Origin of the sequence: Pseudomonas putida, assembly GCA_041879295.1 — a bacterium.
GTDB classification, from domain to species: Bacteria; Pseudomonadota; Gammaproteobacteria; order Pseudomonadales; family Pseudomonadaceae; genus Aquipseudomonas; species Aquipseudomonas putida_Y.
In genome coordinates, this window is sequence record CP047152.1 from 517,501 (window position 1) to 629,226 (window position 111,726).

115 protein-coding genes, 5 tRNA genes, 2 rRNA genes, 1 pseudogene and 1 riboswitch (2 of these 124 cut by a window edge) are annotated in these 111,726 nt (G+C 60.4%); of the genes and pseudogenes, 85 read left to right on the plus strand and 38 right to left on the minus strand.

Features of this window, described 5'->3' with window-relative positions:
* The 52 genes from GST84_02300 to bfr form a co-directional block, all read left to right on the plus strand.
* Nucleotides 1-1,527, plus strand: a 23S ribosomal RNA gene (locus GST84_02300); it begins 1,390 nt to the left of the window's first position.
* Nucleotides 1,528-1,641: 114 nt separating this feature from the next.
* Nucleotides 1,642-1,757, plus strand: a 5S ribosomal RNA gene (gene rrf / locus GST84_02305).
* A gap of 184 nt (nucleotides 1,758-1,941) precedes the next feature.
* On the plus strand, nucleotides 1,942-2,901 hold the full coding sequence (locus tag GST84_02310) for a bifunctional biotin--[acetyl-CoA-carboxylase] synthetase/biotin operon repressor (GenBank protein ID XGB11256.1): 960 nt from the start codon (nucleotides 1,942-1,944) through the stop codon (nucleotides 2,899-2,901).
* Nucleotides 2,891-3,640 carry a pantothenate kinase gene (locus tag GST84_02315; GenBank protein ID XGB11257.1) on the plus strand — a complete coding sequence of 250 codons (750 nt, stop codon included), beginning with the start codon at nucleotides 2,891-2,893 and terminating at the stop codon, nucleotides 3,638-3,640. Before GST84_02310 ends, GST84_02315 begins: the two co-directional genes overlap by 11 nt.
* 7 nt (nucleotides 3,641-3,647) lie before the next feature.
* Nucleotides 3,648-4,073, plus strand: a complete 426-nt coding sequence (locus GST84_02320; GenBank protein ID XGB11258.1) for a hypothetical protein — start codon at nucleotides 3,648-3,650, stop codon at nucleotides 4,071-4,073.
* Between the two features lie 152 nt (nucleotides 4,074-4,225).
* Nucleotides 4,226-4,309, plus strand: a tRNA-Tyr gene (locus tag GST84_02325).
* A gap of 24 nt (nucleotides 4,310-4,333) precedes the next feature.
* Nucleotides 4,334-4,407 (plus strand) — tRNA-Gly (locus tag GST84_02330).
* Nucleotides 4,408-4,436: 29 nt separating this feature from the next.
* Nucleotides 4,437-4,512, plus strand: a tRNA-Thr gene (locus tag GST84_02335).
* A 78-nt stretch (nucleotides 4,513-4,590) separates the two neighbouring features.
* Complete coding sequence (gene tuf, locus GST84_02340; GenBank protein ID XGB11259.1) at nucleotides 4,591-5,784, plus strand: elongation factor Tu; 1,194 nt, start codon at nucleotides 4,591-4,593, stop codon at nucleotides 5,782-5,784.
* 54 nt (nucleotides 5,785-5,838) lie between these two features.
* Nucleotides 5,839-5,914, plus strand: a tRNA-Trp gene (locus GST84_02345).
* Nucleotides 5,915-5,958: 44 nt separating this feature from the next.
* Nucleotides 5,959-6,327 (plus strand): preprotein translocase subunit SecE, encoded by a 369-nt coding sequence (gene secE, locus GST84_02350; protein ID XGB11260.1) that lies wholly within the window; start codon nucleotides 5,959-5,961, stop codon nucleotides 6,325-6,327.
* Between the two features lie 9 nt (nucleotides 6,328-6,336).
* Nucleotides 6,337-6,870, plus strand: a complete 534-nt coding sequence (gene nusG, locus GST84_02355) for a transcription termination/antitermination protein NusG (protein ID XGB11261.1) — start codon at nucleotides 6,337-6,339, stop codon at nucleotides 6,868-6,870.
* A 119-nt stretch (nucleotides 6,871-6,989) separates the two neighbouring features.
* The gene (rplK, locus tag GST84_02360) at nucleotides 6,990-7,421 is read left to right on the plus strand and encodes a 50S ribosomal protein L11 (GenBank protein XGB11262.1); all 432 of its coding nucleotides are present in this window, start codon (nucleotides 6,990-6,992) and stop codon (nucleotides 7,419-7,421) included.
* On the plus strand, nucleotides 7,421-8,116 hold the full coding sequence (rplA, locus tag GST84_02365) for a 50S ribosomal protein L1 (protein ID XGB11263.1): 696 nt from the start codon (nucleotides 7,421-7,423) through the stop codon (nucleotides 8,114-8,116). Before rplK ends, rplA begins: the two co-directional genes overlap by 1 nt.
* A gap of 197 nt (nucleotides 8,117-8,313) precedes the next feature.
* The gene (gene rplJ / locus GST84_02370; GenBank protein XGB11264.1) at nucleotides 8,314-8,814 is read left to right on the plus strand and encodes a 50S ribosomal protein L10; all 501 of its coding nucleotides are present in this window, start codon (nucleotides 8,314-8,316) and stop codon (nucleotides 8,812-8,814) included.
* Between the two features lie 77 nt (nucleotides 8,815-8,891).
* Complete coding sequence (rplL, locus tag GST84_02375; GenBank protein XGB11265.1) at nucleotides 8,892-9,257, plus strand: 50S ribosomal protein L7/L12; 366 nt, start codon at nucleotides 8,892-8,894, stop codon at nucleotides 9,255-9,257.
* Nucleotides 9,258-9,477: 220 nt separating this feature from the next.
* Nucleotides 9,478-13,551, plus strand: coding sequence for a DNA-directed RNA polymerase subunit beta (gene rpoB, locus GST84_02380; GenBank protein XGB11266.1), 4,074 nt, complete (start codon nucleotides 9,478-9,480; stop codon nucleotides 13,549-13,551).
* A gap of 64 nt (nucleotides 13,552-13,615) precedes the next feature.
* On the plus strand, nucleotides 13,616-17,815 hold the full coding sequence (rpoC, locus tag GST84_02385) for a DNA-directed RNA polymerase subunit beta' (protein XGB11267.1): 4,200 nt from the start codon (nucleotides 13,616-13,618) through the stop codon (nucleotides 17,813-17,815).
* 211 nt (nucleotides 17,816-18,026) lie between these two features.
* Nucleotides 18,027-18,398, plus strand: coding sequence for a 30S ribosomal protein S12 (gene rpsL / locus GST84_02390; protein XGB11268.1), 372 nt, complete (start codon nucleotides 18,027-18,029; stop codon nucleotides 18,396-18,398).
* Nucleotides 18,399-18,504: 106 nt separating this feature from the next.
* Nucleotides 18,505-18,975 carry a 30S ribosomal protein S7 gene (gene rpsG, locus GST84_02395; GenBank protein XGB11269.1) on the plus strand — a complete coding sequence of 157 codons (471 nt, stop codon included), beginning with the start codon at nucleotides 18,505-18,507 and terminating at the stop codon, nucleotides 18,973-18,975.
* A 30-nt stretch (nucleotides 18,976-19,005) separates the two neighbouring features.
* A complete protein-coding gene (gene fusA, locus GST84_02400) occupies nucleotides 19,006-21,150 on the plus strand; it encodes an elongation factor G (protein ID XGB11270.1) in 2,145 nt (714 codons plus the stop codon).
* 27 nt (nucleotides 21,151-21,177) lie between these two features.
* The gene (gene tuf, locus GST84_02405) at nucleotides 21,178-22,371 is read left to right on the plus strand and encodes an elongation factor Tu (GenBank protein XGB11271.1); all 1,194 of its coding nucleotides are present in this window, start codon (nucleotides 21,178-21,180) and stop codon (nucleotides 22,369-22,371) included.
* Nucleotides 22,372-22,513: 142 nt separating this feature from the next.
* Entirely contained in the window at nucleotides 22,514-22,825 is a 312-nt protein-coding gene (gene rpsJ, locus GST84_02410) for a 30S ribosomal protein S10 (protein ID XGB11272.1), read from the plus strand.
* 80 nt (nucleotides 22,826-22,905) lie between these two features.
* Nucleotides 22,906-23,541 carry a 50S ribosomal protein L3 gene (rplC, locus tag GST84_02415; GenBank protein ID XGB11273.1) on the plus strand — a complete coding sequence of 212 codons (636 nt, stop codon included), beginning with the start codon at nucleotides 22,906-22,908 and terminating at the stop codon, nucleotides 23,539-23,541.
* Between the two features lie 12 nt (nucleotides 23,542-23,553).
* Nucleotides 23,554-24,156 (plus strand): 50S ribosomal protein L4, encoded by a 603-nt coding sequence (rplD, locus tag GST84_02420; protein ID XGB11274.1) that lies wholly within the window; start codon nucleotides 23,554-23,556, stop codon nucleotides 24,154-24,156.
* Nucleotides 24,153-24,452: a 50S ribosomal protein L23 gene (gene rplW, locus GST84_02425; GenBank protein ID XGB11275.1), complete on the plus strand. Its 300-nt coding sequence runs from the start codon at nucleotides 24,153-24,155 to the stop codon at nucleotides 24,450-24,452. The genes rplD and rplW overlap by 4 nt, the downstream gene beginning before the upstream one ends.
* A 14-nt stretch (nucleotides 24,453-24,466) precedes the next feature.
* Nucleotides 24,467-25,291, plus strand: coding sequence for a 50S ribosomal protein L2 (rplB, locus tag GST84_02430; GenBank protein ID XGB11276.1), 825 nt, complete (start codon nucleotides 24,467-24,469; stop codon nucleotides 25,289-25,291).
* A gap of 16 nt (nucleotides 25,292-25,307) precedes the next feature.
* Nucleotides 25,308-25,583 (plus strand): 30S ribosomal protein S19, encoded by a 276-nt coding sequence (gene rpsS / locus GST84_02435; protein ID XGB11277.1) that lies wholly within the window; start codon nucleotides 25,308-25,310, stop codon nucleotides 25,581-25,583.
* A gap of 11 nt (nucleotides 25,584-25,594) precedes the next feature.
* Entirely contained in the window at nucleotides 25,595-25,927 is a 333-nt protein-coding gene (rplV, locus tag GST84_02440; protein ID XGB11278.1) for a 50S ribosomal protein L22, read from the plus strand.
* A gap of 13 nt (nucleotides 25,928-25,940) precedes the next feature.
* Nucleotides 25,941-26,627: a 30S ribosomal protein S3 gene (gene rpsC, locus GST84_02445; GenBank protein XGB11279.1), complete on the plus strand. Its 687-nt coding sequence runs from the start codon at nucleotides 25,941-25,943 to the stop codon at nucleotides 26,625-26,627.
* A 12-nt stretch (nucleotides 26,628-26,639) separates the two neighbouring features.
* Complete coding sequence (rplP, locus tag GST84_02450) at nucleotides 26,640-27,053, plus strand: 50S ribosomal protein L16 (GenBank protein ID XGB11280.1); 414 nt, start codon at nucleotides 26,640-26,642, stop codon at nucleotides 27,051-27,053.
* Complete coding sequence (gene rpmC, locus GST84_02455; GenBank protein ID XGB11281.1) at nucleotides 27,053-27,244, plus strand: 50S ribosomal protein L29; 192 nt, start codon at nucleotides 27,053-27,055, stop codon at nucleotides 27,242-27,244. The genes rplP and rpmC overlap by 1 nt, the downstream gene beginning before the upstream one ends.
* 2 nt (nucleotides 27,245-27,246) lie before the next feature.
* Nucleotides 27,247-27,513, plus strand: a complete 267-nt coding sequence (rpsQ, locus tag GST84_02460) for a 30S ribosomal protein S17 (protein XGB11282.1) — start codon at nucleotides 27,247-27,249, stop codon at nucleotides 27,511-27,513.
* Nucleotides 27,514-27,536: 23 nt separating this feature from the next.
* Nucleotides 27,537-27,905 carry a 50S ribosomal protein L14 gene (rplN, locus tag GST84_02465; protein ID XGB11283.1) on the plus strand — a complete coding sequence of 123 codons (369 nt, stop codon included), beginning with the start codon at nucleotides 27,537-27,539 and terminating at the stop codon, nucleotides 27,903-27,905.
* An 11-nt stretch (nucleotides 27,906-27,916) separates the two neighbouring features.
* Nucleotides 27,917-28,231: a 50S ribosomal protein L24 gene (gene rplX, locus GST84_02470; GenBank protein XGB11284.1), complete on the plus strand. Its 315-nt coding sequence runs from the start codon at nucleotides 27,917-27,919 to the stop codon at nucleotides 28,229-28,231.
* A gap of 20 nt (nucleotides 28,232-28,251) precedes the next feature.
* Nucleotides 28,252-28,791: a 50S ribosomal protein L5 gene (gene rplE, locus GST84_02475; GenBank protein XGB11285.1), complete on the plus strand. Its 540-nt coding sequence runs from the start codon at nucleotides 28,252-28,254 to the stop codon at nucleotides 28,789-28,791.
* A 13-nt stretch (nucleotides 28,792-28,804) separates the two neighbouring features.
* Entirely contained in the window at nucleotides 28,805-29,110 is a 306-nt protein-coding gene (gene rpsN / locus GST84_02480; GenBank protein ID XGB11286.1) for a 30S ribosomal protein S14, read from the plus strand.
* A gap of 208 nt (nucleotides 29,111-29,318) precedes the next feature.
* Entirely contained in the window at nucleotides 29,319-29,711 is a 393-nt protein-coding gene (rpsH, locus tag GST84_02485; GenBank protein XGB11287.1) for a 30S ribosomal protein S8, read from the plus strand.
* Between the two features lie 12 nt (nucleotides 29,712-29,723).
* The gene (rplF, locus tag GST84_02490; protein ID XGB11288.1) at nucleotides 29,724-30,257 is read left to right on the plus strand and encodes a 50S ribosomal protein L6; all 534 of its coding nucleotides are present in this window, start codon (nucleotides 29,724-29,726) and stop codon (nucleotides 30,255-30,257) included.
* 10 nt (nucleotides 30,258-30,267) lie between these two features.
* Nucleotides 30,268-30,618, plus strand: coding sequence for a 50S ribosomal protein L18 (gene rplR, locus GST84_02495; GenBank protein XGB11289.1), 351 nt, complete (start codon nucleotides 30,268-30,270; stop codon nucleotides 30,616-30,618).
* A gap of 3 nt (nucleotides 30,619-30,621) precedes the next feature.
* Nucleotides 30,622-31,122, plus strand: coding sequence for a 30S ribosomal protein S5 (gene rpsE, locus GST84_02500; GenBank protein ID XGB11290.1), 501 nt, complete (start codon nucleotides 30,622-30,624; stop codon nucleotides 31,120-31,122).
* Between the two features lie 2 nt (nucleotides 31,123-31,124).
* A complete protein-coding gene (gene rpmD / locus GST84_02505) occupies nucleotides 31,125-31,301 on the plus strand; it encodes a 50S ribosomal protein L30 (GenBank protein ID XGB11291.1) in 177 nt (58 codons plus the stop codon).
* Nucleotides 31,302-31,304: 3 nt separating this feature from the next.
* On the plus strand, nucleotides 31,305-31,739 hold the full coding sequence (rplO, locus tag GST84_02510) for a 50S ribosomal protein L15 (protein ID XGB11292.1): 435 nt from the start codon (nucleotides 31,305-31,307) through the stop codon (nucleotides 31,737-31,739).
* The gene (secY, locus tag GST84_02515; GenBank protein ID XGB11293.1) at nucleotides 31,740-33,071 is read left to right on the plus strand and encodes a preprotein translocase subunit SecY; all 1,332 of its coding nucleotides are present in this window, start codon (nucleotides 31,740-31,742) and stop codon (nucleotides 33,069-33,071) included. It abuts the gene before it with no gap.
* A gap of 28 nt (nucleotides 33,072-33,099) precedes the next feature.
* Nucleotides 33,100-33,216 (plus strand): 50S ribosomal protein L36, encoded by a 117-nt coding sequence (gene rpmJ / locus GST84_02520; protein XGB11294.1) that lies wholly within the window; start codon nucleotides 33,100-33,102, stop codon nucleotides 33,214-33,216.
* A gap of 131 nt (nucleotides 33,217-33,347) precedes the next feature.
* Nucleotides 33,348-33,704, plus strand: a complete 357-nt coding sequence (gene rpsM / locus GST84_02525) for a 30S ribosomal protein S13 (protein XGB11295.1) — start codon at nucleotides 33,348-33,350, stop codon at nucleotides 33,702-33,704.
* 18 nt (nucleotides 33,705-33,722) lie between these two features.
* Nucleotides 33,723-34,112, plus strand: coding sequence for a 30S ribosomal protein S11 (gene rpsK / locus GST84_02530; GenBank protein ID XGB11296.1), 390 nt, complete (start codon nucleotides 33,723-33,725; stop codon nucleotides 34,110-34,112).
* Nucleotides 34,113-34,127: 15 nt separating this feature from the next.
* Nucleotides 34,128-34,748 (plus strand): 30S ribosomal protein S4, encoded by a 621-nt coding sequence (gene rpsD / locus GST84_02535; GenBank protein XGB11297.1) that lies wholly within the window; start codon nucleotides 34,128-34,130, stop codon nucleotides 34,746-34,748.
* Nucleotides 34,749-34,770: 22 nt separating this feature from the next.
* Nucleotides 34,771-35,772 (plus strand): DNA-directed RNA polymerase subunit alpha, encoded by a 1,002-nt coding sequence (gene rpoA / locus GST84_02540; protein XGB11298.1) that lies wholly within the window; start codon nucleotides 34,771-34,773, stop codon nucleotides 35,770-35,772.
* Nucleotides 35,773-35,814: 42 nt separating this feature from the next.
* Nucleotides 35,815-36,201 carry a 50S ribosomal protein L17 gene (gene rplQ / locus GST84_02545; GenBank protein XGB11299.1) on the plus strand — a complete coding sequence of 129 codons (387 nt, stop codon included), beginning with the start codon at nucleotides 35,815-35,817 and terminating at the stop codon, nucleotides 36,199-36,201.
* Between the two features lie 172 nt (nucleotides 36,202-36,373).
* Nucleotides 36,374-37,813 carry a catalase gene (locus GST84_02550; GenBank protein XGB11300.1) on the plus strand — a complete coding sequence of 480 codons (1,440 nt, stop codon included), beginning with the start codon at nucleotides 36,374-36,376 and terminating at the stop codon, nucleotides 37,811-37,813.
* Between the two features lie 163 nt (nucleotides 37,814-37,976).
* Nucleotides 37,977-38,441, plus strand: a complete 465-nt coding sequence (bfr, locus tag GST84_02555; protein XGB11301.1) for a bacterioferritin — start codon at nucleotides 37,977-37,979, stop codon at nucleotides 38,439-38,441.
* Nucleotides 38,442-38,513: 72 nt separating this feature from the next.
* On the opposite strand, the gene uvrA is transcribed toward bfr, so the two are convergent.
* Nucleotides 38,514-41,399 (minus strand): excinuclease ABC subunit UvrA, encoded by a 2,886-nt coding sequence (gene uvrA / locus GST84_02560; GenBank protein ID XGB15696.1) that lies wholly within the window; start codon nucleotides 41,397-41,399, stop codon nucleotides 38,514-38,516.
* Nucleotides 41,400-41,477: 78 nt separating this feature from the next.
* Here uvrA and GST84_02565 point away from each other — a divergent pair, with 78 nt between their 5' ends.
* Nucleotides 41,478-42,872, plus strand: coding sequence for an MFS transporter (locus tag GST84_02565; protein ID XGB11302.1), 1,395 nt, complete (start codon nucleotides 41,478-41,480; stop codon nucleotides 42,870-42,872).
* Nucleotides 42,873-42,881: 9 nt separating this feature from the next.
* On the plus strand, nucleotides 42,882-43,424 hold the full coding sequence (gene ssb, locus GST84_02570) for a single-stranded DNA-binding protein (GenBank protein ID XGB11303.1): 543 nt from the start codon (nucleotides 42,882-42,884) through the stop codon (nucleotides 43,422-43,424).
* Nucleotides 43,425-43,514: 90 nt separating this feature from the next.
* Here ssb and GST84_02575 read toward each other — a convergent pair whose 3' ends face one another.
* On the minus strand, nucleotides 43,515-44,897 hold the full coding sequence (locus GST84_02575; GenBank protein XGB11304.1) for an aminotransferase class I/II-fold pyridoxal phosphate-dependent enzyme: 1,383 nt from the start codon (nucleotides 44,895-44,897) through the stop codon (nucleotides 43,515-43,517).
* 200 nt (nucleotides 44,898-45,097) lie between these two features.
* Between GST84_02575 and GST84_02580 the strand changes: the two genes are divergently transcribed.
* From GST84_02580 to GST84_02620, 9 genes are all read left to right on the plus strand, one after another.
* Nucleotides 45,098-45,883, plus strand: coding sequence for a TSUP family transporter (locus GST84_02580; protein ID XGB11305.1), 786 nt, complete (start codon nucleotides 45,098-45,100; stop codon nucleotides 45,881-45,883).
* Between the two features lie 21 nt (nucleotides 45,884-45,904).
* Complete coding sequence (locus tag GST84_02585) at nucleotides 45,905-46,666, plus strand: SDR family NAD(P)-dependent oxidoreductase (protein XGB11306.1); 762 nt, start codon at nucleotides 45,905-45,907, stop codon at nucleotides 46,664-46,666.
* A 147-nt stretch (nucleotides 46,667-46,813) separates the two neighbouring features.
* Nucleotides 46,814-49,882, plus strand: coding sequence for a formate dehydrogenase-N subunit alpha (gene fdnG, locus GST84_02590; GenBank protein ID XGB11307.1), 3,069 nt, complete (start codon nucleotides 46,814-46,816; stop codon nucleotides 49,880-49,882).
* Nucleotides 49,882-50,832 (plus strand): formate dehydrogenase subunit beta, encoded by a 951-nt coding sequence (gene fdxH / locus GST84_02595; GenBank protein XGB11308.1) that lies wholly within the window; start codon nucleotides 49,882-49,884, stop codon nucleotides 50,830-50,832. The genes fdnG and fdxH overlap by 1 nt, the downstream gene beginning before the upstream one ends.
* Nucleotides 50,829-51,485, plus strand: a complete 657-nt coding sequence (locus GST84_02600) for a formate dehydrogenase subunit gamma (protein ID XGB11309.1) — start codon at nucleotides 50,829-50,831, stop codon at nucleotides 51,483-51,485. The genes fdxH and GST84_02600 overlap by 4 nt, the downstream gene beginning before the upstream one ends.
* A 4-nt stretch (nucleotides 51,486-51,489) precedes the next feature.
* Complete coding sequence (gene fdhE, locus GST84_02605) at nucleotides 51,490-52,416, plus strand: formate dehydrogenase accessory protein FdhE (protein ID XGB11310.1); 927 nt, start codon at nucleotides 51,490-51,492, stop codon at nucleotides 52,414-52,416.
* Nucleotides 52,417-52,554: 138 nt separating this feature from the next.
* Nucleotides 52,555-53,982 (plus strand): L-seryl-tRNA(Sec) selenium transferase, encoded by a 1,428-nt coding sequence (locus tag GST84_02610; protein XGB11311.1) that lies wholly within the window; start codon nucleotides 52,555-52,557, stop codon nucleotides 53,980-53,982.
* Nucleotides 53,979-55,901, plus strand: a complete 1,923-nt coding sequence (gene selB, locus GST84_02615) for a selenocysteine-specific translation elongation factor (protein ID XGB11312.1) — start codon at nucleotides 53,979-53,981, stop codon at nucleotides 55,899-55,901. The genes GST84_02610 and selB overlap by 4 nt, the downstream gene beginning before the upstream one ends.
* Nucleotides 55,902-55,907: 6 nt before the next feature.
* Nucleotides 55,908-56,003: transfer RNA gene (locus tag GST84_02620), tRNA-Sec, on the plus strand.
* 83 nt (nucleotides 56,004-56,086) lie between these two features.
* Here GST84_02620 and GST84_02625 read toward each other — a convergent pair.
* Both GST84_02625 and GST84_02630 read right to left on the minus strand, forming a co-directional pair.
* Nucleotides 56,087-57,076 (minus strand): asparaginase, encoded by a 990-nt coding sequence (locus GST84_02625; GenBank protein XGB11313.1) that lies wholly within the window; start codon nucleotides 57,074-57,076, stop codon nucleotides 56,087-56,089.
* Between the two features lie 72 nt (nucleotides 57,077-57,148).
* On the minus strand, nucleotides 57,149-58,591 hold the full coding sequence (locus GST84_02630) for an amino acid carrier protein (GenBank protein ID XGB11314.1): 1,443 nt from the start codon (nucleotides 58,589-58,591) through the stop codon (nucleotides 57,149-57,151).
* Between the two features lie 178 nt (nucleotides 58,592-58,769).
* Between GST84_02630 and GST84_02635 the strand changes: the two genes are divergently transcribed.
* Nucleotides 58,770-59,579: an XRE family transcriptional regulator gene (locus GST84_02635; GenBank protein ID XGB11315.1), complete on the plus strand. Its 810-nt coding sequence runs from the start codon at nucleotides 58,770-58,772 to the stop codon at nucleotides 59,577-59,579.
* Nucleotides 59,580-59,590: 11 nt separating this feature from the next.
* Here GST84_02635 and GST84_02640 read toward each other — a convergent pair whose 3' ends face one another.
* Genes GST84_02640 through GST84_02650 form a run of 3 tightly spaced genes read right to left on the minus strand, consistent with a single transcriptional unit; the run spans nucleotide 59,591 to nucleotide 62,294 of the window.
* Nucleotides 59,591-60,436, minus strand: a complete 846-nt coding sequence (locus GST84_02640) for an alpha/beta fold hydrolase (GenBank protein ID XGB11316.1) — start codon at nucleotides 60,434-60,436, stop codon at nucleotides 59,591-59,593.
* Nucleotides 60,437-60,444: 8 nt separating this feature from the next.
* Nucleotides 60,445-61,236: a TSUP family transporter gene (locus GST84_02645; GenBank protein ID XGB11317.1), complete on the minus strand. Its 792-nt coding sequence runs from the start codon at nucleotides 61,234-61,236 to the stop codon at nucleotides 60,445-60,447.
* Between the two features lie 17 nt (nucleotides 61,237-61,253).
* Entirely contained in the window at nucleotides 61,254-62,294 is a 1,041-nt protein-coding gene (locus GST84_02650; protein ID XGB11318.1) for a hypothetical protein, read from the minus strand.
* Between the two features lie 261 nt (nucleotides 62,295-62,555).
* Between GST84_02650 and GST84_02655 the strand changes: the two genes are divergently transcribed.
* Nucleotides 62,556-63,440: a sugar nucleotide-binding protein gene (locus GST84_02655; protein XGB11319.1), complete on the plus strand. Its 885-nt coding sequence runs from the start codon at nucleotides 62,556-62,558 to the stop codon at nucleotides 63,438-63,440.
* On the plus strand, nucleotides 63,433-64,365 hold the full coding sequence (locus tag GST84_02660) for an NAD-dependent epimerase/dehydratase family protein (protein XGB11320.1): 933 nt from the start codon (nucleotides 63,433-63,435) through the stop codon (nucleotides 64,363-64,365). The genes GST84_02655 and GST84_02660 overlap by 8 nt, the downstream gene beginning before the upstream one ends.
* Nucleotides 64,366-64,395: 30 nt before the next feature.
* Here GST84_02660 and GST84_02665 read toward each other — a convergent pair whose 3' ends face one another.
* Nucleotides 64,396-64,839 carry a transcriptional regulator gene (locus GST84_02665; protein XGB11321.1) on the minus strand — a complete coding sequence of 148 codons (444 nt, stop codon included), beginning with the start codon at nucleotides 64,837-64,839 and terminating at the stop codon, nucleotides 64,396-64,398.
* A 102-nt stretch (nucleotides 64,840-64,941) separates the two neighbouring features.
* Here GST84_02665 and GST84_02670 point away from each other — a divergent pair, with 102 nt between their 5' ends.
* On the plus strand, nucleotides 64,942-66,147 hold the full coding sequence (locus GST84_02670; protein XGB11322.1) for an MFS transporter: 1,206 nt from the start codon (nucleotides 64,942-64,944) through the stop codon (nucleotides 66,145-66,147).
* Here GST84_02670 and GST84_02675 read toward each other — a convergent pair.
* From GST84_02675 to GST84_02695, 5 genes are all read right to left on the minus strand, one after another.
* Nucleotides 66,135-66,818: an outer membrane beta-barrel protein gene (locus GST84_02675; GenBank protein XGB11323.1), complete on the minus strand. Its 684-nt coding sequence runs from the start codon at nucleotides 66,816-66,818 to the stop codon at nucleotides 66,135-66,137. The genes GST84_02670 and GST84_02675 overlap by 13 nt on opposite strands.
* A 109-nt stretch (nucleotides 66,819-66,927) precedes the next feature.
* Entirely contained in the window at nucleotides 66,928-67,440 is a 513-nt protein-coding gene (locus GST84_02680) for a DUF3299 domain-containing protein (protein ID XGB11324.1), read from the minus strand.
* 126 nt (nucleotides 67,441-67,566) lie between these two features.
* Nucleotides 67,567-68,832, minus strand: coding sequence for an FtsX-like permease family protein (locus GST84_02685; protein ID XGB11325.1), 1,266 nt, complete (start codon nucleotides 68,830-68,832; stop codon nucleotides 67,567-67,569).
* Complete coding sequence (locus GST84_02690; GenBank protein XGB11326.1) at nucleotides 68,832-69,542, minus strand: ATP-binding cassette domain-containing protein; 711 nt, start codon at nucleotides 69,540-69,542, stop codon at nucleotides 68,832-68,834. Before GST84_02690 ends, GST84_02685 begins: the two co-directional genes overlap by 1 nt.
* Nucleotides 69,543-70,118, minus strand: a complete 576-nt coding sequence (locus GST84_02695; protein ID XGB11327.1) for a DUF2796 domain-containing protein — start codon at nucleotides 70,116-70,118, stop codon at nucleotides 69,543-69,545.
* A gap of 129 nt (nucleotides 70,119-70,247) precedes the next feature.
* Between GST84_02695 and GST84_02700 the strand changes: the two genes are divergently transcribed.
* A complete protein-coding gene (locus GST84_02700) occupies nucleotides 70,248-70,592 on the plus strand; it encodes a hypothetical protein (protein XGB11328.1) in 345 nt (114 codons plus the stop codon).
* A gap of 150 nt (nucleotides 70,593-70,742) precedes the next feature.
* Here GST84_02700 and trxA read toward each other — a convergent pair whose 3' ends face one another.
* From trxA to GST84_02715, 3 genes are read right to left on the minus strand one after another with little or no spacing between them, the layout of a single operon-like run.
* Nucleotides 70,743-71,615, minus strand: coding sequence for a thioredoxin (trxA, locus tag GST84_02705; protein XGB11329.1), 873 nt, complete (start codon nucleotides 71,613-71,615; stop codon nucleotides 70,743-70,745).
* A gap of 31 nt (nucleotides 71,616-71,646) precedes the next feature.
* The gene (locus tag GST84_02710; protein XGB11330.1) at nucleotides 71,647-72,306 is read right to left on the minus strand and encodes a methyltransferase; all 660 of its coding nucleotides are present in this window, start codon (nucleotides 72,304-72,306) and stop codon (nucleotides 71,647-71,649) included.
* Nucleotides 72,307-72,753 carry a hypothetical protein gene (locus tag GST84_02715; GenBank protein XGB11331.1) on the minus strand — a complete coding sequence of 149 codons (447 nt, stop codon included), beginning with the start codon at nucleotides 72,751-72,753 and terminating at the stop codon, nucleotides 72,307-72,309. It abuts the gene before it with no gap.
* 91 nt (nucleotides 72,754-72,844) lie between these two features.
* Between GST84_02715 and nrdR the strand changes: the two genes are divergently transcribed.
* The 12 genes from nrdR (at nucleotide 72,845) to GST84_02775 (ending at nucleotide 81,613) form a co-directional block, all read left to right on the plus strand.
* Entirely contained in the window at nucleotides 72,845-73,324 is a 480-nt protein-coding gene (gene nrdR, locus GST84_02720) for a transcriptional regulator NrdR (protein ID XGB11332.1), read from the plus strand.
* Between the two features lie 2 nt (nucleotides 73,325-73,326).
* Complete coding sequence (gene ribD / locus GST84_02725; GenBank protein ID XGB11333.1) at nucleotides 73,327-74,457, plus strand: bifunctional diaminohydroxyphosphoribosylaminopyrimidine deaminase/5-amino-6-(5-phosphoribosylamino)uracil reductase RibD; 1,131 nt, start codon at nucleotides 73,327-73,329, stop codon at nucleotides 74,455-74,457.
* A gap of 42 nt (nucleotides 74,458-74,499) precedes the next feature.
* Nucleotides 74,500-75,165 (plus strand): riboflavin synthase, encoded by a 666-nt coding sequence (locus GST84_02730; GenBank protein ID XGB11334.1) that lies wholly within the window; start codon nucleotides 74,500-74,502, stop codon nucleotides 75,163-75,165.
* Nucleotides 75,166-75,183: 18 nt separating this feature from the next.
* Nucleotides 75,184-76,275: a bifunctional 3,4-dihydroxy-2-butanone-4-phosphate synthase/GTP cyclohydrolase II gene (locus GST84_02735; GenBank protein XGB11335.1), complete on the plus strand. Its 1,092-nt coding sequence runs from the start codon at nucleotides 75,184-75,186 to the stop codon at nucleotides 76,273-76,275.
* Between the two features lie 91 nt (nucleotides 76,276-76,366).
* The gene (gene ribE / locus GST84_02740; GenBank protein ID XGB11336.1) at nucleotides 76,367-76,843 is read left to right on the plus strand and encodes a 6,7-dimethyl-8-ribityllumazine synthase; all 477 of its coding nucleotides are present in this window, start codon (nucleotides 76,367-76,369) and stop codon (nucleotides 76,841-76,843) included.
* On the plus strand, nucleotides 76,840-77,340 hold the full coding sequence (gene nusB, locus GST84_02745) for a transcription antitermination factor NusB (protein ID XGB11337.1): 501 nt from the start codon (nucleotides 76,840-76,842) through the stop codon (nucleotides 77,338-77,340). The genes ribE and nusB overlap by 4 nt, the downstream gene beginning before the upstream one ends.
* A gap of 18 nt (nucleotides 77,341-77,358) precedes the next feature.
* Nucleotides 77,359-78,327, plus strand: a complete 969-nt coding sequence (gene thiL / locus GST84_02750; GenBank protein XGB11338.1) for a thiamine-phosphate kinase — start codon at nucleotides 77,359-77,361, stop codon at nucleotides 78,325-78,327.
* Nucleotides 78,324-78,827 carry a phosphatidylglycerophosphatase A gene (locus GST84_02755; GenBank protein XGB11339.1) on the plus strand — a complete coding sequence of 168 codons (504 nt, stop codon included), beginning with the start codon at nucleotides 78,324-78,326 and terminating at the stop codon, nucleotides 78,825-78,827. Before thiL ends, GST84_02755 begins: the two co-directional genes overlap by 4 nt.
* Before the next feature lie 16 nt (nucleotides 78,828-78,843).
* Complete coding sequence (locus GST84_02760; protein ID XGB11340.1) at nucleotides 78,844-79,587, plus strand: transporter substrate-binding domain-containing protein; 744 nt, start codon at nucleotides 78,844-78,846, stop codon at nucleotides 79,585-79,587.
* Between the two features lie 180 nt (nucleotides 79,588-79,767).
* A complete protein-coding gene (gene ribA, locus GST84_02765; protein ID XGB11341.1) occupies nucleotides 79,768-80,385 on the plus strand; it encodes a GTP cyclohydrolase II in 618 nt (205 codons plus the stop codon).
* Nucleotides 80,382-80,801, plus strand: coding sequence for an MFS transporter (locus GST84_02770; protein ID XGB11342.1), 420 nt, complete (start codon nucleotides 80,382-80,384; stop codon nucleotides 80,799-80,801). Before ribA ends, GST84_02770 begins: the two co-directional genes overlap by 4 nt.
* Nucleotides 80,801-81,613 (plus strand): ABC transporter substrate-binding protein, encoded by an 813-nt coding sequence (locus tag GST84_02775; GenBank protein XGB11343.1) that lies wholly within the window; start codon nucleotides 80,801-80,803, stop codon nucleotides 81,611-81,613. The genes GST84_02770 and GST84_02775 overlap by 1 nt, the downstream gene beginning before the upstream one ends.
* On the opposite strand, the pseudogene GST84_02780 reads toward GST84_02775, so the two are convergent.
* From GST84_02780 to ribB, 5 genes and pseudogenes are all read right to left on the minus strand, one after another.
* Nucleotides 81,591-83,427: pseudogene (locus tag GST84_02780) on the minus strand (TonB-dependent receptor). The gene GST84_02775 and the pseudogene GST84_02780 overlap by 23 nt on opposite strands.
* Before the next feature lie 103 nt (nucleotides 83,428-83,530).
* The gene (locus GST84_02785) at nucleotides 83,531-85,426 is read right to left on the minus strand and encodes a 1-deoxy-D-xylulose-5-phosphate synthase (GenBank protein ID XGB11344.1); all 1,896 of its coding nucleotides are present in this window, start codon (nucleotides 85,424-85,426) and stop codon (nucleotides 83,531-83,533) included.
* Nucleotides 85,427-85,603: 177 nt separating this feature from the next.
* Complete coding sequence (gene ispA, locus GST84_02790) at nucleotides 85,604-86,491, minus strand: (2E,6E)-farnesyl diphosphate synthase (protein ID XGB11345.1); 888 nt, start codon at nucleotides 86,489-86,491, stop codon at nucleotides 85,604-85,606.
* Nucleotides 86,488-86,730 (minus strand): exodeoxyribonuclease VII small subunit, encoded by a 243-nt coding sequence (locus GST84_02795; protein XGB11346.1) that lies wholly within the window; start codon nucleotides 86,728-86,730, stop codon nucleotides 86,488-86,490. The genes ispA and GST84_02795 overlap by 4 nt, the downstream gene beginning before the upstream one ends.
* A gap of 245 nt (nucleotides 86,731-86,975) precedes the next feature.
* Entirely contained in the window at nucleotides 86,976-87,626 is a 651-nt protein-coding gene (gene ribB / locus GST84_02800; GenBank protein XGB11347.1) for a 3,4-dihydroxy-2-butanone-4-phosphate synthase, read from the minus strand.
* Nucleotides 87,627-87,706: 80 nt separating this feature from the next.
* Nucleotides 87,707-87,848, minus strand: a riboswitch (FMN riboswitch).
* A 149-nt stretch (nucleotides 87,849-87,997) separates the two neighbouring features.
* Between ribB and GST84_02805 the strand changes: the two genes are divergently transcribed.
* Complete coding sequence (locus tag GST84_02805; GenBank protein ID XGB11348.1) at nucleotides 87,998-88,978, plus strand: zeta toxin family protein; 981 nt, start codon at nucleotides 87,998-88,000, stop codon at nucleotides 88,976-88,978.
* Nucleotides 88,979-89,208: 230 nt separating this feature from the next.
* Here GST84_02805 and GST84_02810 read toward each other — a convergent pair whose 3' ends face one another.
* From GST84_02810 to GST84_02855, 10 genes are all read right to left on the minus strand, one after another.
* Entirely contained in the window at nucleotides 89,209-89,667 is a 459-nt protein-coding gene (locus tag GST84_02810; protein ID XGB11349.1) for a hemerythrin domain-containing protein, read from the minus strand.
* A 570-nt stretch (nucleotides 89,668-90,237) separates the two neighbouring features.
* Entirely contained in the window at nucleotides 90,238-90,939 is a 702-nt protein-coding gene (locus tag GST84_02815; protein ID XGB11350.1) for a transcriptional regulator, read from the minus strand.
* A 186-nt stretch (nucleotides 90,940-91,125) separates the two neighbouring features.
* Nucleotides 91,126-91,653, minus strand: coding sequence for an inorganic diphosphatase (locus tag GST84_02820; GenBank protein XGB11351.1), 528 nt, complete (start codon nucleotides 91,651-91,653; stop codon nucleotides 91,126-91,128).
* A gap of 92 nt (nucleotides 91,654-91,745) precedes the next feature.
* Complete coding sequence (locus GST84_02825) at nucleotides 91,746-92,561, minus strand: zinc-dependent peptidase (GenBank protein ID XGB11352.1); 816 nt, start codon at nucleotides 92,559-92,561, stop codon at nucleotides 91,746-91,748.
* A 24-nt stretch (nucleotides 92,562-92,585) separates the two neighbouring features.
* Complete coding sequence (locus GST84_02830) at nucleotides 92,586-93,233, minus strand: DedA family protein (GenBank protein ID XGB11353.1); 648 nt, start codon at nucleotides 93,231-93,233, stop codon at nucleotides 92,586-92,588.
* 189 nt (nucleotides 93,234-93,422) lie between these two features.
* The gene (locus tag GST84_02835; protein XGB11354.1) at nucleotides 93,423-93,881 is read right to left on the minus strand and encodes a GNAT family N-acetyltransferase; all 459 of its coding nucleotides are present in this window, start codon (nucleotides 93,879-93,881) and stop codon (nucleotides 93,423-93,425) included.
* A 108-nt stretch (nucleotides 93,882-93,989) separates the two neighbouring features.
* Nucleotides 93,990-94,808: an ethanolamine ammonia-lyase subunit EutC gene (gene eutC, locus GST84_02840; GenBank protein XGB11355.1), complete on the minus strand. Its 819-nt coding sequence runs from the start codon at nucleotides 94,806-94,808 to the stop codon at nucleotides 93,990-93,992.
* 8 nt (nucleotides 94,809-94,816) lie between these two features.
* Nucleotides 94,817-96,211 carry an ethanolamine ammonia-lyase subunit EutB gene (locus GST84_02845; GenBank protein ID XGB11356.1) on the minus strand — a complete coding sequence of 465 codons (1,395 nt, stop codon included), beginning with the start codon at nucleotides 96,209-96,211 and terminating at the stop codon, nucleotides 94,817-94,819.
* Nucleotides 96,212-96,257: 46 nt separating this feature from the next.
* The gene (gene eat / locus GST84_02850; protein ID XGB11357.1) at nucleotides 96,258-97,706 is read right to left on the minus strand and encodes an ethanolamine permease; all 1,449 of its coding nucleotides are present in this window, start codon (nucleotides 97,704-97,706) and stop codon (nucleotides 96,258-96,260) included.
* Between the two features lie 226 nt (nucleotides 97,707-97,932).
* Nucleotides 97,933-99,453, minus strand: a complete 1,521-nt coding sequence (locus GST84_02855; protein XGB11358.1) for an aldehyde dehydrogenase family protein — start codon at nucleotides 99,451-99,453, stop codon at nucleotides 97,933-97,935.
* Between the two features lie 254 nt (nucleotides 99,454-99,707).
* On the opposite strand from GST84_02855, the gene GST84_02860 reads away from it, so the two are divergent.
* The 4 genes from GST84_02860 to GST84_02875 all read left to right on the plus strand — a co-directional run bounded on the left by GST84_02860 (nucleotide 99,708) and on the right by GST84_02875 (nucleotide 104,049).
* Nucleotides 99,708-101,723: a GAF domain-containing protein gene (locus GST84_02860; GenBank protein ID XGB11359.1), complete on the plus strand. Its 2,016-nt coding sequence runs from the start codon at nucleotides 99,708-99,710 to the stop codon at nucleotides 101,721-101,723.
* 66 nt (nucleotides 101,724-101,789) lie between these two features.
* On the plus strand, nucleotides 101,790-103,139 hold the full coding sequence (gene mpl, locus GST84_02865; protein XGB11360.1) for a UDP-N-acetylmuramate:L-alanyl-gamma-D-glutamyl-meso-diaminopimelate ligase: 1,350 nt from the start codon (nucleotides 101,790-101,792) through the stop codon (nucleotides 103,137-103,139).
* The gene (locus GST84_02870) at nucleotides 103,136-103,765 is read left to right on the plus strand and encodes a UbiX family flavin prenyltransferase (protein XGB11361.1); all 630 of its coding nucleotides are present in this window, start codon (nucleotides 103,136-103,138) and stop codon (nucleotides 103,763-103,765) included. The genes mpl and GST84_02870 overlap by 4 nt, the downstream gene beginning before the upstream one ends.
* The gene (locus GST84_02875) at nucleotides 103,762-104,049 is read left to right on the plus strand and encodes a YceK/YidQ family lipoprotein (protein ID XGB11362.1); all 288 of its coding nucleotides are present in this window, start codon (nucleotides 103,762-103,764) and stop codon (nucleotides 104,047-104,049) included. The genes GST84_02870 and GST84_02875 overlap by 4 nt, the downstream gene beginning before the upstream one ends.
* 107 nt (nucleotides 104,050-104,156) lie before the next feature.
* Here the strand turns inward: GST84_02875 and GST84_02880 are convergent, their stop codons facing one another.
* The 7 genes from GST84_02880 to GST84_02910 form a co-directional block, all read right to left on the minus strand.
* Nucleotides 104,157-104,801 (minus strand): NAD(P)H-binding protein, encoded by a 645-nt coding sequence (locus GST84_02880; GenBank protein XGB11363.1) that lies wholly within the window; start codon nucleotides 104,799-104,801, stop codon nucleotides 104,157-104,159.
* 27 nt (nucleotides 104,802-104,828) lie between these two features.
* A complete protein-coding gene (locus tag GST84_02885; protein XGB11364.1) occupies nucleotides 104,829-106,562 on the minus strand; it encodes a peptidase C13 in 1,734 nt (577 codons plus the stop codon).
* Between the two features lie 212 nt (nucleotides 106,563-106,774).
* A complete protein-coding gene (locus GST84_02890) occupies nucleotides 106,775-107,863 on the minus strand; it encodes an alcohol dehydrogenase catalytic domain-containing protein (GenBank protein ID XGB11365.1) in 1,089 nt (362 codons plus the stop codon).
* Between the two features lie 28 nt (nucleotides 107,864-107,891).
* Nucleotides 107,892-108,998, minus strand: a complete 1,107-nt coding sequence (locus GST84_02895; GenBank protein ID XGB11366.1) for an acetoin dehydrogenase dihydrolipoyllysine-residue acetyltransferase subunit — start codon at nucleotides 108,996-108,998, stop codon at nucleotides 107,892-107,894.
* The gene (locus GST84_02900) at nucleotides 108,995-110,017 is read right to left on the minus strand and encodes an alpha-ketoacid dehydrogenase subunit beta (GenBank protein XGB11367.1); all 1,023 of its coding nucleotides are present in this window, start codon (nucleotides 110,015-110,017) and stop codon (nucleotides 108,995-108,997) included. The genes GST84_02895 and GST84_02900 overlap by 4 nt, the downstream gene beginning before the upstream one ends.
* A 33-nt stretch (nucleotides 110,018-110,050) precedes the next feature.
* Nucleotides 110,051-111,028 carry an ABC transporter substrate-binding protein gene (locus GST84_02905; protein XGB11368.1) on the minus strand — a complete coding sequence of 326 codons (978 nt, stop codon included), beginning with the start codon at nucleotides 111,026-111,028 and terminating at the stop codon, nucleotides 110,051-110,053.
* Between the two features lie 22 nt (nucleotides 111,029-111,050).
* A protein-coding gene (locus GST84_02910) for an ATP-NAD kinase (GenBank protein ID XGB11369.1) crosses the window boundary here: on the minus strand, nucleotides 111,051-111,726 show its 3' portion. The gene runs 380 nt beyond the window's last position; only the last 676 of its 1,056 coding nucleotides appear in the window; its start codon lies off the right edge, out of view; the stop codon is at nucleotides 111,051-111,053.

Here is a 111,726-nt window from a genome sequence, read left to right on the forward strand (position 1 = left end):
TATTCCTGTACTTCCAGTTATTGCGATGGAGGGACGGAGAAGGTTAGGCCAGCCTGGCGTTGGTTGTCCAGGTTTAAGGTGGTAGGCTGAAATCTTAGGCAAATCCGGGATTTCAAGGCCGAGAGCTGATGACGAGTTGCCTTTAGGCGACGAAGTGGTTGATACCATGCTTCCAAGAAAAGCTCCTAAGCTTCAGATAACTGGGAACCGTACCCCAAACCGACACAGGTGGTTAGGTAGAGAATACCAAGGCGCTTGAGAGAACTCGGGTGAAGGAACTAGGCAAAATGGCACCGTAACTTCGGGAGAAGGTGCGCCGGCGAGGGTGAAGGACTTGCTCCGTAAGCTCATGCCGGTCGAAGATACCAGGCCGCTGCGACTGTTTATTAAAAACACAGCACTCTGCAAACACGAAAGTGGACGTATAGGGTGTGACGCCTGCCCGGTGCCGGAAGGTTAATTGATGGGGTTAGCGCAAGCGAAGCTCTTGATCGAAGCCCCGGTAAACGGCGGCCGTAACTATAACGGTCCTAAGGTAGCGAAATTCCTTGTCGGGTAAGTTCCGACCTGCACGAATGGCGTAACGATGGCGGCGCTGTCTCCACCCGAGACTCAGTGAAATTGAAATCGCTGTGAAGATGCAGTGTATCCGCGGCTAGACGGAAAGACCCCGTGAACCTTTACTATAGCTTTGCACTGGACTTTGAATTTGCTTGTGTAGGATAGGTGGGAGGCTTTGAAGTGGGGACGCCAGTTCTCATGGAGCCATCCTTGAAATACCACCCTGGCAACTTTGAGGTTCTAACTCAGGTCCGTTATCCGGATCGAGGACAGTGTATGGTGGGTAGTTTGACTGGGGCGGTCTCCTCCCAAAGAGTAACGGAGGAGTACGAAGGTGCGCTCAGGCCGGTCGGAAATCGGTCGTAGAGTATAAAGGCAAAAGCGCGCTTGACTGCGAGACAAACACGTCGAGCAGGTACGAAAGTAGGTCTTAGTGATCCGGTGGTTCTGTATGGAAGGGCCATCGCTCAACGGATAAAAGGTACTCCGGGGATAACAGGCTGATACCGCCCAAGAGTTCATATCGACGGCGGTGTTTGGCACCTCGATGTCGGCTCATCACATCCTGGGGCTGAAGCCGGTCCCAAGGGTATGGCTGTTCGCCATTTAAAGTGGTACGCGAGCTGGGTTTAGAACGTCGTGAGACAGTTCGGTCCCTATCTGCCGTGGACGTTTGAGATTTGAGAGGGGCTGCTCCTAGTACGAGAGGACCGGAGTGGACGAACCTCTGGTGTTCCGGTTGTCACGCCAGTGGCATTGCCGGGTAGCTATGTTCGGAAGAGATAACCGCTGAAAGCATCTAAGCGGGAAACTTGCCTCAAGATGAGATCTCACTGGGATCTTGAATCCCCTAAAGGGCCGTCGAAGACTACGACGTTGATAGGTTGGGTGTGTAAGCGCTGTGAGGCGTTGAGCTAACCAATACTAATTGCCCGTGAGGCTTGACCATATAACACCCAAGCAATTTGCTGACGCAGATTGCGGTGGTGAAGACGAAAGACCCGAAAATTCGTAAGACCACAAATATCGCATATCCGAATTCGCTGGGCTGTCCATCTGGACATTCTGGCTACAGAATTTCTTGACGACCATAGAGCATTGGAACCACCTGATCCCATCCCGAACTCAGTAGTGAAACGATGCATCGCCGATGGTAGTGTGGGGTTTCCCCATGTGAGAGTAGGTCATCGTCAAGATTCATTTCGCAAAACCCCTATCTGCGCATGCAGGTAGGGGTTTTGTCTTTGTGGGCCGAAAATTCCGGGCCTGGCAGTATCTCTCTATGTGATTACGATGCGCGGCCCATCCTGCAGGCCCTTTTCCTATGCAAGCCAACAGCCCATGGCTATCATGCCTGCCTAATTCCAAGTTGAGACTGGCATGCTGAAGTTGTTGAATCTCCTCAAGGATGGTCGGTTCCATTCCGGAGAAGCTCTGGGGGCAGCCCTAGGGGTGAGTCGCAGCGCAGTTTGGAAGCAGCTGCAGCATCTGGAAAGTGAGCTGAACCTCACCATTCACAAGGTTCGTGGGCGCGGTTACCAGTTGGCCGCGCCACTGGCTTTGCTTGAGACGCAGGCAATCGCTGGTTTTGCCGCAGGTGAACAGTGGCCGATGTTCATCCACGAAACCATCGATTCCACCAACGCCGAAGGCTTGCGCCTTGCCAGTGAAGGGCAGGCGGCTCCATTCCTGGTTCTGGCCGAGCGCCAGAGCGCCGGGCGAGGTCGGCGCGGCCGGCAGTGGGTCAGCCCATTTGCAGAAAATCTCTATTACAGTCTGGTGCTGCGTGTCGATGGCGGCATGCGTCAGCTTGAGGGGTTGAGCCTGGTAGTGGGGTTGGCCGTAATGCGCACCTTGCAGGCGTTCGGGGTAAAGGATGTCGGGCTTAAATGGCCTAACGATGTGTTGGTTCGTGGGCATAAGATCACCGGGATTCTCCTGGAATTGGTGGGCGATCCTGCAGATGTGTGTCATGTAGTGCTAGGCATTGGTATCAATGTAAACATGCAGGTAAACGAGCAGGTCGATCAGCAGTGGACCTCTATGCTGCGTGAGGTAGGGGCAGCCATAGATCGTAATCACTTGGTAGCGCTGCTCAGCCAGCAGTTGCAGCACGAATTGGCGCGCCATCGCCGCTACGGCTTTGCTGCATTCCAGGAGGAGTGGGAGCAGGCGCACTTGTGGCAGGGCCGCAATGTATCGCTGGTTGCTGGTACTACACGTATTGATGGTGTGGTTCTTGGCGTCGACGGGCAGGGTGGTTTGCGCCTTGAGGTGGACGGGATGGAAAAGAGCTTCAGTGGTGGTGAGCTCAGTTTGAGGTTGCGTGATGATTCTTGAGCTCGATTGCGGTAACAGCTTCATAAAGTGGCGTGTGATCCATGTCGCCGATGCTGTGATTGAAGGTGGTGGGATCGTCGATTCCGACCAGGCGCTAGTGGCCGAAGTGGCTGCGCTTGCATCAGTTCACCTTACGGGTTGTCGTATTGTCAGTGTGCGCAGCGAAGAAGAAACCGATGCGCTTTGCGCGGTGATCGCTGAGGCATTTGCCGTGCAGGCGCGAGTTGCTCACCCTGTCCGTGAAATGGCCGGTGTGCGCAATGGCTATGACGACTATCAGCGTCTGGGTATGGATCGTTGGCTGGCAGCGCTGGGTGCATTTCACCTGGCCAAGGGTGCGTGCCTTGTGATTGACCTGGGTACTGCGGCAAAAGCGGACTATGTGTCCGCGGACGGCGAGCATCTGGGAGGTTACATCTGCCCGGGTATGCCATTGATGCGTAGCCAACTGCGTACTCACACCCGGCGTATCCGCTATGACGATGCCTCCGCGGAGCGCGCATTGGCCAGCTTGTCACCCGGTCGCTCTACTGTCGAAGCGGTAGAGCGCGGTTGCGTATTGATGCTCCAGGGCTTTGCCTCCACCCAGCTTGAGCAGGCTCGTGTGCTATGGGGTGAGGAATTTACCGTGTTCCTCACTGGCGGTGATGCGCCGCTGGTGAGGGAGGCCCTGCCACAGGCGCGTGTCGTGCCTGATCTGGTTTTCGTTGGCCTGGCAATGGCCTGCCCATTGGATTGAGGTGCCTATGCGCTGGTTGTTTCTGCTGTTACTGGTGCTCAACGTCTTTTATTACGTATGGCATCAGCAGGAAGCCCCGCTGAAGGTCAAGGAAGTCGCCCCGTTGTCGCTGTACAAGGGGAATCAGCAAGAAATCCGTCTGTTGCGTGAAACAGGTGTGTCCGCACCACCCAAGCGTCGTGATGAGTGCCTGGTAGTTGGGGGTGTGATGGGACGGGAGCAGTTGGATGCGCTGCGTCAGCGCCTGCTGAGTCTGGATATTGCCACCTTGCCGGTGGCAGGACAGCTGCCTGGGGTGGATGGTCGCTGGCTCAAGGTTGCTCCGGAAAGCGAGCGTTTGCTGGATCAAACGGTGCTTCTGGCTCTTTCTAATGATTTCAAAGACTTAAAACATAAAATTATTTTCTGCCAGGGTATTGCAACTGGCGAATAGCTTGATAGAATGGCGCCCGCTTCACAGGGAACACCACTCAGGTGGTAGAGCTGGAAGCGGTGTCAAAGCAGCTAAGTTTCAGATTTGATTGAAAAAATTTGAAAAAACGCTTGACACTAGGACGGCAGACAAATAGAATGCCGGCCACATCTGGAGGGATTCCCGAGCGGTCAAAGGGGACGGACTGTAAATCCGTTGCGAGAGCTTCGAAGGTTCGAATCCTTCTCCCTCCACCAGTTTTAGCGAGAGCCGTAAGCTCCGCGGGTATAGTTTAGTGGTAGAACCTCAGCCTTCCAAGCTGATGATGCGGGTTCGATTCCCGCTACCCGCTCCAAGTTTGCTGGATTTTGCACAAAGTGTTTCGCTCTTGTAGCTCAGTTGGTAGAGCACACCCTTGGTAAGGGTGAGGTCAGCGGTTCAAGTCCGCTCAAGAGCTCCATATAAACAAGGCAGATATGAAAATATCTGCCTTTGTTTTATCAGCGCAAGACTATTTCTTCTGCGGAGGATTGTATCGATGGCTAAGGAAAAGTTTGATCGTTCCCTTCCCCACGTTAACGTCGGCACTATCGGCCACGTTGACCACGGTAAGACCACTCTGACCGCAGCTCTGACTCGCGTTTGCTCCGAAGTTTTCGGTTCGGCAATCGTTGAGTTCGACAAGATCGACTCGGCTCCGGAAGAAAAAGCGCGCGGTATCACCATCAACACCGCTCACGTTGAGTACAACTCGACCATTCGTCACTACGCTCACGTTGACTGCCCAGGTCACGCTGACTACGTGAAGAACATGATCACCGGTGCTGCCCAGATGGACGGCGCGATCCTGGTTTGCTCGGCCGCCGATGGTCCGATGCCACAAACCCGTGAGCACATCCTGCTGTCCCGTCAGGTAGGCGTTCCGTACATCGTGGTCTTCCTGAACAAGGCTGACCTGGTAGACGACGCTGAGCTGCTGGAACTGGTCGAGATGGAAGTTCGCGACCTGCTGTCCACCTATGACTTCCCAGGCGACGACACTCCGATCATCATCGGTTCGGCTCGTATGGCGCTGGAAGGCAAAGACGACAACGAAATGGGTACTACCGCTGTCAAGAAGCTGGTAGAAACTCTGGACAGCTACATTCCTGAGCCAGTTCGTGCCATCGACCAGCCGTTCCTGATGCCGATCGAAGACGTGTTCTCGATCTCGGGTCGTGGTACCGTTGTTACCGGTCGTATCGAGCGTGGTATCGTCCGCGTTCAGGATCCGCTGGAAATCGTTGGTCTGCGTGACACCACCACCACCACCTGCACCGGTGTTGAGATGTTCCGCAAGCTGCTGGACGAAGGTCGTGCTGGCGAGAACTGCGGCGTTCTGCTGCGTGGTACCAAGCGTGACGACGTTGAGCGTGGCCAGGTTCTGGTCAAGCCAGGTTCGGTCAAGCCGCACACCAAGTTCACCGCAGAAGTCTACGTTCTGTCGAAGGAAGAAGGCGGCCGTCACACTCCGTTCTTCAAAGGCTACCGTCCACAGTTCTACTTCCGTACCACTGACGTGACCGGTAACTGCGAGCTGCCGGAAGGCGTTGAAATGGTAATGCCAGGTGACAACATTCAGATGACTGTTACCCTGATCAAGACCATCGCAATGGAAGACGGTCTGCGCTTCGCTATCCGTGAAGGCGGTCGTACCGTCGGCGCCGGTGTCGTAGCAAAAATTATTGAATAAGTAGTTGATTTACTTGATCAGGCCGGTATAATGGCCGGCCTGATACAGCGTTACAGGTCAGTAGCTCAATTGGCAGAGCGACGGTCTCCAAAACCGTAGGTTGGGGGTTCGATTCCCTCCTGACCTGCCATTTCACCTCGGTGTGATGGCTTTCTTCTTACAGGATCCTCCTCGATGACCCCCAAAACTGAAGCCCAAGAATCGCGTTTTGATCTGTTCAAGTGGCTGGCTGTAGTGGCTTTGGTGGTTGTTGGTGTTGTGGGTAATCAATATTACTCCGCCTCTCCAATCCTGTACCGCGTTCTTGCACTTCTCGTTCTGGCTGCTGTCGCGGGCTTTGTAGCTCTGCAGACTGCGAAGGGCAAGTCGTTCTTTGCGCTGGCGAAGGAAGCTCGTACCGAGATTCGTAAAGTCGTGTGGCCGACCCGCCAGGAAACCACCCAGACCACGCTGATTGTCGTGGCTGTCGTGCTGGTTATGGCACTGCTGCTGTGGGGGCTCGATTCCCTGCTCGGCTGGGCGGTCTCCTTGATCGTTGGCTAAAGGTGTCCCGTGGCTAAGCGTTGGTATGTTGTGCATGCTTACTCGGGTTACGAGAAGCATGTAATGCGCTCTCTGATCGAGCGCGTCAAGCTGGCTGGCATGGAAGACGGTTTCGGCGAGATCTTGGTTCCGACCGAAGAAGTCGTCGAAATGCGCAACGGCCAGAAGCGCAAGAGTGAGCGTAAGTTCTTCCCTGGCTATGTATTGGTCCAGATGGAAATGAACGAAGGGACTTGGCACTTGGTCAAGGACACTCCTCGCGTGATGGGCTTTATTGGCGGTACTGCTGACAAGCCTGCGCCGATTACAGATAAAGAAGCTGAGGCCATCCTGCGTCGCGTTGCCGACGGTAGCGATAAGCCGAAGCCCAAGACACTGTTCGAGCCGGGTGAAGTGGTTCGAGTCATTGATGGTCCGTTCGCTGACTTCAATGGTAGTGTCGAAGAGGTTAACTACGAAAAGAGCCGCCTGCAGGTTGCTGTGCTCATTTTCGGTCGCTCTACTCCGGTAGAGCTCGAGTTCAGCCAGGTCGAGAAGGTCTAGGCGGACGAAGCATCCCATACCCCGCAGCCCTGTGTGCTGCGGGGTTTTGTCGTCACTGGGATAAAACGCAAGTCATCCGGGGAGCCATCAGGCGTTCGTACCCGATTTTGGAGTAGCTCATGGCTAAGAAGATTCAGGCTTACATCAAGCTGCAAGTTAAGGCCGGCCAGGCCAACCCAAGCCCACCCGTTGGTCCAGCGCTGGGTCAACATGGTGTGAACATCATGGAATTCTGCAAGGCCTTCAACGCCCGTACCCAGGGTCAAGAAGCCGGCCTGCCGACTCCAGTGATCATCACTGTCTACAGCGACCGTAGCTTCACCTTCGAGACCAAGAGCACCCCTGCCTCGGTTCTGTTGAAGAAAGCTGCTGGCCTGACCAGTGGTTCGGCTCGCCCGAACACCGTTAAAGTCGGTACCGTTACCCGTGCTCAGCTGGAAGACATCGCCAAAGCTAAACAGGCTGATCTGACTGCCGCTGACCTGGACGCTGCTGTACGCACCATCGCTGGCTCTGCCCGCAGCATGGGCCTGAACGTGGAGGGTGTGTAATGGCTAAGCTGACCAAACGCCAAAAGGCAATCGCCGAGAAAATCGAAGCAGGCAAGGCCTACAACTTCGAAGAAGCGGCAACTCTGCTGGCCTCGCTGCCCGCTGCCAAGTTCGTCGAATCCTACGACATCGCCGTTAACCTCGGTGTTGACCCGCGTAAATCCGACCAGGTCGTACGTAGCGCTACCGTGCTGCCACACGGCACTGGCAAGACCGTTCGCGTTGCTGTCTTCACCCAGGGTCCAGCTGCTGAAGCTGCTCTGGCTGCCGGCGCTGATCGCGTAGGTATGGACGATCTGGCTGCCGAAATGAAAGGCGGCGACCTGAACTATGACGTCGTTATCGCATCGCCTGATGCCATGCGCGTTGTAGGTCAGCTGGGTCAGGTGCTGGGTCCTCGCGGCCTGATGCCTAACCCGAAAGTTGGTACCGTGACCCCAGACGTAGCCACTGCCGTGAAAAACGCCAAGGCTGGTCAGGTTCGCTACCGTACCGACAAAAACGGTATTATCCACACCTCCGTTGGCAAGATCGGCTTTGAAGCTGACAAGCTGAAGGAAAACGTTGAAGCCCTGATCGCTGATCTGAAGCGTATCAAGCCGGCTTCCTCGAAAGGTATCTACGTTAAGCGCGTTACCCTGAGCACCACCATGGGCCCAGGTCTGGTCATCGATCAGAGCTCGCTGAACGTGTAAGAACATGGCGGCGCGACCAGTCGCGCCGCCAGCAAAAATTGGGGTCCCTGCCTGGCGGGGGCTATCCAAGACCGTAGGCGGCGTAAGCCTTAAAATATCAGCCCACGCAGATGGTGCTCCCGATTCGTTACCGAATCAGACACCAAAACGACATCCGGCTTCGGCCAGATGAAACGGTAAAAACCAGGAGTAAACCCGTGGCAATTAAACTCGAAGACAAGAAGGCCATCGTCGCTGAAGTCAACGAGGCTGCCAAAGTCGCTCTGTCCGCTGTCGTGGCTGATGCCCGTGGTGTGACTGTAAGCGCAATGACCGGACTCCGTAAAGAGGCCCGCGAAGCTGGCGTATACGTACGTGTAGTGCGTAACACCCTGCTCAAGCGCGCTGTTGAAGGCACCGAATTTTCGATCCTCAACGACGCGTTCAAAGGCCCGACCCTGATTGCTTTCTCCAACGAACACCCGGGCGCTGCTGCTCGTCTGTTCAAAGAGTTCGCCAAGGGTCAGGACAAGTTCGAGATCAAGGCAGCTGCGTTTGACGGCAATTTCATTGCAGCGAACCAGATCGACGTGTTGGCTACCCTGCCGACCCGCGACGAAGCTATCGCAAAACTGATGAGCGTTATTCAAGGCGCCACCAGCAAGCTGGCTCGTACTCTGGCAGCCATTCGCGACCAGAAAGAAGCTACCGCTGCCTAAGGCACGCGAATTCTTTCAAAATCATACGTTTAATTTGATGGCTGCGTAGGCTGTCACCCCAATACAGGATTTAAGTCATGTCTCTGACTAACGAACAAATCATCGAAGCAATCGGCCAGAAAACCGTTCTGGAAGTTGTTGAGCTGATCAAAGCAATGGAAGAAACCTTCGGCGTTACCGCTGCTGTTGCCGCTGCTGGCCCAGCTGCTGCTGCTGCCGTTGTTGAAGAGCAGACCGAGTTCAACGTTGTTCTGGTTGAAGCCGGCGACAAGAAAGTGAACGTGATCAAAGCCGTTCGCGAACTGACCGGTCTGGGCCTGAAAGAAGCCAAAGAGAAAGTCGACGGCGCTCCTCAGGTTGTAGCTGAAGGCGTTTCGAAAGAAGCCGCTGAAGACGCTAAGAAGAAGCTGGAAGAAGCAGGCGCTAAAGTCGAGCTGAAGTAATCTCGACCTTGCGATGCCAGCCTGAGCGTTGAGCGAAAGGCTGATGGCTGGTGGCTTATGCCACCGGCCTTTTTCCGTTATTGGTGGCCGGTTAGGCCGGTCCCGATAACGAGCTGCAAGACACCCATGTGGGTGGCGCAAACCAAGGGGTTTGCACGATTTTCTGGCTGCTCCCGCCGGGAGAAGCCAAACAAGCAGGTGACCAAGCTGGGGAACGCTGATGGCTTACTCATACACTGAGAAAAAACGTATCCGCAAGGACTTTAGCAAGTTGCCGGACGTCATGGATGTGCCTTACCTCCTGGCCATCCAGCTGGATTCGTATCGCGAATTCCTGCAAGCGGGAGCATCCAAGGATCACTTCCGCGACGTCGGCCTGCACGCGGCCTTCAAATCGGTATTCCCGATCATCAGCTACTCCGGCAATGCTGCCCTGGAGTACGTAGGCTATCGCCTGGGCGAACCCGCCTTCGATGTGAAGGAATGTGTCCTGCGTGGCGTGACCTTCGCGGTCCCACTGCGGGTCAAGGTGCGCCTGATCATCTTCGACAAGGAATCGTCGAACAAAGCGATCAAGGACATCAAAGAGCAAGAAGTCTACATGGGTGAAATTCCCCTGATGACTGAGAACGGTACCTTCGTTATCAACGGTACCGAGCGTGTGATCGTTTCCCAGCTGCACCGTTCGCCTGGTGTGTTCTTCGACCACGACCGTGGCAAGACCCACAGCTCGGGCAAGCTGCTGTACTCCGCTCGCATCATCCCTTACCGCGGTTCCTGGCTGGACTTCGAGTTCGACCCGAAGGACTGCGTGTTCGTGCGTATCGACCGTCGCCGCAAACTGCCGGCCTCGGTGCTGCTGCGCGCGCTGGGTTACAGCACTGAAGAAGTGCTGAATACCTTCTACACCACCAACGTGTTCCACATTTCCGGCGAAAAACTCAGCCTGGAACTGGTGCCGCAGCGTCTGCGTGGTGAAGTTGCAGTCATGGACATCCATGACGAAACCGGCAAAGTCATCGTCGAGCAAGGCCGCCGTATTACCGCGCGCCACATCAATCAGCTCGAGAAGGCCGGCGTCAAGCAGCTGGACGTACCAATGGAATACGTCCTGGGTCGCACTACCGCCAAGGCAATCGTGCATCCGGCTACCGGCGAAATTCTCGCCGAATGCAACACCGAGATGACCACCGAGCTGCTGATCAAGGTCGCCAAGGCGCAGGTTGTCCGTATCGAGACCCTGTACACCAACGACATCGATTGCGGTCCGTTCATCTCTGACACCCTGAAGATCGATACCACCAGCAACCAACTGGAAGCGCTGGTCGAAATCTATCGGATGATGCGTCCAGGCGAGCCGCCAACCAAGGATGCAGCCGAGACCCTGTTCAACAACCTGTTCTTCAGCGCCGAGCGTTACGATCTGTCCGCCGTCGGCCGTATGAAGTTCAACCGTCGTATCGGTCGTACCGAGATCGAGGGTTCGGGCGTGCTGAGCAAGGAAGACATCGTCGAGGTTCTGAAGACCCTGGTCGATATCCGTAACGGTAAAGGCATCGTCGACGACATCGACCACCTGGGTAACCGTCGCGTACGTTGCGTCGGCGAGATGGCCGAGAACCAGTTCCGTGTTGGCCTAGTGCGTGTCGAGCGCGCGGTCAAGGAACGCCTGTCGATGGCGGAAAGCGAAGGCCTGATGCCGCAAGACCTGATCAACGCCAAGCCGGTAGCGGCGGCGGTGAAAGAGTTCTTCGGTTCCAGCCAGCTGTCCCAGTTCATGGACCAGAACAACCCTCTCTCGGAGATTACCCACAAGCGTCGCGTCTCCGCACTCGGCCCTGGCGGTCTGACCCGTGAGCGTGCCGGCTTCGAAGTTCGTGACGTACACCCGACCCACTATGGCCGTGTGTGCCCGATCGAGACTCCTGAAGGTCCGAACATCGGTCTGATCAACTCCCTGGCGGCCTATGCCCGTACCAACCAGTACGGCTTCCTGGAAAGCCCGTACCGTGTTGTAAAGGAAGGCGTTGTCAGCGACGACATCGTGTTCCTGTCGGCAATCGAAGAGGCAGATCACGTCATCGCACAGGCTTCGGCCGCGATGAACGATAAGAAGCAACTGATCGATGAACTGGTAGCAGTTCGTCACCTGAACGAATTCACTGTCAAGGCGCCGGAAGACGTCACCCTGATGGACGTTTCGCCGAAGCAGGTTGTTTCCGTTGCAGCGTCGCTGATTCCGTTCCTCGAGCACGACGACGCCAACCGTGCGTTGATGGGTTCGAACATGCAGCGTCAGGCTGTACCGACCCTGCGTGCCGACAAGCCGCTGGTAGGTACCGGCATGGAGCGCAACGTTGCGCGTGACTCCGGTGTCTGCGTGGTTGCTCGCCGCGGTGGTGTGATCGACTCGGTCGACGCCAGCCGTATCGTTGTTCGCGTTGCCGACGACGAAGTGGAAACTGGCGAAGCGGGTGTGGATATCTACAACCTGACCAAGTACACCCGTTCGAACCAGAACACCTGCATCAACCAGCGTCCGCTGGTGAGCAAAGGTGACAAGGTTCAGCGTGGTGACATCATGGCCGACGGCCCGTCCACCGACATGGGTGAGCTGGCTCTGGGTCAGAACATGCGCATCGCGTTCATGGCGTGGAACGGCTTCAACTTCGAAGACTCCATCTGCCTGTCCGAACGTGTTGTTCAGGAAGATCGCTTCACCACCATCCACATTCAGGAACTGACCTGTGTGGCGCGTGACACCAAGCTTGGCCCAGAGGAAATCACTGCGGACATCCCGAACGTGGGTGAAGCTGCACTGAACAAGCTGGACGAAGCCGGTATCGTTTACGTAGGTGCTGAAGTTGGCGCTGGCGACATCCTGGTCGGCAAGGTCACGCCAAAAGGCGAAACCCAGCTGACTCCGGAAGAAAAACTGCTGCGCGCAATCTTCGGTGAGAAGGCCAGCGACGTTAAGGACACCTCCCTGCGTGTGCCAACCGGCACCAAGGGTACTGTCATCGACGTACAGGTCTTCACCCGTGATGGCGTGGAGCGCGATAGCCGCGCACTGGCCATCGAGAAGATGCAGCTCGACGAGATCCGCAAGGACCTCAACGAAGAGTTCCGCATTGTCGAAGGTGCAACCTTCGAGCGTCTGCGTTCGGCTCTGAACGGCCAGGTGGTTGACGGTGGTGCGGGCCTGAAGAAAGGCACCGTGATCACTGACGAAGTGCTGGACGGTCTGGAGCACGGCCAGTGGTTCAAACTGCGCATGGCTGAAGATGCACTGAACGAGCAGTTGGAAAAGGCTCAGCAGTACATCGTCGACCGTCGCCGTCTGCTGGACGACAAGTTCGAAGACAAGAAGCGCAAGTTGCAGCAGGGCGATGACCTGGCACCGGGCGTACTGAAGATCGTCAAGGTTTACCTGGCAATCCGCCGCCGCATCCAGCCGGGTGACAAGATGGCCGGTCGTCACGGTAACAAGGGTGTTGTCTCGGTCATCATGCCGGTTGAAGACATGCCGCACGATGCCAACGGTACTCCGGTTGATGTCGTACTGAACCCGCTGGGTGTACCTTCGCGTATGAACGTTGGTCAGATCCTTGAAACCCACCTGGGCCTCGCGGCCAAGGGCCTGGGCGAGAAGATCGACCGCATGCTCGAAGAGCAGCGCAAAGCCGCTGAACTGCGCGTGTTCCTGACCGAGGTCTACAACGAGATCGGCGGTCGTCAGGAAAACCTCGACGAGTTCACCGACGAAGAAATCCTGGCCCTGGCTAACAACCTGAAGAAAGGCGTGCCTATGGCTACCCCGGTCTTCGATGGTGCCAAGGAGCGCGAGATCAAGGCCATGCTGAAGCTGGCCGACCTGCCAGAGAGCGGCCAGATGGTGCTGTTCGATGGCCGTACCGGCAACAAGTTCGAGCGTCCTGTGACCGTTGGTTACATGTACATGCTCAAGCTGAACCACTTGGTGGACGACAAGATGCACGCGCGTTCCACTGGTTCCTACAGCCTGGTTACCCAGCAGCCGCTGGGTGGTAAGGCGCAGTTCGGTGGTCAGCGTTTCGGGGAGATGGAAGTGTGGGCGCTGGAAGCATACGGCGCGGCATACACCCTGCAAGAAATGCTCACAGTGAAGTCGGACGACGTGAACGGCCGTACCAAGATGTACAAGAACATCGTGGATGGCGATCACCGTATGGAGCCGGGCATGCCCGAGTCCTTCAACGTGTTGATCAAAGAGATCCGTTCGCTCGGTATCGATATCGATCTGGAAACCGAATAACACGTGACGCGAAGGGGAGTGGGGCAGGTAATGCCCGCTCCCTGCTCCGCCAGGAGGAAAGGCCTTGAAAGACCTACTGAATTTGCTGAAAAACCAGGGTCAAGTCGAAGAGTTCGACGCCATCCGCATCGGTCTGGCGTCGCCTGAAATGATCCGTTCGTGGTCGTTCGGTGAAGTTAAGAAGCCGGAAACCATTAACTACCGTACGTTCAAACCTGAGCGTGACGGCCTGTTCTGCGCCAAGATCTTTGGCCCAGTCAAGGACTACGAGTGCCTGTGCGGCAAGTACAAGCGCCTCAAGCACCGCGGTGTGATCTGCGAGAAGTGCGGCGTTGAAGTCGCCCTGGCCAAGGTTCGTCGTGAGCGCATGGCGCACATCGAACTGGCCTCGCCGGTTGCCCACATCTGGTTCCTGAAGTCGCTGCCGTCCCGTATCGGCCTGCTGATGGACATGACCCTGCGTGATATCGAACGTGTGCTCTACTTCGAGAGCTATGTCGTTATCGATCCGGGCATGACCACCCTGGAAAAGGGGCAGTTGCTGAACGACGAGCAGTACTTCGAAGCGCTGGAAGAGTTCGGTGACGACTTCGATGCCCGTATGGGTGCCGAGGCTGTTCGCGAGCTGCTGCACGCTATCGATCTGGAGCACGAGATCGGCCGCCTGCGCGAAGAGATTCCGCAGACCAACTCGGAAACCAAGATCAAGAAGCTTTCCAAGCGCCTGAAGCTGATGGAGGCTTTCCAGGGCTCGGGTAACCTGCCTGAGTGGATGGTCCTGACCGTTCTGCCAGTGCTGCCGCCGGACCTGCGTCCGCTGGTGCCGCTGGATGGTGGCCGTTTCGCGACTTCCGACCTGAACGACCTGTATCGTCGGGTGATCAACCGTAACAACCGTCTGAAGCGCCTGCTGGATCTGTCCGCGCCTGACATCATCGTGCGCAACGAAAAGCGCATGCTGCAGGAGGCGGTCGACGCCCTGCTGGACAACGGCCGTCGTGGTCGCGCCATCACTGGCTCGAACAAGCGTCCGCTGAAGTCCCTGGCCGACATGATCAAAGGTAAGCAAGGTCGCTTCCGTCAGAACTTGCTCGGTAAGCGTGTTGACTACTCCGGCCGTTCGGTAATTACCGTAGGTCCGACCCTGCGTCTGCACCAGTGCGGTCTGCCGAAGAAGATGGCCCTCGAGCTGTTCAAGCCGTTCATTTTCGGCAAGCTGGAAATGCGTGGTCTGGCGACCACCATCAAGGCTGCCAAGAAGATGGTCGAGCGCGAGCTGCCAGAGGTGTGGGACGTTCTCGCCGAAGTAATTCGCGAACACCCCGTACTGCTCAACCGTGCACCGACCCTTCACCGTCTGGGGATTCAGGCGTTTGAACCGGTACTGATCGAAGGTAAGGCTATCCAGCTGCACCCGCTGGTCTGTGCTGCGTACAACGCCGACTTCGACGGTGACCAGATGGCCGTTCACGTGCCGCTGACCCTGGAAGCCCAGCTCGAAGCGCGTGCGTTGATGATGTCGACCAACAACATCCTGTCGCCAGCCAACGGTGAGCCAATCATCGTACCGTCGCAGGACGTTGTACTGGGTCTGTACTACATGACCCGTGAAGCCATCAACGCCAAGGGCGAAGGTCGCGTGTTCGCCGACCTGCAGGAAGTCGACCGCGTATTCCGCGCCGGCGAAGCCGCGCTGCACGCGAAAATCAAGGTTCGTATCAACGAAACCGTGAAAGAGCGTGATGGTTCGGTGGTCAAGAACACCCGTATTGTCGACACCACCGTCGGCCGTGCGCTGCTGTTCCAGGTTGTGCCAGCAGGTCTGCCGTACGACGTGGTCAACCAGCCGATGAAGAAAAAGGCGATCTCCAAGCTGATCAACCAGTGCTACCGCGTGGTTGGTCTGAAAGAGACCGTTATCTTCGCCGACCAGCTGATGTACACCGGTTTCGCTTACTCGACCATTTCCGGCGTTTCCATCGGTGTTAACGACTTCGTTATCCCGGACGAGAAAGCCCGCATCATCGGTAACGCTACCGACGAAGTGAAGGAAATCGAGAGCCAGTACGCCTCCGGCCTGGTAACCCAGGGCGAGAAGTACAACAAGGTCATCGACTTGTGGTCGAAGGCGAACGACGAAGTGTCCAAGGCGATGATGGCCAACCTCTCGAAAGAGAAGGTCATCGACCGCGAAGGCAAGGAAGTCGAGCAAGAGTCCTTCAACTCGATGTACATGATGGCTGACTCGGGTGCGCGGGGTTCCGCAGCCCAGATCCGTCAGCTGGCTGGTATGCGTGGTCTGATGGCCAAGCCGGACGGCTCCATCATCGAGACGCCGATCACCGCGAACTTCCGTGAAGGTCTGAGCGTACTTCAGTACTTCATCTCGACTCACGGTGCTCGTAAGGGTCTGGCGGATACCGCACTGAAAACCGCTAACTCCGGTTACCTGACTCGTCGTCTGGTGGACGTTGCCCAGGATCTGGTTGTGACCGAGATCGACTGCGGCACCGATCAGGGCCTGGTGATGACTCCACACATCGAAGGCGGCGACGTTGTAGAGCCGCTGGGTGAGCGTGTATTGGGTCGTGTCATCGCCCGTGACGTGTTCAAGCCAGGCACCGAGGACGTTATCGTTCCGGCCGGTACCTTGGTCGACGAGCAGTGGGTTGAGTTCATCGAGCTGAACAGCATCGACGAAGTGATCGTGCGTTCGCCGATCAACTGCGAAACCCGCTACGGCATCTGCGCCAAGTGCTACGGTCGTGACCTGGCTCGCGGTCACCAGGTGAACATCGGTGAAGCTGTCGGCGTTATCGCTGCACAGTCGATCGGTGAGCCAGGTACCCAGTTGACCATGCGTACGTTCCACATCGGTGGTGCTGCAAGCCGTACCTCGGCTGCCGACAGCGTCCAGGTGAAGAATGGCGGTATGGTGCGTCTGCACAACCTGAAGCAGGTTGAGCGTGCCGACGGTAACCTGGTTGCCGTATCGCGTTCCGGTGAGTTGGCGATTGCCGACGAGTTCGGTCGTGAGCGTGAGCGCTACAAGCTGCCTTACGGTGCGGTGATTTCGGTCAAGGAAGGTGAAAAGGTCGAAGCTGGCGCGATCGTCGCCAAGTGGGACCCGCACACCCACCCGATCGTTACCGAGCTGAAAGGTACCGTGACCTTCGTGGGCATGGAAGAAAACATCACCATCAAGCGTCAGACCGACGAACTGACCGGCTTGACCAACATTGAGGTGCTGGACGTCAAGGATCGCCCTGCCGCAGGCAAGGAAATCCGTCCGGCAATCAAGATGGTCGATGCCGCTGGCAAGGACCTGTACCTGCCAGGTACAGACGTACCTGCCCAGTACTTCCTGCCGGCCAACGCCCTTGTCGGTGTGGCTGACGGTGCGCAGATCGGTGTTGGTGACGTTATCGCGCGTATCCCGCAAGAGACGTCGAAGACCCGTGACATCACCGGTGGTCTGCCGCGCGTTGCCGACCTGTTCGAAGCGCGTCGTCCGAAAGAAGCCTCGATTCTGGCTGAAGTCAGCGGCACCATCGCATTCGGTAAAGAGACCAAGGGCAAGCGTCGCCTGGTGATCACTCCGACCGACGGTAGCGATCCGTACGAAGAGCTGATTCCAAAGTGGCGCCACCTGAACGTCTTCGAAGGTGAGCAGGTAAACCGCGGCGAAGTTATCTCCGACGGCCCAAGCGATCCGCATGACATCCTGCGTCTGCTGGGTGTGAGCGCGCTGGCGAAGTACATCGTCAACGAGATCCAGGACGTTTACCGTCTGCAAGGCGTGAAGATCAACGACAAGCACATCGAGACCATCCTGCGTCAGATGCTGCGCAAGGTCGAGATCTCCGAGTCGGGCGATTCCAGCTTCATCAAGGGCGACCAGATGGAACTGACTCAGGTGCTGGTAGAGAACGAGCGTCTCGCTGGCGAGGATAAGTTCATCTCCAAGTTCACCCGTGTGCTGCTGGGTATCACCAAGGCCTCGCTGTCCACCGAGTCGTTCATCTCCGCGGCTTCCTTCCAGGAAACCACCCGCGTACTGACCGAAGCGGCTGTAACCGGCAAGCGCGACTACCTGCGCGGCCTGAAAGAGAACGTGGTCGTGGGTCGTCTGATCCCGGCCGGTACTGGTCTGGCCTACCACAGCGAGCGCAAGCGTCGCCGTGATGCCGACAAACCGCTGCGTGTAAGCGCCAGTGAAGTGGAAGCTGCACTGACCGAAGCGCTGAATTCCAGCGGTAACTAAGTACAGGGCAAGGCCCCGGCAAGCCTCGGGCGATCATCGGTGACATGAAATGTTGCCGATGATCGGGCGGGGAGGGCCGGGGCCTCGTCTTGACTGGGTGCAAGATCCTCTTTAGACTTTTGTACCCTTAAATTTGGTGAGGCTCCGTCTCGCCAATTTTTGGCTTTCTTGCAAGACAATAGAGTCGCAAGACAATCAGTGGAGCTAGTAGATGGCAACTATCAACCAGCTGGTACGTCAGCCGCGTAAGCGTTCGGTCGAGAAGTCCGACGTTCCTGCGCTGCAGAACTGCCCGCAGCGTCGTGGCGTGTGCACCCGTGTGTACACCACCACGCCGAAAAAACCTAACTCGGCACTGCGTAAAGTATGCCGTGTGCGTCTGACCAACGGTTTCGAGGTTTCCTCGTACATCGGTGGTGAAGGCCACAACCTGCAAGAGCACAGCGTCGTCCTGATTCGTGGCGGCCGTGTAAAAGACTTGCCAGGTGTTCGTTACCACACCGTTCGCGGCTCTCTGGATACTTCGGGCGTCAAAGGCCGTAACCAGGGTCGTTCGAAGTACGGTACCAAGCGTCCGAAGTAATCGGTCGTTTGCAGACATCCATTTTTTTGAGTCGATAAGAGTAAGGTCGGGCGTGGGTCGAATGACCTGGTCCCGGGCTAACCTGAAGACCGTTTGAGGGCTTATCATGCCAAGACGTCGTGTAGCAGCAAAACGTGAGATCCTTGACGATCCGAAGTACGGATCCCAGATTCTCGCCAAGTTCATGAACCACGTGATGGAAAGCGGCAAGAAGGCCGTAGCCGAGCGCATCGTTTACGGTGCCCTGGATACCGTCAAAGCACGCAAGAACAGCGACCCCCTGGAAATCTTCGAGAAAGCTCTCGACGCCATCGCTCCGCTGGTCGAAGTAAAGTCCCGTCGTGTCGGCGGTGCCACTTACCAGGTCCCGGTTGAAGTTCGTCCATCCCGTCGTAACGCTCTGGCAATGCGCTGGCTCGTAGACTACGCCCGCAAGCGCGGCGAGAAGTCGATGGCTCTGCGTCTGGCCGGCGAACTGCTGGATGCTGCCGAAGGCAAGGGTGCTGCAGTCAAGAAGCGTGAAGACGTTCACCGTATGGCTGAAGCCAACAAAGCGTTCTCGCACTACCGCTTCTAATTCAAGCATCAATCTTTTTGCGAGGGCTTTATGGCTCGTACTACAGCAATTAACCGCTACCGTAACATTGGTATCTGTGCCCACGTTGACGCGGGCAAGACCACCACTACCGAGCGGATCCTGTTCTACACAGGTCTGAGCCACAAAATGGGCGAGGTGCATGACGGCGCCGCGACCACCGACTGGATGGTGCAGGAGCAGGAGCGGGGTATCACCATTACCTCCGCTGCCGTTACCACCTTCTGGAAAGGTTCCCGTGGTCAGTATGACAACTACCGCGTAAACGTTATCGATACCCCTGGCCACGTTGACTTCACCATTGAAGTAGAGCGTTCGCTGCGTGTACTCGACGGCGCGGTCGTTGTGTTCTGCGGCACCTCCGGCGTTGAGCCGCAGTCCGAAACCGTATGGCGTCAGGCCAACAAGTACGGCGTTCCACGTGTTGTTTACGTGAACAAGATGGACCGTGCTGGTGCTAACTTCCTGCGCGTCGTAGGTCAGATCAAGAACCGTCTGGGTCACACCCCAGTTCCTGTTCAGCTGGCCATCGGTTCGGAAGATAACTTCCAGGGTCAGGTTGACCTGATCAAGATGAAGGCTATCTACTGGAACGAAGATGACAAGGGCACTACCTACCGTGAGGAAGAAATTCCTGCGGATATGGTCGAGCTGGCTAACGAATGGCGCAACAACATGGTTGAAGCCGCCGCCGAAGCCAACGAAGAGCTGATGAACAAGTACCTTGAAGAAGGTGAGCTGTCTGTCGAAGAGATCAAGGCAGGCCTGCGTGCGCGCACCCTGGCCAGCGAGATCGTTCCGGCTGTCTGCGGTTCGTCGTTCAAGAACAAGGGTGTTCCCCTGGTTCTGGATGCCGTCATCGACTTCCTGCCTGCTCCGACCGAGATTCCTGCTATCCAGGGTATCAACCCGGACGACAAGGATCTGGCAAAAGACGACCCGGCCGTTCGCAAGGACGAGCGTCATGCTGATGATGACGAGCCGTTCTCGGCACTGGCGTTCAAGATCGCGACCGACCCGTTCGTAGGTACTCTGACCTTCGTTCGCGTCTACTCGGGCGTTCTGAGCTCCGGCGACTCCGTGATCAACTCGGTCAAGGGCAAGAAAGAGCGCGTTGGTCGTATGGTGCAAATGCACGCCAACCAGCGTGAAGAGATCAAGGAAGTACGCGCTGGTGACATCGCGGCCCTGATCGGCATGAAGGACGTGACTACGGGTGAAACCCTGTGCAACGCCGACAAGCCAATCATCCTTGAGCGTATGGACTTCCCGGAGCCTGTAATCTCCCTGTCCGTCGAGCCGAAAACCAAGGCCGACCAGGAGAAGATGGGCATCGCACTGGGCAAGCTGGCTCAGGAAGACCCGTCGTTCCGCGTCAAGACTGATGAAGAAACCGGTCAGACCATCATCTCCGGTATGGGTGAGCTGCACCTGGACATTCTCGTTGACCGCATGAAGCGCGAGTTCAACGTCGAAGCCAACATCGGCAAGCCGCAGGTTTCGTACCGCGAGAAGATCACCAAATCCAACGTCGAGATCGAAGGCAAGTTCGTTCGTCAGTCGGGTGGTCGTGGTCAGTTCGGTCACTGCTGGGTTCGTTTCTCCGAGCCAGACGTGGACGACAAGGGCAACATCACCGAAGGTCTGGTGTTCTCCAACGAAGTCGTTGGTGGTGTGATTCCTAAGGAATACATCCCTGCGATCCAGAAGGGTATCGAAGAACAGATGAAAAACGGCGTTGTTGCCGGTTATCCTCTGATCGGCCTGAAGGCCGCGGTATTCGACGGTTCGTACCACGACGTCGACTCCAACGAAATGGCGTTCAAGATCGCCGCTTCGATGGCGACCAAGCAACTGGCCCAGAAGGGCGGTGGCGTGGTTCTCGAGCCGATCATGAAGGTCGAAGTTGTAACCCCGGAAGACTACCTGGGTGACGTGATGGGTGACCTGAACCGTCGTCGTGGTCTGGTCCAGGGTATGGATGAGTCGGTCTCTGGCCGTGTCGTCCGTGCTGAAGTACCGCTCGGAGAGATGTTCGGTTACGCAACCGACGTTCGTTCCATGTCTCAGGGTCGCGCAAGCTACTCCATGGAATTCTCCAAATACGCCGAAGCTCCGTCGAACATCGTCGAAGCACTCGTTAAAAAACAAGGCTAATCCCCTTTAGGCAAGAGGTTCACTGTCGTGGCTAAAGAAAAATTTGATCGTTCCCTTCCCCACGTTAACGTCGGCACCATCGGCCACGTTGACCACGGTAAGACCACTCTGACCGCAGCTCTGACTCGCGTTTGCTCCGAAGTTTTCGGTTCGGCAGTCGTTGAGTTCGACAAGATCGACTCGGCTCCGGAAGAAAAAGCGCGCGGTATCACCATCAACACCGCTCACGTTGAGTACAACTCGACCATTCGTCACTACGCTCACGTTGACTGCCCAGGTCACGCTGACTACGTGAAGAACATGATCACCGGTGCTGCCCAGATGGACGGCGCGATCCTGGTTTGCTCGGCCGCCGATGGTCCGATGCCACAAACCCGTGAGCACATCCTGCTGTCCCGTCAGGTAGGTGTTCCGTACATCGTGGTCTTCCTGAACAAGGCTGACCTGGTAGACGACGCTGAGCTGCTGGAACTGGTCGAGATGGAAGTTCGCGACCTGCTGTCCACCTATGACTTCCCAGGCGACGACACTCCGATCATCATCGGTTCGGCTCGTATGGCGCTGGAAGGCAAAGACGACAACGAAATGGGTACTACCGCTGTCAAGAAGCTGGTAGAAACTCTGGACAGCTACATTCCTGAGCCAGTTCGTGCCATCGACCAGCCGTTCCTGATGCCGATCGAAGACGTGTTCTCGATCTCGGGTCGTGGTACCGTTGTTACCGGTCGTATCGAGCGTGGTATCGTCCGCGTTCAGGATCCGCTGGAAATCGTTGGTCTGCGTGACACCACCACCACCACCTGCACCGGTGTTGAGATGTTCCGCAAGCTGCTGGACGAAGGTCGTGCTGGCGAGAACTGCGGCGTTCTGCTGCGTGGTACCAAGCGTGACGACGTTGAGCGTGGCCAGGTTCTGGTCAAGCCAGGTTCGGTCAAGCCGCACACCAAGTTCACCGCAGAAGTCTACGTTCTGTCGAAGGAAGAAGGCGGCCGTCACACTCCGTTCTTCAAAGGCTACCGTCCACAGTTCTACTTCCGTACCACTGACGTGACCGGTAACTGCGAGCTGCCGGAAGGCGTTGAAATGGTAATGCCAGGTGACAACATTCAGATGACTGTTACCCTGATCAAGACCATCGCAATGGAAGACGGTCTGCGCTTCGCTATCCGTGAAGGCGGTCGTACCGTCGGCGCCGGCGTTGTGGCCAAAATCATCGAGTAATCACTCGACCGATTGAAAAAAACCCCCGCTCAGCGGGGGTTTTTTTTATTGGGTTGACACTAAATGGGGGCGTCTATAGAATCACGCCTCCTTTTAGCGGGCGTAGTGCGTCCGTTGGGAACAGCCTGGAGTCTGAAATCCAATGCAAAATCAGCAAATCCGTATCAGGTTGAAGGCTTTCGACCATCGCCTGATCGACCAATCCACCCAGGAAATCGTGGAAACCGCGAAACGTACTGGTGCACAAGTGCGTGGTCCTATTCCACTGCCTACCCGCAAAGAGCGTTTCACCGTTCTGGTTTCCCCGCACGTCAACAAAGACGCGCGTGACCAGTACGAGATTCGCACTCATAAGCGTGTTCTGGACATCGTCCAGCCAACGGATAAAACCGTTGACGCGCTGATGAAGCTTGATCTGGCGGCAGGTGTGGAAGTACAGATCAGCCTCGGCTAAGACTTCGGTCTAGTCGTGTAACGCTCTGAAATGGGCGGCCATAGCGGGTGAAAGCCCCGTACACTCATGAGGTTTACAACATGACTATTGGTGTAATCGGTCGCAAATGCGGTATGACCCGCATTTTCACCGAAGAAGGTGTCTCCATTCCGGTCACGGTCATTGAGATCGAGCCGAATCGCGTCACCCAGTTCAAAACTGAAGAAACCGATGGCTACCGTGCAGTGCAAGTCACTGTCGGCGAGCGTCGTGCTTCGCGTGTGACTGCCGCTCAGGCAGGCCACTTCGCCAAGGCCAACGTTGCCGCTGGTCGCGGTGTTTGGGAGTTCCGTCTTGAAGAAGGCGATTTCCAGGCTGGCGATCTGATCAAAGCTGAACTCTTCACTGCAGGCCAGCTGGTTGACGTTACTGGTCAGTCCAAAGGTAAAGGCTTCGCCGGTACCATCAAGCGCTGGAACTTCCGTGGTCAGGACAACACCCACGGTAACTCCGTGTCGCACCGTGTTCCTGGTTCCATCGGCCAGTGCCAGACTCCTGGTCGTGTGTTCAAGGGCAAGAAAATGTCCGGTCACATGGGCGCCGAGCGCGTGACTGTTCAGTCCCTGGAAGTAGTTCGCGTAGACGCTGAACGCAACCTGCTGCTGATCAAGGGTGCCGTACCTGGCGCTACTGGCGGCGACGTGGTTGTACGTCCAGCTGTCAAGGCTCGCGGTTAAGGGGAAACTGACATGCAACTTAATGTAAATGACGCTCAGGCGATCGAAGTTTCCGAACTGACTTTCGGTGGCGAATTCAACGAGACGCTGGTTCACCAAGCAGTCGTGGCCTACATGGCTGGCGGCCGTCAGGGCACCAAGCAGCAGAAGACCCGTTCCGACGTGGCTGGTGGCGGTAAGCGCCCATGGCGTCAGAAGGGTACTGGCCGTGCTCGTGCTGGTACCACTCGTGGTCCGATCTGGCGTGGCGGTGGTGTAACCTTCGCAGCTCGCCCTCAAGATCACTCGCAAAAGCTCAACAAGAAGATGTATCGCGCAGCTCTGCGCTCCATCCTCGCTGAGCTGGTGCGTAGCGACCGTCTGGTCGTGGTTCAGGACTTCGCTGTTGAAGCACCGAAAACCAAAGATCTGCTGAACAAGCTGAACGGCATGGGTCTGAGCGATGTATTGATCGTTTCCGACGCTGTTGATCAGAACCTGTACCTGGCTGCTCGTAACCTGCCGCACGTCGATGTACGTGACGTACAAGGTTCCGACCCGGTCAGTCTGATCGCATACGAGAAAGTGTTGATCACTGTCTCGGCCGTGAAGAAATTCGAGGAGCTGCTGGGATGAACCAGGAACGCGTATTCAAAGTCCTCCTTGGCCCGCACGTTTCCGAGAAGGCTACCGTTCTGGCTGAGAAAAAAGGCCAGTTCGTATTCAAGGTTGCTACTGATGCAACCAAGCTGGAAATCAAGAAAGCTGTCGAAGGCCTGTTCAACGTAAAAGTTGAAAACGTGTCGACTGTTAACGTTCTGGGTAAAACCAAGCGTACCGCACGTGGTCTGGGCAAGCGTAATGACTGGAAGAAGGCGATCGTCTCCCTTCAGCCAGGCCAAGATCTCGATTTCAGCAGCAGTGCTGAGTAAGGAAGGGGTGCATCATGGCAATCGTTAAATGCAAACCGACTTCCCCTGGCCGCCGTTTCGTGGTCAAGGTGGTCAACAAGGAGCTGCACAAAGGCGCTCCTCACGCACCGCTGATCGAGAAAAAATCGAAGTCTGGTGGTCGTAACAACAATGGCCGCATTACCACTCGTCACGTTGGTGGTGGTCACAAGCAGCATTACCGTCTGGTCGACTTCCGTCGCAACGACAAAGATGGCATTCCAGCCACTGTCGAGCGTATCGAATACGATCCAAACCGTACTGCTCACATCGCCCTGCTGTGCTACGCAGACGGTGAGCGTCGCTACATCATCGCGCCTAAGGGCGTGAGCGCTGGCGACCAGCTGATCGCAGGTGCCCTGGCCCCAATCAAGGCCGGTAACTCCCTGCAGCTGCGCAACATTCCAGTAGGTAGCACCATTCACGGCATCGAACTGAAGCCGGGTAAAGGTGCTCAGATCGCTCGTTCCGCTGGTGCTTCGGCTCAGCTGATCGCTCGCGAAGGTGTCTACGTGACCCTGCGTCTGCGCTCTGGTGAAATGCGTAAAGTCCTGGCTGAGTGCCGTGCGACCCTGGGCGAAGTCTCGAACTCCGAGCACAGCCTGCGTTCGCTGGGTAAAGCTGGTGCCAAACGCTGGCGCGGCGTTCGCCCAACCGTTCGTGGTGTTGCCATGAACCCGGTTGACCACCCACACGGTGGTGGTGAAGGTCGTACCTCCGGTGGTCGTCATCCGGTATCGCCATGGGGCTTCCCAACCAAGGGTGCTAAAACCCGTGGTAATAAGCGTACCGACAACATGATCGTCCGTCGTCGCAAGTAACTAGAGGGATACGACAGTGCCACGTTCTCTGAAAAAAGGTCCTTTTATCGATCTTCACCTGTTGAAGAAGGTCGAAGTGGCGGTGGAGAAGAACGATCGCAAGCCAGTTAAAACCTGGTCGCGCCGTTCGATGATCCTGCCACAAATGGTCGGTCTGACCATCGCGGTTCACAACGGTCGCCAGCATGTTCCAGTTCTCGTGAACGAAGACATGGTCGGCCACAAACTGGGCGAGTTCGCCGGTACCCGCACCTATCGCGGGCACGTGGCTGACAAGAAAGCCAAGCGTTAAGGGGTAAGGAAATGGAAGTAGCCGCTAAGTTGTCGGGCGCTCGCATCTCCGCCCAGAAAGCCCGCTTGGTCGCCGACCAGATCCGCGGGAAGAAGGTGGGCGAAGCGCTCAACCTGTTGGCCTTCAGCAGCAAAAAAGCCGCTGAAATCATGAAGAAAGTCCTCGAGTCGGCCGTAGCCAACGCCGAACACAACGAAGGCGCAGACGTTGATGACCTGAAGGTCTCCACCGTCTTCGTCAACGAAGGGCGTTCGCTGAAGCGCATCATGCCACGTGCCAAAGGCCGTGCTGATCGCATCGTCAAGCGGTCTTGCCATATCACTGTCAAGGTTGCGGACAAGTAACGGAGTCGATCAGATGGGTCAGAAAGTACATCCCACTGGCATTCGCCTGGGAATCGTCAAGGAGCACACCTCCGTCTGGTACGCAGACGGTGCTACTTACGCAGATTACCTGTTGAAGGATCTGAAAACGCGTGAGTACCTCCAAGACAAACTAAAAAGCGCGTCCGTAAGCCGTATCGATATTCATCGTCCGGCTCAAACTGCACGCATCACCATCCACACCGCTCGTCCCGGTATCGTTATCGGTAAGAAAGGTGAAGATGTCGAGAAGCTGCGTCAGGACCTGACCAAGCAGATGGGTGTGCCTGTGCACATCAACATCGAAGAGATCCGCAAGCCGGAACTCGACGCTATGCTGGTTGCGCAGAGCGTAGCTCAGCAGCTGGAACGCCGTGTAATGTTCCGTCGCGCCATGAAGCGCGCGGTACAGAACGCCATGCGTATTGGTGCCAAGGGCATCAAGATCCAGGTGAGCGGTCGTCTCGGCGGTGCTGAGATTGCTCGTACCGAGTGGTATCGCGAAGGTCGTGTGCCTCTGCACACCCTGCGTGCCGATATCGACTACAACACCTACGAAGCTCACACCACTTACGGTGTGATCGGTGTGAAGGTTTGGATCTTCAAAGGCGAAGTTATTGGTGGTCGCCAAGAAGAACTGAAACCACAAGCACCAGCGCCTCGTAAAAAAGCTGCTAAGTAAGGGGTACGCCAAATGTTGCAACCAAAGCGTACAAAATTCCGCAAGCAGATGACTGGCCACAACCGTGGTCTGGCACTGCGCGGTAGCAAAGTCAGCTTCGGCGAATTCGCCCTGAAAGCTGTTGCTCGCGGTCGCCTCACCGCTCGCCAGATCGAGTCCGCACGTCGTGCGCTGACCCGTCACGTTAAGCGTGGCGGTAAGATCTGGATCCGTGTGTTCCCGGACAAGCCGATCTCCAAGAAACCTCTCGAGGTTCGTATGGGTAAAGGTAAGGGTTCCGTGGAGTACTGGGTTGCCCAGATTCAGCCAGGCAAAGTCCTGTACGAGATCGAGGGTGTTTCTGAAGAGCTGGCGCGCGAAGCTTTCGCCCTGGCTGCTGCAAAGCTGCCTCTCGCCACCTCCTTTGTTAAGCGGACGGTGATGTGATGAAAGCGAATGAACTTCGTGAAAAATCGGCACAGCAACTGAACGAGCAACTGCTCGGCTTGCTGCGCGACCAGTTCAATCTGCGTATGCAGAAAGCAACTGGCCAGTTGGGGCAGTCGCACCTGCTCTCGCAAGTTAAGCGTGACATCGCTCGCGTGAAAACTGTGCTCAACCAGCAGGCAGGTAAGTGATCATGGCTGAAGCTGAAAAAACCGTCCGTACGCTGACTGGCCGTGTCGTCAGCGACAAAATGGACAAGACCATCACCGTTCTGATCGAGCGTCGCGTAAAGCACCCGATCTACGGTAAATACGTTAAGCGTTCGACTAAGCTGCACGCGCACGACGAAGCCAACCAGTGCAAGATCGGCGACAAGGTTTCCATCCGTGAAACCCGTCCGCTGGCCAAGACCAAGTCCTGGGCACTGGTTGAAGTCCTCGAACGCGCTGTTGAAGTCTAAGGGCTAGGGGTCGGAGAAATTTTATGATTCAGACTCAATCCATGCTCGATGTGGCCGATAACAGCGGCGCTCGTCGCGTCATGTGCATCAAGGTACTCGGCGGTTCGCACCGCCGTTACGCCGGCATCGGTGACATCATCAAGGTTACCGTCAAGGAAGCAATTCCGCGCGGTAAGGTCAAAAAAGGCCAAGTGATGACCGCTGTTGTCGTACGTACCCGTCACGGTGTTCGTCGCGCTGACGGTTCCATCATTCGTTTCGACGGCAACGCTGCTGTTCTGCTGAACAACAAGCAAGAGCCGATCGGCACTCGCATCTTCGGGCCAGTGACCCGTGAGCTTCGTACTGAGAAGTTCATGAAGATCGTCTCGCTCGCCCCTGAAGTGCTGTAAGGAGATCCGACATGCAAAAGATTCGTCGTGACGACGAGATCATCGTGATCGCCGGCAAAGACAAAGGTAAGCGCGGTAAGGTGCTGAAGGTTCTGGCTGATGACCGTCTGGTTATCGGTGGCGTGAACCTGGTCAAGCGTCATACCAAGCCTAACCCGATGGCGGGCGTACAGGGCGGTATCGTCGAGAAAGAAGCGCCTCTGCACGCTTCCAACGTTGCCATCTTCAACGGTGAAACCAACAAGGCTGACCGCGTTGGTTTCAAAGTAGAAGACGGTAAAAAAATTCGTGTCTTCAAGTCGACCCAAAAAGCGGTTGATGCTTGAACACTGCTAGGTAGAAGACCATGGCACGACTGAAAGAGATTTACCGGAACGAAATCGCTCCTAAGCTTAAGGAAGAACTTAAGCTGTCGAACGTGATGGAAGTTCCGCGCGTTACCAAGATCACCCTGAACATGGGTCTGGGCGAAGCGATCGGCGACAAGAAAGTCATCGAGCACGCTGTTGCCGACCTGGAAAAGATCACCGGTCAAAAGCCGGTCGTGACTTTCGCTCGCAAATCCATCGCTGGCTTCAAAGTCCGCGAAGGCTGGCCGATCGGCGTCAAGGTGACCCTGCGTAGCGACAAGATGTACGAATTCCTGGACCGCCTGCTGGCGATCTCCCTGCCTCGGGTTCGCGACTTCCGCGGCCTGAATGCCAAGTCCTTCGATGGTCGTGGCAACTACAGCATGGGCGTGAAAGAGCAGATCATCTTCCCGGAAATCGACTACGACAAGATCGATGCTCTGCGCGGTTTGGACATCACCCTGACCACCACTGCTCGTTCGGACGACGAAGGCCGCGCTCTGCTGCGTGCTTTCAAGTTCCCGTTCCGCAACTGATTGGAGTAGGAAAATGGCCAAGAAGAGCATGAAAAACCGCGAGCTGAAGCGTCAGCTCACGGTAGCAAAGTTCGCTAAGAAGCGTGCTGAGCTGAAAGCGACCATCGTCAACCTGAACGCCTCTCCAGAAGAGCGTTTCGCTGCCGTTGTCGCTCTGCAGAAGCAGCCACGCGACGCTAGCGCCTCGCGCCTGCGCAACCGTTGCCGCCTGACCGGTCGTCCTCACGGTGTATACCGTAAGTTCGGCCTGGGCCGTAACATGCTGCGTCAAGCTGCAATGCGCGGTGACGTACCAGGTCTGGTCAAGGCCTCCTGGTAATCGCTGCAGGCAAGGCACGGGTGGAAGGGGAGTAATCTTCCGACCGCCGGTGACCTTGCCAACAAACAAGCCCCTATATGGGGCTTGTTTCGTTTCTGCCTTGTGTCTAGAATGACCGGCTCACCTGAGCCTGGGTTTTTGCCCAAACCGTTCGGGTGGTTGTCATAGCCGCAAGGCTAATAATTCTTGTATCAGGAGCATCTAGCCCATGAGTATGCAGGACCCGTTAGCGGACATGCTAACTCGCATCCGTAATGCCCAGATGGCTGAAAAGTCCGTCGTAAGCATGCCTTCCTCTACCCTGAAGGTCGCGGTTGCCAAAGTTCTGAAGGACGAAGGTTACATCGCTGGCTACCAGGTAACTGGTGAGGCCAAGCCTTCCCTGTCGATCGAACTGAAGTACTTCGAAGGCCGTCCGGTCATCGAGGAACTGAAGCGCTCCAGCCGTCCAGGCCTGCGCCAGTACAAGGCCGTCACCGATCTGCCGAAAGTACGTGGCGGTCTGGGCGTGTCTATCGTCTCCACCAACAAAGGTGTGATGACTGATCGCGCTGCGCGCGCTGCCGGTGTCGGCGGCGAAGTTCTGTGCACAGTGTTCTAAGGGGGGATAGACATGTCTCGCGTCGCTAAGAACCCCGTTAAGCTGCCATCCGGTGTCGAAGTCAAATTCGCCGGTCAGCAGCTTTCGGTGAAGGGTGCCAAAGGTACTCTCGAACTGAACGTTCACTCGTCTGTTGAAGTTACCGAAGAGTCTGGTGAGCTGCGTTTCGTCGCTCGCAATGGTGACCAGCAAGCTCGTGCCATGGCCGGTACCACCCGCGCTCTGGTCAACAACATGGTCCAAGGCGTAAGCCAAGGCTTCGAGCGCAAGCTCCAGCTGGTCGGTGTTGGTTACAAGGCACAGGCTAAAGGCACCGTCCTGAACCTGGCCCTGGGCTTCTCTCACCCAGTGGACTACGAACTGCCAGCCGGTATCACCGCTGAAACGCCTAGCCAGACCGACATCCTGATCAAGGGTATCGACAAGCAGCTGGTAGGTCAGGTGGCCGCTGAAATCCGCGACTTCCGTCCGCCAGAGCCTTACAAAGGTAAAGGTGTGCGTTACGCGGACGAAGTAGTCCGTCGTAAAGAAGCCAAGAAGAAGTAGGGCCTAGTAAATGACCGACAAAAAAGTTATTCGACTGCGTCGCGCTCGCAAAGCACGTCTCAAGATGCACGAACTCGAAGTCGTGCGCCTGTGCGTGTTCCGCTCCTCGCAGCACATCTACGCCCAGGTCATTTCGGCCGACGGCAGCAAGGTTCTGGCAAGCGCCTCGACCTTGGACAAAGACCTGCGTGATGGCGCCACTGGCAACATCGACGCGGCCACTAAGGTTGGCAAGCTGGTAGCTGAGCGTGCGAAAGCCGCCGGTGTATCTCAAGTTGCCTTTGACCGTTCCGGCTTCAAGTACCATGGCCGCGTCAAAGCGCTGGCTGATGCTGCTCGTGAAGGCGGGCTGGAGTTCTAAGTTATGGCAAATAACGATCAAAAGCGCGACGAAGGCTACATCGAGAAGCTGGTTCAAGTTAACCGCGTTGCCAAAACCGTAAAAGGCGGCCGTATCTTCACCTTCACCGCGCTGACCGTGGTGGGTGATGGTAAAGGTCGTGTTGGCTTCGGCCGTGGCAAGTCGCGCGAAGTACCAGCCGCGATCCAGAAAGCCATGGAAGCTGCTCGCCGCAACATGATTCAGGTTGACCTGAAGGGCACCACCCTGCAGTACGCCACCAAGGCTGCCCACGGCGCCTCGAAGGTTTACATGCAGCCTGCCTCGGAAGGTACCGGTATCATCGCCGGTGGCGCAATGCGTGCTGTCCTGGAAGTTGCTGGTGTTCAGAACGTTCTGGCCAAGTGCTACGGTTCGACCAACCCAGTGAACGTGGTTTACGCCACCTTCAAGGGTCTGAAAGCCATGCAATCTCCTGAATCCATTGCCGCCAAGCGTGGCAAGAGCGTCGAGGAGATCTTCTGATCATGGCAACCGTAAAAGTAACGCTGATCAAGAGCGTCTCGGGCCGTCTGCCTAACCACAAGCTGTGTGTTAAAGGCCTGGGTCTGCGTCGCATCGGTCACACTGTAGAAGTCCAGGATACTCCCGAGAATCGCGGGATGATCAACAAGGCTTACTACATGCTGAAGGTCGAGGGCTAATCGATGAAACTCAATGATCTGAGTCCAGCGCCGGGTTCCCGTCGCGAGAAGCATCGTCCAGGTCGTGGTATCGGTAGCGGTCTGGGTAAGACCGGCGGCCGTGGCCACAAAGGTCAGACTTCCCGTTCGGGTGGTTCGATCGCTCCTGGCTTCGAAGGCGGTCAACAGCCGCTGCACCGTCGCCTGCCGAAGTTCGGCTTCGTTTCCCTGAAAGCCATGGACCGCGCTGAAGTGCGTCTGTCCGAGCTGGCCAAAGTGGAAGGCGACGTGATCTCCGTGCAATCCCTGAAGGATGCCAACGTGATCAACCAGCACATTCAGCGTGTGAAAATCATGCTGTCTGGCGAAGTTACTCGCGCAGTCACCATCAAGGGTATCGCAGCCACCAAGGGTGCGCGTGCGGCTATCGAAGCAGCTGGCGGCAAATTCGAGGAATAAATGGCTAAGCAAGGTGCTCTCTCTTCGCTCGGTAAGGGCGGGATGTCGGAACTCTGGGCTCGTCTGCGCTTTCTGTTCATGGCGATCATCGTCTATCGGATAGGTGCACATATCCCGGTTCCCGGCATCAATCCGGACCGTCTGGCGGATCTGTTTCGGCAGAATGAGGGGACCATTCTTAGCTTGTTCAACATGTTTTCCGGTGGCGCGCTTGAGCGCATGAGCATCTTTGCACTGGGGATCATGCCGTACATTTCGGCATCGATCATCATGCAGTTGATGACGGCGGTCAGCCCGCAACTGGAGCAGTTGAAGAAGGAAGGTGAAGCTGGCCGTCGCAAGATCAGCCAGTACACCCGCTACGGCACCGTTATCCTGGCACTGGTCCAAGCCATTGGCATGTCCATTGGCCTGGCCAACCAGGGCGTGGCGTTTTCTGCAGGCCTGGGCTTCCATGTCGTCGCTGTTTCCACTTTCGTGGCTGGCGCGATGTTCATGATGTGGCTGGGCGAGCAGATCACCGAGCGCGGTGTGGGCAACGGTATCTCGATGTTGATCTTCGCAGGTATCGTTGCCGGTCTTCCGAGAGCAATCGGGCAGTCTTTCGAGTCTGCACGCACAGGCGATATCAACATTTTCGCCCTGGTCGCTATCGGTCTGCTGGCAGTAGCGATTATCGGTTTTGTGGTGTTCATTGAGCGTGGTCAGCGTCGTATCGCCGTTCATTACGCCAAGCGTCAGCAGGGCCGCAAGGTCTTCGCTGCGCAGACCAGCCACTTGCCGCTGAAGGTGAACATGGCAGGGGTTATCCCGGCCATTTTCGCGAGCAGCATTCTGCTGTTCCCGGCTTCGCTGGGTGCCTGGTTTGGTCAGTCTGAAGGTATGGGCTGGCTGCAGGACATCTCGCAGTCGATCGCTCCTGGTCAGCCGTTGAACATTCTGCTGTTTAGTGCAGGGATCATTTTCTTCTGCTTCTTCTACACAGCGTTGATGTTCAATCCGAAAGACGTAGCGGAAAACCTGAAGAAGTCCGGTGCCTTTATTCCGGGTATCCGTCCTGGTGAGCAGTCGGCGCGCTACATTGATGGCGTTCTGACCCGTTTGACCATGTTCGGTGCTCTTTACATGATGGCCGTCTGCCTTCTGCCCCAGTTCCTGGTGGTGGCAGCAAATGTGCCGTTCTACCTTGGCGGGACCTCGTTGCTGATTGTGGTAGTGGTTGTGATGGACTTCATGTCCCAAGTACAATCGCACCTCGTTTCGCACCAGTACGAATCCCTGATGAAGAAAGCCAACCTGAAAGGCTACGGTGGCAGCGGTCTGCTGCGCTGATACGCCCCTAAGGTTCGAGGAGTCGGTAATGAAAGTTCGTGCATCGGTGAAAAAGCTGTGCCGTAACTGCAAGATCATCCGTCGCGAAGGCGTCGTACGAGTGATCTGCAGCGCGGAACCGCGTCACAAACAGCGCCAAGGCTGAGTGTGATCTGCGCTTCAAACCCAGCAGCTAGTGTGCTGCTGGGTTGATTATTCGTTTCTACAGCGATATTATCTCGCGCCCTATTTCTTGGCTTCCGGGGCGTAGGTAGCTGTCAATTGGAGTCCCACTGAATGGCCCGTATTGCAGGCGTCAACATTCCAGATAACAAGCATACTGTTATCTCGCTGACCTACATCTATGGTGTCGGTCGCACAACTGCACAGAAGATTTGTGCAGACGCTGGTGTAAACCCAGCCGCTAAGATCAAGGATCTGAGCGACGAGCAAATCGAAACCCTGCGTGGCGAAGTCGCGAAGTTCACCACCGAAGGTGACCTGCGTCGTGACGTCAACATGAAGATCAAGCGCTTGATGGACCTGGGTTGCTACCGCGGCCTGCGTCATCGTAAAGGTCTGCCGGTTCGCGGTCAGCGCACCAAGACCAACGCACGCACCCGTAAGGGCCCGCGTAAGCCGATCCGCAAGTAATCGCCCAGGAATATAGACATGGCAAAACCTGCTGCTCGTCCTCGTAAGAAAGTCAAAAAGACAGTGGTTGATGGCATCGCCCACATCCACGCTTCTTTCAACAACACCATCGTGACCATCACCGATCGTCAGGGCAATGCTTTGTCCTGGGCGACTTCCGGTGGTTCGGGTTTCCGTGGTTCGCGCAAATCCACCCCGTTCGCAGCCCAGATCGCTGCTGAGCGTGCTGGTCAAGCTGCGCTGGAATACGGTCTGAAGAACCTCGACGTTAACGTCAAGGGTCCAGGTCCAGGTCGTGAGTCCGCCGTTCGTGCATTGAACAGCTGCGGCTACAAGATCGCCAGCATCACCGACGTGACGCCAATCCCGCACAACGGGTGCCGTCCGCCGAAGAAGCGTCGCGTGTAATCAGGAGACAGAAGAATGGCACGTTACATTGGTCCAAAATGCAAACTGTCTCGTCGTGAAGGCACTGATCTGTTCCTGAAGAGCGGCGTTCGCGCTCTGGAATCGAAGTGCAATATCGAAGCAGCCCCAGGTATCCACGGCCAGCGCCGTGGCCGTCAGTCCGACTACGGCACCCAGCTGCGTGAGAAACAAAAAGTCCGTCGTATCTACGGTGTTCTGGAGCGTCAGTTCCGCGGTTACTACCAAGCTGCTGCCTCGAAAAAAGGCGCAACCGGTGAGAACCTGCTGCAACTGCTCGAGTGCCGTCTGGATAACGTCGTTTACCGTATGGGCTTCGGCTCGACTCGTTCCGAGTCCCGTCAGCTGGTTTCGCACAAAGCGATCAGCGTCAACGGTAAGACTGTAAACATTCCATCCTACCAAGTTCGTCCGGGTGACGTGGTCGCAGTCCGCGAGAAATCGCTGGGCCAGTTGCGCATTGTTCAAGCCCTTGAACTGTGCGCCCAGCGTGGCCGCGTTGAGTGGGTTGACGTGGATGCTGCTAAAAAGTCGGGCGTTTTCAAGAACGTTCCTGCTCGCAGCGACCTGTCTGCCGACATCAACGAAAACCTGATTGTCGAGCTCTACTCCAAGTAAGGGCTAGAAAATAGGTGCATCCATGCAGATTTCGGTAAATGAGTTCCTGACTCCCCGCCATATTGATGTGCAGGTAGTCAGTCCGACCCGCGCCAAGATTACGCTCGAGCCTCTCGAGCGTGGTTTCGGCCATACCCTGGGCAACGCGCTGCGCCGCATCCTGTTGTCCTCCATGCCTGGCTGTGCAGTAGTCGAGGCCGAGATCGATGGCGTACTCCATGAGTACTCCGCGATCGAAGGTGTTCAGGAAGACGTAATTGAAATCCTGTTGAACCTGAAAGGCCTGGCTATCAAACTGCATGGTCGTGACGAAGTTACGCTGACCTTGTCGAAAAAGGGTTCGGGGGTGGTTACCGCTGCCGATATTCAGCTGGATCACGATGTCGAGATCGTCAACCCCGATCACGTAATCGCGAACCTGGCGTCGAACGGCGCTCTGAACATGAAGCTCACTGTAGCTCGTGGTCGTGGTTACGAGCCGGCCGACTCCCGTCAAACCGACGAAGACGAAAGCCGTAGCATTGGCCGTCTGCAGTTGGACGCTTCGTTCAGCCCGGTGCGTCGTATCGCCTATGTGGTCGAGAACGCCCGTGTTGAACAGCGTACCAACCTGGACAAACTGGTCATTGATCTGGAAACCAACGGCACCCTGGATCCTGAAGAGGCTATCCGCCGCGCTGCGACCATTCTGCAACAGCAGTTGGCCGCGTTCGTCGACCTCAAAGGTGACAGTGAGCCTGTCGTAGTCGAGCAGGAAGACGAGATCGACCCGATCCTGCTGCGTCCGGTTGACGACCTGGAACTGACTGTACGTTCGGCCAACTGCCTCAAGGCGGAGAACATCTACTACATCGGCGACCTGATTCAGCGTACCGAAGTAGAGCTGTTGAAGACTCCTAACCTGGGTAAGAAGTCCCTGACTGAAATCAAGGACGTTCTGGCCTCTCGTGGTCTGTCTCTCGGCATGCGCCTCGACAACTGGCCGCCTGCAAGTCTTAAGAAAGACGACAAGGCGACCGCCTGATCGTCGTAATCACCGAACGTAGTGTTTGGTAAGGAATGAATCATGCGTCATCGTAAAAGTGGACGTCACCTGAGCCGTACCAGCTCTCACCGCAAGGCTATGTTCCAGAACATGGCAGTGTCGCTGATCGAGCACGAGCTGATCAAAACCACCCTGCCGAAAGCCAAGGAACTGCGCCGCGTTGCCGAGCCGCTGATCACCCTGGCCAAGGAAGACAGCGTTGCTAACCGTCGTCTGGCCTTCGACCGTACCCGTTCGAAGTCCGCTGTTGGCAAACTGTTCAACGACCTGGGCAAGCGTTACGCCACCCGTCAGGGCGGCTACCTGCGCATCCTGAAGTGCGGTTTCCGCGCTGGCGACAACGCGCCTATGGCGTACGTCGAGCTGGTTGATCGTCCGGTCGGCGGTGCTGTAGAAGCTGCTGAGTAAGACGTTCTGTCTGCTACAAAGAACCGGGCCTAGTGCCCGGTTTTTTGTTTGTATACCTATTGTTTATTTCTATTGATGTAAGTCATGTAATAAATTTGTACCTGTAATCTCGCTCGGCAATACTCTTTTTACAGCCGATAAGCCGGCGCTTGAAGACCGATAAGGAGAGCCCATGAGCAAGATTCTCACCACCGCTAGCGGTGCACCTGTAGCCGACAACCAGAACTCCCGCTCCGCCGGCCCGCGCGGTCCGCTGCTGCTCGACGACTTCCACCTGATCGAGAAGCTCGCCCATTTCAACCGCGAGAACATTCCAGAGCGCCGTGTCCATGCCAAAGGCTCGGGTGCCTATGGCACCTTTACCGTTACTCACGATATTACCGGCTATACCAGCGCCAAACTGTTCGAAGAGATCGGTAAACAAACTGAGACTTTCTTACGTTTCTCCACCGTTGGTGGCGAGCGCGGTTCGGCTGATACCGAGCGTGACCCGCGCGGCTTCGCGGTGAAGTTCTACACCGAGGAAGGCAACTGGGACATTGTCGGTAACAACACGCCAGTATTCTTCATTCGCGACCCACTGAAGTTCCCGGACTTTATCCACACCCAGAAGCGCCACCCGCAGTCCAACCTGAAGAACGCCCAGATGATGTGGGATTTCTGGTCGCACTCCCCTGAAGCGCTGCATCAGGTCACCATCCTCTTTTCCGACCGTGGCATTCCGGACGGCTACCGCCATATGCATGGTTTTGGCAGCCACACCTACAGCCTGATCAATGCAAAGGGTGAGCGTACCTGGGTCAAGTGGCACTTCAAGACTCAACAAGGCATCAAGAACCTCACCCCGGCAGACGCTGCACGCCTGGCAGGTACCGACCCGGATTACGCTCAGCGAGATCTGTTTGAGGCTATCGAGCGTGGCGACTACCCGCGCTGGACGGTCTGCATTCAGGTGATGAGCGAAGCCGAGGCTGCCAGCCGTGACGAGAACCCATTCGACGTGACCAAGACGTGGTCGCAGAAGGACTATCCGCTCATCGAGGTGGGTGTGCTGGAACTCAATCGTAACCCGCTCAACTATTTCGCAGAGGTCGAGCAGGCCGCGTTCGGGCCGAGCAATATGGTGCCCGGCGTCGGTCTTTCGCCAGACCGGATGCTTCAAGGCCGCGTATTCGCCTACGCCGACGCGCACCGCTATCGCGTGGGTACCAATCACCAGCAATTGCCAGTCAATGCGCCACGCTGCCCGGTAAACAGCTATCAGCGCGACGGCTCCATGGCTACCGGCGGCTACGGTAGTGCACCGAACTATGAACCAAACAGCTACAGCGACGCCCCGAAACAGTCCCCACGCCATGCTGAGCCAGCATTGGCCATGAATGGTTCGGCTGATCGCTACGATCACCGCGAGGACACTGACTATTTCAGCCACGCCGGCGCTTTGTTCCGTTTGATGAGCGATGAGCAGAAGGCCCTGCTGATCAGCAACATCGCTGGCACCATGGCGGGCGTCAGCGAAGACGTGATCCAGCGTCAGTTGCAGTACTTCTTCAAGGCGGATCCGGCCTACGGCGAAGGGATTGCGAAGGCTTTGGGCATCAATTTCGCCTAAGTCGAAGTGATAAGTAGAACCGCCCTCATTTGGGCGGTTTTTCAATGAATATCACTACTGTTTAACCGTTTTTTTGCGTCTGATTGCGCGTTTTTCAGTGACCGTAGACAAAAGCTGGTTCACACTATGTGGCATAGACGTTTTCACATGGAGAATCAGGGCGATGCAAGGCCACCCGGACGTAATCAACTATCTCGTCACGCTGCTGAAGGGCGAACTGGCGGCACGCGACCAGTACTTCATTCATTCGCGCATGTACGAAGACTGGGGCCTGTCCAAGCTCTACGAGCGCATCAACCACGAGATGGAGGAAGAGACGCAGCACGCCGATGCCCTGATGCGTCGTATCCTCATGCTCGAAGGTACCCCTGACATGCGTGCGGATGACCTGGAGGTCGGCAGCACTGTGCCGGAAATGATCGAGGCAGACCTCAAGCTCGAATACAAGGTGCGCGGTGCGCTTTGCAAAGGTATCGAGCTGTGCGAACTGCACAAGGACTACGTCAGCCGTGACATCCTACGTGCTCAGCTGGCCGACACCGAAGAAGATCACACCTACTGGCTTGAGAAGCAGCAGGGCCTGATCAAGGCCATCGGGCTGGAAAACTACCTGCAGTCGCAGATGTAAGTTATCCACAGGCTCAAATAAAAGCCCCTGGCACCATAGGTACCAGGGGCTTTTTCATTGCGCTGGCAACACTCAGGCTCGATCCCGCTCCAGCAATGGTTTCAGGTAATGGCCGGTATATGACTGCTTCATCTCGCTCAGCTCTTCTGGCGTACCGCAGGCAATGATCTGGCCACCCTTGGAGCCACCTTCCGGCCCCAGGTCAACCAGCCAGTCGGCGGTCTTGATCACATCCAGGTTATGCTCGATCACCACCACGGTATTGCCGTGGTCGCGCAGGCGATGCAATACGTCGAGCAGTTGCTGGATATCGGCAAAGTGCAGGCCGGTGGTAGGTTCGTCGAGGATGTACAAAGTCTTGCCGGTATCGCGCTTGGACAGTTCGCGTGACAGCTTCACGCGCTGTGCCTCACCCCCTGACAGCGTGGTCGCTGACTGCCCCAGTTTGATGTAGGACAGGCCCACATCCATCAACGTTTGCAGCTTGCGCGCCAGCGCCGGCACCGCATCGAAGAACTCTCGGGCATCCTCGATGGTCATTTCCAGCACTTCGTGGATGTTCTTGCCCTTGTACTTGATCTCCAGGGTTTCGCGGTTGTAGCGCTTGCTCTTGCACACGTCACACGGCACGTAGATGTCCGGCAGAAAGTGCATTTCCACTTTGATCAGGCCATCGCCCTGGCAGGCCTCGCAACGGCCACCCTTGACGTTGAACGAGAAACGTCCCGGGCCATAACCACGCGAGCGTGACTCCGGTACACCAGAGAACAGCTCGCGGATCGGTGTGAAGATACCCGTGTAGGTCGCCGGGTTGGAGCGCGGGGTCCGGCCTATCGGGCTCTGGTCGATATCCACCACCTTGTCCAGGTGCTGCAGGCCATCCATGCTGTGGTGTGGTGCGGCTTCCAGGCTGCTTGCGCCATTTAGGGCGGTGGCGGCCAAGGGGTAAAGGGTGTTGTTGATCAGCGTCGACTTACCCGAGCCGGATACACCGGTCACGCAGGTCAGCAGGCCGATCGGCACTTCCAGGTCGACGTTCTGCAGGTTGTTGCCACGCGCGCCCTTGAGCTTGAGTTGCAGCTTCTTGTTGCGCGGCGTGCGCTTGGCCGGCACAACGATCTTCTTGCGCCCGGACAGGTACTTGCCAGTCAGCGAATCGGGGTGGTCCATGACCTCCTGGGGCGAGCCCTCGGCGACGATCTGTCCGCCATGCACACCAGCGCCAGGGCCGATGTCGACCACGTAGTCGGCCAGCCGGATGGCGTCCTCGTCGTGCTCCACCACGATCACCGTGTTGCCCAGGTCGCGCAAATGGTTGAGGGTGGCCAACAGACGGTCGTTGTCGCGTTGATGAAGGCCGATGGACGGTTCATCGAGGATGTACATCACCCCCACAAGACCGGCGCCGATCTGGCTGGCCAGGCGGATACGTTGCGCTTCACCGCCGGACAGGGTGTCGGCGCTACGATCCAGGGTCAGGTAGTCGAGGCCGACGTTGACCAGGAACTGAAGTCGTTCGCAGATTTCCTTGAGGATTTTTGCCGCGATTTCGCCACGCCGGCCGGTCAGGGTCAGTTCGCCAAAGTAGTTGCTGGCTTCACCGATCGGCATATTGGTTACCGCCGGCAGGGTCTTCTCGCCCACCCACACATGGCGCGCCTCGCGGCGCAGGCGCGTACCCCGGCAATCCGGGCACGGTTGTGTGCCAAGGAACTTGGCCAGTTCTTCACGCACCGTGGCCGATTCGGTTTCGCGGTAGCGGCGCTCAAGGTTCGGCACAATGCCTTCGAACGGGTGCGATCGCTTGACGATGTCGCCTCGGTCGTTGAGGTACTTGAAGTCGACACTCTGCTTGCCGCTGCCCTGCAGGATCACCTTCTGGTGTTCGGCCGACAGCTCGCCGAAAGGCTCCTCCAGGCTGAAGCCATAGTGCGCGGCTAACGAACCAAGCATCTGGAAGTAGTACACGTTACGGCGGTCCCAGCCGCGGATCGCGCCTTCGGCCAAGGTGAGCTCGGTGTTGACCAGGCGTTTGGTGTCGAAGAACTGTTTGACCCCCAGGCCGTCGCAGGTCGGGCAGGCGCCAGCCGGGTTGTTGAAGGAGAACAGCTTCGGTTCCAGCTCACTGATCGCGTGGCCGCACACTGGGCAGGCGAAGCGCGCGGAGAATATCGTCTCTTCGCCTTGTTCGCCGTCCATCGGTGCCACCAAGGCAATACCATCGGCCAGCTTCAGCGCGGTCTCGAACGATTCGGCCAGGCGCTGTTGCAGGTCGGCGCGCACTTTGAAACGGTCCACCACCACATCGATGCTGTGCTTCTTCTGCTTGTCCAGCTTGGGCAACTCATCGAGTTCGTAGAGTTTGCCGTTGACCCTGGCCCGCACGAAGCCCTGGGCGCGCAGCTCGTCAAACACTGCCAGATGCTCACCTTTGCGCTCGCGCACTACCGGCGCGAGCAGCATCAGTTTGCTGCCTTCCGGGTTTTCCAGCACCAGGTCGACCATTTGGCTGATCGTTTGCGCCTCCAGCGGAATATCGTGGTCCGGGCAGCGTGGCGTACCGACGCGGGCGTACAGCAGGCGCAGGTAGTCATAGATTTCGGTGATGGTGCCGACCGTGGAACGCGGGTTGTGCGAGGTCGATTTCTGCTCGATCGAAATCGCCGGCGACAGGCCTTCGATGGTGTCGACGTCGGGTTTTTCCATCATCGACAGGAACTGCCGGGCGTAGGCCGACAGCGACTCCACGTAGCGACGCTGGCCTTCGGCGTACAAGGTATCGAACGCCAGGGACGACTTGCCGGAACCGGACAGGCCGGTGATCACGATCAACTTGTCCCGGGGCAGGGTCAGGTCGATGTTCTTCAGGTTGTGGGTACGTGCCCCACGAATCAGGATCTTGTCCACTACGGCCTCGCTCGGCGGGCATAAACAAGGAAGTATACGGCGCCCTGCCAGTACGCGGCAAAGCGTCGCGTAGATGCCGTCAAGCTGTCGGACTGATAGAATCGCCGCCGGTTCACACGAGGTTAATCCATGCACGACACCCACAACGAGCGCATGAGTGGCGGCGAAACCCGCGCCGCTGGCGGCCTTGCCCTGGTCTTTGCCTTTCGTATGCTGGGCATGTTCATGGTCTTGCCGGTACTGGCCACCTACGGCATGGACCTGGCTGGCGCCACGCCTGCGCTGATCGGCCTGGCCATTGGGGCCTATGGCCTTACACAGGCGGTATTTCAGATTCCGTTCGGGATGATTTCCGACCGCATCGGTCGCCGGCCGGTGATTTATCTGGGGCTGGTGATCTTCGCCCTTGGCAGCGTGCTGGCGGCCCAGGCCGACTCTATCTGGGGCGTGATTGCCGGGCGCATCCTGCAGGGCGCCGGGGCAATTTCTGCTGCGGTCATGGCGCTGCTGTCCGACCTCACCCGCGAGCAACATCGGACCAAGGCCATGGCCATGATCGGCATGAGCATCGGCCTGTCGTTCGCTGTCGCCATGGTCGTTGGTCCACTGCTGACAAGTGCCTTTGGTTTGTCAGGTTTGTTCCTGGTCACGGCTGGGCTTGCCCTGGTAGGCATCCTGTTGATCGCGTTTGTCGTGCCCAACACCCACAGCATCCTGCAGCACCGCGAGTCGGGTGTGGCACGCCAGGCCATCGGCCCAACCCTGCGCCATCCGGACCTTCTGCGCCTGGACGTAAGCATTTTCATCCTGCACGCCATCCTCATGGCCAGCTTCGTTGCGCTGCCGCTGGCGTTCGTCGAGCGTGGCGGCCTGCCCAAGGAGCAGCACTGGTGGGTGTACCTGACCGCGCTGTTCATCTCATTTTTTGCAATGGTCCCGTTCATCATCTACGGCGAAAAAAAGCGCAAGATGAAACGTGTGTTGGCCGGCGCGGTCAGTGTCCTGCTGCTGACAGAGATATACTTCTGGGAGTGGGCTGACGGTTTGCGCGGACTGGTGATTGGCACCGTGGTATTCTTTACCGCATTCAACCTGCTGGAGGCTTCGCTGCCTTCTCTGGTGAGCAAGGTGTCGCCTGCCGGTGGCAAGGGGACGGCAATGGGGGTGTATTCCACCAGCCAGTTCCTCGGTGCAGCGTTAGGCGGGATTCTTGGTGGCTGGCTGTTCCAGCACGGTGGGCTGGACACGGTGTTCCTCGGTAGTGCGGCGCTGTGTGCTATCTGGCTGATCGTTGCCTTGCGCATGAACGAGCCGCCATATGTGACCAGCCTGCGCTTGCCCCTGACGCCTGAGGCGGTCCGGGAAGCCGGCCTGACCGAGCGCCTGATGGCCGTGCCGGGTGTGACCGACGCTGTGGTGGTTGCAGAAGAAGCCGCCATCTATATCAAACTGGATACGAAAATTTTGGACCGTGCGACCCTCGAGCGACTGGTGAATCCAGCCTCTTCGGCGTGCGAAGCCTAGGAGAACGTTATGGCCCGTGGGGTTAACAAAGTCATTCTGGTCGGTACCTGTGGCCAGGATCCCGAAGTCCGCTACCTGCCCAACGGTAACGCCGTGACCAACCTGAGCCTGGCCACCAGCGAGCAGTGGACTGACAAGCAGTCGGGCCAGAAGGTCGAGCGTACCGAGTGGCACCGTGTGTCGTTGTTCGGCAAGGTTGCCGAAATCGCTGGCGAATACCTGCGCAAGGGTTCGCAGTGCTACATCGAAGGCAAGCTGCAGACCCGCGAGTGGGAAAAAGACGGCATCAAGCGCTACACCACCGAGATCATTGTCGACATCAACGGCACCATGCAGCTGCTCGGCGGTCGTCCGCAGGGCCAGCAGCAGGGCGGTGACCCGTACAACCAGGGTGGCGGCAATTACGGTGGCGGCCAGCAGCAATACAACCAGGCACCGCCACGCCAGCAGGCCCAGCGCCCGCAACAGGCCCCCCAGCGCCCAGCGCCGCAACAGCCTGCGCCGCAGCCGGCTGCTGATTTCGACAGCTTCGATGACGATATTCCGTTCTGATCAGAGCGGTAAGGCGTTCAGCAGGACCAGAAACCCGGGGCAGTTGCCCTGGGTTTTTTTATGGGCAGCACCGCATATCTGGCATCGCGGTCAGTAGAACAATCGCGGCTCCGGCGAATCCAGCAGGCTTGCCAGCTTGGTCAGGGCAAAGGACAGTTCCTGGCGGCTGGGTGCCATCAGGGCGATGCGCACACCGCTGGTGGCGTGGCTGCGTTCTGGCAGGAACTGGCTGCCGCTGACCACCGTTACGCCATTGTCACGCGCAAGGTTGGCAAACTCGTCGCTGGTCCACGGTTCTGGCAGCTCCAGCCAGATATGGAAGCTGTGAGGCTGAGTGCGGACCTTGTATCGGCCAAGAATCTCCCGGGCCAGGTGCTGGCGTGCTGCCGCCTCATCTTGTTGCATACGCACCAACTGGTCGGCCTTGCCGCTGTTGATCAGGTTGCTGGCCAGTTGCGCCATCAGTGGCGATGGCATCCACACGCTGCTGCGTACCATCGATGATAACCGTGACAGGGTTTGCGGCGGGGCGTACAGGTAGCCGATGCGCAGTGCCGGCAGCACGCTTTTGGACAGGCTGGTGAGGTACACCGAGCGTTCAGGCGCATACGCTGCAAGCGGCTTGTAGTCCGGGTTGGGCTCAAGAAAACCGTAGATATCGTCATCCACGATGTACAGGTCGAACTCCCGGGCGATCTCGGCGATGGCCTGGCGCCTTGCAGGGGGCATGATCGAGTTGGTCGGGTTCTGGTGCGTGGTGACGCACACCAGCAGGGAAGGGCGGTGTTCCAGGCAGGCCGCGCGCAATGCCTCCGGGATGATCCCGTGTTCGTCCATGGCTACGCCGCGCAGGCGCCGGCCCATGCTGTGGGCCAGGGATATGATGCCGGGGTAGCAAAGCGACTCGCACAGCACCACATCGTCACTCTTCGACAGGCTGCTGATGGTCACCAGCAGCCCATGCTGGGCGCCAGCGGTCAGTACTACCTGCTGCCAACGCGCATCAGGCAGCCAGCGCTGTATCCAGGTCGCACCGGCTTGTTTGTGGGACGTGTGGCCACCCTCTGTCACATAGTCGAGTACCTGCCCCAAGTCCGAGGAGGCGGCCATTTCGCTGATAGCCGCGCCTAGCCATTCGCTCATGTGAGCGTCGTTGGGCTTGATGATCGAGAGATCGATCTGGCTGCTTTCGCCGGCCACGGGCGCGGGCACCGACGGGGGGGTTAATGGCTGTCGCAATTGCCTGACAAACGTGCCTCGGCCTACCTCGCCCGCCACCAAACCACGCTTGGCTGCTTCGTCGTAGGCCCTGCCAACAGTGCCGGGGGTTACATTCAGCGCCTCGGCGAGGTCCTTGAGTGTGGGTAAGCGATCGCCTTCTGCAAGCCGACCACCTTCGATGTCCTGTTCAAGGGCATCAGCGATCATCAGGTAAACCGGCTGTGTTTGATGGCTGAATTGAGGGACCCACATGGAAATGGCACCAGACGCTGCAAGAGCGCGAAAGCCTAGCATGAAAGCTCGGATGCAGGTAATGATGGTAATTGGTTTGATTGAGTTGATTTTATTTTAGATTGAATCGATTCAATTTTTGAAATTACAATCATCGCCCGATCAGGCCAGCCGCACTCGCGCTGTGCCTGGCTTAAACGCTCCACTGGATGGACATTGCTATGGAAATTCTGGGTTCTTACTGGGCGGAGCACTGGTTGCTGGCCATCCTCATGCTTGGCGCGATCGCCTTCGTTGCGGGTTTCGTCGACAGCATTGCCGGTGGTGGTGGCTTGTTTCTGGTACCGGGCTTTCTGCTGGTTGGCATGCCGCCGCAGGTGGCACTGGGCCAGGAAAAACTGGTCAGTACCCTTGGCACACTGGCGGCTATCCGAAACTTCCTGGCCAACAGCAAGATGGTCTGGCAGGTAGCGTTGGTCGGAGTGCCGTTTTCGCTGCTAGGCGCCTACCTGGGGGCTCACCTGATCGTGTCGATCTCGCAGGAAACTGTGGGCAAGATCATCCTGGCACTGATCCCGCTCGGTATTCTCATTTTCCTTACCCCCAAGGACCGCCCGGTCGAGGAGCGCGAACTGTCATCGCGCATGCTGTTCACCGTGGTCCCGCTGACCTGCTTGGCCATTGGCTTCTATGACGGCTTCTTCGGCCCCGGTACCGGCAGCATGTTCATCATCGCTTTCCATTACCTGTTGCGCATGGACCTGGTCTCCAGTTCGGCCAACTCCAAAACCTTCAACTTCGCTTCCAACATCGGTGCGTTGGTCGCCTTCGTCAGCGCAGGCAAGGTCGTCTACCTGCTGGCATTGCCACTTGTGGCCTGCAACATCCTCGGTAACCACCTGGGCAGTTCCCTGGCCTTGCGTAAAGGCAACGAAGTGGTGCGCAAGGTGTTGGTGTTCTCGATGCTCTGCCTGTTCACCAGCCTGGGCGTGAAGTACCTGACTTGATCCATTGATAGGAGATAACGAATGAAAACCGCATTTGTAACCGGTGCTTCCTCAGGCTTTGGCCGCGCCATCTGCTGCACCCTGATCGGCAAAGGCTACCGCGTGGTCGGTGGTGCCAGGCGCATGGACAAACTGAAAGCACTGGAGGCTGAACTGGGCGCCAATTTCATTCCGATGGCGCTGGATGTCACTGATTCAGTATCGCTCGAGAAGGCGGTCGAGCAGATGCGTGAGGCGTCGCTGCAGATCGATCTGCTGGTCAACAACGCGGGGCTGGCGCTGGGCGTGGACCGTGCCCAAGCCAGCAGTGCCGCAAACTGGCAGCAGATGATCGACACCAACATCACCGGCCTGGCCATGGTCACCCACAAGATTCTGCCGCAGATGGTGGAAGCCGATAGCGGCATGATCATCAACATCGGCTCGATCGCCGGTACTTACCCCTACCCGGGCGGTAACGTGTATGGCGCCAGCAAGGCGTTCGTCCGCCAGTTCAGCCTCAACCTGCGTGCCGACCTGGCTGGCACCCGCGTGCGGGTAAGCAACATCGAGCCGGGGCTGTGCTCAGGCACTGACTTCTCGATGGTGCGCCTGAATGGCGACGTGGATGCCGTGCAGGCCCTGTATCGGGATGTAGAGGCCCTCCTGCCGGAGGACATTGCAGCAACGGTAGCCTGGGTTGCCGAGCAGCCGGCGCATGTAAACATCAACACCATCGAGATCATGCCTGTGGCGCAGAGCAGTGCGGCGCTGAATGTGGTGCGCAACCTGCCACGTACCTGATTGGTGCTGTACCGCTGACTCAGGTCATCGCACCTTCTGGATTCTTGACTAGTCTTATCCTTTGGCGGCTATCAATTGGCCGCCACCGTGACTACCAAGAGGCGCCGGCAATGTTCCGTGCGTCCACCACCTGATCAGGAGTGCACGATGGACCTGAACCGTCGGCAGTTCTTCAAGGTCGCCGCCGTCGGCCTTGGAGGCTCGAGCCTTGCAGCGTTGGGCATGGCCCCGACGCCGGCATTCGCCGAGCAGGTGCGTCACTTCAAGCTGGCGCATACCAAAGAAACCCGTAACACCTGCCCCTACTGTTCGGTCGGCTGCGGCCTGATCATGTACAGCCAGGGTGATGCGGGAAAAAACGTCAAACAGAACATCATTCATATCGAAGGGGACGCCGACCACCCGGTCAACCGGGGCACCCTCTGCCCGAAAGGCGCCGGCCTGCTGGACTTTATCCACAGCTCGAGCCGCCTGCAGTACCCCGAGGTTCGCAAGCCGGGCAGCAAAGAATGGGTGCGGGTCAGCTGGGACGAGGCGCTCGACCGCGTCGCCGACCTGATGAAGCAGGACCGCGATGCCAACTTCATCGAAAAGAACGCCCAAGGACAAACAGTCAACCGCTGGCTCTCCACCGGTTTTCTTGCCGCTTCCGCCGCTTCCAGCGAGGCTGGCTACCTGACCCACAAGGTCATCCGCGCAACAGGCATGCTGGGGTTCGATAACCAGGCACGTGTCTGACATGGCCCGACGGTGGCAAGTCTTGCCCCGACGTACGGCCGTGGCGCCATGACCAACCACTGGTCCGATATCGCCAACGCGAATCTGGTCCTGGTGATGGGTGGCAACGCAGCAGAAGCGCACCCGTGCGGCTTCAAGTGGGTGACCGAGGCCAAGGCGCACAACAAGGCGCGGCTGATTGTGGTCGACCCGCGGTTTACCCGTACCGCTTCGGTGGCGGATTACTATGCACCGATCCGTACTGGTACCGACATCGCCTTCATGGGCGGGCTGATCAACTATCTGCTTAGCACAGACAAGATCCAGCACGAGTACGTGCGCAACTACACTGACGTGTCGTTCATCGTCAAAGAGAACTACGGCTTCGAGGACGGGTTGTTCAGCGGCTACGACGAGGCCAAGCGTGTGTACGCCGACAAGTCCGGCTGGGGTTACGAGCTGGGCGAGGACGGCTATGCCAAGGTCGACCCGACACTGCAGCACCCTCGCTGCGTGTTCCAGCTGATGAAACAGCATTACAGCCGCTATACCCCGGAACTGGCGAGCATGACCTGTGGCATGCCACAGGACGCCATGATGAAGGTCTGGGAAGAGATCGCCTCCTGCTCGGTACCGGGCAAGACCATGACGATCCTCTATGCGCTCGGCTGGACGCAGCATTCGATCGGCGCGCAGATCATTCGTAGCGCGGCCATGGTTCAGTTGCTGCTGGGCAACGTCGGCATGCCGGGTGGAGGGGTCAACGCGTTGCGTGGACACTCCAACATCCAGGGCCTGACCGACCTCGGCCTGTTGTCCAACTTGCTGCCGGGTTACCTGACCTTGCCCGGTGATGCCGAGCAGGATTACGCCGCCTACATCGACAAACGCGCCTCCAAGCCACTGCGCCCGGGCCAGCTGTCGTACTGGCAGAACTACGGCAAGTTCCACGTCAGCCTGATGAAAGCCTGGTACGGGGCCAACGCCACGGTAGAAAACAACTGGGGCTACGAGTGGCTACCCAAGCTCGACGTGCCGGGCTACGACGTGCTGCGCATGTTCGAGATGATGGACCAGGGCAAGGTCAACGGCTATATGTGCCAAGGTTTCAATCCGATTGCAGCGCTGCCGGACAAGAACCGTGTCACTGCGGCGCTGAGTAAGCTCAAGTGGCTGGTGGTCATGGACCCGCTAGCTACCGAGACATCGGAGTTCTGGCGCAATGCCGGGCCGTTCAACGACGTCGACACGGCCAATATCCAGACCGAAGTGATCCGCTTGCCCACTACCTGCTTCGCCGAGGAAGACGGGTCGCTGGTCAACAGCAGCCGTTGGCTGCAATGGCACTGGAAGGGCGCAGACGGCCCGGGCGAGACCCGTACCGACGTGCACATCATGAGCGAGTTGTTCCTGCGCCTGCGCCAACGCTACCAGGCCGAGGGCGGCACCTATCCCGACCCGATAATGAACATCAGCTGGCCGTACAAGATACCTGAGGAGCCATCCCCGGAGGAGTTGGCCAAGGAGATGAACGGCTGGGCGGTGGCCGATGTCACCGACCCGACTGGCGCGGTGATCAAGGCGGGCCAGCAACTGGCGGGCTTCGGCCAGCTCAAGGACGATGGCAGCACCGCGTCTGGCTGCTGGATCTTCGCCGGCTGCTGGACCGAACAGGGCAACCAGATGGCTCGCCGCGACAACAGCGACCCGTATGGCATGCACCAGGTACAGAACTGGGCCTGGGCCTGGCCGGCCAACCGCCGCATCCTCTACAACCGTGCGTCCAGCGACCCGCAAGGCAAGCCTTGGGACCCGGAGAAAAAGCGCCTGGTGTGGTGGAGCGGCAAGGCCTGGACCGGCACCGACGTACCGGACTTCAAGGTCGACTCGCCGCCCGAGGCTGGGATGAATCCGTTCATCATGAACCCTGAAGGCGTGGCGCGTTTCTTTGCCATCGACAAGATGGCCGAAGGCCCGTTCCCCGAGCACTATGAGCCATTCGAAACACCGATCGGCATCAACCCGCTGCACCCGCAGAACAAGAAGGCCACCAGCAACCCGGCCGGGCGCATCTTCGATTCCGTGTGGGACACCCTCGGCACGCACGACGAGTTCCCCTATGCGGCGACCACCTACCGGCTGACCGAGCACTTCCACTTCTGGAGCAAGCATTGCCGGCTCAACGCCATTGCCCAGCCCGAGCAGTTCGTCGAGATCGGCGAGGTGCTGGCCAACGAGAAAGGCATCAAGGCCGGCGACCGGGTACGGGTGTCGAGCAAGCGTGGGCATATCGATGCGGTGGCGGTGGTGACCAAGCGGATTCGCCCGCTGCAGGTCAACAATCAGACCGTGCACCAGATCGGCATCCCGCTGCACTGGGGCTTCACCGGCGTTACCCGGCATGGCTACCTGACCAATACCTTGGTGCCGTTCCTCGGTGATGGCAACACGCAGACGCCAGAGTCCAAGTCGTTCCTCGTCAAAGTGGAGAAACTCTGATGGCCAGCCAAGACATCATCGCCCGCTCGGCCACCACTACCGTTCCGCCCTCGGTGCGTCAGCAGCAGGAAGTCGCCAAGCTGATTGACACTACCAAGTGCATCGGTTGCAAGGCCTGCCAGGTGGCGTGCTCGGAGTGGAATGAACTGCGTGACGAGGTTGGCCACAACCACGGCACCTACGACAACCCCCAGGACCTCACGGCCGAGACCTGGACCCTGATGCGCTTTACCGAGCATGAGCGCGACGACGGCAACCTGGAGTGGCTGATCCGCAAGGATGGCTGCATGCACTGTGCCGACCCAGGTTGCCTGAAGGCCTGCCCAAGCCCTGGTGCGATCATCAAACACGCCAACGGTATCGTCGACTTCAACCAGGACCACTGCATCGGCTGCGGCTACTGCATCACCGGCTGTCCGTTCAACATCCCGCGCATCTCGCAGAAAGACCACAAGGCGTACAAGTGCACCCTGTGTTCCGATCGCGTGAGCGTGGGGCTGGAGCCGGCGTGCGTGAAAACCTGCCCGACCGGTGCGATCGTGTTCGGCAGCAAGGACGAGATGAAAGTGCATGCGGCCGAGCGCATCGTCGATCTGAAATCGCGGGGCTACGACAACGCCGGGTTGTACGACCCGGACGGCGTCGGTGGCACCCACGTGATGTACGTGCTGCACCATGCCGACACGCCGAAGCTGTATGCCGGCCTGCCGGACCAGCCAGTGATCAGCCCGTTGGTGGGGTTGTGGAAGGGCTTCACCAAGCCGCTGGCGCTGTTGGCCATGGGCGCGGCGGTGCTGGCGGGGTTCTTCCACTATGTGCGGATCGGCCCTCAGCGTGTCGAGGAGGATGAGCACCCGACACCGCCGGACGAAAGCGTGCATCAAGTGGACCCGTCGGTCCATGTCTATGATCCGAAGCAGCCCGGTGGGCAAGGGGAGCAGCGGCCATGAACGACAACAAACCCATACTGCGCTACAACGCCAACGAGCGTAGCAACCACTGGGTGGTGGCGATCCTGTTCATCCTGGCTGGGCTGTCGGGGCTTGCGCTGTTCCATCCGGCGCTATTCTGGCTCAGCAACCTGTTCGGCGGCGGGCCGTGGACGCGCATTCTGCATCCCTTCCTCGGGGTAGCGATGTTCGTGTTCTTCCTCGGCCTGGTATTGCGCTTCTGGCGGGCCAACTTCATCACCGCCAACGACCGCCTGTGGCTGCGCCGGGTGGACCGGGTAATGCGCAACGAGGAGGAGGGTGTGCCGCCGGTCGGCAAGTACAATGCCGGGCAGAAGCTGCTGTTCTGGACCCTGCTGGTGTGCATGCTGGTGCTGCTGGTCAGTGGCGTGGTGATCTGGCGGGCATACTTCAGCCATTGGTTTGGCATCGATGCCATTCGCTTGTCTGCGCTGCTGCATGCGCTGGCGGCCTTCGTGCTGATTCTCAGCATCATCGTGCACATCTACGCCGGCATCTGGATCAAGGGCTCGATCAGCGCCATGCTGCATGGCTGGGTCAGCCGCGCCTGGGCACGCAAGCATCATGAGTTGTGGTACCGCGAAGTGACCGGCGACAAGACGCCGGGTGATCACGGACGAAAAGAAGGATGAGCGCTTGAGCAGCATACTCGAACCCGGGCAGATCGAAGCGTCGGCTGTCACGCCGCCATTTCTGCACCTGCCTGCCGCCAACCTGTTTGAACTGCGCGCCGCGCGCCTGGAGCATCTGGCTGAAGGCAACGCGCTTGGCGACTACCTGACGCTGATCGCGCGGTTATGCCGCATCCAGCAGCAGCTTGTGGATAACCCGCCCGGCGGTCTGCCGGTGGCCGAGGAACGTCAGCGCCTGTGCATGGATCATGGTTTGCCGCCGCTGGCGGCTGACAGTCTGGTGCGTGAAGGGCCGTGGCTGGTCTGGTTGCAGGCACTGCTTGAGCACCTCAACAGCGAAAGCAGTGGCCCGCTGGGTGAGGCGCTGCAGCTGCTGCGAGGCAGTGATGACCATCAGCGCAAGGGCTGGGGCATTGCTTTGCTGGCAGGCCAGTACGATGGTGTGCCCGCAGCACTGGTGCCCTTCCTCGGGGCCGCGTTGCAGGCAGCCTGGTCCAGCTGGTTGCTGGCGCTGCCCGCACACCAGCTCAAGCCAGCCGGCAGCCTGGCCCAATGCCCGGCTTGCGGTTCGCCGGCGATGGCCGGGGTGGTGCGCAACCGTGGAAAGCACAACGGCTTGCGTTACCTGGCCTGTTCGTTGTGTGCCTGCGAGTGGCATGTTGTGCGAGTCAAGTGCGTGTACTGCGAGTCGAGCAAGGATTTGCGTTACACCAGCCTTGAGGATGACCGCCATGCACCAGGCAAAGCGCCGCTGCGCGCCGAGTGCTGCCCTGGTTGCGACAGCTACCTGAAGCAGAACTACCTGGAGAACGATGCGGCGGCCGAGCCGCTGGCTGACGACCTGGCCAGCCTGGCCTTGGATATACGCCTGGACGGGGAGGGTTTCCATCGCCTGGCGCCCAACCTGATGCTCGCCCCGGGTAGCGGTTGAGGGTCTACACTGAAACACCGACTTGCCTTCGTACCTACAGGTAATTGCGCCAACCTTCAGGATGACGCTGTACTTGTAGGAGCGGGTTCACCGCGAATGGGCCAGCACAGACAACGGATCAGTCCAAGGTAGTACCGCATGTCCAACAGCCTAGCCAGCGACACCCCACGCCTGCCGTCCATCGATAACCTCCTGCGCCACCCGGCTTGTCTCCCGCTGATCGACCGCCACGGTCGCGACGCCGTGCTGACTACCCTGCGCCAGTTGCTCGACGACCTGCGCCAGCCCGCCCGTAATGGCGAACTCGGCAGCGCCGAACTGGCCCCGGAAATCCTCCTTGGCCGCAGCGCAGAACGCCTCGCCTTCCAGCAACGCAGTCAGGTCCGCCGCGTGTTCAATCTCACCGGGACCGTGCTGCATACCAACCTGGGCCGTGCCTTGCTACCGGAAGAAGCCATCGAGGCCATGCAGACCGCCGCTCGTTATCCGCTCAACCTGGAATTCGACCTGGCCACCGGCAAACGTGGCGACCGTGATGACCTGATCGAGGGCTTGATCCGCGAGCTGACCGGCGCCGAAGCCGTCACCGTGGTCAACAACAATGCCGCCGCCGTGCTGCTAGCGCTCAACAGCCTGGGCGCACGCAAGGAAGGCATCATCTCTCGCGGCGAGCTGATCGAGATCGGTGGTGCCTTCCGGATTCCCGACATCATGGCCCGTGCCGGCGTCAAGCTGCACGAGGTCGGCACCACCAACCGTACTCACGCCCGCGACTACGAGGCCGCCATCGGCCCGCGCACTGGCCTGCTGATGCGGGTGCATTGCAGCAACTACAGCATCCAGGGCTTCACCACCCAGGTGCCTACTGCCGAGCTGGCACGTATCGCCCACCAACATGAATTGCCGCTGCTTGAAGACCTGGGCAGCGGCAGCCTGCTCGACCTTACCCGCTGGGGCCTGCCCGCCGAACCCACGGTACGCCAGGCCCTGGCCGATGGTGCCGATATCGTCACCTTCAGTGGCGACAAACTGCTGGGTGGTCCGCAAGCCGGGATCATCGTCGGCCGCAAGGACTTGATCACCAGGATCAAGAAAAATCCGCTCAAGCGTGCGTTGCGCGTCGACAAGATCACCCTTGCTGCACTCGAAGCGGTGCTGGCGCTGTACCGCAACCCCGATCGCCTGGCCGAGCGGCTGCCCAGCCTGCGCCTGCTGACTCGCAACCAGGCCGAGATCCAGGCCCAGGCCGAGCGCCTGGCGCCTGAACTCAAGGCGCGCCTCGGTGAGCAATGGGCCATCAGTGTAGAGCCTGCGTTGGGCATGATCGGCAGTGGCAGCCAGCCGGTTGCGCGCTTGCCCAGTGCGGCGCTGTGCCTGCGCCCGCAAGTGTCGAAGAAGCTGCGTGGACGCAGCCTGCATGTACTGGAACGAGCCCTGCGCGACCTGCCGGTGCCGGTGCTGGGCCGCATTGACGACGATGCCCTGTGGCTGGACCTGCGCCAACTGGATGACGAAGCCCAGTGGTTGGCCCAGTTGCCAGCCCTGCAACTGGGGCCAGTGCAGTGATCGTTGGAACTGCAGGCCACATCGACCACGGCAAGACCGCACTGCTACAGGCGCTAACCGGCCAAGCCGGCGACCAGCGGCAGGAGGAGCGTTCCCGTGGCATGACCATCGACCTTGGTTACCGCTATGCGGCGCTGAGCGAAGGCGCGCCGCTGACCGGCTTCATCGATGTGCCGGGCCACGAGCGTTTTATCCACAACATGCTGGCCGGCGCCCATGGCATCGACCTGGTGCTGTTGGTAGTGGCTGCCGACGACGGGGTCATGCCGCAGACCCGTGAGCACCTGGCGATCATCGAGCTGCTGGGCATTCCCCAGGCCTTGGTGGCGATCAGCAAATGCGACCGGGTCGAGCCGTCGCGCCTGGCCGAGGTGCAGATGCAAGTCAGTGAACTGCTGGCGCCTGGGGCGTATGCCGGTGCGCGGCAGTTTCCGCTGTCGAGCATCAGCGGGGAGGGCGTGGAAGCGTTGCGCCAGGCCCTGCTGGAGGCCGAAGCAGGTACGCGGCAACGCAGTGTGCACGGTGGTTTTCGCCTGGCCGTCGACCGTGCCTTTGCGGTTACCGGCGCGGGTGTGGTGGTCACCGGCACGGCACTGGCCGGGCGGGTCAGTGCAGGTGATACGTTGCTGCTGGGCAAGGCCGGCAAGGTGGTGCGCGTGCGTGGCCTGCATGCGCAGAACCAGGCCGCGTTGGTGGCAGAAGCAGGCCAACGGGTGGCGCTGAACATCGCTGCCGAACGCCTGGCTGTGGAGCAGGTGCGCCGGGGCGACTGGCTGGTGCCCGAATGGTTGCATGCGCCCAGTGTTCGGGTGGATATCGAGTTGCACCTGTTACCTGACGAGACGCGTACTTTCGAACATTTCAGCGCCGTGCATGTGCACCTCGGCACCCAGGATGTCACGGCCCGGGTTGCCTTGCTCGAAGGCGAAAGCCTGGCTGCCGGCCAACGCATGTTTGCCCAGTTGCTGCTCAACGCGCCGTTGCAGGCTGTGCACGGAGACCGCCTGGTGCTGCGCGATCAGCGCGCTCAGCGCACATTGGGCGGCGGCAAGGTGCTCGACCCGTTCGCACCAAGCCGCCAACGCCGCAGCGATGCCCGTCTGCAGCAGTTGCAGGTACTGCGCGATGCAGCGGATCTGGAGCAGGCGCTGCCAGCACTGCTCGCCAGTGCACCGGGCGGTATTAGTCCGCAGCGACTCGAGCGGCAGTTCAACCGCCTGCGGGAAACCTGGCAGTTACCGGACGATGTGCGGGTGGTGGCCACCCGGCAGGGCCAACTGTTGTTCGCCAATGCCCAATGGCTGGCGCTCAAGCAGCAGGTTCTGGAACAGTTGGCGCGCTTTCACGAGCAAGAGCCCGACCAGCTCGGCCCTGACCGGGATCGCTTGCGGCGCTTTGTAGCCTTGCCCCTGGAGCGGCCGGCATTCGTCAGCCTGCTGGATGAGCTGCTCGACGACAGCGCCATCGCCAGCAGCGGGCCATGGCTGCATCTGCCCGATCACAAGGTGCAGTTGAGCGAAGCCGACAGTGCATTGTGGGCGCGTCTGCAGCCGAAGCTGATCGCAGGGCAATATGACCCACCCTGGGTCAGGACACTGGCGAGTGAGGAGAACCGTGCCGAAGCCGATGTGCGCCTGTTACTGCGCAAGTTGGCGCGGCTGGGCCTGGTGCATCAGGTAGTGCGCGACCTGTTCTACCCTGAGGCGACGCTACAGCGCATGGCAGCGTTGATGTTGGAGCAGGCCAGCGAAACGACGATAGTGCAGGTTTCCGCGTTTCGCGATATGTTGGGCATCGGTCGCAAGCGCAGTGTGCAGATTCTGGAATACTTCGACCGCATCGGCCTGACCCGGAGGGTGGCCGACCAGCGTCACATCCGCGCCGACAGCGCCCTGGCCCAACAGCAGGCCAGGCACTGAGTTCAAGGAAGGCAATCGCGCCCGGTGGCGCGGCCGGGCTTCAAACCCGGTTGGGGACGGCAGCCGTTCCCGGGCAGGTTCGACTCCCGCTGCCTTCCGCCATTTTTCACGCTTTAGGGCCTCTTCGCGGGCGAACCCGCTCCTACACAGGAAACCCTATCGTCGTAGGCCCTCAAGGGCGCTGATCAAGCCCGCTCCCCACACAGATCCAGGGCAAACCAGCGCTCTGCTGCGTCGGCATCCAACCCAGCGCCCAGCAGTGCCACCATCTTGCCCAGTGCCGCTTCACGGGTCATGCCACCGCCACTGACCAGCCCGGCCCCGCGCAAGCGGTTGCCCGCTGCATAGGTGTCGAACACCACTGAGCCTTCCGGGCACTGGCTGATAGCCGCCAGCATCACGCCGCGCTGGCGCGCTGCGCTCAGCACATTCAGCAGCGCCTGGTCATCCGACGGCCCGGTACCGCTGCCGTAGCACTCCAGCAGCAAACCCTGCACACCACTGTCGATCAAAGCCTGCAAATGCCCGGCCTGCAGCCCCGGGAAAACCGGCACGACCGCCAGGTTGACCGGTTTGCGCGGCTGCTTGTAGCCCAGCTCGGCAGGGATCGTATCGGCCCGCTCAGCGTCACGATGGCGCGGCAGCGCAGCAAAGGCATCGAACGCTTCGCTGCGCAGCTTCGACGCCCGACAGCCATGCAGCAGTTGACCGTGGAAGTACAGCTGCACGCCCTCTTCCAGGCCTTGTTCGAACTGGCGCAATGCGCCGCACAGGTTGTCCCAGGCATCGCTGTCCGGGGCACCTGCCGGCAACATCGAGCCGGTCAGCAACACCGGTACGGGCAAGCCAAGCAACAGGAACGACAACGCTGCAGCGCTGTAGGCCATGCTGTCGGTACCGTGCAGCACCAGCACGCCATCGTGGCCCGCTACATCCACCGCCTCGACGATGGCATCGCGCATCGCCAGCCAGTTGTGCTGTTGCATGTTGGCGCTGTCGAGCAACGGGTCCAGCTCTTGCAGCGTCCATTGCACCCGCGGTGCATTGGCCATCAGGGCAAAGTGTTCACGCATCCGCGCTTCAAAACCACCGCCCGGTGCCAGGCCTTCGGGGGTTTCGAGCATGCCGATGGTGCCACCGGTATAGAGAACGAGAAGATTCTTTACTGCGCGCATGGAAAGCATCCGTAGCGGTGAGCGGAGAAAGAAAAGCCGCCCGCGGAAGGGGCGGCTGGGCAGGGGAGGATATCAGCGCTGCGGCTGAACCTGGCCGACTGCTTTGTCAGTGGCTGTTTCCACCTGAGGATTGGCAGGCCAGGCATTGCGGTCCAGGTCCAGGTCGGCAAACTTGGACGAGTCGAACACAGGCTGCTTTACACCGGCCTTGCGCTGGTCGTCGTAGTCGCGCATGACTCGCAGGCCGACCTTGAACAGCAGAGCCAGGGCCACCAGGTTGACGAAGGCCAGGCAGGTCATGGTGATGTCGGCGAAGGCGAACACGGTCGACAGGTCTTGCATCGAACCCCACACGACCAGTGCCAGTACCAGGCCACGGAACACCATCAACACTACGCGGTTACGGCTGAGGAACTGCAGGCTGTTCTCGCCGAGGTAGTAGTTGTAGAGGATGCAGGTGAAGACGAACAGCGACAGCGCCACGCTGACGAACACGCGACCCCAGTCACCGACTACGGCGGCCAGCGAGTTCTGGGTCAGGACAATGCCGTCGCCCTCGAAGCCCGGGGTGTAGAAGCCCGAAAGCAGGATCAGCAGTGCGGTGCAGGTGCAGATCAGGAAGGTGTCGAGGAACACGCTGAAGGCCTGGACCACGCCCTGCGCGCCCGGGTGTTTCACGGCAGCCACGGCAGCGACGTTCGGCGCACTGCCCAGGCCTGCTTCGTTGGCGAAGACGCCACGCTTCACACCCATGACGATGGCGCTGCCGAGCAGGCCGCCGAAAGCAGGGTCGAGGCCGAAGGCGCTCTTGAAGATGGTTTCCAGCATGGCTGGCACGTGTTCGATCTGGGTGCCGATCACGTACAGGGTTACGCCGATGTAGGCCAGGGTCTTGACGGGTACCAGCAGGTCCGACACCGCCGCGATGCGCTTGATACCGCCGATGAAGGTGATGGCCAGCAGCACGGCCAGGACAATACCGCTGTGGCTTGGGTCGAAGGCAAAGGCGTTCTGCAGCGAGTGGGTCATGGTGTACGACTGCAGACCGATGAAGGCGAAGCCGTAGGTGACCAGCAGCAAGAGCGAAAACACGATGGCCATGCTCTTGCGTTTCAGCCCGTGCTGGATGTAGTAGGCCGGGCCGCCACGGTACAGGCCGTCGCCATCAGCGCGCTTGTAAACCTGGGCCAGGGTGCATTCGAAGAAGCTGCTGGACATGCCCACCAGTGCGGTGACCCACATCCAGAACACGGCGCCTGGGCCGCCCAGGGTCACTGCGATACCGACACCGGCGATGTTGCCGGCACCCACGCGGCCGGCCAGGCTCAGCATCAGGGCCTGGAAGGAACTCAGCTGGCCTGCCTGGCCACGCAGCGATTCCTTGAACACGCTGAACATATGGGTGAAGTGGCGGAACTGGACGAACCGGGAGCGGATGGTGAAGTAGCTACCCAGACCTACGATCAGCACGATGAGGAGTTTCCCCGAAAGGAAATCGTTGATTACTTCGAGCATTGGAAAATGACCTCGATTCTTATTCTTCGTGTGGAAAGACCAGCGGACGGCAGGCGCACCGCTATTCGTTGGGGCGCATGGTTGGCTATGACAAGACTGGTTACAATTTCGCGGATTGCTCTGACTTGATGCGACTTGATGCTACAATGGCGTCATTCGCGTCACCTGGATTCCGCATATGAGCGATCACTTCGCTACCAACCTCAAACTCGCCTGCAGCCACTACCGCTCTATTTCAGAAGTTTGCCGCCAGCTCTCGATCAACCGCGCGCAGTTCAACAAGTACCTGAGCGGGCAAAGCCGTCCGACGGCTTTCAACCTGAAGCGCATTGGCGACTTCTTCGGTGTCGAGGATTACGAACTGAACCTGCCCGCCGAGCAGTTCGCCCGTCTGATCGGTGCGCGGGTATCGACCCTGGCCGAGCAGCCCAGTGACCCGATCAGCGAGTTGTTCCGCCCGTTACACGAACATGCGGGCAATCTGTCACGCTATTGCGGTTACTACTTCGAGTATTCCAACTGCATGTCGGTACCGGGCACGATCCTCGTGTCGCTGGTGCACCTGTGGGAAGAGCGTGGCCGTTTTCTGTTCGAGCGCCAGGAACGGCAGGAACGCTCCAGTGCTACCGATCAGCATGCCGAGGTACGCTGTCGCTACCTGGGGGCGGCGTTCCAGTTGCAGGACCGGATGTTCCTGATCGACTACGAGTCGCTGACGTTCAACGAGATGAGCCAGACCATCCTCATCCCCAGCTTCAAAAGCCGCATCACCCGGTTGAATGGCCTGAAGGCCGGGGTATCCAGCGGCGACCGGCGCAACCCGGCCTGTACCCGGGTGGTGTGGGAATACCTGGGCGAGGAGATCAATCGCATCAATGCGTATCGGCAGGTGAAACTGTACCGGCCGGATGATCCGCGCATAGATGACGATGTGCGTAAGCGGTTGAGTGTGGCGCCGTTGCGCGATGGTCTGTTCGAGATCGAGTAATGCTTAACGCCTTAAGCACTGTCGAGGATGAAAGCTGCTACTGCGTCCGCAACCTGGTCCGCTATCGCGGGAGCCCTGCGCAAATGTGCCGCGATGCCATGGTCGCAGTCGGTAAGAAACAGGCATTGCAAGCGCGACGCTGAAACTGCTCGCATCAAGGCGAGGGTAACTTCTTCAGGAATCGGGCTATAGCGTTCAGTGCCGGCAATCCACAGGTTGCCAGCGCTGGTGCCAGGGCCTTTGCCGAATCTCTGGGAGTTGAGCCCGTCGTACTCGCCGATCACCATCAATACTCTTCCACGAAACTGGTTGAGGAAGGTGTAGCTATCGCTCTCCAGAAAACCGAAAGGCTTGTTGATGGCAGCAGTGAATGCTGGGCCGAACGGCGCCTGGTAGGCATGGTCTGGATAAACTGCTGGGCAGATCAATACGATGTTGTCCACTTGTGGCAACTGTGCTGCAAGCTTGAGCGTAATTGCCGCGCCAAGGCTGTGGCCTATGAGCGTTCGGCATCGAGGCGCGATATGCGCGTGGAAACGCTGTGCTTCATCAAGGTTCGTAGCCAGTGACGGCGACATTGCGCCTGGCTCGCTGGCGAGGCTATGGCCTGACAGATTGCCAGTGAGTGAACCAATGCCTGCGGCTTGCAGGCGATAAAGCAGGGGGTTGAGCCGGGTAAAGTCGGAACGCGCGCCCCCCAAAACGAATGCTGGAGCTGCGCGCTCGATATCAGGTACCAGCAATCGCGCCTGTTGCTGGTAGTTTCCAAAGACTTCATTGATGAACAGCTCTTTGCCTGGGGCGGGCTCATCAAACTGCCACTTCACGCGCTGCGGGGAAGCCTTTTGAATGTGCATGGTGCTCTCTAGAAGAACTGGTTGAGCCATTCGCCGAGCGGGTTGCCCGTATCGAGCAGCAGTTTGAGTGCCATGATGCAGCAGACGCTGACCAGCAGCGGTTTTATGAGGCGTGAGCCGAAGCGTACTGCGCAGCGTGCCCCCAATTGCGCGCCCAGAAAGGCGGCGAGCGCCATTGCCAGCGCCAGCGGCCAGATGATCGCCCCGCTGAGAGAAAAAACTGACAATGCGCCCATGTTACAGGCTGCGTTCAAAAGCTTGCTGGTGCATACGGCTTGAATGAGGTGCTGGCCCAAGAGGACCACGCAAGCCAGCATGAAGAACGAGCCGACTCCAGGGCCGAAGATGCCGTCATAAAAGCCAATGATTGGTGCAGCCGTCACGCAGAATAGGCTAGTCGATACCTTTGCCTTGCGCGCTTGTTCATTCGGCTTTGGACTGAAGGCAAAGTAGGCGGCGATCAGGATCAGCAGTGGTGGGACGCACGCCTGCAAAACGCTTTTGGGGACGTAAGTTATCGACAAGGCTCCCAACGCCCCACCGATGAACGACATGACAGCCATGGGACTGCCTCGTCTCCAGTCGATCATGCCTTTGCGGGCGAAGGCGCACGTAGCCGAAACCGTAGCCGAAGCTGCCTGGAACTTGTTAGTGGCAATAGCTGCCAAGGGTTCTACACCGGCAATAAACAGCACCGGGAGCGTGATAAGGCCACCGCCGCCGGCGATAGCATCAAAAAAGCCGGCCATCAGTGCAACCAGTGCGAGTAGCAGAACAAACGTCAAGTCGATTTCGATCATGGGGTATTTTCCTGTGCTCAACCACGGACCAGCAGCGGGTCTTCAGCGAGCACCAACGGTACGGCGAAGGGGGAGTATCCGAATTGACGGATAAGCAGGCGCCGGTTGTCCTGGACCTTGTCGCGGCCGTGCAAGGCTCGGCTGTTGTTGATCAACAATGCGCTGTCAGGTTGCAGGGCAAACGTCAGCGGTTGCGCAGTGCTCAGTGCTTTTTGAAAGGCGTTGAACGCGCGCGCCGCAGCGTTGCAGGCACGTTCATTCAGGCTGAAGCGATAGCTGTTGTATCGAACAGAGAAACCACCATTGGGCTCGAACTGCAGCATTGAAACTGCTTTGCCAGCATTGCCCTGTCCCTGAGCGAAGCAGTCACTGCGTGTGAAGTCGAAAGACTTTGAAGTCAGCGCAAGTGTGTCCAGGTTACTCAAGCGTTCGATGATTTCCCGGAGTGGGAAGACATTCGTAGGTTCATTGGCGGGGTTCCAGCGCGCAGTGAGAATCAGTGCTGAGGGAGCAGGGGAGTGAGCGTTGCTGGCGTTTGTTGAGCAGTTGTAAGGTGCTTCAGTGTGTGGCCCCAAGCGCAAGCCCGCATGCGAGCTGGTTTCAACCTCCAGGCAGGGATCTTCGTCGGGGCGCGGGACGCGGCCACCGCCCTTGAAGTTGCCGACCAGGCGGACCTGTTTGCCATCGTTGTCGATATCGAAGGCGAAACTGCGGTGGCGTACGAGTTCCAGCAGCAGTTGATTGCGCGAGGCAAGGTATTGGCAGCGAGGGCTTTGCGCCAGGGCGGTAATGTCGGGTAGGTATTCTGGTATTGGCTCGTTGGCACAGTGCATCTGCCTGTACATCAAGGCAGATAGATGGCCTTCACTGAAGCGCCGGAGGAGCGCACGCTGTTCTTCACTCAAGGCTTTTTCGAGTTGATCGGCGAATATACGAGCCTGAAGTGCTACTCCTTTAGCCTCCGGTCCACCCAAATCAGCAAGGGTTTGGCTTGCAAAGGCTATGGCCTGGCTTTGCTCTGGGTAGAAATCCAGGTAGGCAGCTTCCGAATGAGGCATTGAACGTTCCTTGTCGTTTTTATGTGAAACTCCCTGGCCGGCAAGTGGGGAGTCGACTATTCAATGCAGTTATGCCGATACGTGGAAGTCAGCCCATTCCTCGTATGTCGTAGGAGATTTCTGTCTGTGGCGGTATTGAGCGGTGAAACTGTGGAATCGCTCCCGCCTGCGGCATCCAACGGGGCCGGTGTTGGACTTCCCGGGCAGGAAACCGCAAAATAACCCCTTTACTTCATCAACCTCTCCGGATCTGCTGACTCTATGCGTATGCGCCTAATGCTGTTGGGTGGTGGCAATGCCCTCGGGCAAGCGCTGATTCGTCTTGGGGCCGAGGAGGACATCGCATTCCTGGCACCGCGCCCGCCCGAGAACGGCTGGGCGCCCTCAAGCCTTACTCAGCTGCTCGATGACCATCGCCCCGACGCGCTGGTCAACCTGGCCTATTACTTCGACTGGTTCCAGGCCGAGTCGGTCAGCGAGCAGCGCCTGGCCCAACAGGAGCGGGCGGTGGAGCGGTTGGCAGAGCTGTGCCAGCACCATCAGATCACCTTGGTGCAGCCATCCAGCTACCGTGTGTTCGATGGTGCGCGGGCAACGGCCTATAGCGAAAAGGACGAGCCAGTGCCGCTGGGCTTGCGTGGCCAGGCCCTTTGGCGCATCGAGCAGAGCGTGCGCGCGGCGTGCCCGCAGCATGTGCTGCTGCGCTTTGGCTGGTTGCTGGACGAGAGTATCGATGGCGCGTTGGGACGCTTCCTGACCCGTGCCGAGCAGCCACAGGAGCTGCTGCTGGCCGATGATCGACGTGGCAATCCGACGCCGGTCGATGATGCCGCCCGAGTGATCCTGTCGGTGCTCAAGCAACTCGACTGCAATGCGCCGCTGTGGGGCACCTACCATTACGCTGGCAATGAGGCGACCACGCCGCTGGCGCTGGGCCAGGCGATCCTCGCCGAGGCCGGCCAATACCGCCAGCTGGCCGTTCAGGCCCCCACGCCGCAGGCCCATGCCGCGCGCCCGGATGCCAGCGAAGAGCCACAGCACGCGGTACTTGCCTGCAAGAAAATCCTTCATACCTTCGGTATCAAGCCGCGTGCCTGGCGCGCTGGCTTGCCACCTCTACTGGACCGGTTCTACCGCCATGGCTGACGCCCCCATCCTGATCACCGGCGGTGCCGGCTTCATTGGCTCCCACCTGTGCGATGCGTTGTTGGGCAAAGGCTACGCCGTACGCATTCTCGACGACTTCTCCACCGGCCGGCGAAGCAACCTGCAGGTCGACCACCCACGGCTGGAACTGATCGAAGGTGATGTTGCCGATGCAGGGCTGGTCACTCAGGCTGCGGCTGGCTGCCGTGCTGTGGTGCATCTGGCAGCGGTAGCGTCGGTTCAGGCCTCGGTCGAAGACCCGGTGCGTACCCACCAGAGTAACTTCATCGGTACCCTCAACGTTTGCGAAGCCATGCGCGTGCATGGCCTGCGCCGGGTGCTGTTCGCCTCCAGCGCAGCGGTGTACGGCAACAATGGTGAAGGGGAGTCGATTTCCGAAGACACGCCCAAGGCGCCGTTGACCCCTTATGCCGTGGACAAGCTGGCCAGTGAGCAGTATCTGGACTTCTACCGCCGCCAGCATGGCCTGGAGCCGGTGGTGTTTCGCTTCTTCAATATCTTCGGGCCACGGCAGGACCCTTCCTCGCCGTATTCCGGAGTGATCAGCATCTTCTGCGAGCGTGCTGTGCAGGGCTTGCCGATTACAGTGTTCGGGGACGGCGAGCAGACCCGGGACTTCCTTTACGTGGGCGACCTGGTGCAGGTGATGGTGCAGGCACTGGAGCAGCCGCAGGTCGAGGAGGGGGCGGTGAACATCGGGCTGAACCAGGCGACCTCACTGAACCAGTTGCTGGCTGCGCTGGAGAAGGTTGTGGGGAGCTTGCCAGCGATCAGCTATGCGGCGGCGCGATCGGGTGATATCCGCCATTCGCGAGCGGATAACCAGCGGTTGTTGGCGCGGTTCGAGTTTGCGCAGGTGACGCCGATGGTTGAAGGCCTGGCAAAGCTTCTCGGTAAAGGCTGAACCCCTCGGGGCTGCGCCGTGGCCCTGAAATCACCCATGCCGCACCCTTCTGCGCTGGCAATCTTCGGGATGTAAGGCCCGCCCATCCTGGCTGCGGACCTGCAATATTTGAAGCGCTTGCCCCGTCACGCCGTCCACCAGCTCCGAACGCGTTTCACCCGCCTCGAACAGAAACCGCTCCCCCCACTGCCTCAAACCAACCACCACTGGAAATACCGACTGCCCTTTGTCGGTCAGCACGTACTCTTTGTAGGCACTGCCATCCGACGCCGGCTGTGTCATCAGCAACCCACTTTCCACCAACAGCTTTAGCCGCGAGGTGAGGATGTTCTTCGCCAGCCCCAGGTTCTTCTGAAATTCACTGAAACGCCGTAGGCCGTCAAAGGCATCGCGCAGGATCATCAGCGCCCAACGGTCACCCAGCACCTCCAGAGCCCGGGCCACGGGGCACTGCGCATTGTTTTCATCGAGCATGGGGCACGCCTGTCTTGATTATCTGGTTGCAGATTAAAACCACATTTGTTAAATAGCCAGCGGGTGGTTTCAAATTGAAACCAGATTCCAGAGGCTTGCCCGATGACACCTTCGCTGACACGCTGGTTAACCCTGTTGCTTGCCACCACCGGTGCGATGGCTGTGGCGACGGTGTACTTCGCTCAACCGCTGCTTGAGTCGATGGCTGCTGAGTTGGGGGTGGCGCAGCAGCAGATTGGCTGGGTAGTCGGCGCGACCCAGGCGGGCTACGCTTTGGGGCTGCTACTGATTGTGCCGCTCGGAGACTTGGTCGACCGTAAACGTCTGTTGCTTGGCCAGTTGCTGTTCTCGACGCTTGCGCTGGTCGGCGTTGGCACGGCGCCGAACTGGGCAATATTGCTGCTGGCGCTGGCTATCACCGGGTTGATGGCCGTCATGGTGCAGGTGATGGTGGCTCATGCCGCGAGCCTGGCCTCACCTGGCCAGCAAGGGCAGGCGGTAGGCACTGTCACCAGTGGTGTGGTGCTGGGTATCCTGCTGGCACGGCTGGCTTCGGGCGGGCTTGCCGACCTGGCCGGTTGGCGAAGTGTGTACCTGGTCGCCGCAGGGCTGTTGATGTTGCTGGCGCTGGTGCTGTGGCGCAGTCTGCCCGGCGGGCAGCCGATGGGAAGCCGGCCGGGTTACCGGGCGCTGATCGTGGCCCAGTTCAGCTTGTATCGGCACGACAGGTTGCTGCGCCAGCGCGGCGTGTTCGGTGTATTGATCTTCGCCGCATTCAGCGTGCTGTGGAGTGCCATGGTCATGCCGCTAAGCGCTGCGCCGTTGGCGCTGAGCCATACCGAGATCGGCCTGTTTGGCCTGGCAGGTGTGGCGGGTACGCTGGCGGCTTCGCATGCCGGTCGTCTGGCCGACCATGGGCGGGGTGAGCGTACCACCGGGGTGTCGTTGGCCCTGCTGACGCTGTCGTGGCTGCCAACAGCATTCGTCGAGCATTCACTGCTGGCCTTCGTGCTGGGTGTGCTGATGCTGGACTTTGCCGTGCAGGCAGTACATGTCACCAACCAGAGCCTGTTGCTGGCCGGGCGTGGTGCGATGGCTAGCCGTTTGATCGGCGCCTACATGTGTTGCTATTCGCTGGGCAGCGGTTTGGGGGCGGTGTTGGCGAGCTGGGTGTTTGCACACTGGGGCTGGGTTGCCGTGTGTGGGCTTGGCATGGGCATCAGTGCGGTCGCACTGTGCTACTGGCTATGGCTGCAACGCGCGAGGGCGGCCGAGGCCGCCCTGCAATGTTCAGGTCAGAACTTGTAGCCAAGGCCGACCATATATACCCACGGGTCGACGTCAACGTCGACCTTGGTCTTGCTGTAGCCAAGGGCGGTCGGGCCGTTGACGCTGGCCTTGGTATCGATGTCGACGTACCAGACCGAGGCGTTTACCAGCAGGTTGTCGGTCAGCATGTAGTCCATGCCCAGTTGGCCGGCGATACCTACCGAATCCTGCAGCTTGAGGTTGCTGAAGCCTTGTTGCTTGCGTGCGCTGCTCAAGTCTTCGTCAAAGAACAGGGTGTAGTTGATACCGACGCCAGCGTACGGCTGGAAGCGCGAATTCGGCTCCATTGGGTAGTACTGCAGCGACAGCGTCGGCGGCAGTTGCTTGATGTCCGCCAGCTTGCCGTCCAGCCCGCCGCCCAGACCTTTTACGGCGACGGTGTGCTTGAACGGGGTAGCTGCCAGCAGCTCCAGGCCGATGTGGTCGGTGAGCATGTAGGCAAAGGTCAGGCCCAACTGGGTATCGCTGTCCAGGGTCGCCTTGGTGCCCGACACCTTGTTACCGTCGAACTTGAGGTCGCCGCTGCTCTCGTTCGGGGCGGTGGTGATGGCGCCTGCGCGCAGGATCATGTCCCCCGCCTGATAGGCGTGGGCGGCAGGGGCGGCGAGCGCAAGGGCCACAAGCGAGGCACCCAGCAAGGACTTGTTCATGGAAGCTCCCAAAGGACGTTATTAATCGAGTAGTCCAATGGTACGGAGCTGGTTGAGCGGAAAGTTTGACCCAGCTCAACGAAGCGTCTTCACGAATTCGAAACAGTTCTCATCTCAGCTCATAAGCGTAGATTTTCTCGGCTTCCATCTGGTAACCGGCGTCGGCCAGCTCGCTGCTGGAAGCTCTAACCTGCATCTTTCCCTCGATCCAGTAGGGCTGGTAGAGGTCTTCGACGCGCACGCCCATCTCGCTGAAGATATGCACGATCTGGTTCGGCGGTGGCGGCGGCACGTGGATGCACGCACCGTAGTAAGGGACCAGAAGGAATTCGGTGGTGCGGCCTTCTTCGCTGACCTCCAGTGGCACGATGTAGCCGGGCAGCTTGACCTGATGGCCGTCGAGGCTTTTTACCACTGGCGCATCGGGCGCCTGCTGGCGCGCGGGTGGGGCGGATTCGGCAGACAGGGCGTTGCTGAGCTGTGACATATCGTGCAGCGGGGTGAGTTGCGGCGGGATGACCGGTGCACCTTCAGGGATCAGTGCTGGCCAGTCCAGCTCCTTGGGTTCGGCGGCCCATAGAGGCATCGCTACCAGCAACAGCAGGGCCAGCAGCATTTGCATTGCCGGCCTCTTCGCGGGCATGCCCGCCCCCACAGGTACTGCCCAAGGTCCGAAGCCTGCGGGGCTTGCTGTGGGAGCGGGCGAGCCCGCGAAGCAGGCGGTGAGGTGTTTGATCATTACGCGCACTCAGAGGTGGATGGACAGGCCGTCGGCCAGCGACTGCCGGTAGGCCCGCCACGCCGGCACGCTGCCCATCAGCAACGCCGCCCCCAGGATGATAGCCAGCAAGGTCCATTCATGAGCACTCGGCAGAGCCAGTGGCAAATACAAACCATAGTTGGCCTGCACATACCCCTGTGCCAGGGCGATACCCGCATATAGCAAGCCAAGCCCGGCCACGATCCCGACCGACGCCAGTGACAGTGCTTCCATTACCAGCAACCCTGCAATATGCCAAGGCCGGGCCCCGACCGAGCGCAAGATCGCCATTTCCCGGCGGCGTTCGTTGAGGCTGGTGAGAATCGCCGTGAGCATGCCGATCAAACCGGTCAGCACCACGAACAGTGACACCACGAACAATGCCTGCTCTGCAGTGCCCATCAGGCTCCACAGCTCCTGCAGGGCTACCCCAGGCAGGATCGCCAGCAATGGCTCGCTGCGGTATTCGTTGATTTCCCGCTGCAGACTGAAGGTTGCGATCTTGCTGTTCAGGCCAAGCATGAATGCAGTGATGGCAGCAGGTTGCAGGTCCATCGTACGGGCCTGCTCGGCGCTGATGCGCCCGGCGCCACGGGCGGGTACGCCGTTGTGCCAGTCGATATGGATCGCCTCCATGCCGCCCAGGCTGATATGCAAGGTGCGGTCGACAGGTGTGCCGGTGCGCTTGAGTATGCCGACCACGGTAAACGGCTTGTCGTCGTGCTTGACCAGACTGATTGCGGCCACACCGTGGGCCAGCACCAGCCTGTCACCCAGCTTGTAGTGCAATGCCTCGGCCACTTCTGCGCCGAGCACCACCTCGAAGGGGTCGTTGGCAAACTCACGCCCCTGGCTCAGTTCCAGATGCTGGCGGCGGCCGTACTGATAATGGCTGAAGTAATCTGTGGTGGTACCCATCACTCTGTAGCCACGGTGCGAATCGCCCAGCGAGATCGGGATTGCCCACTTCACCCGTGGGTCCTGCGCATAGTGCTGAAAGCTGTCCCAGCGGATGTTATTGGTCGCGTTGCCAATGCGGAACACCGAATACAGCAGCAGGTTCACCGAGCCAGAGCGTGCACCGACGATCAGGTCGGTGCCGCTGATGGTGCTGGCGAAGCTGGCACGGGCTTCGGTACGGACACGCTCTACAGCCAGCAGCAGGCACACCGACAGGGCAATGGCGAAGGCGGTCAGAAACGCGGTGAAGCGGCGGTTGGCCAGGCTGGCCAAGGCAAGGCGGAGCAGGTACATCAGGCCTCCCGGGGCTTGGCGGCACGGTTCAGTTCAGCAAGCGACAGGTGGCGGTCGAACAGCGCTGCCAGGCTCTGGTCGTGGCTGACGAACAGCAGGCTGGCGCCGGCGGCGCGGCACTCATCGAACAGCAGGCGGATGAACGCTTCGCGGGTGTCTGCATCCAGAGCCGAGGTCGGTTCGTCGGCAATCACCAGCTCAGGCTGGCCGATCAGTGCGCGGGCGGCTGCGACCCGCTGCTGCTGGCCGATCGACAGGCTGTCGGCGCGGCGGGCAAGCATGGCAGGGTCGCCCAGGCCCAGGTGGGTCAGCAGCGTGCTGGCCGCCTGGTCAACACTGCCATGGCGCTGCTCGGCGCGTGCCTTGCGGCTGCGCGAGAAGCGGCAGGGCAGCTCGACGTTTTCACGTACCGAGAGGAACGGCAGCAGGTTGAACTGCTGGAAGATGTACCCTGTGTGATCGACCCGAAAGCGGTCGCGGGCGCCCTGGCTCAGGCTGCCGAGATCCTGGCCGAGCAACTGGATGCGGCCCTGGGCCGGCACGTTCACCCCGCCCAGCAGGCCCAGCAAGGTCGTCTTGCCACTGCCGCTAGGGCCTTTGAGAAACAGTGCTTCACCAGCGTCCAGGCGCAATGCCGGAATATCCAGCAGCGGCGGGTGGCCTGGCCAGGCAAACACCAGGTCATGCAGATCGATCAACGGCTGGTTCATTCAGAAGGCGACCGCTGCCTTGGCCGGCGTGGTTTCCACGCCTTTCTGGCCATTGGGGCCTATCAGTTGCACGTTGATTCTCTGGGTGGCGGGGAAGGCCTTGAACAGCGGCGCCAGGTCCAGCTGGGTCAGTTTGTCGGGGTTGGCGCACGTCAGCTGATAGTGGGCGCCGATGTCGCTGTGCTGATGGCCGTGTTCGTGTTCGTCACTCTCGTCATCGGCCTTGGAGGCGTCACCGAAGAGAGGGCTTTCCAGTGCCTGCTGGTCTTCTTTGCAGTTTGCGGCGCCAGAAAGACCGAACAGCTTCAGTGGTTGTTCAAGTTGCTGACGCACGGCGGCGACTTTGGCCTTGTCGGCATCGCTGCTGGCGGCATGCTCGAAGCCGACCAGGTTCATTGCCGGGCTATCCAGCTCCAGTTCCAGGGTATTGCCATCGAGTACCGCGTTGAGCTTGGCCACGCCATGCTCGTGGGCGCCGAGCGAGCCGTGGGCGTGGTCATGATCATGGTCATCGTGGGCATGGGCAACGGCCAGTGGCAGCAAGGCGAAGGGCAGGGCGAGCAGCAGGCGACGCATGGACGACTCCGGAGCGGGCTGAAAGATTCGGTTATGTTATAACAACTTTTCTGCGTGCTGCCAGTCTGTGTGGCCAAGTTTCATGTTGCGGTAGCATGGGGACATTGACGTGACCTCAAGGAAAGCATCGTGAGAATTCGTGGACAGATTGGTGACTGGCCGGTGGACCTGACCATCGAGCTGACGCCTGAGGAGTGGGGGCAACTGGGGCGGCAGACCGAGGTGCCGGTGGCAGCCCAGGCGGCTGCGACAGCTGCGGTGGCCGGGCCGCGCCAAAATGACGCTCAGTGGGCTGCGGCGCGTGATGTGTTGCGTCTGGCAGGACAGATGAGCGGGCCGGAATTGCTGGACCGGCTCGAAGGATTGGCCGGGAGTACGGCGGCGGGCAAACGGCTGCTGGTGCGTTTGCGGCACAGCAGTGAGGTCAAGGTGGAGAGTGGCGTGGATGCGCCGGTTTATCACTGGTTAGGGTGAGCGCTGTTTTCGCTGTTGGAGCAAAGCCTGCGCGGTCGCCTGTAGGAGCGGGTTTACCCGCGAACACCGGCGGAGCCGGTGCCATCCACCGCGTTGGCTTCTTCGCGGGCATGCCCGCTCCCACAGGTACAGCGCAGGCTTCAAGGTCACTCAGAACATCGCCGCCGACAGCTTGCGACGATAAACACCAACCAGCGGGTGATCGCCACCCAGCAATTCGAACACCTGCAACAGCGCCTTCTGCGGCAGCCCGTTCTCGTAGCCACGGTTACGCTGGAACAGCTTCAGCAGCCCTTCCAGCGCCGCCTCATACTGCTGGCGCGCCAGTTGCTGAATGCTCAGCTGATAAGCCGCCTCGTCGTCTTGCGGGTTCTGTGCCAGACGGCTTTTAAGGTCAGCCACTTCCGGCAGGCTGGCGGCTTGGCGCAGGAAGGTCAGCTGGGCCTTGGCACCGGCCAGTGCAGCTTTGTGTTCGTCAGTCTTGACCGCATCCAGTACCACTTGCGCTTCGCCCAACTCGCCACGCTCGGCCAGGCAGCGGGCATACAGAATCAGCGCTTCGGCATTGCTGTTGTCCTCACCCAGCAGCGTCTGCAACAGCGCTTCGGTTTCGGCAAAACGGCTTTCGGCATACAGCGCTTTCGCCTGCTCCAGTGGCGAGGCGGTGGGCGCGGCTGGCATTTGTACATGCGGCTCGAGCATGGCGCGGATCGCCGATTCCGGTTGTGCCCCGGCAAAGCCGTCTACCGGCTGGCCGTCCTTGAACAGAACCACTGTCGGCAGGCTACGGATGCCGAACTGGGCAACCACCTGTTGCTCCACGTCGCAGTTGATCTTGGCCAGCAGCAGCTCGCCCTGGTAACCCTCGGCAATCTTTGCCAGCAATGGCATCAGTGCCTTGCAGGGGGCGCACCACTCGGCCCAGAAGTCCACCAGCACCGGTTTGTGGAAGGAGTTCTCGATCACCAGTTGCTGGAAGTTGGTATCGGTGGCGTCGAAAATGTAAGGCGTGTCTTGGGTCATCGCGACTCTCGCAAACTCGTGTATGGCAACACTATAAGGTGTCGCGGCTGGCGTGGTACAGGCTGACCCGGCGGAATTCGTGTGGCTCGGCCAGGTCCGGCAGGGTCAGTGCTTCGAGCACGCCCAATTGCTGGTACAACGGGTGGCGAAAGTCACGTACTCGCGAGTCGGCCACCAGGGCCTGGCGACCGCGGCTCAGGAAGGCATCCAGCAGCGGCAGGTTGGCGCGGTCGTACAGCACATCGGCAACCAGGATCAGGTCGAAGCGGTCTTCCTCGGCAAAGAAATCGCTGCTGTAGCTTAGTGTCACCCCGTTCAGTGCCGCATTCGCACGGCAGGCATCGAGGGCCAGCGGGTCGAGGTCGCAGGCCATCACTTCCAGTGCACCGGCGCGTGCAGCAGCAATGCCGGCGATACCAGAGCCGGCGCCAAAGTCCAGCACGCGCTTGCCCGCCACCCACTCCGGGCGTTCGGCCAGGTAGCGGGCCATTGCCAGCCCACTGGCCCAGCAGAAGCTCCAATAGGGCGGCTCTTCGAGAATGCGCCGGGTTTCTTCGCTGCTGAAGGCGCGATCCATGTTCTGGTCGTCGATCAGCCATAGCTTCAGGTCGCAATCGGGCAGTTCGCTGACGATCAGGCGCGCCTCGCCGATCAGGCCGCTGAGGGCCTGTTGCAGGGCCAGTGGCGCCACTTAAGGCGCCTTCTCGAAACGCAACGGGCCTGTGGCCTGGGTCTGTGCCTGGGTAATGCGCACCGGGGGCAGGTGCATGATCAACTGGCCGGAGTTGCTGGCGCGGCCACGCAGTTCGACTCGGGCACCGGGCGGGAAGGCTTCGGGGTTGAAACGCAGGTGGTAGGGCAGTGCCTGGCCAGTACCGGTCAGGTTACTGCTGGCCAGCAGGCGCTGCGGGCGGTCGCGTTCGTCGATGACCAGCAAGGCCAGTTCCACGTCGGCACCCGCCGGGACTTCCAGCAAGGTGCCGCTCAGCTCGCGCTGGTAGGCCGGTAGCGGGCCCAGTACCTCGGCCTTGGCCGAGCGGGCTGGCGTGGGCGCCGGGTTGTCGGTCTTTGGCCTGTCGCTGCCGCAGGCAGCGAGCAGAGCGGCGCAGCACAGCACGACGAGCGCTCGGTAGTGCATGGGGGAGTCCTTCACGGGCATATTTCCCATGGATGTTAACCCCTTTGGCTTGTCTTGCCAGTGCAATGCGCTACCATGGCCCTCCCTTTTTTTGTTGCCTGCCACCATGCACTGTCCCTTTTGCGGTGCCAACGACACCAAGGTCATCGACTCTCGCCTCGTCGCCGAGGGCGAGCAGGTGCGCCGCCGCCGTGAATGCGTGGCCTGCGGCGAGCGTTTCACCACCTTCGAAACCGCCGAGCTGGTGCTGCCCCGGCTGATCAAGCAGGACGGCACACGCCAGCCCTTCGACGAAGAAAAGCTGCGCGCCGGTATGCAACGGGCGCTGGAAAAGCGTCCGGTCAGCGTCGAGCGCCTGGAGGCTGCGTTGGCGCACATCAAGAGTCGGCTGCGTGCCACTGGCGAGCGCGAAGTCAAATCGCTGGTGGTCGGTGAAATGGTCATGGCCGAGCTGCGCAAGCTCGATGAAGTGGCCTATATCCGCTTTGCCTCGGTGTACCGGCGCTTCCAGGACCTCGACGAGTTCCGCGAAGAAATCGACCGCCTGGCCCGTGAGCCAGCTAAAGAGTGAACATGCCCAGCCAAGCCGCCATCCTTGACGCCCACTACATGGCCCGCGCGCTGGAGCTGGCGCGCAAAGGCCTGTACACCACCCACCCGAACCCGCGGGTAGGCTGCGTGATCGTACGTGATGGCGAGGTGGTTGGCGAAGGCTGGCACGTACGCGCCGGCGAGCCGCATGCCGAAGTGCATGCCCTGCGTCAGGCCGGTGAGCTTGCCCGCGGGGCTTGTGCCTACGTCACCCTGGAGCCATGCAGCCACCATGGCCGTACGCCGCCGTGTGCCGAAGCGCTGGTCAAGGCCGGTGTGGCGCGTGTAGTAGCCGCCATGCAGGACCCTAATCCGCAAGTGGCGGGACAGGGCCTGCAGCGCCTGGCCGAAGCCGGAATCGAAGTGGCCAGCGGGGTGCTCGAAGCCGAGGCTCGCGCCCTCAACCCAGGCTTCCTCAAGCGCATGGAGCACGGCCTGCCGTTCGTTCGCGCCAAGCTGGCCATGAGCCTGGATGGCCGCACAGCCATGGCCAGTGGTGAAAGCCAGTGGATCACCGGCCCGGCCGCCCGCTCGGCGGTACAGCGCCTGCGCGCCCGTTCCAGCGTGGTGCTGACCAGCGCCGCCAGTGTACTGGCAGACAACGCACGCATGACCGTGCGTGGCGCCGAGCTGGGCCTGGATGCCGAAACCACCGCCCTGGCACTCAGCCGCACACCCTTGCGAGTGTTGATCGATGGCCGCCTGCGCCTGCCACTGGCTGCGCCGTTCTTCCAGGCCGGCTCGGCTCTTGTGGTGACTGCTGTCGCAGATGACCCGCGCTATGCCGCTGCCGGCCACGAATTGCTCAGCTTGCCGGGCGACAATGGCCAGGTCGACCTTGCGGCGCTGATGCAGGCCCTGGCCGCCCGCGGCGTAAACGAAATCCTGCTGGAAGCTGGTGCCGGCCTGGTGGGTGCCTTTGCCCGGCTGGGCCTGGTCGATGAGTTCCAGCTGTTCGTCGCCGGCACTTTCCTCGGCTCCCAGGCCCGCCCATTGCTGGACTGGCCACTGGAAAAGATGAGCGAGGCCCCGCGGCTGAAAATTACCGAAATGCGCGCAGTGGGCGATGACTGGCGGGTCACGGCCATCCCCCTGCCGGCGCCCGGCGTATAATGCCGGGCTTGCCCCGCGCAAACCGTTTTTGAGGAAGACCCCATGTTCACCGGCATCATCGAATCCATCGGCACCATCCGCAGCCTGACCCCCAAGGGTGGTGACGTGCGCGTTTACGTAGAGACCGGCAAGCTCGATCTGGGAGACGTCAAGCTCGGCGACAGCATCGCCGTCAACGGTGTTTGCCTCACGGCCGTAGAGCTGCCGGGCGACGGCTTCTGGGCCGATGTCAGCGTCGAAACCCTCAAGCGTACCGCCTTCATCGATCTCAAGAGTGGCAGCAAGGTCAACCTGGAGAAAGCCCTGACGCCCACCACCCGCCTGGGCGGGCACCTGGTCAGCGGCCACGTCGACGGGGTCGGCGAAATCATTTCGCGCAGCGATAACGCTCGCGCCATCCAGTTCCGCGTGCGTGCACCAAAGGAACTGGCCAAGTACATCGCCCACAAGGGTTCGATCACCGTCGACGGCACCAGCCTGACGGTCAACGAGGTCAATGGCGCCGAGTTCGAGCTGACCATTGTCCCGCACACTCTGTCCGAAACCATCATGGCCGATTACCGTGCAGGGCGTCGGGTAAACCTTGAGGTCGACCTGCTGGCCCGTTACCTGGAGCGCTTGCTACTGGGTGACAAGGCCGCCGAACCGAGCAAGGGCAGTGGCATTACCGAAAGCTTCCTGGCCGCCAATGGCTTCTTGAAATCCTGATTGAGAAGGGGGTGCCGCGTGGCGCTCAACAGCATCGAAGAACTGGTCGAAGACATCCGCCAGGGCAAAATGGTCATCCTGATGGATGACGAAGACCGCGAGAACGAAGGCGACATCATCATGGCAGCCGAATGCTGCCTGCCCGAGCACATCAACTTCATGGCCAAGCACGCCCGTGGCCTGATCTGCATGCCGATGACCCGCGAGCGTTGCGAAACGCTGAAGCTGCCGCTGATGGCACCGCGCAACGGCTCGGGCTTCGGCACCAAGTTCACCGTGTCGATCGAAGCCGCCGAAGGCGTCACCACCGGTATTTCCGCCGCCGACCGCGCACGCACTGTGCAGGCTGCTGCTGCCAAGGACGCCAAGGCCGAAGACATCGTCAGCCCAGGTCACATCTTCCCGCTGATGGCCCAGCCAGGCGGTACGCTGGCGCGTGCCGGCCACACCGAAGCCGCCTGTGACCTGGCGCGCATGGCCGGTTTCGAGCCAAGCGGCGTGATCTGCGAAGTGATGAACGACGACGGCACCATGTCGCGCCGCGCCGAACTGGAAGTGTTCGCCGCCGAGCACGGCCTGAAGATCGGCACCATCGCCGACCTGATCCACTACCGCATGATCCACGAGCGCACCGTGCAGCGTGTCTCCGAGCAATCGGTGGAGAGCGAGCTGGGTGAGTTCAACCTGGTCACCTACCGTGACGCGGTCGAAGGCGACGTGCACATGGCCTTGACCCTGGGCAAGATCTGCGCCGAAGAGCCGACCTTGGTACGGGTACACAATATGGACCCACTGCGTGACCTGCTGCTGGTCAAGCAGCCAGGCCGCTGGAGCCTGCGCGCGGCCATGGCCGCCGTGGCCGAGGCCGGCAGCGGTGTGGTCTTGCTGCTGGGCCATCCGCTGGACGGCGACGTGCTGCTGGCGCACATCCGCGAAAGTGCGGGCGATGCGCCGACCAAGGCACCGACCACCTACAGCACTGTGGGGGCCGGTTCGCAGATCCTGCGCGACCTCGGCGTGCGCAAGATGCGCCTGATGAGTTCGCCTATGAAGTTCAACGCGATATCCGGATTCGATCTGGAAGTTGTAGAATACGTGCCCTCCGAGTGACTTGAGGCGGCATTGACGCCCTCTGCTCGAGTCCAGACCCCTGTCGAGGCCGCTTGTATGCGGCCTCGCTCTTGAAGATGAGAATATCGGAATGACCCTGAAGACCATCGAAGGTACCTTCATCGCCCCCAAAGGTCGCTATGCTTTGGTGGTTGGCCGCTTCAACAGCTTCGTTGTCGAAAGCCTGGTAAGCGGTGCCGTTGACGCCCTGGTACGCCATGGTGTCAACGAAAGCGACATCACCATCATCCGTGCCCCGGGTGCATTCGAGATCCCGCTGGTGGCACAGAAGGTCGCCCAGCAAGGCGCCTACGACGCGATCATCGCCCTGGGCGCCGTGATCCGTGGCGGTACCCCGCATTTCGAATACGTGGCGGGCGAATGCACCAAGGGCCTGGCCCAGGTGTCCATGGAGTTCGGTGTTCCGGTGGCCTTCGGCGTACTGACCGTCGACTCCATCGAGCAAGCCATCGAGCGTTCTGGCACCAAAGCCGGCAACAAAGGTGCTGAAGCTGCCCTGTCCGCACTGGAAATGGTCAGCCTGCTGGCGCAGTTGGAGGCCAAGTGATTAGCGACGAAAGCGATCGTTTCAACCCGCGCGATCCAAAACCTGCGGATGCCGGCAAGCCCTCGAAGAGCGCCAAGCGCCGCGAAGCCCGCAAGCTCGCGACCCAGGCCCTCTACCAGTGGCACATGGCCCAGCATTCGCTGAACGAGATCGAAGCGCAGTTCCGGGTGGATAACGATTTCACCGATGTCGACGGTGCCTATTTCCGCGAGATCCTGCATGGGGTCCCGGCAATCAAGGGCGAAATCGACAAGGCGCTGGTGCCTTGCATGACCATCGCACTGGAAGAGCTCGACCCGGTCGAGCTGGCCGTGCTGCGCCTGTCCACCTGGGAGCTGATCAAGCGCGTCGACGTGCCGTACCGCGTCGTGATCAACGAAGGTGTGGAACTGGCCAAGGTCTTCGGTGCCACTGACGGCCACAAGTTCGTCAACGGCGTACTGGACAAGCTCGCTCCGGCGCTGCGTGAAGCAGAAGTCAAGGCGAACAAGCGCTGATCCTGGCGCTGCCTGGCCATGGGTGAGTTCGAGCTGATCAACCATTACTTCGCCGCTGCGCCTTGTGCGCAGGGCGGCGAGGGCGTGGCGCTGGGTATCGGTGACGACTGCGCCCTGCTGGACCTTCCCCCCGGTGAGCAACTGGCGGTGTCGACCGATACCCTGGTCGCCGGGGTGCACTTTCCTGCTGTTTGCGATCCGTTGCTGCTTGGCCAGCGTTCATTGGCTGTGGCGGCCAGTGACCTGGCAGCCATGGGCGCGACTGCAATCGGCTTCACCCTCGCACTGACCCTGCCTGACGTTGGCCCTGACTGGCTGGCGGCCTATGCCGACGGCCTTGGTCGCATGGCCCACCGTTGCCGCATGAGCCTGATCGGTGGTGACACTACGCGCGGCCCGCTGAGTATCACCGTCACCGTGTTCGGCCGCGTGCCGGCTGGCCAGGCCTTGCGCCGCAGCGGTGCAAGGCCGGGTGACCTGTTGTGTGTCGGTGGTTCGCTGGGCAAGGCCGCCGGTGCATTGCCGCTGGTGCTGGGTGAGCGCGAGGCGCCTGCCGCGCAGGCCGAACCGCTGCTGGCCCATTACTGGTCACCGATGCCGCAGCTCACACTCGGTGCCCTGCTGCGTGGCCGGGCCACGGCGGCGCTGGACATCTCCGACGGGTTGCTCGCCGACTGTGGGCATATTGCCAAGGCATCCGGTGTCGCGTTGGAGGTGAACCTGGCGCAAGTGCCAGTGTCTCCTGCTCTGGAGGCCTTCCTCGGCCGGGAAGCAGCGGTGAAGGCGGCGCTTACCGGTGGCGACGACTACGTACTGGCCTTCACCTTGCCACCAGAGGCGCTGGCGCCCTTGGCAGCCTTCGATTTTATCGAAGTGCATACCGTCGGCCGTGTGCTCGAAGGGCAAGGCGTGACCTTGCGCGACGCGCAGGGCCAGGACATCACTCCCGTTCAGCGGGGCTATCAACACTTCAGGGAGATACCGTGACCGATCACCCCAATCAGGTGCCTGCGGAGTTCGTTCCGCCTTCGGTCTGGCGCAACCCGTGGCACTTCATCGCTTTTGGCTTTGGTTCTGGCACCTTGCCCAAGGCGCCGGGTACCTGGGGCTCGCTGGTGGCCATACCGTTCATCCCGCTGTGGCAGATGCTGCCCGACTGGGGTTACTGGTTGTTGCTCGGCGTGAGCATGCTGTTTGGCTTCTGGTTGTGTGGCAAAGTTGCCAATGACTTGCGCGTACACGACCATGAAGGCATTGTCTGGGACGAGATTGTCGGCATGTGGATCACCCTCTGGCTGGTGCCGGAGGGCTGGCAGTGGCTGTTGGCAGGGTTCCTGCTGTTCCGCTTCTTCGACATCCTCAAGCCGTGGCCGATTCGCTGGATCGACCGCCATGTGCACGGGGGCGTCGGCATCATGCTCGACGATATCCTGGCCGGCGTGTTTGCCTGGCTGGGCATGCAGGTTCTGGTGTGGGCGGTTGCCTGAAACAGGGGGCGCGTGAATGGCCATAAGGACTGTGCTGCTGGCAATGCTGCTGAGTGTTGCCCCGTGGGTAATGGCTGCCGAGGGCGTGCCGAAACAGATCCATCTGGTTAGCGAGGAGTGGCTCGACTACACCAACGCCGACGGTACCGGGGTAGCCTGGGATGTGCTGCGCAAAGTGTTCGAGCCGGCCGGGGTCAAGGTGGTTACCCAGAGCGCGCCCTACAGCCGGGCGGTTGGCCTGGTCAAGCGCGGCGAGGCTGACGCCTGGGTTGGCTCGTACAAGGAAGAGAACGACTACAATCTGTACCCGCGCTGGCACTTCGATATGGACCATATCTATGCCCTGGGGCTGGCCAGCAAACCTGCGCCTACCCTGGAGACCATCGGCAAGTACCGGTTGGCCTGGGTGCGTGGTTACGATTACGGCAGCTACTTGCCCAATGTGCACGAGTTCCGCGAAATCCAGCGTCGCGAGGGCATTTTGCCAATGCTCGACCATGACCGGGTGGACTACTACATCGATGCACTGACCGAGATCGACTACGTGCTCGGGCAAGCCTCCCAGCCCGAGCGCTTCCGCCGTACTCATGTGGCCGAGTTGCCGTTGTACCTGGCCTTCGCCCGTAACGACCAAGCCAAGGCCCTGCGCGACCTGTTCGACAAGCGCATGAAAGAGCTGGTACGTAGCGGCGAGCTGAAGCCGATTTTCGAGCACTGGAAACAGCCCTATCCATTCAATGCGGATAGTCGCCCGCACTGAGACTGAATACATCAAGGTATAGCGCGGTCCGCTGTGGCAGCGGGCTTTTGATTGAGGGGTGGCTTTTAATAAGTATCGAATTTTTCGATCTTAACCCACTGTATACAGCCAGCCCACATCCCCCAACCTGCTGATACAATCGGCCCACGAGAAATTTCCTACTTATTCCAGGAGCACAACGTGCCCGTCGTCTTTGTTGCCGCCTCTAAACTCCCGACGCCCTTCGCGACCTTCACCATGCATGGTTTCCTAGACGAAGCCACAGGCCGTGAGCATGTGGTGCTCAGCCTGGGTGATATCGCGGACGGCCAGCCGGTATTGGGGCGCCTGCATTCCGAGTGCCTGACCGGCGATGCACTGTTCAGCCAGCGCTGCGACTGCGGTTCGCAGCTGGAAGCCGCGCTGCAGGCCATCGCCCGCGAAGGCCGTGGGGTGCTGTTGTACCTGCGTCAGGAAGGCCGTGGCATTGGCTTGCTGAACAAGATTCGCGCCTACGAACTGCAGGATGGCGGCGCCGACACCGTAGAGGCCAACGAACGCCTGGGCTTTGCTGCCGACCAGCGTGACTACGCCATATGCCTGCCGATGCTCGAGCACCTGGGCGTGAAGTCGCTGCGCCTGATGACCAACAATCCGCGCAAGGTCAAAGCCCTGACCGACATGAACATCGTGGTTGCCGAGCGTGTGCCGCTGCACACCGGGCATAACCCGCACAACCGCTACTACCTGGCGACCAAGGCCGGCAAGTTGGGCCACATGCTGGGCAATGAACACCAGGGCGAGGTGCCCCAGGCGTGACCCGCGCCGAGGTCAAGCGGCGCCTGGCCCTGGCTTGGTGGCAGTACCTGGCGGTGGGCCTGGTGCCGCTGCCTGTCATGGCTTGGGCCTTTGGGGGAGGCGATGCGTTGATCCCGGTGCTGGCCATGCCACTGTTCATCGCCGGTGCGGCTACCATGTTTCTCAGCCTGCCGCGCTTCGGCGCCTACAAGCGCGCACTTATTGCCACCTCCAAGGTGCTTGGCACGGGCGAAGAACCCACTGCCTGGATCGAACTGGCGCGGGTACGGCGCATGGCCATGCTGTATGCCTGCTTTCCGGCTTGGGTCGCCGCACTGTCGGTGCTGGTCGGCCTGGAGGCTGTGCCGCAGATTCTGCTCGCACTGTCGACGGTTGTAGTGCTGTACCTCTATCGTATTCCGCGCCAGTTAGGCTGATGCGACTGCTACCTGGCCTGCTGGCGTTGTTCGCCTGTACCGTGCTGGCTGCAGAACCGCTGCGTGTTGTCAGTCTGGCCCCTTCTATGAGCGAGATCATGCTTGAGCTGCAGGCCGACGACCTGCTGGTGGGCGTGCTCGATGGCGGCGAACGGCCGGCTGCGCTGCGCCACTTGCCTTCGGTCGGGCGCCAGGGGCAACTGAACATGGAGCGCCTGCTCAGCCTGCGCCCTGACCTGTTGCTGCTGTGGCCAGGCAGTGTGCCACCGGCCCAGCGCGACCAGCTCAAGCGCCTGGGTATCGCCACCTTCAGCGCCGAACCCCACGACATCAGCCAGCTGATCGAGCAGATCGAGGCCATTGCCGGGCGTATCGGGCGTGCCGAGCAAGGTCATTCATACGCGCGAGCCCTCCGTGAGCGGCTGCAGCAGCTGCGCCAGCAGTATCGGCGTGATGAACCCTTGCAGGTGTTCTATCAAGTCTGGGATCGACCGTTGTACACGCTCGGTGGCCGCCAGGTGGTGACCGACGCCCTGGCCGTGTGCGGGGCGCGCAATGTGTTCGCCGACCTTGGCCAGCCGGCGCCACAGGTGAATGTGGAGTCCGTGCTGCTGCGTAATCCGCAGGTCATCCTGGCAGCCGATGAGGCGCAATTGGCCAGCTGGAAAGCCTGGCCGCAGATTCGAGCGGTTGCTGATGGTCGCCTGCTGGTGGTGCCGGACAAAGGGCTGGAGCGCCCCAGCGGGCAGATGATCGAAGCCACCGCCCGCTTGTGTGCGTTGCTGGACGCTAAAGCGCCGGGGTCCAGGTGATGCTCAAGAGCCAAGTGCGGCTTTCTTCGCGATAGCCGTAGTCGTTCCCCAGATGGTTGTAATGGACGCGGCTGTACTGCTTCCCCAGCAGGTTATCCAGCTTCAGGTCGAGCGTAAGCTCGCGGCTTGCCAGCCAGCTCCCGCGCAGGCCCGCGATGCCGTAGCCTGCGATGGGGTCACTATTGCCTTCATCGTTGTAACTGCTGCTGACTGCCTGCCAGGAAGCGCCAACAGTGAAGCGGTTGAATTGGCGGTCCACGTCTAGGCTCAAGGTGCGCCGTGCCCGGCGAGGTAGGGTACGGCCGTTCTCCCTATTACGCGGGTCGATCAATGCCAAGCCCAGTTGAGACGTCCAACTGTTCCATTCTTGGCTCAGGGCTATCTCGAAACCGTCGATGCGCGCGGTGCCGACATTCTCAGGTCGTTCGCTGTATTCGATCGCGTCACGCAGGTCGGTGCGGTATAGCGAGGTCTCCAGTTTGCTGTTTTTGCTCAGTTGGCTGCGCCATTGCAACTCATAACTTTTCGAGTGTTCGGGCTTGAGCTCCGGGTTGTTGTAGCCAGGGAAGTAAAGGTCGTTGAAGGTGGGGGCGCGGAAACCTTCGCTGTACGACAGCAACATGTCATTGGCCTCGTTGAGCGGTACCGTCAGGCTGCCGCTCCAGGTGGTCTGCCCACCAAACTGCTGATTTTTGTCGTGGCGCAGGCCAAGCTCGGTGGAAAAGAATTCGCTATGAAAGCGATGCTGGGCGAACAGCGCATGATTCCAGCGGCTGTCTTCCGTGAAGTCCTCACTCGCATGGACACGGTCTTCGTACCAGTCGCTACCCAACAGCAGGCTGTTGTGTTCATCCAGGGCCAAGTTGTTTTGCCAAGTTGCCTGGTCGCGGTAGGTATTGAACGGGGCGCTTGAGTGGCTGAGCTTGTCTCGGCTTTCATCGCGGTTTTCGCTGTGGGCCAGCTCAACCCGAGTGCTCCACTGCTCGCTGACCTGGGCATCCAAGTAGCTGCCGATGCTGCTGACAGCGAAGTTCGAATACGGCACCTGAGGGCTTGCACCGCGCGGCTCGTCGAATTCGCTGCGACCACGGCTATCGAGCAGGTTCAGGCCGGCTTCGAAGCGCTCACCGAAGGTATGGCTCAGGCTAAGGTTCAACGCCTTGTTGCGGTAGGCGTCGTGGTCACCATCGCTGGCGAAGGATGGCCCGGTCGAGTCAATGCCGGCTGTTTCATCCAGGCTGGCGCCAAGGTTGAAGCGAGTCGTGTCGTTGCCGCCAGAAAGCCCCAGGCTGCGTTGGAATGTCTGGTTGCTGCCGGCGGCCATGCGCAGGCTGCAGGCCGGGGCCACTACTACGTCGGGTGAAGATCTGGATCACCCCACCAATGGCATCGCTACCGTACATTGCCGAGCGCGAGCCACGCAGCACTTCAACCCGCTCGATCTGGTCGACGTCCAGAAACTGCAGGCCGCTGTCGCCCGAAGTGGCATTGGCGATGCGTACGCCATCGACCAGCACCAGGCTTTGCGCCGCCTTGGTGCCACGGATAAAGATGCCAGGCAGGCTGCCACGGCCACCGGTGGGGGCCACTTGCACGCCCGGTACGCGGGAGAGCAGGTCGGTGACACTGGTGGGTTGCAGGCGGTCGATGTCGGAGCGGGTGAAAACCGTGTTTGCAGCACTGGTGGCGGTACGCGACTCGACCTGGCGGCTGGCGCTGATCAGCACGTCGGGGAGCTTGAGGGCGTCGTCGCGTTCAGCGGCCAGAAGGAATGTTGGAGCGCAGAGAATTGCGGCGCAGGCAGACTTCTTCATGGGCAGTTCCAAAGCATTCGCGGGTCAACCCGCTCCCACAGGACTTCCACAGATCTTGAGCACTGTGCAGTCCCTGTAGGAGCGGGGCACCCGCGAAAGAGCCCTAGAGGCCGAGCCTGGCCATGCGGGCCTTCACCGAGGCCTCGATCCCGGCCGCATCCAGCCCGCACTCAGCCAGCATTTGCGCAGGCTTGGCATGCTCGACATAGATATCCGGCAGCCCCAGGTGCAGAAGCGGCTTGAGCACTGCCTGGCTGGCAAGGAACTCACCCACAGCAGCGCCCGCGCCACCCATGATGGCGTTTTCTTCGATGGTTACCAGCAGCTCATGGCTGCCTGCCAGCTCCAGCACCAGTGCCTCGTCCAGCGGCTTGACGAAGCGCATGTCGACCACTGTCGCGTTGATCTGTTCGGCCACTTGCATGGCCTCGGCCAGTTGTACACCGAACACCAGCAGGGCCACTTTCTCGCCCTGGCGGCGGACCACACCCTTGCCGATCTCCAGTGGTTGCAGGTCACCGCTGATCGGCGTATTCGGGCCGGTACCACGCGGGTACCGTACAGCTGCCGGGCCGTTGTACAGGTGGCCGGTGCTGAGCATCTTGCGCAGCTCGTTCTCGTCGCTGGGGGTCATCACCAGCATGCCTGGGATACAGCGCAGGTACGACAGATCGTAACTGCCGGCGTGGGTCGGGCCATCCTCGCCGACCAGGCCGGCACGGTCGATGGCGAACAGCACGTCGAGGTTCTGCACCGCCACGTCGTGGATCAGCTGGTCGTAGGCACGCTGCAGGAAGGTGGAGTAAATCGCCACCACCGGCTTGCTGCCCTCGCAGGCCATGCCGGCCGCCAGGGTCACGGCATGCTGCTCTGCGATCGCAACGTCGAAGTAGCGCTCAGGGTAGCGCTCGCTGAAGTCGACCAGGTCCGAGCCTTCCTTCATCGCTGGGGTAATGCCCACCAGGCGGTTGTCGGCGGCGGCCATGTCGCACAGCCACTGGCCGAACACCGCGGAATATTTCGGGCCGCTGGCTTTCTTCGGCGCGGCGGGCTTGTTGGCCGGCTCCAGCTTGGTGATGGCGTGGTAGCCGATCGGGTCGATCTCGGCAGGGGCGAAGCCTTTGCCCTTCTTGGTGACCACATGCAGGAACTGCGGGCCCTTCAGATCACGCATGTTGCGCAGAGTGGCAATCATGGTGGGCAGGTCGTGGCCGTCGATCGGGCCGATGTAGTTCCAGCCCAGCTCTTCGAACAGCGTGCCTGGCACCAGCATGCCCTTGGCGTACTCCTCGGTGCGACGGGCGATTTCCCAGGCACCTGGCAGTCGCGACAGCACTTTCTTGCTGCCTTCGCGCATGCTCGCGTAGGTGCGGCTGGAGAGGATCTTGGCCAGGTAGTTGGACAGGCCGCCGACGTTGCGCGAAATCGACATGTCATTGTCGTTGAGGATCACCAGCATGTCGGCATTGACTTCCTGGGCGTGGTTCAACGCCTCGAATGCCATGCCGGCGGTCAGCGCGCCATCACCGATCACCGCGATCGACTTGCGCGCGCTGTTCTGCAGGCGGGCAGCAATGGCCATGCCCAGCGCGGCGCTGATCGAGGTGCTGGAGTGGCCAACGCCAAAGGTGTCGTACTCGCTTTCGCTGCGGCGCGGGAAGGCCGCGATGCCGTCCTTCTGGCGCAGGCTGAGCATGCGGTTACGGCGCCCGGTGAGGATCTTGTGCGGGTAGGCCTGGTGCCCCACGTCCCACACCAGCCGGTCGTCCGGGGTGTCGAACACGTAGTGCAGGGCGATGGTCAGCTCGATCACGCCCAGGCCGGCACCAAAGTGCCCACCGGTCTGCCCGACGGTGTAGAGCAGTTCCTGGCGCAGTTCGTCGGCCAGCGTCTCCAGGTCGGCTTCGGCCAACCGGCGCAGGCCGGCAGGCGTGTCAGCGCGGTCGAGCAACGGCGTGACCGGGCGTTCGCGGGGGATCTCTTGAAACGTCGTGGGCATCAGGCGAGTCGTTATAGGTGTGTGAAGACGCGGCAGTTTACCCCATTGTGGGAAAAGTGCCCATTCGACCACAGGTTACGCGGCCCCCTGTAGGAGCGGGTTTACCCGCGAATGCGTTGGCAAATTCAAGATCGCATTCGCGGGTAAACCCGATCCTACGGGGATAGGTGAAGCTGTTTAGTTACGGCGTTCGACGATGTAACGCGCCAAAGCCCGCAGAGGTTCGGCCGTTTCGCCGAACCCTTGCAGTGCGGCCAGCGCCTGGTCGCGCAGTTCGATTGCATAGGCTTTGGCGGCTTCCAGGCCCAGCAGGGCCGGGTAGGTCGGTTTGTCACGCGCTATGTCTGCACCTTGGCGTTTGCCCAGGGTGGCGGTGTCGCTTTCCACGTCGAGTATGTCGTCCTGCACCTGGAATGCCAGGCCAATGGCCTGTGCATATGTCTGCAGGGCATCCAGCTGTGCCGGTTCGGCGCGGGCGCTGGCCAGGGCGCCGAGGCGTACGCTGGCTTCGATCAGCGCGCCGGTCTTGTGCCGGTGCATGAACGCCAACGCCTGCTGGTCCAGCTTCTGGCCCACCGAACCGAGATCGATGGCCTGGCCGCCGACCATGCCGGCCGGGCCGGCAGCTTTGGACAGTACCTGAACCATGGCCAGGCGAATGCTGTCGATCTGCGGGCTCAGGCATGGGTCGAGGAGGGCACTGAAAGCCAGGCTCTGCAAACCGTCGCCAGCAAGGATGGCGCACGCTTCGTCAAAAGCCTTGTGGGTGGTTGGCTGGCCGCGACGCAAATCGTCGTCGTCCATGGCCGGGAGGTCGTCATGTACCAGCGAGTAAGCATGGATCAGCTCGACCGCGCAGGCTGCACCGTTGGCCTGCTCGGCCGGGGCGCCCAAGGCTTCGCAGGCCGCGTAGGCCAGCAACGGGCGCACGCGTTTGCCGCCGTTCATCACGCTGTAGCGCATGGCGGCGTAAAGGCGTTCCAGCTCTTTGGTCGGGGCGATGAACAGCGGTTCGAGGGCTGCGTCGACGCGCGCCTGGCAACTGGCCTGGTAGGTGCCAATCATGCTTCGGGCTCCGCGTCGAAGGGCTGGGCAGCCAGTTCGCCGTCGCGCTCCAGCAGAATTTGCACCTTCTGTTCGGCCTGGGCCAGGGCGCCCTGGCAATCACGGGTCAGGGCGATGCCTTGTTCGAAGGCGGCCAGCGACTCTTCCAGCGACAACTCGCCGTTCTCCAGGCGCTCGACCAGTGCTTGCAGGTCTGCGAGGGATTGCTCGAAATCGAGGGAGGCTTTTTTGCGGGCCATGGCGACTGTCTCGGTGGCATTCAGAACGGCGCGACACTAGCAGAGCGGGGCGGGGGGAGCAAACTTGTGTGGAGCAGGCTTCTGGGGCGAACCTCGATACTGTATGAAACAAACAAGGCGATCACGCGCAGCACAGATGTTTCTGGCCCGAAAAAATGTAGGAGCGAGCTTTGCTCGCGATGCGCCGCGCAGGCGGCGCTCGATTTCAGCGCCGCCATCTACCTCAAGTCAGGCGCAGAAAACCATCAAGCCGTAGCAGCTTCCCGTTCCACCATCGCTTCACGGTATCGCGCCAGTTCCTCGATGGTCAGCACCGGCAAATTGTACTGCCGTGCATATACCGCCACCTGCTCACCACGGGCCATGCTGCCATCGGGGTTCATCAGCTCGCACAAGACCGCTGCCGGGCGCAGGCCGGCCAGGCGCGCCAGGTCTACCGAGCCTTCGGTGTGCCCACGGCGGGTCAGCACCCCGCCATTGCGGGCGCGCAGCGGAAAAACATGCCCCGGGCTGACGATATGGCGCTGTTCGGCGCTGGAGCGCAGTGCTGCGCCAATGGTGGTGATGCGGTCCTGGGCACTAACCCCTGTGGTGATACCTTCGGCCGCTTCGATGGTAACGGTGAAACCGGTGCCGTGCCGTGCCTGATTATTCTGCACCATGGGCGCCAGCTGCAGTTCGTCGACGGTGACTTCGTCCAGGCACAGGCAGACGATGCCGCTGCAATCGCGAATCATCATGGCCATGGTCTGCAGCGAAATGTTCTCGGCGGCGGCAATGATGTCCGCTTCGTCCTCGCGGTCGTCATCGTCGAGCAACAGTACAGGGCGCCCGGCCTGGAAGGCGGCGATGGCGGCGGAAACATTGGGGAATTGCGCGGGGTGCTGGGTGAACATGAAACGCTCCTCGTGAATGATCGATGAACGTCTCGGGGCGAACAAAATGCGCGCGCAAGGGCGCCCGGATGGCCCCTGCATAACGCCTTCTTTCATCCGGACTATGACCGTCGGCTCTGGAGTTGCACCAGATCTGCTGACCCCCGACATGGTCGGGGCGCTCGCGGGCTCATCTTTCGATTTACCGCCGGTGGGGACTTTCACCCCGCCCTGAAGACCGCCCAAGCATACAGCACAGGGCCACCTCACTGGCAACCCGCTGTTCTACTACCTTCGATGAGACTTGCAGCAGTAACCATCTACCCCTTTTCACCTGCCGCAGCGCCTACCTTCGTGACGGTCACATTGGCAAACCCAGGAAACGAACCGTCATGTCCTCTCTCTATCCTTTTACCGATACCGATCTCCATCTCGCATTCAGGAAGGTCGTCGACACATTGTTCGACAAGAAGCGCGACTACGTCGACGGCGTGCTCAAGCCCAAAATGCTCATCATTGCCGGTGCACAGGGCTCGGGTAAGACGTACTTGCTGGAAAACACGCTGCTGAAGAGCGGGCGCTACGACAATTATGTTCGCCTTTACGAAACCCATTTTCGTGAACTGCACCCTCATTATCGGGCGATGGAAGACAAAGGCGTGCTGCATGTCTATGAGCATACCGAGTCGTTCATCTGGCGCCTGGGGGCAATGATTTGCACGTATGCGATGGAAAACAAATACAACATCATCATGGAGACCGCCCTCGACAGCCCTCATTTCGCTGATTTTCCACCTGAAGCCGCCCGGCAGGGCTATCAGAGCGAGGTCCATCTGATAGCGTGCCAGAAAGAGTTCAGCCACTGGTCGACCCTGGACCGTGTGGTCAACAGCGTTGGCAATCATGAGATCGAGCGTGTGGTCAGCCTGACGCAGATCGAAGAGGCGCAAATCAATGGCAGGTCCATCATCGATGCTTTCGAAAACGCCTGTATCGAGGTGCCGGGTTCCGAAATCGTGATCTATCGACGTGGCCTGGAGACGGACAGGAATAGCCTGCCGGTCTGTCACAGCACCTGTCCTGAAAAAGGGCTCCTCGTGCCCCAGCAGACCTACCAGGGCAGGGCATTCTTCCGCGGGGCGGACCTGAAGATCAACTTCAAGGTCCAGCGCAGCCCCCAGGCCGATTTCCCCTGTTCCTATATTCAGTATGCGCAGGTGGTGCATGCCGGCCTGCTGGGTTCGGAACACCGTCGGACGATGGCCGAACTCAATTGCAAAACCCTCGGTCAGGCTCAGAAGCTGATGTCGCAGTTGCCTGTCGATGTCTATCGCGAGCTGTGCCTGTACGTGCTCAAGTACGCGCAACCTTGATTTGACCAAGGCAGGGCAGTCGCTGGCCAAGTACGCCTTCGATTGCCCTGCGCAGGGAAGTGGCCAGTATGGGGCCGTGCCCCAGGCCATTGAAAGTTATAATGCTCACAAATCACCCCGTGTGTAACTATATATAAGTAATCCTACAGGGTGTATGCATTGTCAGTGACGGTAAAGTCACGGCGTTAAACAGTGATCTGGTTTTAATGCAATATACTTAAAGCATTCGATCAATGCCACTGGCGCTTTATGTCCCGCCATTGAATTTCTGATACCCACTTGTCTGCCACCGGAAAGAAAATATTCTCCTCGGCATCCATATGATCATAGTACTTCTTGATGAAGTCTTCGATCGTGTCGGCGATTACTCTCGCTTCCTGCGTTGACTGCTCCAACATCTTGAGTTGTCCAGCAATTCGCTTGAAGGCTTGATGATCTTGCTCGATAGCCATGACCCGTTGGTGGATCGGGGCTTCGGTTGCCAGCAAGGCCAGCCGAATAAGCTCTTCATTTTCATGGTGGTGCCGCTCTGCATCGCCATGCAAGGCTTCCAGTTGCTTAAACAACAGCTTGCGGTCATCGGCACCCGCAGATCCGTGCCTAATCCTCTCCAGTAACTCTTTGATCTGAGTAATTTTGGTAGCCACCTCATGATGATAGGCGTGCAGCTCTTTCAATAAGGCGTTCATGCTAAGTCCTCATCAATACACCAAGCCGTTACAGATTAAATATTATTATTAAGCAATCTCTAATGATAGCTGCACGTGTGGCATACATCTAATCGTTTAATTATAGTCAAGAGCGAAACACCCACCTTCGAAAAAACCGCCCCATTGGAAGATTTCGAAATATCAATTTGATGTTTATATGCGTTACAAGAAGAAACAGACACACCAGGATAGGTTGCGGGCTGCCCTTCAAACAGCGGGGGGCTGAGCAGAGCGGGAGGCGCAAAGGGCTGCGTTCTATGCACGGAGGTAGGGGTTGGAAACCCGCGGGTTGTGAATGCTGTTTTTGAAGGTTTGTTAAATTAAAAAGCCGGCTTGTGGCCGGCTTCTCGGGGACGCTTCCGACTAATTTATGGTAAGCCGCAATCGCCTTAACTGTGTGGCCATCAAGGGCCTGAAAGAGATGGCAGATGCCCGTGTGGGATATCGCCGAGCCCTCTGGACCGCGGCTTGCGCCGGTCGGGGCTTAATGTGCGGCGTAGCATACAAGGGCGGGCGCAGGATGCCCAGCAAAAAATTGCGCAGGGTGCTTCAACTGGGCCGCTGCTGGCGCAAATGTGACCAATGGAACACCCAGCCAAGAATTTCCAGGCCCTGCGCCTGGCGCTGAGCAGGGGTGTAGCGTTCGACCGCGTAGTTGCGCCGGTCATGGCTGTGCAGGTACAGGGTTTCGTGCGGGCCAAGACTGAGGTTGTTCACCCTGAGCATGCCGTTTTGCAGCAGGGCATAGGTTTCGCCCTCGACCACCTTGGTCATGCCCAGGTCGATGGCCAGGGTAGCTTCCAGCGGAATCAGCGGGAGCATGTTGCTGGCCGGCATTGCCAGGCAGATTGCGTTGCCGGCTTGCACACCCAAGCCCTTCAGGGTGTTTGCCGGCAAGCGCAGGTGCTTGCTGCCCACCGGCGACAGCAAGCCGTTGTGCACTTCGTAGTAGGGCACCTTCAGTACCCGGCCACGATGTTCCGAAAGCGGGGTAAGCGGGTTGGCGGGCGCTGGCCGTGGACGGCCGTTACGCAGGAGCGGGTGGGGGTGTTTGGGACCTTCACCGGTGCGCAGCCAACGGCGGTGTACACAGAACAAATCGGCCAGTTCGTCCAGCCGGGCCAAAGGCACACCGCGCTTGAACCAGTTGTTGACGTGCTGTGCTGTGACGCTGCGCTGAGCGGCGAAATCGGAAGGGGTCAGGCCACATTCATGGAGCAGGGCTCTGAGTCGGTCGCCGGAAGTGTTCATGGCAGCGAGTGTAGCGGCGAGTTGTCAGCAAGGATATGAACCGGATGTTGATTGAACTTGTAAGAAAATAGGCTGCTTGTAGGATGCTAGCGTAGGACTGTGTAGGATTTATTCTCGGTAATGCGCGCGTTGCCCATTCAGGCATAAAAAAACCCCGCCAAAGCGGGGTTTTTTCTGCAGTCGGAATCAGCCCTTGTAGGCAGCGACCGATTTGGTGATCGCGGCACGGGCGGCGTCGGCGCCTTCCCAGCCTTCGATCTTGACCCACTTGCCCTTCTCGAGATCTTTGTAGTTGGCAAAGAAGTGCTCGATCTGCTGGATCAGCAGGGCTGGCAGGTCGGTGTATTCCTTGACGTCGACGTACAGCTGCGACAGCTTGTCGTGAGGAACAGCGACGACCTTGGCGTCGCCGCCACCGTCGTCGGTCATGTTCAGCACACCGACCGGACGGGCGCGGATAACCGAGCCTGGGGCCACCGGGTAAGGGGTAACCACCAGCACGTCCAGCGGATCACCGTCGTCAGCCAGGGTGTTCGGGATGAAGCCATAGTTGGCTGGGTAGAACATTGGGGTAGCCATGAAACGGTCGACGAACAGTGTGTCGCTGTCCTTGTCGATTTCGTATTTGATCGGCGCGTGGTTGGCCGGGATCTCGATGGCGACGTAGATGTCGTTCGGCAGGTCTTTGCCCGCCGGAATCTTGCTGTAGCTCATTGGGCAGTGCCCCCGTGTTTGACCAAAAAGTGGCGGCGATTATAGGCACATTCTGCCGGGGCATGCCACGCTTGGCCTGATGTGCGGGCCCGTCAGGCTTGGCTTTCGCGGTACTCGGGATGTTCCGCCTGCAGCCGGCACAGGCGCGCCAGCGGGTCTTGCCGGTAGAACAGCGACAACTGGTGGTAGACCTGTGGATAAGCCTGATGAAGCAGGTCGGGGGCACTAAAGAAGTACTCGCTGGTAACGGCAAAGAACTCTGCCGGGTTTTCCGCAGCGTAAGGGTCGATGGCAGTTTCGGCGTCGGGGTTGGCGTCCAGTTGCTGGTTGAGATCGTCGTAAGCCTGCTGCATGGCGCTTGCCCACTCATCAACTGGCATGCCGCTGTGCAACGGTGGCAGGCCGTTGGCATCGCCATTGAGCATGTCGAGCTTGTGTGCCAGCTCATGGATGACCAGGTTGTAGGCCTCCCAGCCACCACTGGCCAGCACGCCGTTCCAGGCCAGGATGATCGGCCCCTGCTGCCACGCCTCGCCGCTGTGTTCGCCGTCCCACACATGCTCCACGCCACTGGCATCGCGGTGGCGCTGGGGGCTCTTGAAGTCGTCGGGGTACAGAATGATTTCGTGGAAGCCTTGGTACCAGTTCAGCTCACCCAGGTGAAGCAGCGGTAACTGTGCCTGGGCAGCCAGCAATAGGCGCTGCTCGTCGTCCAGCTCGACACCGGGCAGGCAGGTGAGGTGCTTGTCGAGCAGGAACAGGATGCAGGCTTCGCGCAGCCAGTGGTCTTCAGCGTCGCTGATGCCGTCCAGCATCGGCAGCCGCTCGCGTACGGCCTGCCATTGCTGTGGCGTGATCGGGTAGCGCGCCAGAGTACGCTTGCGCCGCCAGGCGCTGAATGACCACATGCCGTTTGTTCTTTACCTGTTTGTTCAGTGAGCCTTGGCCGTACGGCCCAGGCGGCCACGCAGCAAGCCGATGATCATCGGCACCAGCGACAGGATGATGATGCCCACCACCATCAGCGACAGATGCTGCTTGATGAACGGGACGTTGCCGAAGAAGTAGCCCAAGGTGACCAGGCCGCCGACCCATAGCAGCGAACCGGCAACGCTGAAGCCGAGGAAGCGTGGGTAGTGCATGTGAGCGATGCCCGCGACGAACGGTGCAAAGGTACGCAAGATAGGCAGAAAGCGCGCCATGGTCACGGTCTTGCCGCCATGGCGTTCATAGAAATCGTGGGTACGCTGCAGGTAGTCGCGGCGGAAGATCTTGGAGTTGGGGTTGTTGAACAACCGCTCGCCGACCGTTCGGCCGATCACGTAATTGGTGCTGTCGCCCAGGATTGCAGCGGCCATCAGCAGGCCGGCCAGCAGCACCGGGTCCATGCCACCACCCGCCGCAACGGCGCCGGCGATGAACAGCAGCGAGTCGCCCGGCAGGAATGGCATGACTACCAGGCCGGTTTCGCAGAAGATCACGGTGAACAGGATGGCGTAGATCCAGGGACCGTAATTGGTGACCAGCAGATCGAGGTAGGCATCGAGATGCAGGATAAGGTCCAGCGGGTTGAAATCCATGTACAGCACCTGTGTTCTTGGGCGTAGGCTTGGTTACCGGGGGAGGGGTAAATTTTCACACATGACAGGTGCGCCATTATACGGCTAAGTGAGGATCATGCCCGAGGAGTTTGTAGCGGGGGGTTACGGTAGAGGGGGATTCCTTCATCAGCCTCTTAGCGGGCACGCCCGCTAAGAGGTCGGTGCCGGTCAATCCTGACTGATCGGCAGGATGTAGCTCTTGAACTCGGTATCCTCGCGAAAACCGATGGATTCGTAAGTCTTGTGCGCAACTTCATTGTTCGCGCTGGTCGACACCCGCATGCGCACAGCATTGGTCTCTTTGGCCATTTTCTTCGCCTCGCGAATCAGGTGGTCGGCCACCAGCATGCGCCGGGAGTCCTCAGCTACATAGATATCGTTGAGAATCCATACCCGCTTCAACGACAGCGACGAGTAGCTCGGGTACAGCTGGCAAAAGCCCAGCAGTTTGCCGTCGTCATCATCCGGAAGTGCCAGGTAAATCACCGATTCATCCCGTTTCAGTCGCTTTTCCAAAAAGCTGCGCGAGCTGTCGGGGTAGGGCAACTGCCCATAGAATTCACGGTATTTGACGAACAACGGCGTGATCAGGTCGAGGTGTTCCAGGGTTGCCTTGATGATGCGCATGTGCGGCCCTCAGAGTCCATTTGGAAAACAGCGGAATGCCAGCAGCGTTCAAGGGCATGCTGCCCCAATGCACGGCACAAGTGCAATCCGCCTTCCGTGACAGGTTTTTTACCCTTTGCCGAGCAGGAAGTTACCTTTTTGGCTGGCGCTGTCTTCACTCTCCAGGCTGTGGACCTCTGCTTCGTCCTTCAGATTCACCCCGGAAAGTTGGCGCCGGCAGGCTTCGCGCATCAAGTACAACAAGCGGTGCGCCGCCATGCCATAGCTCAGCCCCTCCAGGCGGATATTGGAAATGCAGTTGCGGTAGGCATCGGTCAGGCCGACCTTGGGGGCATAGGTGAAGTACAGGCCAAGGCTGTCGGGCGAGCTCAGCCCCGGGCGCTCGCCGATCAGCATCACTGTCATCCGGGCGCCCAGCAGCTCGCCGACCTCGTCGGCAACTGCCACACGGCCCTGCTGCACCAGCACCACCGGGGCGCTGGTCCAGCCGTCGGCGGCAGCCTGTTCCTCGAAGCGGGTCAGGAACGGTAGCGTGTGGCGATGCACGGCCAGTGCCGAGAGGCCGTCAGCCACCACGATGGCCAGGTCGACGCCGCCTGGGTTGGCTTGGACGTGCTGGCGAAGGGTCGCAATCGAGTCTTCGTTCAGCCGGCGGCCAAGGTCCGGCCGCTGCAGGTACTGGTGGCGGTCGCTGGCCGCGCTGTGCAACACCAGGCTTTCGCGCCCGCGGTCACTGAGCTGGCTGGCCAGGCCGGCGTGGTCGAAAGCCAGGTGCACGGCATCACGTGCCTGGGCATGGGCGAACTGGAAGTCCAGCTGCGCCCCGGTCGGCAGGCTGGTGCCAGTGCGGCCCAGGGCGATGCGCGCCGGGGTCAGGTTGCGCAGGGCCAGCCAAGGGTTGTCGGGGGTAGGCGTGCGATGGTCCATGGTCATCCCTATGCAAGCTGTGCCAAGGCCTGGCGGAAGGCCGGCGGCAGGTTGTCACCGAAACGCACCCGGCCGTCGGCCTGGGTGAAAATGCCGGTGCGGGCCAGCCATGCCTCGAATTCCGGCCCAGGCTTCAGGCCCAGGGTCTGGCGCGCGTACAGCGCGTCATGGAACGAGGTGGTCTGGTAGTTGAGCATGATGTCGTCGGAGCCGGGGATGCCCATGATGAAGTTGATGCCGGCCACACCCAGCAGCGTCAGCAAGGTGTCCATGTCGTCCTGATCGGCTTCGGCATGGTTGGTGTAGCAGATATCGCAACCCATCGGCACGCCCAGCAGTTTGCCGCAGAAATGGTCTTCGAGGCCGGCGCGGATGATCTGCTTGCCGTTGTACAGGTATTCCGGGCCAATGAAACCGACCACGGTGTTGACCAGAAACGGCTTGAAGTGACGGGCCACGGCATAGGCGCGGGTTTCGCAGGTCTGCTGGTCGACGCCGTGGTGGGCGTTGGCCGAGAGCGCGCTGCCCTGGCCGGTTTCGAAATACATCAGGTTCTGCCCGAGGATGCCACGTTTTAGCGACAGACCTGCTTCGTAGCCTTCCTGCAACACGTTCAGGTTGATGCCGAAGCTGGCGTTGGCCGCCTCTGTGCCAGCGATGGACTGGAACACCAGGTCTAGTGGCACGCCACGGTTGATCGCTTCGATCGAGGTGGTGACGTGGGTCAGCACGCAGGACTGAGTGGGGATGTCGTAGCGCTGGATGATGGCGTCGAGCATTTCCAGCAGGGCGCAAATCGAAGCGATGCTGTCGGTGGCCGGGTTGATGCCGATCATGGCGTCGCCGTTGCCGTACAGCAAACCGTCGAGAATGCTGGCGGCAATACCGGCCGGTTCGTCTGTCGGGTGGTTGGGTTGCAGCCGGGTCGACAGGCGCCCGCGCAGGCCCATGGTGCCGCGGAACCGGGTGACCACGCGGATTTTCTGCGCCACCAGCACCAGGTCCTGCACGCGCATGATCTTCGACACGGCAGCGGCCATTTCCGGGGTCAGCCCGGGCGCCAGGGCGCGCAGGCTGTCTTCGTTGGCTTCCTCGCTCAGCAGCCAGTCGCGCAGACCACCCACGGTCAGGTGGCTGACCGGGGCGAAGGCCTGGGCATCGTGGGTGTCGATGATCAGGCGGGTCACTTCATCTGCTTCGTAAGGGATCAGTGCTTCATTGAGAAAGTGCGTCAGCGGAATATTGGCCAACGCCATCTGCGCGGCGACACGCTCGCCGTCGTTGCTGGCCGCCACGCCTGCCAGGCAGTCCCCGGAGCGTGCCGGGCTGGCCTTGGCCATCACGTCCTTGAGGCTGTCGAAGCGGTAGACCAGGTGGCCGACCGTGTGTACGAAACTTGCCATACAGAATCTCCAGAGCCGCGGGTTGCCCCGCGGCGGGTGGCGGCGATCAGTGCAGGGCCTCTTCGGCCTTCTGGATCGCGGCGAATTCCTCTTCCGGTGTGCCCGCAACCAGGTGGTGGCGGCTGTAGAAAGCAAAGTAGGCAATTAATACCGCATAGATCACTGCAGCGCCAATGACTACCCGCGGGTCAACCAGGAATCCGGCGACCACGGCGATACACGCCAGCACCAGCGCCAGGCCGGAAGTAAAGATGCCACCCGGGGTGCGGTAGGGGCGTTCCATCTTTGGCCGGCGGATGCGTAGGGTGATGTGCGCAGCCATCATCAGCACGTAAGACAGGGTAGCGCCAAACACTGCCACCAGGATCAGCAAGTCACCCTGGCCCGTCAGCGACAGGGCAAAGCCGATGATGCCCGGGATGACCAAGGCCATTACCGGGGCCTTGCTTTTGTTGGTTTCCGACAATTTGCGCGGCAGGTAACCGGCGCGGGACAGGGCGAAGATCTGCCGGGAATAGGCATAGATGATCGAGAAGAAGCTGGCGATCAGCCCGGCCAGACCGACCAGGTTGACGAAGCCGCCCATCCAGGTGGAGCCGCCGTAGGCCTTCGACAGGGCTTCGACCAGCGGGTTACCGGAGGCCTTCAGCGCCTCGGAGCCTGCGCCGCCCGGGCCGACCACCAGGATCAGCAAGGCGAAGGCCAGCAGTACCAGCATGGCGCCGATCAGGCCGCGAGGCAGGTCACGCTTGGGGTTCTTGGTTTCTTCTGCGGCCAGCGGCACGCCTTCGACGGCAAGGAAGAACCAGATGGCGTAGGGGATGGCTGCCCACACGCCGACATAGCCAAACGGCAGGAAGCTGCTGGCGCCGACGGCGTCCGTTTTGGCGATGTCGAACAGGTTGGCTGCATCAAAATGGGGCACCATGCCTATCAGGAATACGGCCAGGGCAATGGCGGCGATGGCGGTGATGATGAACATCAGCTTCAGTGCCTCACCCACGCCGAAAATGTGGATGCTGATGAACACGATGTAGAACGCCAGGTAGATCATCCAGCCGCCGATACCGAACAGCGATTGGCAGTAGGCGCCGATGAACACCGCGATGGCGGCAGGGGCGATGGCGTATTCGATAAGGATCGCCGTGCCGGTCAAAAAGCCGCCCCATGGGCCGAAGGCACTGCGGGCAAAGCCATAGCCACCGCCAGCGGTGGGGATCATCGACGACAGCTCGGCCAGCGAGAAGCACATGCACAGGTACATGGTGGCCATCAGCAAGGTGGCCAGGAACATGCCGCCCCAGCCGCCCTGCGCCAGGCCGAAGTTCCAGCCGGCGTAATCGCCGGAAATGACGTACGCCACGCCCAGGCCGACCAGCAGTACCCAGCCGGCAGCGCCTTTTTTCAGTTCACGTTGCTGGAAATAGTCAGAGCCGACTTTCTCGAAGTCGACGGAAGAGCCTGCCGGCGATCCGGCGGAATGTTCGCTTGGCATAGATTCACCTGTTGTTTTTCTTGGTGGCCGGAAGGGTTCCGGGCCGATGGTGATGGGTGCTGCAGGAAGCGAGCCAGGGCGGCTGGTGCACGGTTGCCGCCCGGGTTTTGTGTAAAGCAGGTCCGGCCTCTTCGCGGGCTTGCCCGCTCCCACAGGTACCGAACCGGTTCTGGAACCAACGGTGAACCTGTAGGAGCGGGTTTACCCGCGAAGAAGGCGACGCGGTCTAGAAGAAGCCCAACGGGTTGATGTCGTAGCTCACCAGCAGGTTCTTGGTCTGCTGATAGTGATCCAGCATCATTTTGTGCGTCTCACGCCCGACCCCCGACTTCTTGTACCCGCCGAATGCGGCATGCGCCGGGTACAGGTGGTAGCAGTTGGTCCACACACGGCCAGCCTTGATCCCGCGGCCCATGCGGTAGGCACGGTTGATGTCGCGGGTCCACACGCCGGCACCCAGGCCGAACTCGGTGTCGTTGGCAATCGCCAGTGCTTCGGCTTCATCCTTGAAGGTGGTGACGCTGACCACCGGGCCGAAGATTTCTTCCTGGAACACGCGCATCTTGTTGTTGCCCTTGAGCAGGGTCGGCTGGATGTAGTAACCGGTAGCCAGCGCACCTTCCAGCTTCTCGACCTTGCCGCCGGTGAGCAGCTCGGCGCCTTCGTCCTGGGCAATCTGCAGGTAAGAGAGGATCTTTTCGAACTGCTGCTGCGAGGCCTGGGCGCCGACCATGGTGTCGGTGTCCAGCGGGTCGCCGCGCTTGATCTGCAGCACCTTCTTCATCACCACTTCCATGAACTGCGGGTAGATCGACTCTTGCACCAGGGCACGCGACGGGCAGGTGCACACTTCGCCCTGGTTGAAGAACGCCAGCACCATGCCTTCTGCCGCCTTCTCGATGAAGCTTGGCTCGGCCTGCATGATGTCTTCGAAGTACACGTTCGGCGACTTGCCACCCAGTTCGACGGTGGACGGGATGATGTTCTCGGCCGCGCATTTCATGATGTGCGAGCCCACCGGGGTAGAGCCGGTGAAGGCGATCTTGGCGATGCGCTTGCTGGTGGCCAGGGCTTCACCGGCTTCGCGGCCGTAGCCTTGCACCACGTTGAGCACGCCAGGTGGCAACAGGTCGCCAATGACTTCGAGCAGGACGGTGATGCCCAGCGGCGTCTGTTCGGCAGGCTTGAGCACCACGCAGTTACCAGCGGCCAGTGCCGGGGCAAGCTTCCAGGCAGCCATCAGGATCGGGAAGTTCCAGGGGATGATCTGCCCGACCACGCCCAGTGGCTCGTGGATGTGGTAGGCCACGGTGCCTTCATTGATTTCGGCAGCACCGCCTTCCTGGGCGCGGATGCAGCCAGCGAAATAGCGGAAGTGATCGACTGCCAGCGGAATGTCGGCGTTGAGGGTTTCGCGGATCGGCTTGCCGTTGTCCCAGGTTTCGGTGATGGCCAGCAGTTCGAGGTTCTGCTCGATACGGTCGGCAATCCTCAGCAGAACGTTGGAACGATCCTGCACTGAAGTGCGGCCCCAGGCGTCGGCCGCAGCATGGGCGGCATCCAGGGCTTTCTCGATGTCTTCGGCAGTAGAACGGGGGAATTCAGCGATCAGCTTGCCATTCACCGGGGAGGTATTTTCGAAGTACTGCCCCTTTACCGGAGCAACGAACTCACCACCGATGTAGTTGCCGTAGCGGTTCTTGAAGGAAACCTTCGCGCCCTCGGTACCGGGATGTGCATAACGCATGGTGTGTCTCCTTGGTATTGTGCTTTTTAGGGAGTTGAAAAGCATAGAGCAAGGGTTGGGCCAGTGTTGGCCGTGCCAGGCAAATCAATGACTTGGGTCATTTTTACCGGCCTGATCAAGGAGGGCTGTGCCGGCGTCGGTACGCCAGGGGTGACACTTTGTGCCGTTTGCGACACGTCACCGGTGTGTGCATTGCAAAGCCTACCCGGGTGGAGGATGCTGGGCTGACGCTCTATCTGCGGAGAATTACAACAATGCAGAGCAATCACTTCACTCGCCATGCCCGGCAGGTCCATAGCGTTGCCCATGGTGGGGCTGGGGAGGGCGGCAGTGACCCGTCCATCGCCCGTTCCTGGCTGCGCTGCCTGGAGGACTACCACCTCGACCCGGCGGTGATCGAAGCCCCGGTGGTGCTTGAGCATGGGCGCCTGCTGGAAAGCCGCGAGCGCCTGCACCAGGTGCTGCAAATTGCCGACCATGAAATGAACAGCCTGCACCAGCAGCTTTCCGGTGCGGGCCACGCGGTGCTGCTGACCGACGCCCGCGGGGTGATCCTCAACTGCGTCAGTGCCCCCACCGAGCGGCGCAGCTTCGAACAGGCCGGGCTGTGGCTGGGCGCCGACTGGAGCGAGGCGCGCGAGGGCACCAATGGCATCGGCACCTGCCTGGTCGAACGCCAGGCGCTGACCATCCACCAGAACGAGCACTTCCGTGGCCGTCACACCGGCCTGACCTGCTCGGCCAGCCCGGTGTTCGACCCGCATGGCGAACTGCTGGCGGTACTCGACGTGTCCTCGGCGCGCCCCGACGTATCGCGGCAAAGCCAGTTCCACACCATGGCATTGGTCAACCTGTCGGCGAAGATGATCGAAAGCTGCTATTTCCTGCGCCATTTCGAGCAGCAATGGTTATTGCGTTTTCACCTGCAAGCCGAGTCGGTCGGCCTGTTCAGTGAAGGCTTGCTGGCGTTCGACGGCGATGGCCGCATTTGCGCTGCGAACCAAAGCGCACTGAACCTGCTGGGCACGGTACGGGGTGGCGTGCTGGGCAAACCGTTGGAGTGCTTTTTCGCGTGCAGCCATGACGAAATGTTCAGCCGTGCCACGCCCGGAGGCAGCACTGCCTGGCCGCTGCGCACCCTGGATGGTCGCCAGGTGTTCGCCAGCCTGCGGGGGCAGGCCCGGGCGCCGGTTTGGTCAGTGCCGGCCGCCCAGCCGCGGCCTGCACGTGAAGTGGAGCCGCTGGTCTGTCTGCTGGACCCTGCGTTGCAAAATGATTTCCGCCGCAGCGTGCGGGTGTTCGAGCGCGATGTGCCATTGCTGCTGCGCGGCGAGACCGGCTGTGGCAAGGAGGCGTTCGCCCAGGCTGTGCACCAGGCCAGTGAGCGGCGCGGCAAACCGTTCGTCGCCATCAACTGCGCTTCTATCCCGGAAAGCCTGATCGAGAGTGAGCTGTTCGGGTACCGCGGCGGCAGTTTTACCGGCGCGCGCAAGGAGGGCATGCGCGGCAAGCTGTTGCAGGCCGACGGCGGCACCTTGCTGCTGGACGAGATCGGCGACATGCCGCTTGCCCTGCAAACCCGCCTGCTGCGGGTGCTGGAGGAGCGCCAGGTGGTGCCGATCGGGGGAGAGCCACAGGCGGTGGACGTGCGCATCGTCAGCGCTACGCACCGTGACCTGCTGGAACGGGTTGAACAGGGCAGTTTCCGCGAGGACCTGTATTACCGCCTCAATGGCCTGGAGGTGGCGTTGCCGGCGGTGCGAGAACGCAGTGACAAGGCGCAGTTGCTGGACTTTCTGCTACGCCAGGAGACGCAGGGGCAACGCATAGACATCGAGCCCAGGGCGCGACAGGCGTTGCTCGAATTTACCTGGCCGGGGAACGTGCGGCAGATGCGCAATGTGCTGCGTACTTTGGTGGCGCTTTGCGAAGATGCCCGCATTACCTTTGCGGACCTCCCCGCGGTCATCCGCTCCAGCCCACCTACCGTGAGGGCGGGTGAGCCCGTGAAGATGTCCGACCAGGCAATAGAGGGCGAGGGCGTTGCCCTCGTTCGCGGGCAAGACCGCTCCCACAGGTCCGCCGGTGCCGCAGAGATTGAGGGTGAATCTGTAGGGGCCGAGGTTCTGCTCGACGCGGAGCGGCAAGCGCTGAAGGAGGTCCTGGAGGCAAAACACTGGCATCTCACCCGCGTCGCCGAGCACTTGGGCATCAGCCGCAATACCTTGTATCGAAAACTGCGCAAACACGGCATTACCAGGGGCGACTGAGCGAAACAGCGGGTGCGATTTGTCGCGCCCTGGGCTACCCTGCCTCGATGTTTTGCGAGGTCGACCATGCATATTCACATTCTCGGTATTTGCGGCACTTTCATGGGTTCGCTGGCGGTGCTGGCCAAGGAACTTGGCCACCGCGTCACCGGCTCCGACGCCAACGTCTATCCCCCGATGAGCACCCAGCTCGAAGCCCAGGGTATCGAGCTGACCCAAGGCTATGACCCGGCCCAGCTGGACCCGGCGCCAGACCTGGTGGTCATCGGTAACGCCATGTCGCGCGGCAACCCAGCGGTTGAATACGTGCTGAACAAGGGCCTGCCCTACGTCTCCGGCCCGCAGTGGCTGGCCGATCACGTGCTGCAAGGTCGCTGGGTGCTGGCCGTTGCCGGCACTCACGGCAAGACCACCACCAGCAGCATGCTGGCCTGGGTGCTGGAGCACGCTGGCATGAGCCCGGGCTTCCTGATTGGTGGTGTGCCGCAGAACTTCTCGGTGTCGGCCCGTTTGGGCGACACGCCGTTCTTTGTGGTGGAGGCCGACGAGTACGACAGCGCCTTCTTCGACAAGCGCTCGAAGTTCGTCCACTATCACCCGCGTACTGCGATCCTCAACAACCTTGAGTTCGATCACGCAGACATCTTCCCGGACCTGGCCTCGATCGAGCGGCAGTTCCACCACTTGGTGCGCACTATCCCCAGCGAAGGCCTGGTCATCCACCCGACCACCGAGCAAGCGCTGGAGCGTGTGATCGGCATGGGCTGCTGGACCCCTGTGCAAACCACCGGTGAGGGCGGCCAGTGGCAAGCCCGCCTGCTCAGCCCCGATGGCTCGCGCTTTGAAGTACTGTTCGAGGGCGAAGTGCAGGGTGTGGTGGACTGGGCGCTGACCGGCCAGCACAACGTCGCCAACGCCTTGGCCACCCTGGCAGCCGCGCGTCATGTGGGCGTGGTGCCAGCCATGGGCATTGACGGCCTGAGTGCTTTCAAGAGCGTCAAGCGGCGCATGGAGAAGGTTGCCGAAGTACAAGGTGTGACCATCTACGATGACTTCGCCCACCATCCGACTGCCATTGCCACCACGCTCGACGGCCTGCGCAAGCGGGTGGGGGAGGCGCCTGTGATCGCGGTGATCGAGCCACGCTCCAACTCGATGAAACTCGGTGCCCACCGTGACGGCCTGCCAGAAAGCGTCAACGACGCCGACCAGGTGATCTGGTATGCGCCGGCCAACCTCGGCTGGGACCTGGCTGCCACCGCCGCGCAGTGCAAGGTGCCGAGCGTGGTGGCCGATAGCCTCGAAGCGATCATCGAGCGGATCAAAGGCCAGGCTCGCCCAGGCACCCATGTGGTGATCATGAGCAACGGCGGCTTCGGCGGCCTGCACGGCAAGCTGGCCGAGGCGCTGAAGTGAGCGGGCCGGAACGCATCACCCTGGCCATGACGGGCGCCTCGGGTGCCCAGTATGGCCTTCGCCTGCTCGATTGCCTGGTACGCGAAGACCGCGAGGTGCACTTCCTGATCTCCAAGGCCGCACAGTTGGTGATGGCCACTGAGACGGATGTTGTGTTGCCGGCCAAGCCCCAGGCGATGCAGGCGTTTCTGACTGAATACACCGGCGCGGCCGACGGGCAGATCCGCGTGTATGGCAAGGAAGACTGGATGTCGCCGGTAGCCTCGGGTTCTGGCGCCCCGGCGGCAATGGTGGTGGTCCCCTGTTCCACTGGCACTTTGTCGTCCATCGCCACTGGCGCCTGCAACAACCTGATCGAGCGGGCTGCCGACGTCACCCTCAAGGAGCGGCGTCAACTGATCCTGGTGCCACGCGAAGCGCCATTCTCCACCATCCACCTGGAAAACATGCTCAAGCTGTCGCAAATGGGCGCGGTCATCTTGCCGGCGGCTCCGGGGTTCTATCACCAGCCGCAGACCATCGACGACCTGGTCGACTTTGTCGTGGCGCGTATCCTCAACCTGCTGAACATCCCCCAGGACATGTTGCCACGTTGGGGCGAGCACCACTTCGGGGTGGATGATTGAAGCGAGCACTGGCGGGGTTGCTGGCGCTTGTGATGCTGAGTGGGTGCGCCACTGTGCGCACGCTGGATGCCAACAAGCCCGGCGCACCAGTGGTGTATGCCGGTACCCGGCTGGATTTGTATGTGATCAATGGCGGGTGTTGCCCGCGGGATCATTACGGGGCGGACGCTCCGGCGTATCCGCGCCTGGATCTGCCCGGCAGCATGCTGCTCGATACCCTGTTGCTGCCGTTGTCTTTGCTGACAGCGGCCGGCATAGGCTTCCAGGCTACCGGCGGCCTGTGATGGCCTCTTCGCAGGCACGCCCATTGCTACTGTTGAGTAGTCACTGGAAGATTATCGAGACCCTGTGGGAGCGGGCGTGCCCGCGAAGAGGCCTGCACAAGCGAAGCCTAGATCCTGCCCAGCTTGCGCAACTCATCCGACTCCACAACCCGCACGCCGTCTTCTTCCTCCAGCGCCAGCCGCCACAGGGCCCGCGCCAGGGTACAAGCCTCGATTCCCCGGTACTTCCCGGGTATCAACTTGGAAAACGGCGCCACAAGCTGTTCAGTCAGCCGTGGCTCCAGCCGCTCGCCCAGCAGGAATGAGGGCCGCACGATGGTCAGCTGTGGCCAGTCCTGAGCCTTGAGCGCTTCTTCCATCTCGCCCTTGATCCGGTTATAGAAAATTGACGACTTGGGGTCGGCGCCCACTGCACTGACCACCAGCAGATGCCGCGCACCCATTTCCCGGGCACGCTTGCTGAAGGCGACCACCATGTCCAGATCCACTGCGCGAAAAGCCGATTCGGAACCCGCCTGCTTCAGCGTGGTGCCCAGGCAGCAATAGGCGATGTCGACCCGCCCGGCTAGTTGCGGAAGGAACACCGCCGGGTCGCCCACCGGGTTTTCCAGGTGCGGGTGCTCGGCCAATGGTCGGCGCGTAGGCGCCAGTACACGGGTGATGGTGGGCTCGTTGAGCAAGCGGTCCAGTAGGTGTTCACCGGTCAGGCCGGTGGCTCCGGCAAGCAGGACATGCTGAGGCGTCAAGTACATGATGTCTCTCCCTTGTTACACACAAGTCTAGTGAGTGCCGGGCGTTTTTGCCTGTTCCCTCACGTTGGCCTGTGCGGCGTTACGCAACGCTTCTTCGGCTTGTTGCTGGCGCAGGTGCTGCCAGTGCTCAAGCACGGCGGGCGGAGCCCACAGCTGCGGCTCGGAGGCCTCGAAGCCTTCCCTATGTTCTCTTTCGGCAACGCTGGCGCGCGCCAGTTCAAACGCCTGTTTCAGGTCGTCGGTCTGGTTCAGCGCTTCCGCGAACAGGGCATCGCCAAAGTAGGTGAAGTCGGCTTCTTCCGAACAACCGAAGGAGACGCGGTCGGCCCGGGCAGCGGTCATGATCAGCGTGCGCTCGTCTTTGAGCGGGGCGATATAGCCCCCTGAATAGCAGGCAGAGATGACGATTACCTTGTCGCGATCCTTCAGCGGGGCCAGGGCAGTGGCCAGCTCGTCAGCAGAAAGATCGGCCAGTTGCAGGCGGGGCTGGTCGAGCACCAGTTGGTGGTCCTGGCTGCCATGGCTGGTGAGGTAGATGAACACCAGGTCTTCGGGGCCGCTGCGCTCTGCCAGGGTGGTGGCGGCGCGGGACAGGTTCTCGCGTGTGGCCATGGGGCGTGTGGCCATGTGGTCGCGGTGGTTGACCAGCGTGACCTGGCCACTCGCGCCAAAGCGCACCTTGAGCATGTTGCTGACGTAGTCGGCTTCGCGCAGGAATACGCTTTGCTGGCCATCGCCGGCCACTACCAGGCTATACAGCTGGATCGGTGGCGCCGAGCGTGGTACCCGAGCCAGTGCCTCGTTCAGCAACCGGCCCTGGTTGAGCAAAGCCAGGTCCAGTGGGTCTGGTAGCAGCTTGCCATTTTGGTCGCGCACGCGCACGCCGTTGGCCCATGTTCCGCTTTCGACCTTGCCACTGGCCAGGATCAGTCGCCCGTGGCCATGGTAGGCATCGTTCAGGAACCCGCCGATGTACTTGCTGCCGTCGGGCAGTTGCAGGCTGCCTTGGCCCGACAGGTGCCAGTCGGCGAACTCACCCTTGTAGTGGCTGCCATCGCTGCCCAGCAGTTCCCCTTCGCCGTTCAGCGAGCCGTCCTTGAATTCCCCGATCCACACATCGCCATCGGCATTTTCGTAGCGGCCACGGCCCTCCAGGCGGTTGTCCTTGAACTCGCCGATGTACTGCTCGCCATCAACGCTGTCGTAGGTGCCGGCGCCTTGTAGCTGGCCGTTGACGAAGAGGCCGCTGAACTGGTTGCCGCTGGCATCGCTGCGCACCCCGGCGCCGTTGGGCTTGCCCTTGGCGAACAAGCCTTGATAGCGACTGCCGTCGGCCAGCTCCAGCTGGCCTGCGCCGTCGTACAGGTCGTCCTTGAACTGGCCGCGGTAGGTCTGGTCGGCTTGTTTGAGGGTGCCCTCGCCGTCGCGGCGGCCGTGGCGGAAGGTGCCGCTATAGTGGCTGCCCGGGGTGGTCAGGTCGCCCAGGCCCTGAAACAGCCCCTCGGCGAACTGGCCGCGGTAGACCTCGCCGTTCTGGCCATGCCATTCGCCCTGGCCGTGCCACTGGCCGTCCTTGAAGCTGCCGGCGTACCAGCTGCCGTTGGGGTAGTCGATTCGGCCCTCGCCCTGCAGCAGGCCATTGACCACCTGCCCCCGGTAACGCCCACCGTCAGGCAGCCGTGCGTCCGGCGGGAGCAGCGATTCGCCATCGCCACAGGCGGCGAGCAGCAGGACCAGGGTAATGGGGAGCAATGGACGCATGGCAAGGACCGGGCAATAGGTCTGCCGAGTATGACGCAGAATGGGGTCCTGAGACAGCGAGCCCATGTGTCGGCGCACAGCCTTGGAACCTTGCGCGTGCCCTGTAGGAGCGGCTTCAGCCGCGAACACCGGCGAAGCCGGTGCCCTCAACCGTGTTGCTTCTTCGCGGGCGCGCCCGCTCCCACAGGTGCCACGTTGCCTTCAAGGTGCAATCAGCGCACACCCGGTGAAACGATGATCTTCACATTCTCCTCTTTGTTGTTCACCAGTTCCTCGAAGCCCAGCTCGACAATCTGCTCCAATCCGATCCGGCCGGTTACCAGCGGGCGAATATCCAGACGACCATCAGCAATGAAGGCAATCACGTCGGCAAACTCGCCGTTGTACGCCAACGCCCCCAGCACCTGCTTCTCGGTGGACACCAGCTCGAAGAAGTTGAACTCGCTGGGCTCTTCGAAAATACCCACCAGCACGCACTTGCCTGCTTTGCGGATGGTGTCGATGGCCAGCTTGGCCGTATGTTTGTTGCCGATGCACTCAAAACTCACATCGGCGCCCAGCCCTGCTGTCAGTGCGCGGATTTCCGCCTGGGCATCGCACTGGCTGGGGTCCAGCACAACGTTGGCGCCTACCTCTTTGGCTTTGGCTTTGCGCGCAGAGGACATTTCAAGGGCGATGACCTGCGCCGCCCCCGCAGCCTTGGCGCACATGATGGTGCAAAGGCCGATGGTGCCGGCCCCCACCACTACAACGGTTTGCCCAAGCAGGCTGCCGGCCTTTTTCACCGCGTGCATACCCACCGCCAGTGGTTCGATCAGTGCCCCGGCTTCGGCAGGGAAGCCCTGCGGCAGCCGGTAGAGCAGGTTGGCGGGCACGTTGACCAGCTCGGCGAACGCACCGTTGTTCATCAGGCCGGTGAACGCCAGGCGCTCGCAGATGTTGTACAGGCCATGGGTGCAGTAATAGCAGGTGCCGCAATGCTGGCAGGCGTCTGCCGCCACCGGGTCGCCTACGGCATAGCCCTCCACGCCTTCGCCAAGCTTGGCGATGTGGCCGCAGAATTCGTGGCCGAGGATACACTGGCCCTGAATGCCGGTCAGCGGGTGCGGGGCCTCTACCGGGATGAACACCGGGCCGGCAACATACTCGTGCAGGTCGGAGCCGCAGATGCCGCACCAGTCCACCTTGATCTGCACCCAGCCCGGCGCAGGGTCGGCCGGCAAAGGTACCTGTTCGACACGAATATCGTTGCGGCCATGCCAGACGGCCGCGCGCATGTGGGTGTGGCTCAGGTCATTCATTGTTGTTCTCCAGGCTCACGAAAAGGGCTTAGTGCTTGCGCAGGAATGCGAGCAGTTGCTGGTTGACCTGTTCGGCCGCCTCCATCTGCACCATGTGGCCGGCCTCTGGCAGCACCAGTACTTCGGCTTCCAGGCCCTCGGCATGGCTGGCCGGGATGATCGCATCCTTGCCACCCCACACCACCAGTGCCGGGTGATTGCCCAGTACCCCGCGCAAGTCGTGGCGCTGCCGGTCGCCGTCGGCGAGCGCGCCTGCCAGCTGCTGCAGGGCCTGGTCCACACCTTCCAGGCGCTTGAACTTGAGCATGTCCTCCAGCATTTGCCGGGTGACCAGCGCCGGGTCGGCAAACAACTGCACCATCTGCGGTTTGAGTGCATTGCGGTTGGCAGCGGTGACGAAACCTTGCAAGTACTGCCCGTTGATCGCTTCGCCCAGCCCGGCGCTGGCCACCAGGCTCAGGCTGGCTACCCGTTGCGGTGCCAGGCGCGCCACGTTGAGGCTGACGGCACCGCCCATGGAATGGCCGGCCAGGTGGGCCTTGGCGATGTCCAGGTGGTCGAGCAGGGCGAGCACGGTTTCGCTCAACTCATCCAGGTCGCCCCGCTGCAGGGCTTTGGCCGACTCGCCGTGGCCCGGCAGGTCGAGGGCGATGACCCGCCGCTCGGCAGCCAGTGCCGGGTGATTGAACAGCCAGTTGTTGAGGTCACCGCCAAACCCGTGCACCAGCACCAGCGGTGTGCCGCCTTCACCCAGCTCGAACCAGCGCAGCAGACGCCCGCCTACTTCCGCCTTCTGAGGGGCCGGCCCTTGGCTCTGGTCGGTGCCGCCTTCGGCGACGAACTCGGCCTGGAAGCGCTGTACCACAGCATCGATCTCGGCCTCTTCTGCTTCGCCTTCGACGACCACCGCCAGCAGTGCGCCGACGGGCAGGGTTTCATCCGGTTTGGCCACCTGGCGGCGCAGCACGCCGTTGAACGGCGCTTCGACGCTGCTGCTGATCTTGTCGGTCTCGACGTCCAGCACCTCGTCGCCCTTGCTGATTTCGTCACCTTCCTGCTTGAGCCAGGTGTCCACCCGGCCCTCGGTCATCGACAGGCCCCACTTGGGCATGGTCAGGGTATGGATCTGGCTCATGCGGCACTCCTTGCGGCTTCGATCACCTTGCGCACGGCGGCTTCGATCTTCGCCGCGTCAGGGATGTACAGGTCTTCCAGGGCATCGGAGAACGGCACCGGAGTATGCGGCGCGGTGACCATTTCGATCGGGCCCTTGAGTGCGGCAAAAGCCTTCTGCGCCACCAACGCGCTGATGTCGGTGGCCATCGAGCAGCGCGGGTTGGCTTCATCGATCACTACCAGGCGGCCGGTCTTCTCCACACTTTCCAGAATGCTGTCTTCGTCCAGTGGGCTGGTAGTGCGCAAATCCAGCACCTCGCAGTCGATGCCCTGGCGGGCCAGGTTGTTGGCGGCCTCCAGCGCCACATGCACCATGCGCCCGTAGGTAACAAGGGTCACATCGTCGCCGTCGCGCACGAAGTTGGCTTCGCCGAACGGTACGGTGTACACCTCTTCCGGCACCTCGCCCTGCATGCTGTACAGCAGCTTGTGTTCGCAGAAGATCACCGGGTCGTTGTCGCGGATCGCCTGGATCAACAGGCCCTTGGCATCGTAAGGCGAGGAGGGGCACACCACCTTCAGGCCGGGGATGTGCGTCCATAGCGAGGTGAGCATTTGCGAGTGCTGGGCCGCCGCGCGCAGGCCGGCGCCATACATGGTGCGCATCACCAGCGGGGTCACTGCCTTGCCGCCGAACATGTAGCGGAACTTGGCGGCCTGGTTGAGGATCTGGTCCAGGCAGCAGCCGGCGAAGTCGACGAACATCAGTTCGCACACCGGGCGCAGGCCCTGGGTGGCAGCACCGACGGCCGCGCCGACGTAGCCGATTTCCGACAGCGGTGCATCAAGCACGCGGCCGGGGAATTGGTGGTACAGGCCTTTGGTCACGCCCAACACGCCACCCCAGGCGTCATCCTCGCCGGGCGCACCGGCACCGCCGGCGACGTCTTCGCCAATGATGAACACCGTGTTGTCGCGGCGCATTTCCTGGGCCAGGGCTTCGTTGATGGCCTGCTGGTAGCTGATCTTTCTTGCCATGGTGGTTCTCCTGTTGTTCTTGTAATCCGCGGCTCAGGGGTAGGCGACGTAGACGTCGGTGAGCAGGTCGGCGGGCTGTGGCTTGGGATCGGACTTGGCGCGGCGAACGGCGTCTTCGATCAGGTCCTCGACGCGGGCGTCGATGGCGTCCAGTTGCTCGGCCGTGAGCAGGCCGGCGCGGGTGGTCTTGTTGCGAAATTGCATGAGGCAGTCGCGGGATTCGCGCAGGTTCTTCACTTCATCAGGGGCGCGGTAGGTTTGCGCATCGCCTTCGAAATGGCCGTAGTAACGGCTGAGCTTGACCTCGATCAGCGACGGCCCTTGCCCGGAACGGGCGCGCTCGATGGCGGCGCCGGCGGCCTCGTATACGGCAAAGAAGTCGAAGCCGTCGATGGTGACGCCTGGCATGCCGAAGCCGGCAGCGCGGTCGGCAATATGGTCGCAGGCGACGGACCAGTTGGAGGCAGTGGCCTCGGCGTAGCCGTTGTTCTCGGCCACGAAGATGCAGGGCAGGTTCATGATCGACGCCATGTTCATGGCTTCAAACACGGCGCCCTCGTTGGATGCCCCATCGCCGAAGAAGGCTACCGACACGTCATCGCGGCCCTTGAGCTTGGCCGCCAGCGCCGCCCCGGCCACCAGTGGTGCGCCGGCGCCGACGATACCGTTGGCACCGAGCATGCCTTTTTCCAGGTCGGCAATGTGCATCGAGCCGCCCTTGCCGCCGCATACTCCGGTCTTCTTGCCGTAGATCTCGGCCATCATGCCGTACACGTCCACGCCTTTGGCGATGCAGTGGCCATGGCCGCGATGGGTCGAGGCGATGCAGTCGCTGTCGCGCAGGTGGGCCATGACCCCGGCGGCAGAGGCTTCTTCGCCGGCATACAGGTGGACGAAACCGGGAATTTCGCCGGTGGCGAACTCCACATGCAGGCGTTCTTCGAAGGCGCGGATGGTCCGCATGACTTCATAGGCATGCAGCAGTTGTTCAGTACTGAGTTGATTGGACATCTTGTTGTTCTCCGGGGTTGTCTCAACACGGGTTTGCAGGGTGCAGGCGGTGGCCGCGCGGGACGGCCAGCAAGTGGTGGCGGGCGGCATGCGCCAGCACGGCCTCGACGTCCACGCTGAGTGGGCCTTGGTGGTCGAGGGTGATGGTGGGCGTGTCATGCTCGGCAAATTCGATTTCGCGTTCGCCGTCCAGGGCCAGGGTGCCGCTGGCCAGGCTCAGGCGATGGGCGACGCCGGGCGTCAGCGGACCGCAGGCGGAGATGCCGCAGGCTTGCAGCAGGCCGGGCGCCAATGGCGCCAACAACGCCTGTTCGGCACCGGGGGCCAGGCGTACCCAGGCGCCGTGCGGATCTTGCCGTGACACCGGGCACCATAGGCCGCACAGGGCCGACAGGCCGATGGCGTGGGGTTCGGCGAAGCAGGCGAAGACTTCGCAGAGGTCCTCGCTGCGGCTGAGCGCACGGGCACCGATGAAGCGCTGCGGCGACACGGCCACCTCGACCAAGGCCCATTCGGCCAGCTGTTGTTCAGGCACGTTCACCAGTAAGCGTTTGTTGCGGCGCAAGCCGATGCTGGCCGGTACCCGGCCACTGGCAAGCAGGCCACCGGCCAGGCCCGCGCTGGTGGCTTCACGAAGTTCGGGGAAGGCGTTGTTGGTGCCGGTGGACAGGGTCAGCAGCGGCACGTCACCGGCCTCG

Excerpts from the sequence above, each read along its gene's own strand:
- rplC (XGB11273.1), top strand. The coding sequence starts at position 22,906 with ATGACTATTGGTGTAATCGGTCGCAAATGCGGTATGACCCGCATTTTC.
- GST84_02550 (XGB11300.1), top strand. The coding sequence starts at position 36,374 with ATGAGCAAGATTCTCACCACCGCTAGCGGTGCACCTGTAGCCGACAAC.
- rplP (XGB11280.1), top strand. The coding sequence starts at position 26,640 with ATGTTGCAACCAAAGCGTACAAAATTCCGCAAGCAGATGACTGGCCAC.
- rplA (XGB11263.1), top strand. The coding sequence starts at position 7,421 with ATGGCTAAGCTGACCAAACGCCAAAAGGCAATCGCCGAGAAAATCGAA.
- GST84_02565 (XGB11302.1), top strand. The coding sequence starts at position 41,478 with ATGCACGACACCCACAACGAGCGCATGAGTGGCGGCGAAACCCGCGCC.
- GST84_02845 (XGB11356.1), bottom strand. The coding sequence starts at position 96,211 with ATGGCAAGTTTCGTACACACGGTCGGCCACCTGGTCTACCGCTTCGAC.
- rpsN (XGB11286.1), top strand. The coding sequence starts at position 28,805 with ATGGCCAAGAAGAGCATGAAAAACCGCGAGCTGAAGCGTCAGCTCACG.
- GST84_02640 (XGB11316.1), bottom strand. The coding sequence starts at position 60,436 with ATGCACATTCAAAAGGCTTCCCCGCAGCGCGTGAAGTGGCAGTTTGAT.
- trxA (XGB11329.1), bottom strand. The coding sequence starts at position 71,615 with ATGACCCAAGACACGCCTTACATTTTCGACGCCACCGATACCAACTTC.
- GST84_02695 (XGB11327.1), bottom strand. The coding sequence starts at position 70,118 with ATGCGTCGCCTGCTGCTCGCCCTGCCCTTCGCCTTGCTGCCACTGGCC.
- GST84_02630 (XGB11314.1), bottom strand. The coding sequence starts at position 58,591 with ATGCTCGAAGTAATCAACGATTTCCTTTCGGGGAAACTCCTCATCGTG.
- rplN (XGB11283.1), top strand. The coding sequence starts at position 27,537 with ATGATTCAGACTCAATCCATGCTCGATGTGGCCGATAACAGCGGCGCT.
- rpsK (XGB11296.1), top strand. The coding sequence starts at position 33,723 with ATGGCAAAACCTGCTGCTCGTCCTCGTAAGAAAGTCAAAAAGACAGTG.
- GST84_02785 (XGB11344.1), bottom strand. The coding sequence starts at position 85,426 with ATGCCCACGACGTTTCAAGAGATCCCCCGCGAACGCCCGGTCACGCCG.
- GST84_02890 (XGB11365.1), bottom strand. The coding sequence starts at position 107,863 with ATGAATGACCTGAGCCACACCCACATGCGCGCGGCCGTCTGGCATGGC.
- ispA (XGB11345.1), bottom strand. The coding sequence starts at position 86,491 with ATGATTGGCACCTACCAGGCCAGTTGCCAGGCGCGCGTCGACGCAGCC.
- rplW (XGB11275.1), top strand. The coding sequence starts at position 24,153 with ATGAACCAGGAACGCGTATTCAAAGTCCTCCTTGGCCCGCACGTTTCC.
- GST84_02855 (XGB11358.1), bottom strand. The coding sequence starts at position 99,453 with ATGCGTTATGCACATCCCGGTACCGAGGGCGCGAAGGTTTCCTTCAAG.
- rplQ (XGB11299.1), top strand. The coding sequence starts at position 35,815 with ATGCGTCATCGTAAAAGTGGACGTCACCTGAGCCGTACCAGCTCTCAC.
- GST84_02825 (XGB11352.1), bottom strand. The coding sequence starts at position 92,561 with ATGTGGTCATTCAGCGCCTGGCGGCGCAAGCGTACTCTGGCGCGCTAC.
- rpsD (XGB11297.1), top strand. The coding sequence starts at position 34,128 with ATGGCACGTTACATTGGTCCAAAATGCAAACTGTCTCGTCGTGAAGGC.
- fusA (XGB11270.1), top strand. The coding sequence starts at position 19,006 with ATGGCTCGTACTACAGCAATTAACCGCTACCGTAACATTGGTATCTGT.
- rpsC (XGB11279.1), top strand. The coding sequence starts at position 25,941 with ATGGGTCAGAAAGTACATCCCACTGGCATTCGCCTGGGAATCGTCAAG.
- GST84_02815 (XGB11350.1), bottom strand. The coding sequence starts at position 90,939 with ATGAACACTTCCGGCGACCGACTCAGAGCCCTGCTCCATGAATGTGGC.
- rpmC (XGB11281.1), top strand. The coding sequence starts at position 27,053 with ATGAAAGCGAATGAACTTCGTGAAAAATCGGCACAGCAACTGAACGAG.
- rplE (XGB11285.1), top strand. The coding sequence starts at position 28,252 with ATGGCACGACTGAAAGAGATTTACCGGAACGAAATCGCTCCTAAGCTT.
- rpmJ (XGB11294.1), top strand. The coding sequence starts at position 33,100 with ATGAAAGTTCGTGCATCGGTGAAAAAGCTGTGCCGTAACTGCAAGATC.
- ribB (XGB11347.1), bottom strand. The coding sequence starts at position 87,626 with ATGTTCACCCAGCACCCCGCGCAATTCCCCAATGTTTCCGCCGCCATC.
- tuf (XGB11259.1), top strand. The coding sequence starts at position 4,591 with ATGGCTAAGGAAAAGTTTGATCGTTCCCTTCCCCACGTTAACGTCGGC.
- fdxH (XGB11308.1), top strand. The coding sequence starts at position 49,882 with ATGGCCAGCCAAGACATCATCGCCCGCTCGGCCACCACTACCGTTCCG.
- GST84_02880 (XGB11363.1), bottom strand. The coding sequence starts at position 104,801 with ATGTACTTGACGCCTCAGCATGTCCTGCTTGCCGGAGCCACCGGCCTG.
- GST84_02585 (XGB11306.1), top strand. The coding sequence starts at position 45,905 with ATGAAAACCGCATTTGTAACCGGTGCTTCCTCAGGCTTTGGCCGCGCC.
- GST84_02320 (XGB11258.1), top strand. The coding sequence starts at position 3,648 with ATGCGCTGGTTGTTTCTGCTGTTACTGGTGCTCAACGTCTTTTATTAC.
- GST84_02610 (XGB11311.1), top strand. The coding sequence starts at position 52,555 with ATGTCCAACAGCCTAGCCAGCGACACCCCACGCCTGCCGTCCATCGAT.
- GST84_02900 (XGB11367.1), bottom strand. The coding sequence starts at position 110,017 with ATGGCAAGAAAGATCAGCTACCAGCAGGCCATCAACGAAGCCCTGGCC.
- GST84_02660 (XGB11320.1), top strand. The coding sequence starts at position 63,433 with ATGGCTGACGCCCCCATCCTGATCACCGGCGGTGCCGGCTTCATTGGC.
- ssb (XGB11303.1), top strand. The coding sequence starts at position 42,882 with ATGGCCCGTGGGGTTAACAAAGTCATTCTGGTCGGTACCTGTGGCCAG.
- rpoA (XGB11298.1), top strand. The coding sequence starts at position 34,771 with ATGCAGATTTCGGTAAATGAGTTCCTGACTCCCCGCCATATTGATGTG.
- rpsJ (XGB11272.1), top strand. The coding sequence starts at position 22,514 with ATGCAAAATCAGCAAATCCGTATCAGGTTGAAGGCTTTCGACCATCGC.
- GST84_02665 (XGB11321.1), bottom strand. The coding sequence starts at position 64,839 with ATGCTCGATGAAAACAATGCGCAGTGCCCCGTGGCCCGGGCTCTGGAG.
- GST84_02715 (XGB11331.1), bottom strand. The coding sequence starts at position 72,753 with ATGCACTACCGAGCGCTCGTCGTGCTGTGCTGCGCCGCTCTGCTCGCT.
- GST84_02675 (XGB11323.1), bottom strand. The coding sequence starts at position 66,818 with ATGAACAAGTCCTTGCTGGGTGCCTCGCTTGTGGCCCTTGCGCTCGCC.
- GST84_02655 (XGB11319.1), top strand. The coding sequence starts at position 62,556 with ATGCGTATGCGCCTAATGCTGTTGGGTGGTGGCAATGCCCTCGGGCAA.
- rplO (XGB11292.1), top strand. The coding sequence starts at position 31,305 with ATGAAACTCAATGATCTGAGTCCAGCGCCGGGTTCCCGTCGCGAGAAG.
- GST84_02575 (XGB11304.1), bottom strand. The coding sequence starts at position 44,897 with ATGTGGGTCCCTCAATTCAGCCATCAAACACAGCCGGTTTACCTGATG.
- mpl (XGB11360.1), top strand. The coding sequence starts at position 101,790 with ATGCATATTCACATTCTCGGTATTTGCGGCACTTTCATGGGTTCGCTG.
- GST84_02580 (XGB11305.1), top strand. The coding sequence starts at position 45,098 with ATGGAAATTCTGGGTTCTTACTGGGCGGAGCACTGGTTGCTGGCCATC.
- bfr (XGB11301.1), top strand. The coding sequence starts at position 37,977 with ATGCAAGGCCACCCGGACGTAATCAACTATCTCGTCACGCTGCTGAAG.
- GST84_02835 (XGB11354.1), bottom strand. The coding sequence starts at position 93,881 with ATGCGCATCATCAAGGCAACCCTGGAACACCTCGACCTGATCACGCCG.
- rplD (XGB11274.1), top strand. The coding sequence starts at position 23,554 with ATGCAACTTAATGTAAATGACGCTCAGGCGATCGAAGTTTCCGAACTG.
- GST84_02600 (XGB11309.1), top strand. The coding sequence starts at position 50,829 with ATGAACGACAACAAACCCATACTGCGCTACAACGCCAACGAGCGTAGC.
- rpmD (XGB11291.1), top strand. The coding sequence starts at position 31,125 with ATGGCAACCGTAAAAGTAACGCTGATCAAGAGCGTCTCGGGCCGTCTG.
- rplX (XGB11284.1), top strand. The coding sequence starts at position 27,917 with ATGCAAAAGATTCGTCGTGACGACGAGATCATCGTGATCGCCGGCAAA.
- GST84_02775 (XGB11343.1), top strand. The coding sequence starts at position 80,801 with ATGCGACTGCTACCTGGCCTGCTGGCGTTGTTCGCCTGTACCGTGCTG.
- ribE (XGB11336.1), top strand. The coding sequence starts at position 76,367 with ATGACCCTGAAGACCATCGAAGGTACCTTCATCGCCCCCAAAGGTCGC.
- GST84_02905 (XGB11368.1), bottom strand. The coding sequence starts at position 111,028 with ATGTCCAATCAACTCAGTACTGAACAACTGCTGCATGCCTATGAAGTC.
- rplV (XGB11278.1), top strand. The coding sequence starts at position 25,595 with ATGGAAGTAGCCGCTAAGTTGTCGGGCGCTCGCATCTCCGCCCAGAAA.
- GST84_02650 (XGB11318.1), bottom strand. The coding sequence starts at position 62,294 with ATGCCTCATTCGGAAGCTGCCTACCTGGATTTCTACCCAGAGCAAAGC.
- GST84_02625 (XGB11313.1), bottom strand. The coding sequence starts at position 57,076 with ATGCGCGCAGTAAAGAATCTTCTCGTTCTCTATACCGGTGGCACCATC.
- GST84_02805 (XGB11348.1), top strand. The coding sequence starts at position 87,998 with ATGTCCTCTCTCTATCCTTTTACCGATACCGATCTCCATCTCGCATTC.
- GST84_02670 (XGB11322.1), top strand. The coding sequence starts at position 64,942 with ATGACACCTTCGCTGACACGCTGGTTAACCCTGTTGCTTGCCACCACC.
- rpsQ (XGB11282.1), top strand. The coding sequence starts at position 27,247 with ATGGCTGAAGCTGAAAAAACCGTCCGTACGCTGACTGGCCGTGTCGTC.
- thiL (XGB11338.1), top strand. The coding sequence starts at position 77,359 with ATGGGTGAGTTCGAGCTGATCAACCATTACTTCGCCGCTGCGCCTTGT.
- GST84_02760 (XGB11340.1), top strand. The coding sequence starts at position 78,844 with ATGGCCATAAGGACTGTGCTGCTGGCAATGCTGCTGAGTGTTGCCCCG.
- rpsH (XGB11287.1), top strand. The coding sequence starts at position 29,319 with ATGAGTATGCAGGACCCGTTAGCGGACATGCTAACTCGCATCCGTAAT.
- secY (XGB11293.1), top strand. The coding sequence starts at position 31,740 with ATGGCTAAGCAAGGTGCTCTCTCTTCGCTCGGTAAGGGCGGGATGTCG.
- GST84_02795 (XGB11346.1), bottom strand. The coding sequence starts at position 86,730 with ATGGCCCGCAAAAAAGCCTCCCTCGATTTCGAGCAATCCCTCGCAGAC.
- GST84_02895 (XGB11366.1), bottom strand. The coding sequence starts at position 108,998 with ATGAGCCAGATCCATACCCTGACCATGCCCAAGTGGGGCCTGTCGATG.
- rplL (XGB11265.1), top strand. The coding sequence starts at position 8,892 with ATGTCTCTGACTAACGAACAAATCATCGAAGCAATCGGCCAGAAAACC.
- rpsG (XGB11269.1), top strand. The coding sequence starts at position 18,505 with ATGCCAAGACGTCGTGTAGCAGCAAAACGTGAGATCCTTGACGATCCG.
- GST84_02810 (XGB11349.1), bottom strand. The coding sequence starts at position 89,667 with ATGAACGCCTTATTGAAAGAGCTGCACGCCTATCATCATGAGGTGGCT.
- secE (XGB11260.1), top strand. The coding sequence starts at position 5,959 with ATGACCCCCAAAACTGAAGCCCAAGAATCGCGTTTTGATCTGTTCAAG.
- GST84_02730 (XGB11334.1), top strand. The coding sequence starts at position 74,500 with ATGTTCACCGGCATCATCGAATCCATCGGCACCATCCGCAGCCTGACC.
- GST84_02645 (XGB11317.1), bottom strand. The coding sequence starts at position 61,236 with ATGATCGAAATCGACTTGACGTTTGTTCTGCTACTCGCACTGGTTGCA.
- GST84_02820 (XGB11351.1), bottom strand. The coding sequence starts at position 91,653 with ATGAGCTACAGCAAGATTCCGGCGGGCAAAGACCTGCCGAACGACATC.
- GST84_02830 (XGB11353.1), bottom strand. The coding sequence starts at position 93,233 with ATGGATTTCAACCCGCTGGACCTTATCCTGCATCTCGATGCCTACCTC.
- rplR (XGB11289.1), top strand. The coding sequence starts at position 30,268 with ATGACCGACAAAAAAGTTATTCGACTGCGTCGCGCTCGCAAAGCACGT.
- rplK (XGB11262.1), top strand. The coding sequence starts at position 6,990 with ATGGCTAAGAAGATTCAGGCTTACATCAAGCTGCAAGTTAAGGCCGGC.
- rpsM (XGB11295.1), top strand. The coding sequence starts at position 33,348 with ATGGCCCGTATTGCAGGCGTCAACATTCCAGATAACAAGCATACTGTT.
- eat (XGB11357.1), bottom strand. The coding sequence starts at position 97,706 with ATGCCAAGCGAACATTCCGCCGGATCGCCGGCAGGCTCTTCCGTCGAC.
- GST84_02885 (XGB11364.1), bottom strand. The coding sequence starts at position 106,562 with ATGCGTCCATTGCTCCCCATTACCCTGGTCCTGCTGCTCGCCGCCTGT.
- GST84_02310 (XGB11256.1), top strand. The coding sequence starts at position 1,942 with ATGCTGAAGTTGTTGAATCTCCTCAAGGATGGTCGGTTCCATTCCGGA.
- ribD (XGB11333.1), top strand. The coding sequence starts at position 73,327 with ATGCCCAGCCAAGCCGCCATCCTTGACGCCCACTACATGGCCCGCGCG.
- rplF (XGB11288.1), top strand. The coding sequence starts at position 29,724 with ATGTCTCGCGTCGCTAAGAACCCCGTTAAGCTGCCATCCGGTGTCGAA.
- GST84_02860 (XGB11359.1), top strand. The coding sequence starts at position 99,708 with ATGCAGAGCAATCACTTCACTCGCCATGCCCGGCAGGTCCATAGCGTT.
- rplB (XGB11276.1), top strand. The coding sequence starts at position 24,467 with ATGGCAATCGTTAAATGCAAACCGACTTCCCCTGGCCGCCGTTTCGTG.
- GST84_02635 (XGB11315.1), top strand. The coding sequence starts at position 58,770 with ATGAGCGATCACTTCGCTACCAACCTCAAACTCGCCTGCAGCCACTAC.
- GST84_02680 (XGB11324.1), bottom strand. The coding sequence starts at position 67,440 with ATGCAAATGCTGCTGGCCCTGCTGTTGCTGGTAGCGATGCCTCTATGG.
- GST84_02690 (XGB11326.1), bottom strand. The coding sequence starts at position 69,542 with ATGAACCAGCCGTTGATCGATCTGCATGACCTGGTGTTTGCCTGGCCA.
- rpoB (XGB11266.1), top strand. The coding sequence starts at position 9,478 with ATGGCTTACTCATACACTGAGAAAAAACGTATCCGCAAGGACTTTAGC.
- GST84_02315 (XGB11257.1), top strand. The coding sequence starts at position 2,891 with ATGATTCTTGAGCTCGATTGCGGTAACAGCTTCATAAAGTGGCGTGTG.
- rpsE (XGB11290.1), top strand. The coding sequence starts at position 30,622 with ATGGCAAATAACGATCAAAAGCGCGACGAAGGCTACATCGAGAAGCTG.
- GST84_02685 (XGB11325.1), bottom strand. The coding sequence starts at position 68,832 with ATGTACCTGCTCCGCCTTGCCTTGGCCAGCCTGGCCAACCGCCGCTTC.
- eutC (XGB11355.1), bottom strand. The coding sequence starts at position 94,808 with ATGGACCATCGCACGCCTACCCCCGACAACCCTTGGCTGGCCCTGCGC.
- rpsL (XGB11268.1), top strand. The coding sequence starts at position 18,027 with ATGGCAACTATCAACCAGCTGGTACGTCAGCCGCGTAAGCGTTCGGTC.